This window comes from Mesorhizobium sp. B2-4-19 (assembly GCF_006441315.1).
Taxonomy (GTDB): Bacteria; Pseudomonadota; Alphaproteobacteria; order Rhizobiales; family Rhizobiaceae; genus Mesorhizobium.
In genome coordinates this window covers 56,748-150,952 of the sequence record NZ_VFUV01000016.1, presented here as the reverse complement: position 1 = coordinate 150,952, position 94,205 = coordinate 56,748, and the positions used below count along the sequence as shown (strand labels likewise).

The 94,205-nt window shown below is 63.6% G+C and carries 110 protein-coding genes and 1 tRNA gene (1 of these 111 only partly in view); 56 read left to right on the top strand and 55 right to left on the bottom strand.

Annotation, left to right across the window (positions count from 1 at the left end; all coding sequences use genetic code 11):
• Window positions 1-137 precede the first annotated feature (137 nt).
• A complete protein-coding gene (locus FJ546_RS24025; protein ID WP_140891589.1) occupies window positions 138-746 on the bottom strand; it encodes a hypothetical protein in 609 nt (202 codons plus the stop codon).
• Window positions 747-854: 108 nt separating this feature from the next.
• Window positions 855-980 (bottom strand): type B 50S ribosomal protein L36, encoded by a 126-nt coding sequence (ykgO, locus tag FJ546_RS24020; RefSeq protein WP_006327841.1) that lies wholly within the window; start codon window positions 978-980, stop codon window positions 855-857.
• A 231-nt stretch (window positions 981-1,211) separates the two neighbouring features.
• Here ykgO and FJ546_RS24015 point away from each other — a divergent pair, with 231 nt between their 5' ends.
• Window positions 1,212-1,631, top strand: a complete 420-nt coding sequence (locus FJ546_RS24015; RefSeq protein WP_140891588.1) for a lysozyme inhibitor LprI family protein — start codon at window positions 1,212-1,214, stop codon at window positions 1,629-1,631.
• Window positions 1,632-1,643: 12 nt separating this feature from the next.
• On the opposite strand, the gene FJ546_RS24010 is transcribed toward FJ546_RS24015, so the two are convergent.
• The 12 genes from FJ546_RS24010 to FJ546_RS23955 all read right to left on the bottom strand — a co-directional run bounded on the left by FJ546_RS24010 (window position 1,644) and on the right by FJ546_RS23955 (window position 10,375).
• On the bottom strand, window positions 1,644-2,723 hold the full coding sequence (locus tag FJ546_RS24010) for a 5-(carboxyamino)imidazole ribonucleotide synthase (RefSeq protein ID WP_140891587.1): 1,080 nt from the start codon (window positions 2,721-2,723) through the stop codon (window positions 1,644-1,646).
• A complete protein-coding gene (purE, locus tag FJ546_RS24005; protein WP_010911966.1) occupies window positions 2,720-3,217 on the bottom strand; it encodes a 5-(carboxyamino)imidazole ribonucleotide mutase in 498 nt (165 codons plus the stop codon). The genes FJ546_RS24010 and purE overlap by 4 nt, the downstream gene beginning before the upstream one ends.
• Window positions 3,218-3,320: 103 nt before the next feature.
• Entirely contained in the window at window positions 3,321-3,743 is a 423-nt protein-coding gene (locus FJ546_RS24000; protein WP_348641998.1) for a PfkB family carbohydrate kinase, read from the bottom strand.
• A 70-nt stretch (window positions 3,744-3,813) separates the two neighbouring features.
• Window positions 3,814-4,719, bottom strand: a complete 906-nt coding sequence (locus FJ546_RS23995) for an anti-sigma factor (RefSeq protein WP_140891586.1) — start codon at window positions 4,717-4,719, stop codon at window positions 3,814-3,816.
• Window positions 4,716-5,255, bottom strand: a complete 540-nt coding sequence (locus FJ546_RS23990) for a sigma-70 family RNA polymerase sigma factor (protein ID WP_140891585.1) — start codon at window positions 5,253-5,255, stop codon at window positions 4,716-4,718. The genes FJ546_RS23995 and FJ546_RS23990 overlap by 4 nt, the downstream gene beginning before the upstream one ends.
• Before the next feature lie 37 nt (window positions 5,256-5,292).
• On the bottom strand, window positions 5,293-5,490 hold the full coding sequence (locus FJ546_RS23985) for a hypothetical protein (RefSeq protein ID WP_140891584.1): 198 nt from the start codon (window positions 5,488-5,490) through the stop codon (window positions 5,293-5,295).
• A gap of 133 nt (window positions 5,491-5,623) precedes the next feature.
• The gene (locus FJ546_RS23980; protein ID WP_140891583.1) at window positions 5,624-6,829 is read right to left on the bottom strand and encodes an aminotransferase class V-fold PLP-dependent enzyme; all 1,206 of its coding nucleotides are present in this window, start codon (window positions 6,827-6,829) and stop codon (window positions 5,624-5,626) included.
• Window positions 6,830-6,854: 25 nt separating this feature from the next.
• Window positions 6,855-7,316, bottom strand: coding sequence for a RidA family protein (locus tag FJ546_RS23975; RefSeq protein ID WP_010911960.1), 462 nt, complete (start codon window positions 7,314-7,316; stop codon window positions 6,855-6,857).
• 38 nt (window positions 7,317-7,354) lie between these two features.
• Entirely contained in the window at window positions 7,355-8,149 is a 795-nt protein-coding gene (locus tag FJ546_RS23970) for an amino acid ABC transporter ATP-binding protein (protein WP_140891582.1), read from the bottom strand.
• Window positions 8,150-8,153: 4 nt separating this feature from the next.
• Window positions 8,154-8,804 (bottom strand): amino acid ABC transporter permease, encoded by a 651-nt coding sequence (locus tag FJ546_RS23965; protein ID WP_140891581.1) that lies wholly within the window; start codon window positions 8,802-8,804, stop codon window positions 8,154-8,156.
• Window position 8,805: 1 nt separating this feature from the next.
• A complete protein-coding gene (locus FJ546_RS23960) occupies window positions 8,806-9,471 on the bottom strand; it encodes an amino acid ABC transporter permease (RefSeq protein ID WP_140891580.1) in 666 nt (221 codons plus the stop codon).
• A 73-nt stretch (window positions 9,472-9,544) separates the two neighbouring features.
• Window positions 9,545-10,375 carry a transporter substrate-binding domain-containing protein gene (locus FJ546_RS23955; protein ID WP_010911956.1) on the bottom strand — a complete coding sequence of 277 codons (831 nt, stop codon included), beginning with the start codon at window positions 10,373-10,375 and terminating at the stop codon, window positions 9,545-9,547.
• A gap of 168 nt (window positions 10,376-10,543) precedes the next feature.
• On the opposite strand from FJ546_RS23955, the gene FJ546_RS23950 reads away from it, so the two are divergent.
• Window positions 10,544-11,332, top strand: a complete 789-nt coding sequence (locus FJ546_RS23950) for an IclR family transcriptional regulator (RefSeq protein ID WP_140891579.1) — start codon at window positions 10,544-10,546, stop codon at window positions 11,330-11,332.
• A gap of 10 nt (window positions 11,333-11,342) precedes the next feature.
• Here FJ546_RS23950 and FJ546_RS23945 read toward each other — a convergent pair whose 3' ends face one another.
• Window positions 11,343-11,546, bottom strand: a complete 204-nt coding sequence (locus FJ546_RS23945; RefSeq protein WP_140891578.1) for a YdcH family protein — start codon at window positions 11,544-11,546, stop codon at window positions 11,343-11,345.
• Window positions 11,547-11,785: 239 nt separating this feature from the next.
• On the opposite strand from FJ546_RS23945, the gene FJ546_RS23940 reads away from it, so the two are divergent.
• The 5 genes from FJ546_RS23940 to FJ546_RS23920 all read left to right on the top strand — a co-directional run bounded on the left by FJ546_RS23940 (window position 11,786) and on the right by FJ546_RS23920 (window position 15,782).
• Entirely contained in the window at window positions 11,786-11,965 is a 180-nt protein-coding gene (locus FJ546_RS23940; protein ID WP_010911953.1) for a YdcH family protein, read from the top strand.
• A 320-nt stretch (window positions 11,966-12,285) separates the two neighbouring features.
• On the top strand, window positions 12,286-13,539 hold the full coding sequence (gene ispG, locus FJ546_RS23935; protein WP_140891577.1) for a flavodoxin-dependent (E)-4-hydroxy-3-methylbut-2-enyl-diphosphate synthase: 1,254 nt from the start codon (window positions 12,286-12,288) through the stop codon (window positions 13,537-13,539).
• A 5-nt stretch (window positions 13,540-13,544) separates the two neighbouring features.
• Window positions 13,545-14,399, top strand: a complete 855-nt coding sequence (locus tag FJ546_RS23930) for a lytic transglycosylase domain-containing protein (RefSeq protein WP_140891576.1) — start codon at window positions 13,545-13,547, stop codon at window positions 14,397-14,399.
• Between the two features lie 25 nt (window positions 14,400-14,424).
• The gene (locus FJ546_RS23925; RefSeq protein ID WP_140891575.1) at window positions 14,425-14,976 is read left to right on the top strand and encodes a chloramphenicol phosphotransferase; all 552 of its coding nucleotides are present in this window, start codon (window positions 14,425-14,427) and stop codon (window positions 14,974-14,976) included.
• A 53-nt stretch (window positions 14,977-15,029) separates the two neighbouring features.
• Window positions 15,030-15,782: a Stf0 family sulfotransferase gene (locus FJ546_RS23920; protein ID WP_246686938.1), complete on the top strand. Its 753-nt coding sequence runs from the start codon at window positions 15,030-15,032 to the stop codon at window positions 15,780-15,782.
• A 14-nt stretch (window positions 15,783-15,796) separates the two neighbouring features.
• Here the strand turns inward: FJ546_RS23920 and FJ546_RS23915 are convergent, their stop codons facing one another.
• The 3 genes from FJ546_RS23915 to FJ546_RS23905 form a co-directional block, all read right to left on the bottom strand.
• Window positions 15,797-18,142 (bottom strand): response regulator, encoded by a 2,346-nt coding sequence (locus FJ546_RS23915; protein ID WP_140891573.1) that lies wholly within the window; start codon window positions 18,140-18,142, stop codon window positions 15,797-15,799.
• Between the two features lie 110 nt (window positions 18,143-18,252).
• The gene (locus FJ546_RS23910; protein WP_140891572.1) at window positions 18,253-19,008 is read right to left on the bottom strand and encodes an SDR family oxidoreductase; all 756 of its coding nucleotides are present in this window, start codon (window positions 19,006-19,008) and stop codon (window positions 18,253-18,255) included.
• 51 nt (window positions 19,009-19,059) lie between these two features.
• A complete protein-coding gene (locus FJ546_RS23905; protein WP_246686937.1) occupies window positions 19,060-19,959 on the bottom strand; it encodes a polyprenyl synthetase family protein in 900 nt (299 codons plus the stop codon).
• A gap of 96 nt (window positions 19,960-20,055) precedes the next feature.
• On the opposite strand from FJ546_RS23905, the gene FJ546_RS23900 reads away from it, so the two are divergent.
• The 3 genes from FJ546_RS23900 to FJ546_RS23890 all read left to right on the top strand — a co-directional run bounded on the left by FJ546_RS23900 (window position 20,056) and on the right by FJ546_RS23890 (window position 21,791).
• Window positions 20,056-20,817, top strand: a complete 762-nt coding sequence (locus tag FJ546_RS23900; protein WP_140712977.1) for a transglycosylase domain-containing protein — start codon at window positions 20,056-20,058, stop codon at window positions 20,815-20,817.
• A gap of 138 nt (window positions 20,818-20,955) precedes the next feature.
• The gene (rpmF, locus tag FJ546_RS23895) at window positions 20,956-21,138 is read left to right on the top strand and encodes a 50S ribosomal protein L32 (RefSeq protein WP_008834724.1); all 183 of its coding nucleotides are present in this window, start codon (window positions 20,956-20,958) and stop codon (window positions 21,136-21,138) included.
• Window positions 21,139-21,389: 251 nt separating this feature from the next.
• Window positions 21,390-21,791, top strand: coding sequence for a hypothetical protein (locus FJ546_RS23890; protein ID WP_140891570.1), 402 nt, complete (start codon window positions 21,390-21,392; stop codon window positions 21,789-21,791).
• Between the two features lie 4 nt (window positions 21,792-21,795).
• On the opposite strand, the gene FJ546_RS23885 is transcribed toward FJ546_RS23890, so the two are convergent.
• The 3 genes from FJ546_RS23885 to FJ546_RS23875 all read right to left on the bottom strand — a co-directional run bounded on the left by FJ546_RS23885 (window position 21,796) and on the right by FJ546_RS23875 (window position 23,184).
• A complete protein-coding gene (locus tag FJ546_RS23885; protein ID WP_140891569.1) occupies window positions 21,796-22,227 on the bottom strand; it encodes a heme-binding protein in 432 nt (143 codons plus the stop codon).
• Window positions 22,228-22,351: 124 nt separating this feature from the next.
• Window positions 22,352-22,585 (bottom strand): hypothetical protein, encoded by a 234-nt coding sequence (locus FJ546_RS23880; RefSeq protein ID WP_056576497.1) that lies wholly within the window; start codon window positions 22,583-22,585, stop codon window positions 22,352-22,354.
• Between the two features lie 77 nt (window positions 22,586-22,662).
• Window positions 22,663-23,184 carry a helix-turn-helix domain-containing protein gene (locus tag FJ546_RS23875; protein WP_095787995.1) on the bottom strand — a complete coding sequence of 174 codons (522 nt, stop codon included), beginning with the start codon at window positions 23,182-23,184 and terminating at the stop codon, window positions 22,663-22,665.
• A gap of 94 nt (window positions 23,185-23,278) precedes the next feature.
• On the opposite strand from FJ546_RS23875, the gene FJ546_RS23870 reads away from it, so the two are divergent.
• From FJ546_RS23870 to FJ546_RS23855, 4 genes are all read left to right on the top strand, one after another.
• The gene (locus FJ546_RS23870) at window positions 23,279-24,115 is read left to right on the top strand and encodes an alpha/beta hydrolase (protein WP_140891568.1); all 837 of its coding nucleotides are present in this window, start codon (window positions 23,279-23,281) and stop codon (window positions 24,113-24,115) included.
• A gap of 107 nt (window positions 24,116-24,222) precedes the next feature.
• A complete protein-coding gene (locus tag FJ546_RS23865; RefSeq protein WP_140891567.1) occupies window positions 24,223-24,879 on the top strand; it encodes a glutathione S-transferase family protein in 657 nt (218 codons plus the stop codon).
• 5 nt (window positions 24,880-24,884) lie between these two features.
• Window positions 24,885-25,220: a metalloregulator ArsR/SmtB family transcription factor gene (locus FJ546_RS23860; RefSeq protein WP_140891566.1), complete on the top strand. Its 336-nt coding sequence runs from the start codon at window positions 24,885-24,887 to the stop codon at window positions 25,218-25,220.
• Window positions 25,221-25,231: 11 nt separating this feature from the next.
• Window positions 25,232-25,696: an SRPBCC family protein gene (locus FJ546_RS23855; protein ID WP_140891565.1), complete on the top strand. Its 465-nt coding sequence runs from the start codon at window positions 25,232-25,234 to the stop codon at window positions 25,694-25,696.
• A gap of 30 nt (window positions 25,697-25,726) precedes the next feature.
• Here FJ546_RS23855 and FJ546_RS23850 read toward each other — a convergent pair whose 3' ends face one another.
• The 3 genes from FJ546_RS23850 to FJ546_RS23840 form a co-directional block, all read right to left on the bottom strand.
• Entirely contained in the window at window positions 25,727-25,990 is a 264-nt protein-coding gene (locus tag FJ546_RS23850; RefSeq protein ID WP_027053942.1) for a metalloregulator ArsR/SmtB family transcription factor, read from the bottom strand.
• 31 nt (window positions 25,991-26,021) lie between these two features.
• Window positions 26,022-27,269, bottom strand: a complete 1,248-nt coding sequence (locus FJ546_RS23845) for an MFS transporter (RefSeq protein WP_140891564.1) — start codon at window positions 27,267-27,269, stop codon at window positions 26,022-26,024.
• A gap of 89 nt (window positions 27,270-27,358) precedes the next feature.
• Window positions 27,359-27,553, bottom strand: a complete 195-nt coding sequence (locus FJ546_RS23840; protein WP_140891563.1) for a DUF1192 domain-containing protein — start codon at window positions 27,551-27,553, stop codon at window positions 27,359-27,361.
• Window positions 27,554-27,675: 122 nt separating this feature from the next.
• On the opposite strand from FJ546_RS23840, the gene FJ546_RS23835 reads away from it, so the two are divergent.
• The 3 genes from FJ546_RS23835 to FJ546_RS23825 all read left to right on the top strand — a co-directional run bounded on the left by FJ546_RS23835 (window position 27,676) and on the right by FJ546_RS23825 (window position 30,263).
• Window positions 27,676-28,686: an NAD(P)H-quinone oxidoreductase gene (locus FJ546_RS23835; RefSeq protein ID WP_140891562.1), complete on the top strand. Its 1,011-nt coding sequence runs from the start codon at window positions 27,676-27,678 to the stop codon at window positions 28,684-28,686.
• A gap of 393 nt (window positions 28,687-29,079) precedes the next feature.
• Window positions 29,080-29,220, top strand: a complete 141-nt coding sequence (locus FJ546_RS23830) for a DUF1127 domain-containing protein (RefSeq protein WP_064987068.1) — start codon at window positions 29,080-29,082, stop codon at window positions 29,218-29,220.
• A 350-nt stretch (window positions 29,221-29,570) separates the two neighbouring features.
• Window positions 29,571-30,263, top strand: coding sequence for a DUF1013 domain-containing protein (locus FJ546_RS23825; RefSeq protein ID WP_044548374.1), 693 nt, complete (start codon window positions 29,571-29,573; stop codon window positions 30,261-30,263).
• Window positions 30,264-30,319: 56 nt separating this feature from the next.
• Here the strand turns inward: FJ546_RS23825 and FJ546_RS23820 are convergent, their stop codons facing one another.
• The 4 genes from FJ546_RS23820 to FJ546_RS23805 form a co-directional block, all read right to left on the bottom strand.
• Window positions 30,320-31,039, bottom strand: coding sequence for a YafY family protein (locus FJ546_RS23820; RefSeq protein ID WP_140891561.1), 720 nt, complete (start codon window positions 31,037-31,039; stop codon window positions 30,320-30,322).
• Between the two features lie 65 nt (window positions 31,040-31,104).
• Complete coding sequence (locus FJ546_RS23815) at window positions 31,105-31,512, bottom strand: hypothetical protein (protein WP_140891560.1); 408 nt, start codon at window positions 31,510-31,512, stop codon at window positions 31,105-31,107.
• Window positions 31,513-31,578: 66 nt separating this feature from the next.
• Window positions 31,579-32,169 carry a type 1 glutamine amidotransferase family protein gene (locus FJ546_RS23810; RefSeq protein WP_140891559.1) on the bottom strand — a complete coding sequence of 197 codons (591 nt, stop codon included), beginning with the start codon at window positions 32,167-32,169 and terminating at the stop codon, window positions 31,579-31,581.
• Window positions 32,170-32,253: 84 nt separating this feature from the next.
• Window positions 32,254-32,421 (bottom strand): hypothetical protein, encoded by a 168-nt coding sequence (locus tag FJ546_RS23805; RefSeq protein WP_140891558.1) that lies wholly within the window; start codon window positions 32,419-32,421, stop codon window positions 32,254-32,256.
• A gap of 290 nt (window positions 32,422-32,711) precedes the next feature.
• Here FJ546_RS23805 and FJ546_RS23800 point away from each other — a divergent pair, with 290 nt between their 5' ends.
• On the top strand, window positions 32,712-33,665 hold the full coding sequence (locus tag FJ546_RS23800; RefSeq protein ID WP_140891557.1) for a ring-cleaving dioxygenase: 954 nt from the start codon (window positions 32,712-32,714) through the stop codon (window positions 33,663-33,665).
• A gap of 101 nt (window positions 33,666-33,766) precedes the next feature.
• Window positions 33,767-33,928 (top strand): hypothetical protein, encoded by a 162-nt coding sequence (locus FJ546_RS23795; RefSeq protein ID WP_080512074.1) that lies wholly within the window; start codon window positions 33,767-33,769, stop codon window positions 33,926-33,928.
• Between the two features lie 28 nt (window positions 33,929-33,956).
• On the opposite strand, the gene FJ546_RS23790 is transcribed toward FJ546_RS23795, so the two are convergent.
• The 7 genes from FJ546_RS23790 to tkt all read right to left on the bottom strand — a co-directional run bounded on the left by FJ546_RS23790 (window position 33,957) and on the right by tkt (window position 43,745).
• Window positions 33,957-34,670: an SGNH/GDSL hydrolase family protein gene (locus FJ546_RS23790; RefSeq protein WP_140891556.1), complete on the bottom strand. Its 714-nt coding sequence runs from the start codon at window positions 34,668-34,670 to the stop codon at window positions 33,957-33,959.
• A gap of 83 nt (window positions 34,671-34,753) precedes the next feature.
• A complete protein-coding gene (locus FJ546_RS23785; protein ID WP_140891555.1) occupies window positions 34,754-35,491 on the bottom strand; it encodes a thioredoxin family protein in 738 nt (245 codons plus the stop codon).
• Window positions 35,492-35,656: 165 nt separating this feature from the next.
• Window positions 35,657-36,682, bottom strand: a complete 1,026-nt coding sequence (locus FJ546_RS23780) for a class I fructose-bisphosphate aldolase (RefSeq protein WP_140891554.1) — start codon at window positions 36,680-36,682, stop codon at window positions 35,657-35,659.
• Between the two features lie 254 nt (window positions 36,683-36,936).
• A complete protein-coding gene (locus FJ546_RS23775; RefSeq protein ID WP_140891553.1) occupies window positions 36,937-38,133 on the bottom strand; it encodes a phosphoglycerate kinase in 1,197 nt (398 codons plus the stop codon).
• A 157-nt stretch (window positions 38,134-38,290) separates the two neighbouring features.
• On the bottom strand, window positions 38,291-40,174 hold the full coding sequence (locus FJ546_RS23770; RefSeq protein ID WP_140891552.1) for a potassium/proton antiporter: 1,884 nt from the start codon (window positions 40,172-40,174) through the stop codon (window positions 38,291-38,293).
• Between the two features lie 358 nt (window positions 40,175-40,532).
• Complete coding sequence (gene gap / locus FJ546_RS23760) at window positions 40,533-41,543, bottom strand: type I glyceraldehyde-3-phosphate dehydrogenase (protein WP_140891550.1); 1,011 nt, start codon at window positions 41,541-41,543, stop codon at window positions 40,533-40,535.
• A gap of 210 nt (window positions 41,544-41,753) precedes the next feature.
• Window positions 41,754-43,745 carry a transketolase gene (gene tkt / locus FJ546_RS23755; RefSeq protein WP_140891549.1) on the bottom strand — a complete coding sequence of 664 codons (1,992 nt, stop codon included), beginning with the start codon at window positions 43,743-43,745 and terminating at the stop codon, window positions 41,754-41,756.
• Window positions 43,746-44,007: 262 nt separating this feature from the next.
• Between tkt and FJ546_RS23750 the strand changes: the two genes are divergently transcribed.
• From FJ546_RS23750 to FJ546_RS23735, 4 genes are all read left to right on the top strand, one after another.
• A complete protein-coding gene (locus tag FJ546_RS23750) occupies window positions 44,008-44,280 on the top strand; it encodes a DUF4164 domain-containing protein (RefSeq protein ID WP_006200774.1) in 273 nt (90 codons plus the stop codon).
• A 10-nt stretch (window positions 44,281-44,290) separates the two neighbouring features.
• Entirely contained in the window at window positions 44,291-44,653 is a 363-nt protein-coding gene (locus FJ546_RS23745; RefSeq protein ID WP_010911917.1) for a cell division protein ZapA, read from the top strand.
• A 176-nt stretch (window positions 44,654-44,829) separates the two neighbouring features.
• On the top strand, window positions 44,830-45,489 hold the full coding sequence (locus tag FJ546_RS23740) for a peroxiredoxin (RefSeq protein ID WP_010911916.1): 660 nt from the start codon (window positions 44,830-44,832) through the stop codon (window positions 45,487-45,489).
• Between the two features lie 153 nt (window positions 45,490-45,642).
• A complete protein-coding gene (locus FJ546_RS23735; RefSeq protein ID WP_246686936.1) occupies window positions 45,643-46,503 on the top strand; it encodes an MBL fold metallo-hydrolase in 861 nt (286 codons plus the stop codon).
• 86 nt (window positions 46,504-46,589) lie between these two features.
• Here the strand turns inward: FJ546_RS23735 and rpoH are convergent, their stop codons facing one another.
• Window positions 46,590-47,501 carry an RNA polymerase sigma factor RpoH gene (gene rpoH / locus FJ546_RS23730; protein ID WP_095772137.1) on the bottom strand — a complete coding sequence of 304 codons (912 nt, stop codon included), beginning with the start codon at window positions 47,499-47,501 and terminating at the stop codon, window positions 46,590-46,592.
• 210 nt (window positions 47,502-47,711) lie between these two features.
• Window positions 47,712-48,767, bottom strand: coding sequence for an RluA family pseudouridine synthase (locus FJ546_RS23725; protein WP_140891547.1), 1,056 nt, complete (start codon window positions 48,765-48,767; stop codon window positions 47,712-47,714).
• Window positions 48,768-48,791: 24 nt separating this feature from the next.
• On the opposite strand from FJ546_RS23725, the gene FJ546_RS23720 reads away from it, so the two are divergent.
• The 3 genes from FJ546_RS23720 (at window position 48,792) to FJ546_RS23710 (ending at window position 49,778) form a co-directional block, all read left to right on the top strand.
• On the top strand, window positions 48,792-49,175 hold the full coding sequence (locus FJ546_RS23720; protein ID WP_140891546.1) for a fimbrial protein: 384 nt from the start codon (window positions 48,792-48,794) through the stop codon (window positions 49,173-49,175).
• A gap of 30 nt (window positions 49,176-49,205) precedes the next feature.
• Window positions 49,206-49,613 (top strand): VOC family protein, encoded by a 408-nt coding sequence (locus FJ546_RS23715; RefSeq protein WP_140891545.1) that lies wholly within the window; start codon window positions 49,206-49,208, stop codon window positions 49,611-49,613.
• A 90-nt stretch (window positions 49,614-49,703) separates the two neighbouring features.
• Window positions 49,704-49,778 (top strand) — tRNA-Glu (locus FJ546_RS23710).
• Window positions 49,779-49,890: 112 nt separating this feature from the next.
• On the opposite strand, the gene FJ546_RS23705 is transcribed toward FJ546_RS23710, so the two are convergent.
• Entirely contained in the window at window positions 49,891-50,340 is a 450-nt protein-coding gene (locus tag FJ546_RS23705; protein ID WP_140891544.1) for a hypothetical protein, read from the bottom strand.
• 649 nt (window positions 50,341-50,989) lie between these two features.
• On the opposite strand from FJ546_RS23705, the gene FJ546_RS23695 reads away from it, so the two are divergent.
• The 4 genes from FJ546_RS23695 to FJ546_RS23680 all read left to right on the top strand — a co-directional run bounded on the left by FJ546_RS23695 (window position 50,990) and on the right by FJ546_RS23680 (window position 53,898).
• On the top strand, window positions 50,990-51,379 hold the full coding sequence (locus tag FJ546_RS23695) for a hypothetical protein (RefSeq protein ID WP_210243120.1): 390 nt from the start codon (window positions 50,990-50,992) through the stop codon (window positions 51,377-51,379).
• A gap of 397 nt (window positions 51,380-51,776) precedes the next feature.
• Complete coding sequence (locus FJ546_RS23690; RefSeq protein WP_140891542.1) at window positions 51,777-52,358, top strand: VOC family protein; 582 nt, start codon at window positions 51,777-51,779, stop codon at window positions 52,356-52,358.
• 29 nt (window positions 52,359-52,387) lie between these two features.
• Window positions 52,388-53,263: a glutathione S-transferase family protein gene (locus FJ546_RS23685; protein WP_140891541.1), complete on the top strand. Its 876-nt coding sequence runs from the start codon at window positions 52,388-52,390 to the stop codon at window positions 53,261-53,263.
• Between the two features lie 263 nt (window positions 53,264-53,526).
• Complete coding sequence (locus tag FJ546_RS23680) at window positions 53,527-53,898, top strand: hypothetical protein (RefSeq protein WP_140891540.1); 372 nt, start codon at window positions 53,527-53,529, stop codon at window positions 53,896-53,898.
• A 31-nt stretch (window positions 53,899-53,929) separates the two neighbouring features.
• Here FJ546_RS23680 and FJ546_RS23675 read toward each other — a convergent pair whose 3' ends face one another.
• Window positions 53,930-54,145 carry a hypothetical protein gene (locus FJ546_RS23675; protein ID WP_140891539.1) on the bottom strand — a complete coding sequence of 72 codons (216 nt, stop codon included), beginning with the start codon at window positions 54,143-54,145 and terminating at the stop codon, window positions 53,930-53,932.
• Window positions 54,146-54,276: 131 nt separating this feature from the next.
• On the opposite strand from FJ546_RS23675, the gene FJ546_RS31330 reads away from it, so the two are divergent.
• On the top strand, window positions 54,277-54,423 hold the full coding sequence (locus tag FJ546_RS31330) for a hypothetical protein (protein ID WP_246686935.1): 147 nt from the start codon (window positions 54,277-54,279) through the stop codon (window positions 54,421-54,423).
• Between the two features lie 120 nt (window positions 54,424-54,543).
• Window positions 54,544-54,780 carry a hypothetical protein gene (locus tag FJ546_RS23670; RefSeq protein ID WP_095772144.1) on the top strand — a complete coding sequence of 79 codons (237 nt, stop codon included), beginning with the start codon at window positions 54,544-54,546 and terminating at the stop codon, window positions 54,778-54,780.
• 29 nt (window positions 54,781-54,809) lie between these two features.
• Here FJ546_RS23670 and FJ546_RS23665 read toward each other — a convergent pair whose 3' ends face one another.
• The gene (locus FJ546_RS23665; protein ID WP_246686939.1) at window positions 54,810-55,130 is read right to left on the bottom strand and encodes a hypothetical protein; all 321 of its coding nucleotides are present in this window, start codon (window positions 55,128-55,130) and stop codon (window positions 54,810-54,812) included.
• A 215-nt stretch (window positions 55,131-55,345) separates the two neighbouring features.
• Between FJ546_RS23665 and FJ546_RS23660 the strand changes: the two genes are divergently transcribed.
• From FJ546_RS23660 to phoB, 7 genes are all read left to right on the top strand, one after another.
• Complete coding sequence (locus FJ546_RS23660; RefSeq protein ID WP_140891537.1) at window positions 55,346-59,518, top strand: PAS domain-containing protein; 4,173 nt, start codon at window positions 55,346-55,348, stop codon at window positions 59,516-59,518.
• A gap of 514 nt (window positions 59,519-60,032) precedes the next feature.
• Window positions 60,033-61,088 (top strand): phosphate ABC transporter substrate-binding protein PstS, encoded by a 1,056-nt coding sequence (pstS, locus tag FJ546_RS23655; RefSeq protein WP_140891536.1) that lies wholly within the window; start codon window positions 60,033-60,035, stop codon window positions 61,086-61,088.
• A 66-nt stretch (window positions 61,089-61,154) separates the two neighbouring features.
• A complete protein-coding gene (gene pstC / locus FJ546_RS23650) occupies window positions 61,155-62,138 on the top strand; it encodes a phosphate ABC transporter permease subunit PstC (protein WP_140891535.1) in 984 nt (327 codons plus the stop codon).
• A gap of 3 nt (window positions 62,139-62,141) precedes the next feature.
• Entirely contained in the window at window positions 62,142-62,993 is an 852-nt protein-coding gene (gene pstA / locus FJ546_RS23645) for a phosphate ABC transporter permease PstA (protein WP_140891534.1), read from the top strand.
• Window positions 62,990-63,793 (top strand): phosphate ABC transporter ATP-binding protein PstB, encoded by an 804-nt coding sequence (pstB, locus tag FJ546_RS23640; RefSeq protein WP_010911898.1) that lies wholly within the window; start codon window positions 62,990-62,992, stop codon window positions 63,791-63,793. Before pstA ends, pstB begins: the two co-directional genes overlap by 4 nt.
• Window positions 63,794-63,818: 25 nt before the next feature.
• Window positions 63,819-64,526, top strand: a complete 708-nt coding sequence (phoU, locus tag FJ546_RS23635; protein WP_010911897.1) for a phosphate signaling complex protein PhoU — start codon at window positions 63,819-63,821, stop codon at window positions 64,524-64,526.
• 21 nt (window positions 64,527-64,547) lie between these two features.
• Window positions 64,548-65,237: a phosphate regulon transcriptional regulator PhoB gene (gene phoB, locus FJ546_RS23630; RefSeq protein ID WP_010911896.1), complete on the top strand. Its 690-nt coding sequence runs from the start codon at window positions 64,548-64,550 to the stop codon at window positions 65,235-65,237.
• A gap of 12 nt (window positions 65,238-65,249) precedes the next feature.
• On the opposite strand, the gene FJ546_RS23625 is transcribed toward phoB, so the two are convergent.
• On the bottom strand, window positions 65,250-66,500 hold the full coding sequence (locus tag FJ546_RS23625; RefSeq protein ID WP_140891533.1) for an ROK family protein: 1,251 nt from the start codon (window positions 66,498-66,500) through the stop codon (window positions 65,250-65,252).
• Window positions 66,501-66,772: 272 nt separating this feature from the next.
• Here FJ546_RS23625 and xylF point away from each other — a divergent pair, with 272 nt between their 5' ends.
• The 4 genes from xylF to FJ546_RS23605 all read left to right on the top strand — a co-directional run bounded on the left by xylF (window position 66,773) and on the right by FJ546_RS23605 (window position 71,906).
• Window positions 66,773-67,813, top strand: coding sequence for a D-xylose ABC transporter substrate-binding protein (gene xylF / locus FJ546_RS23620; protein WP_019861602.1), 1,041 nt, complete (start codon window positions 66,773-66,775; stop codon window positions 67,811-67,813).
• Between the two features lie 144 nt (window positions 67,814-67,957).
• Window positions 67,958-69,289, top strand: coding sequence for a sugar ABC transporter permease (locus tag FJ546_RS23615; RefSeq protein WP_095787972.1), 1,332 nt, complete (start codon window positions 67,958-67,960; stop codon window positions 69,287-69,289).
• Window positions 69,290-69,302: 13 nt separating this feature from the next.
• Window positions 69,303-70,115: an ATP-binding cassette domain-containing protein gene (locus FJ546_RS23610; RefSeq protein ID WP_140891532.1), complete on the top strand. Its 813-nt coding sequence runs from the start codon at window positions 69,303-69,305 to the stop codon at window positions 70,113-70,115.
• A 150-nt stretch (window positions 70,116-70,265) separates the two neighbouring features.
• Complete coding sequence (locus FJ546_RS23605) at window positions 70,266-71,906, top strand: CHASE domain-containing protein (RefSeq protein WP_140891531.1); 1,641 nt, start codon at window positions 70,266-70,268, stop codon at window positions 71,904-71,906.
• A 91-nt stretch (window positions 71,907-71,997) separates the two neighbouring features.
• On the opposite strand, the gene FJ546_RS23600 is transcribed toward FJ546_RS23605, so the two are convergent.
• The 6 genes from FJ546_RS23600 to FJ546_RS23580 all read right to left on the bottom strand — a co-directional run bounded on the left by FJ546_RS23600 (window position 71,998) and on the right by FJ546_RS23580 (window position 75,582).
• On the bottom strand, window positions 71,998-72,243 hold the full coding sequence (locus tag FJ546_RS23600; RefSeq protein ID WP_095772156.1) for a YMGG-like glycine zipper-containing protein: 246 nt from the start codon (window positions 72,241-72,243) through the stop codon (window positions 71,998-72,000).
• Between the two features lie 82 nt (window positions 72,244-72,325).
• Window positions 72,326-72,652, bottom strand: a complete 327-nt coding sequence (locus tag FJ546_RS23595) for a hypothetical protein (RefSeq protein WP_140891530.1) — start codon at window positions 72,650-72,652, stop codon at window positions 72,326-72,328.
• Between the two features lie 130 nt (window positions 72,653-72,782).
• The gene (locus tag FJ546_RS31325; RefSeq protein WP_181168062.1) at window positions 72,783-72,959 is read right to left on the bottom strand and encodes a hypothetical protein; all 177 of its coding nucleotides are present in this window, start codon (window positions 72,957-72,959) and stop codon (window positions 72,783-72,785) included.
• Between the two features lie 112 nt (window positions 72,960-73,071).
• Entirely contained in the window at window positions 73,072-74,106 is a 1,035-nt protein-coding gene (locus FJ546_RS23590; protein ID WP_140891529.1) for a sensor histidine kinase, read from the bottom strand.
• A 187-nt stretch (window positions 74,107-74,293) separates the two neighbouring features.
• The gene (locus tag FJ546_RS23585) at window positions 74,294-74,458 is read right to left on the bottom strand and encodes a DUF1328 domain-containing protein (RefSeq protein WP_006203859.1); all 165 of its coding nucleotides are present in this window, start codon (window positions 74,456-74,458) and stop codon (window positions 74,294-74,296) included.
• A gap of 329 nt (window positions 74,459-74,787) precedes the next feature.
• Complete coding sequence (locus FJ546_RS23580) at window positions 74,788-75,582, bottom strand: response regulator (RefSeq protein WP_140891528.1); 795 nt, start codon at window positions 75,580-75,582, stop codon at window positions 74,788-74,790.
• Window positions 75,583-75,802: 220 nt separating this feature from the next.
• Here FJ546_RS23580 and FJ546_RS23575 point away from each other — a divergent pair, with 220 nt between their 5' ends.
• Both FJ546_RS23575 and FJ546_RS23570 read left to right on the top strand, forming a co-directional pair.
• Window positions 75,803-76,006 carry a NepR family anti-sigma factor gene (locus FJ546_RS23575; protein WP_010911884.1) on the top strand — a complete coding sequence of 68 codons (204 nt, stop codon included), beginning with the start codon at window positions 75,803-75,805 and terminating at the stop codon, window positions 76,004-76,006.
• Window positions 76,007-76,010: 4 nt separating this feature from the next.
• Entirely contained in the window at window positions 76,011-76,562 is a 552-nt protein-coding gene (locus FJ546_RS23570) for an RNA polymerase sigma factor (RefSeq protein WP_095772158.1), read from the top strand.
• A gap of 33 nt (window positions 76,563-76,595) precedes the next feature.
• Here FJ546_RS23570 and FJ546_RS23565 read toward each other — a convergent pair whose 3' ends face one another.
• Window positions 76,596-76,976 carry a response regulator gene (locus FJ546_RS23565; RefSeq protein WP_246686934.1) on the bottom strand — a complete coding sequence of 127 codons (381 nt, stop codon included), beginning with the start codon at window positions 76,974-76,976 and terminating at the stop codon, window positions 76,596-76,598.
• A 148-nt stretch (window positions 76,977-77,124) separates the two neighbouring features.
• Here FJ546_RS23565 and FJ546_RS23560 point away from each other — a divergent pair, with 148 nt between their 5' ends.
• The 3 genes from FJ546_RS23560 to FJ546_RS23550 all read left to right on the top strand — a co-directional run bounded on the left by FJ546_RS23560 (window position 77,125) and on the right by FJ546_RS23550 (window position 78,806).
• On the top strand, window positions 77,125-77,886 hold the full coding sequence (locus FJ546_RS23560; RefSeq protein ID WP_140891527.1) for a Crp/Fnr family transcriptional regulator: 762 nt from the start codon (window positions 77,125-77,127) through the stop codon (window positions 77,884-77,886).
• Window positions 77,887-78,011: 125 nt separating this feature from the next.
• Window positions 78,012-78,338: a DUF883 family protein gene (locus tag FJ546_RS23555; protein ID WP_140891526.1), complete on the top strand. Its 327-nt coding sequence runs from the start codon at window positions 78,012-78,014 to the stop codon at window positions 78,336-78,338.
• A 9-nt stretch (window positions 78,339-78,347) separates the two neighbouring features.
• On the top strand, window positions 78,348-78,806 hold the full coding sequence (locus FJ546_RS23550) for a hypothetical protein (protein WP_140891525.1): 459 nt from the start codon (window positions 78,348-78,350) through the stop codon (window positions 78,804-78,806).
• 32 nt (window positions 78,807-78,838) lie between these two features.
• On the opposite strand, the gene FJ546_RS23545 is transcribed toward FJ546_RS23550, so the two are convergent.
• Complete coding sequence (locus FJ546_RS23545) at window positions 78,839-80,371, bottom strand: HWE histidine kinase domain-containing protein (RefSeq protein ID WP_140891524.1); 1,533 nt, start codon at window positions 80,369-80,371, stop codon at window positions 78,839-78,841.
• Between the two features lie 154 nt (window positions 80,372-80,525).
• On the opposite strand from FJ546_RS23545, the gene FJ546_RS31320 reads away from it, so the two are divergent.
• The gene (locus FJ546_RS31320) at window positions 80,526-80,699 is read left to right on the top strand and encodes a hypothetical protein (RefSeq protein WP_095772162.1); all 174 of its coding nucleotides are present in this window, start codon (window positions 80,526-80,528) and stop codon (window positions 80,697-80,699) included.
• A 29-nt stretch (window positions 80,700-80,728) separates the two neighbouring features.
• Here the strand turns inward: FJ546_RS31320 and FJ546_RS23540 are convergent, their stop codons facing one another.
• The gene (locus FJ546_RS23540) at window positions 80,729-81,649 is read right to left on the bottom strand and encodes a diacylglycerol kinase family protein (protein WP_140891523.1); all 921 of its coding nucleotides are present in this window, start codon (window positions 81,647-81,649) and stop codon (window positions 80,729-80,731) included.
• A gap of 284 nt (window positions 81,650-81,933) precedes the next feature.
• On the opposite strand from FJ546_RS23540, the gene FJ546_RS23535 reads away from it, so the two are divergent.
• A complete protein-coding gene (locus tag FJ546_RS23535) occupies window positions 81,934-83,241 on the top strand; it encodes a PRC-barrel domain-containing protein (protein WP_140891522.1) in 1,308 nt (435 codons plus the stop codon).
• 70 nt (window positions 83,242-83,311) lie between these two features.
• Here the strand turns inward: FJ546_RS23535 and FJ546_RS23530 are convergent, their stop codons facing one another.
• Window positions 83,312-84,880, bottom strand: coding sequence for an alkaline phosphatase family protein (locus FJ546_RS23530; protein WP_140891521.1), 1,569 nt, complete (start codon window positions 84,878-84,880; stop codon window positions 83,312-83,314).
• A gap of 225 nt (window positions 84,881-85,105) precedes the next feature.
• Between FJ546_RS23530 and FJ546_RS23525 the strand changes: the two genes are divergently transcribed.
• The 4 genes from FJ546_RS23525 (at window position 85,106) to FJ546_RS23510 (ending at window position 88,171) form a co-directional block, all read left to right on the top strand.
• On the top strand, window positions 85,106-86,038 hold the full coding sequence (locus FJ546_RS23525; RefSeq protein WP_140891520.1) for a VOC family protein: 933 nt from the start codon (window positions 85,106-85,108) through the stop codon (window positions 86,036-86,038).
• A gap of 4 nt (window positions 86,039-86,042) precedes the next feature.
• Window positions 86,043-86,663: an alpha/beta hydrolase gene (locus FJ546_RS23520; RefSeq protein ID WP_140891519.1), complete on the top strand. Its 621-nt coding sequence runs from the start codon at window positions 86,043-86,045 to the stop codon at window positions 86,661-86,663.
• Window positions 86,664-86,665: 2 nt separating this feature from the next.
• On the top strand, window positions 86,666-86,965 hold the full coding sequence (locus tag FJ546_RS23515; protein WP_095772167.1) for a GNAT family N-acetyltransferase: 300 nt from the start codon (window positions 86,666-86,668) through the stop codon (window positions 86,963-86,965).
• Between the two features lie 147 nt (window positions 86,966-87,112).
• Window positions 87,113-88,171 carry a dipeptidase gene (locus FJ546_RS23510; RefSeq protein ID WP_140891518.1) on the top strand — a complete coding sequence of 353 codons (1,059 nt, stop codon included), beginning with the start codon at window positions 87,113-87,115 and terminating at the stop codon, window positions 88,169-88,171.
• A 10-nt stretch (window positions 88,172-88,181) separates the two neighbouring features.
• On the opposite strand, the gene FJ546_RS23505 is transcribed toward FJ546_RS23510, so the two are convergent.
• From FJ546_RS23505 to FJ546_RS23490, 4 genes are read right to left on the bottom strand one after another with little or no spacing between them, the layout of a single operon-like run.
• Window positions 88,182-88,427 (bottom strand): hypothetical protein, encoded by a 246-nt coding sequence (locus FJ546_RS23505; RefSeq protein WP_140891517.1) that lies wholly within the window; start codon window positions 88,425-88,427, stop codon window positions 88,182-88,184.
• Window positions 88,428-88,429: 2 nt separating this feature from the next.
• Entirely contained in the window at window positions 88,430-89,662 is a 1,233-nt protein-coding gene (locus tag FJ546_RS23500; RefSeq protein WP_140891594.1) for an aminomethyltransferase family protein, read from the bottom strand.
• Window positions 89,663-89,700: 38 nt separating this feature from the next.
• Window positions 89,701-91,272, bottom strand: coding sequence for an NAD(P)/FAD-dependent oxidoreductase (locus FJ546_RS23495; protein WP_140891516.1), 1,572 nt, complete (start codon window positions 91,270-91,272; stop codon window positions 89,701-89,703).
• A complete protein-coding gene (locus FJ546_RS23490; protein ID WP_140891515.1) occupies window positions 91,259-92,878 on the bottom strand; it encodes an NAD(P)/FAD-dependent oxidoreductase in 1,620 nt (539 codons plus the stop codon). The genes FJ546_RS23495 and FJ546_RS23490 overlap by 14 nt, the downstream gene beginning before the upstream one ends.
• A 278-nt stretch (window positions 92,879-93,156) precedes the next feature.
• On the opposite strand from FJ546_RS23490, the gene FJ546_RS23485 reads away from it, so the two are divergent.
• Together FJ546_RS23485 and betI are read left to right on the top strand one after the other, a co-directional pair.
• Entirely contained in the window at window positions 93,157-93,951 is a 795-nt protein-coding gene (locus FJ546_RS23485; RefSeq protein WP_140891514.1) for a class I SAM-dependent methyltransferase, read from the top strand.
• 27 nt (window positions 93,952-93,978) lie between these two features.
• A protein-coding gene (gene betI, locus FJ546_RS23480) for a transcriptional regulator BetI (RefSeq protein ID WP_246686933.1) crosses the window boundary here: on the top strand, window positions 93,979-94,205 show its start. The gene runs 439 nt beyond the window's last position; only the first 227 of its 666 coding nucleotides appear in the window; it begins with the start codon at window positions 93,979-93,981; the stop codon falls past the right edge of the window.

Sequence of the window (94,205 nt, the reverse complement as noted above, 5' to 3'; positions counted from 1 at the left end):
GTTCTGAAGTAGGGGAATAGGCAGTAGGCAGTAGGCAGTAGGCAGTAGGCAGTAGGCAGTAGGCAGTAGGCAGTAGGTTGGTGTTTGCCGCCCAATCTTTCTCGCTACTGCCTACTGCCTATTCCCTACTGCCTGTACTAAATTCCTTCGCCGGCAAACTCTTCCGAAAGCGTGGCGACCTGGTCCTGGGCGCTGCGCATCATCGGATAGATGGCCAGCACCTTCTGCCAGGCTTCGAGCGCCGACTGCTTGTGGCCGGTCAGAGCCATGATCTGCGCCAGGCCCGACAGCGCGCCGAAATGGCGCGGCTCGAGTTGCAGCGTGTGGTCGATGTCGGACATTGACTTGCCGTAGTTTTTCATCATGAAATGCACCGTGGCGCGCCGGTTCCAGCCTTCGGCATAGGTCGGCTGCAAGGTCACAACCTGATCAAGCAAATCGAGCGCGACGTCGAATTTCTGGTTGTCCATCGCCTTTTGCGACCACAGCATCATCAGATCGATCGAGGCGCTGCCGGACTGGAACCATTCGCCCCAGATGTTGCCGGCGATGCGTTCGGCGGCCTTTTCGTTGCGTTCGCGCTTGAGGTCGGAAAACAGCTTGTCAAGCCGGGCCTGTTTCGTCATCGGCGCGGCAGGAGCCTCCGGGGCAGCCGGCGCTGCCGGCTGATCGTCGGCGGCGCCGGCCGGCAAGCTTGTGGCGCCGGAAACAAGCAGGGCTGTCAAAAATGCAAAAAGAATCCGCATCGCCCGATCCTAGTCCCGGGCGGCGGAACAGCAAAGTGATTTTAGCGTGAGAAGGTCGGCAGGCCGACAAGCATCAAGGGGCGGAGGCGAAAAGCCTCCGGCCGAAAGTCAGCCCTGGCGCGCCTTGTAGCGCGGGGCGGTCTTGTTGATGATGTAAACGCGGCCCTTGCGGCGAACCAGCTGGTTGTCGCGGTGACGCGCCTTCAGCGCCTTGAGCGAATTCTTGATCTTCATGGTCTTGCCTGTCGGTGTGGACCCGGTTCCGGGTCGAAATTTTAAGGCGCGCCAGAAGACGCGCCTTTTCAACGGTGGGTGGCTCATAAACGAGGAGCCTTGCCCATGTCAACCGCAAGCATGCTCCATACCTCCATATCATCAAATATCCGCCATGTCGGCCTTGCGGCATTGCGCGGCCGTGGGCCGGCTGGGATGATACGGAGTGTTTCAAGTGATTTGGGGACGATCATGCGCCGAATATTGCTGTCCGCCTGCCTTGTCGTCCTGGCGGAAACGTCGATCGCGCGCGCACAGGAATGCGACCGCTCCGACGACAGCCAGCAGATGATGAACATCTGCGCCGGCGAGGACTACCAGGCCGCCGACGCCAAGCTCAATGCGGCCTATCAGGACCTGATCAGCTCCGATGATGCCAACGGTAAAAGATTGCTGCAGGCGGCGCAACGCGCCTGGATCACCTTCCGCGACGCGGAGTGCGCGCACAGCACAGCCGCCAGCGTGGGCGGTTCCATCCACGCGATGGAGGTTTCGCAGTGCCTGGCCAGGCTGACCAATGACCGCATCAGGCAGCTTGCAGCCTCGGCCAATTGCGAGGAAGGCGATGCGAGCTGCGCCAGCCCCAACGAGGACAGCGACGTGGTGCAATAGCTTCGCTTCCGGCTATTGAACGCGACGGCTGACGCGGGTGAAATGGCCCATCTTGCGGCCGGGCCGCGCCTCGGCCTTGCCATAGAGATGCAGCATCAGATCGGGCTCGGCGAGCAGTTGAGGGACGCGCAGCACGTCGTCGCCGATCAGGTTCTCCATCACGCAATCGGAGTGGCGCTCCGGGCTGCCGAGCGGCAGGCCGGCCACGGCGCGGATGTGCTGCTCGAACTGCGAAACGATGCAGGCCGCCTCGGTCCAGTGGCCTGAATTGTGGACCCGCGGCGCAATCTCATTGGCCAGCAGCGAACCGTCGGAAAGCACGAAGAACTCGACGCCGATGACGCCGACATAATCGAGCGCCGACAGGATTTTCGCCGCCGCCGTCCGCGCCGCTTCAGCCGTCTCACATTTGACGCCGGCTGGCAGCGTCGAAGTGTGGAGAATGCCGTTGCGGTGGACATTCTCGGCCGGGTCGTAGGTTGCCACTGCGCCATCCAGGCCACGCGCTGCAATCACCGAGATCTCACGCTCGAAGGGCACGAAGCTTTCCAGGATCAGCGGCACATTGCCCATCGCCTCGCAGGTGCCGGCGAAGCCGCCCGCCTCCATGTTGCGGAAGACACGCTGGCCCTTGCCGTCATAGCCCATGCGCCGCGTTTTCAATATGCCGCTGCCGCCGAATGTCTTCAGCGCCGCCGTCAGGTCCTGGTCGGTGTCGACCGGACGAAACTCGGCGGTGGCAATGCCGATGCCGTTGAGGAATGTCTTTTCGCTGACCCGGTCCTGCGCAACGTCGAGCGCGCGCGCCGGCGGATAGACCGCAACCTTGGCGGCAAGCGCTTCCGCCGCGGCAACGGGAACATTCTCGAACTCGTAGGTGACGACGGCACTTGCCGTCGCCAGCTCGGCAAGGGCGGCCGGGTCGTCATAGGCTGACGTAATCTGCCGATTGGCTACTTGTGCCGCCGGGCAATCCGGTTGCGGTTCCAGCACGATGGTGCGGTAGCCGAGGCGGGCGGCGGCCATTGCCAGCATGCGGCCGAGCTGGCCGCCGCCGATGATGCCGATGGTCGATCCGGCGGGCAGGCTCACGGCGTGTCCGTCGGTTCGTCGGCGACCTTGGCGGTCTGCGAGGCGCGCCAGGCATCGAGGCGCTGGGCAAGCTTGTCGTCGTTCAGCGCCAGAACGGCGGCTGCCAACAGGGCCGCATTGGCCGCACCCGCCTTGCCGATGGCCAGTGTCCCGACAGGAATGCCGGCCGGCATCTGGACGATTGAGAGCAGCGAATCCTGCCCCGACAGCGCCTTCGATTCCACCGGCACGCCGAACACCGGCAGCGGCGTCATCGCCGCCGTCATGCCGGGCAGGTGCGCCGCGCCGCCGGCGCCGGCGATGATCACCTTGTAGCCGGCGGCCTTGGCGCCCTTGGCGAACTCATAGAGCCGGTCGGGCGTGCGATGCGCGGAGATGATCAGGCGCTTGTGCGGGACGCCGAGCGCCTCCAGCGTTTCGGCAGCCTGGCGCATCGTCGCCCAGTCGGACTGGCTGCCCATGATGATGGCGACGTCGGCGCGTTGATCGTTCAAGCTTGTTGCTCCCCGGCGACAAAGGCGCGCCTTAGCGGAATTCGGCAGCGACGGCAAGGATATGCGGGCATGCTTGTCCTCCGGCAAGGCGCAAACCGGCCCGCTAGAGGTTGTGACGCTCTGCCTCGGGCGTCGAGACGAGCAGGGCCGAAGCGGCGTTGGCGGCGGTGACGGCGGCCCGCATGTCCTCGCCATTGGCAAGTGCGGCGGCCAAAGCGCCGACGAATTCGTCGCCCGCGCCGTGCGTGCTGACAAGCTTGACCGGGATGGCGGGAAGAGAGAAGGCCTCGCCGGTCCGATCGCAGCAGGCGACGCCCTCGCCACCCGCCGTGACGATCGCCACGGGGCAGAGATTGGCCAGAAGCCGTGCCGCTTGCGCCGCGCCGTCGAGCGTCTCCACCACCGCGACGCCAGCCAAGAACTCCGCTTCGATGGCATTGACCACGAGGATATCGACCAGCGCGATCAAGTCGTCCGAGAGCTTGCGTGCCGGGGCGGCATGACGCCCAGCCGCCGAGTCGAGCATGGGTGCCGGCCGTTCTTCCCGCGGGAGAACGGCCTCAAAGCGTTGGGATCGATAGATGGGGAGGTAGCCCTCACACCACCGCCTTGCGGAAGCGGGCGACGAAGTCGTCGAGTTCGGGCCGTTCCATGTCGGAGATTGCCCAGTAGGAGAAGGCGCCGTCGCTCCAGTGCACCATCGAGAAGCCGCCGGAGGAAAGGTCGCCGGGCTGGGTGGTCTTGCCGCCCTGCTGCGGTTCGGCGACCAGCGTGATCAGATGCTCGCGGTGGCGGTAGACCAGAGCCGGCACCGGCCGGCCGGATATCACCTCGACCCGGCCGCCGATCAGCGCGTAGCCGTCCTGGGCAAGGTCGGGGGCCGGCGGCGACACGCCGATGCGGGCGTCGAGCCAGGGCTTGACCGTATGGCGGTCGGACGAGACGATGTCGATTGGGCTCGCGGCAAGCAGGCTGCGGCGATGGCCGCTGGCGACCGCGGCGGCAAAGCCGTCATCGACGCCGCTCTGCATCACCCATTGCGTCGCCCCGCTGGCCAGCACGGCGCTGATCATGATCGACGCGGCCATGGCGCGCCAGTCGAACGAGCCGAAGCGGCGCGCTCTCGGCGATGGCCGCGCCTCAGAAGGACGTGTCCCGGCTTCCCGTCTCTGGCCGCCGCCAGCGCCGGCAATCAACCCCGGCAGCGTCGACGGCGTACCGCGCTGCGGCTCCGCCTCGCCCGGCGCCTGCCGTTCGGTGCCGGCCATGCCGATCGACGCGATGCGGGCCCGGAACGCGTCGCTGACATCAGGGCGCGGCAGACGGCTGACAGCGCCTTGCAAGGCGACAATGCGGGCATGCTCGGCGGCAAGCCTGGGGTCGGCGGCGATGCGGCGCTCCACGGCAAGAGCGGCCGCCGCATCAAGCTCGCCATCGACAAGGGCATGGATCATCAGTCTGATACCTTCGGGATCGTTGGGCAGTCCGTCGTCGTGCGTCATGACGCTCTCCCCAATTCTGACGCGAGCAGGCCACGGGCGCGGGCCAGCCTGGACATCACCGTGCCGATCGGCACGGCAAGCATGGCCGATATCTCGCGATAGCTGAGGCCGTTGATATCGCGCAGCACCAGTGTCTCGCGAAATGGCTGCGGCAGGGCCGCGATCGCCGCCTCCAATGCTGCACTATCGGCCTTGGCGATCAGGCTAGCCTCCGGGCCGTCCTCGTCGGGCATGCTGGTGCCGTGCGCCGCCGCCATGTCATCGAGGTCGCCCAGATCGCCGACGGCCATCATGGCACGCGGCCGGTTGCGCGCCATCCAGGTGTAGGAGGTGTTGCGCACGATGGTCAGCAGCCAGGCGCGGGCGTTGCCGCCAGCGTAGCCTGATATGCCGGCATGCGCCTTGATGCAGGCGTCCTGCACCACATCCTCGGCATCGGCGGCATTGCCGGTCAGCCAGCGGGCCAACGCCAGCGCATCGCCGAGATGCGGCAGCACCACTTCGTTGAAGCGTTCTGCCAGGGCCCTCTCGCTCAACGCGGCACCATGATCCGATACTCCAGGCCGTGCCGCCTCAAGATGCGACGGTGACCTTGCCCTGCTCGGAGGGGCAAAGCCCCCGGAAGCAGGCAGAGCCGCCTGCCTTGCCGAAACTGAATTCATCTGCGTCACCGCTGTCAAGCGCCACGAAGGAGAGCCTGACGACCATCATGCTCGCCAGCGCATCGCCACGGCCGACGCCGTGTTCGCTGTCCTTGCAATGATGGGGCATGCCGGTCTCCTCAACGCCAGCCGTGGCGTATACGGAGGAGACTTGTCGCGGCGCCGATTTATTCCCAAAGCCTGCGATCCGGGCTGTTCACAGTCGCGTGATCACTGGTGGTTTGGGATGGTTGGCCTGACGCTCAATCCGGCCAGCGCAGTGTGCCAGAAGAATCCTTCCGCGCTGCCTTCATCGCATCGGCGGGACGGTCCTTCGCGGTCAGCACTCCACGCAACCGCTCGGCGACGATCTCGGCCTCGCCGGGATGCAGATTGCAGGGGTCGAGGAAGAAGTGGCCGCGCTCGACTTCGTGGTTGCGCACGATGATCGGCGGCGAGCCGGCCGCCAGCGCCGAGGCGAGGCCGGCGGCACTGAAGCGGCTCTCCGGCGATACGAAGATCTGCAGCCGGTCGAGCGGATTGGCCGTTGGATCTGGAATGATCTTGGCAAGGATGCCCGGCAGTCCCTGCAAGGTGTCCTTCCAGAGATTGAGCGCCGCCTCCTCGCGCCGGCGGATGCCGTCGTGATCGCGCTTTTCCCAGGCTTCCAGTGCCGCCATGGTGCCGGCAATGCTTTCCTTGCCGACCTTCATGGCCCGCGCCACGCCGCGGTTCTGCAGATAGGCTGATAGCACCAGGTCCTTGCGGCCGGTGACGATGCCGCTGGTCGGCCCACTCAGGAACTTGTGGCCGCTATAGATGACGACGTCGGCGCCGCGGGCGAGAAAACCGCGCAGATCATATTCGGACGCCGCATCGACGATCACCGGCACGCCCTTGGCGTGGCAGATCTCGCAGAATTCCTCCAGCGACAGCATGCCGTACTGCACCGTGTGATGGGCGACGACATAGAGGCCGGCCGCCGTGCGCTCGTTGATCGCTTCGCGCACATGGTAGTCCTGGGTGACGCTGACCGTGCCGGCGGGCACTACTTTGGCGCCGGCGACGCGGATCGACTGGTCGATCGGGGCGCCGTAATTGACGATGTGGCCAAGCTGGATGACGACCTCCGATTTGAGGTCGCCGGTGTCATCAGGCAGGCGCTCGATGGCGAGCAGGCTGGTTCCCGTCATCGCACCGGCGATCGCCATGGTGATGCCGCTGGCGCAGCAGGCGGTGATGAAGCCGGCCTCACCGCCGGTGAGGCGCGCCACCACCGTGCTCGCGGCGCGCTGCAGATCATCCATTTCCACCCATTGCGAGGCCATTTCCGCCATGGCGCTGATCGCCTCCGGAACGATGATCGATGCGCCGAGCGCGGTCATGGTGCCGGAGACATTGATGATCGGCCGCAAACCCAGCCGTTCGCGAATGGTGGTGTTGGAACCGGTGTCGGAATAGGTTTTCATGTGAGCGGATCCCGTGAGTGGCAGGTCAGGCGGCGATTTCGACGACCGCCTCGATTTCGACAGTGATGTTTCCCGGCAGCGAGCCGACGCCGATCGCCGAACGGGCATGGCCGCCGATCTTGTCGAACACATCGGCGAACAGGTCCGAGCAGCCATTGACCACTTTCGGGTGGTCGCTGAAAGTCGGCGTCGCGTTGACGAAGCCGAGCAGCTTGACCACGCGCACGATGCGGCCGAGATCGCCGGCGGCGGCATGCATGACGGCCAGCAGATTGAGCCCGGTCAGGCGCGCATGCTCATAGGCCTGTTCGACGGTCACGTCCTCGCCGACCTTGCCGGTGCAGAGCGTGCCGTCGGCACGCAGCGGCCCCTGGCCCGACAGGAAGATCAATCGCCCGCTCTCGGCATGGGTGACGAAGTTGGCGATGGGCGTCGGCGGCTCGGGCAGCGTCAGGCCGAGTTCGGCGAGCCGGATGTAAGGCGTCATGGAAGCAGGCTCCTTGGGACGGCACCGGCCGTCCATTGTCAGAAATGCGAGGCGCGAAAGCGCGCCAGGAAGGCGCGGAGGCGCTCGTTGCTGGTTTCCGCCGCCAGGATCTCCTTGGGCGGGCCGACGGCGCTGACGCCGCCATCGGCCATGAAGACGATGCGGCTCGAAGCGTCGCGGGCGAAGGCCATTTCATGCGTCACCATCAGCATGGTCATGCCGTCCTCGGCGAGGCTGCGCACCACGGCCAGCACCTCGCCGACCAGTTCGGGGTCGAGCGCCGAGGTGATCTCGTCGAGCAAAAGGATTTTCGGCTCCATCGCCACGGCGCGCGCGATGCCGACGCGCTGCTGCTGGCCGCCGGAGAGCTCGGCCGGCAGGCTGTCGGCCTTGTGTGCGAGGCCGACGCGGCCGAGCCAGTGCTCGGCGATCTGGCGCGCCTCGGCCTGGCTCTTTCCCCGCACCTTGGTGAGCCCGAGCATGATGTTGCCGGCCGCGGTGAGATGCGGAAACAGGTTGAAGCCCTGGAACACCATGCCGGTCTCGGCGCGCATCGCGGCCAAGTCGCGTTCGCTGCGGCGCTGGCGCGTTCCGGCCTCGCGATAGCCGACCTCCTTGCCGTCGATGCGGATCGAGCCTGAGTCGTAGCTTTCGAGGAAGTTGACGCAGCGCAGCAGCGTGGTCTTGCCGCTGCCCGAGGGGCCGATGACGGTGACCACTTCGCCACGTTTCACCTGAAGGCTGACGGAACGCAGCACCTCGACGGGGCCGAAGGCCTTGGAGACATCGCGCACGTCGAGCAGAGCGGGACTGGCGTTTGTGGCGTCGGACATCGTGCTATTCCCGAATGAAGGCAAAGCGCCGCTCGAGCCGCCGGCTGGCGAGCGAGAGCGCATAGTTGACCGCGAAATAGATGAGCGCGCCGAGGATATAGAGCGGCATCGCCTCATAGGTGCGGCCGATGACCTGGTTGATGGCCTGCATCAGATCGGTGATGCCGAGCAGCGAAACCAGCGCGCTGCCCTTGACCGCGTCGGTGACGCCGTTGATCCAGGGCGGCAGGAAGCGCCTGAAGGCCTGCGGGAAGATGACTGAGGTGAGCCGCTGGCGGAAGGTCAGCCCGATCGCCATCGCCGCCTCGGACTGGCCTTTCGGGATCGAGGCGACCGCGCCCCTGAGATATTCGATGACCTGCGCCGTCTTGAACAGGGTGAGCGCCAGCACGGCCGCCCAGAACGACGGCAGATGCAGCCCGACCGCCGGCAGGCCATAATAGACGAAGAACATCAGCACCAGGATCGGAATGCCGCGAATGGTGTCGGAGAAGATGCGCACCGCCCAGCGCAATGGGGCGGGGCCATAGACCAGGCCGACGCCAAGCAGGACGCCGGCGACGAGCGACAGGGTGACGACCAGGATCGACACCCAAAGGGTCAAGGCGAAGCCTTTGGCGAGGAAGGGCAGGGCGTAGAGGATCTGGCTCGCCATGTCAGCGCGCCGCCCTGAACCGGCGCTCGACGAGCCTGAGTCCGAAAAGCAGGATGTAGCCGGTTACCAGATACATCGCCGTCGTCACCAGATAGACCTCGACGATGCGGAAGGTGTTGAAGTTGATCCACTGGGCGCCGAAGGTGAGTTCCGGCACCGAGATGACCGAGGCGATCGAGGTGTCCTTGAACAGCGAGATGAAGGTGTTGGACAGCGCCGGCAGCGTGATGCGCAGCATGGTCGGCAGGCGCACATGGATGAGCCTTTGCCAGGGCGTCAGTCCGATCGCCTTGCCGGCATCGAGCTGGCCGCGCGGGACGGCCTCGAGGCCCGAGCGAAACACCTCGACCAGATAGGCGCCGCTATAGACCGACAGCGTCAGGACGAAAGAGGTCGGCGCGCTGTAGGCCAGGTCGACCACGGTCGGCACCCCGTAGAAGACGAGATAGACGAGCAGGATCAGCGGCACGTTGCGGATGAATTCGACATAGGCGGCGATGATGGCCCGCACCACGCGTCCGGCCGAGACGTACCAGACCGCGAGCAGCAGGCCGATGACGGTGCCGATGGCGATCGAGATCACCGCAAGCTCGAGGCTGAGCAGCAGACCGCCCCACAGCTTGTCGAAATGCCGCCAGATCAGGTTGAAATTGAGGGCATAGCCCATGCGTTCGCCTCGGTGTGAAGGCCGTCGAATGGATTGCGGAAGGGCTGGAATGCCGCCCTTCCGCGATCCGGGATCAGATGACTGGGAAGCCGGGATGGCGTGCCGGCGGTTCCTGACCGAAATAATCCTTGAAGGCGGCATCGTAGAGTGCCGATTCATGGCCGAACATGGCGATGGTGAAGGTCTGGTTGACGAAGGTCAGCCAGTCGAGGTCGCCCTGCCGCAAGGCAGCGCCGTAGAGCATCGAATACCAGCTCTTGCCGGCGTCGAAATATTTGTCCGGATTGCGCGAGGCGAGCCAGCGCACGGTGGACAGATCGACGGCTGCCGCGTCGGCGCGCTTGGATTCCAGCGCCTGCAGCACATTGGCCTGGGTGTCGATCTGCAGCACCTGTGCCTGTGGCAAGGCATAGTGGACGGAGCTTTCGGCATCGACATTCTGCAGGATGGAGATGCGCGTCGCCGAACCGCCGGCAAGCAGCTTGTCGAAGGTCTTGTTCTCGGCGGTGGGCAGCGTCAGCAAGGCGACGCCTTCGACATAGTAAGGCCGGGAGAAGTTGATCAGCTGCGAGCGCTGCGCCGTCATCGTCATGAACTGGATGGTGATGTCGACCTTGTTGGTGGTGACGTTGGGAATGCGCTGCGCCGGATCCTGCATGACGAATTCGACCTTGGTCGGATCGTCGAACAGACCCTTGGCCAGGATGCGTCCCATGGTGATGTCCATGCCGACCAGTTCGCCGGCATCGTTCTCGAAATGCCAGGGCGCGTTGGTGCTGCCGGTGCCGACGATAAGCTTGCCGCGGTCGAGCACGGTGCGCAGCAGGCTGTCGGATGCCGCCTGGGCGGCCGCCTTCTGCGCATCGACGGTTGCCAGCACGCCGGCCGTGGCCAATCCCGCCATTCCCAATTTCAGAAAATCACGTCTTCCGGATGTGTCGTTCACGGCGACCTCCTTTCGTGTTGTGTTCCCCATGTAGGCAAGACACACGTCGATGATTTCAAAGCGATTGTCTCTTACAAGAGACGCATGTATCCTGTACAAGACAGATACTAACACCAGGAATCGACAATGCAAGATGGCAACGCCTTGGCCGTTTCGGCTGACGAAAAGACGACGGCCTCCCGCGAGAAGGGCCTCAACCGGGTGCTCGAGATCCTGGACTTCCTGCACACGACGCAGCGCGCGATCGGCATTGGCGACCTTGCCAAGGGGGTGAATGCTCCCCGCTCGACGACCTACACGCTGGTGCGGTCGCTGGTCGACGCCGGCCTGCTGGAGATGGCTGGCGACGGCAACCGCGTCTATTTCGGCAAGAAGCTCTATCTCTATGGAATGGATTATGTGCGCGGCAACGACCTGCTGCGGCGCGGGCGCCAGGAGGTCGACCATCTGTCGCGCGAGACCGGCGAGACCTCGGAACTGTGCATGCTGCAGAGCGGCCGCTACACCATCGTCCATTCCAGCCCAGGCACCAGGCCGTTTCGCATCAGCTCCGCCACCGGCCTGCAGATACCGCTGCCTTGGACCGCGTCTGGCCGGCTGCTTCTGGCGGGGCTGGAGCGGGCCGAGGTCGAAGCCATGGTGTCGGAAGACGATCTCGTGCTGCCCGACGGCCGCAAGCTGCGGCTCGACGATTTCGTCGACGACATCGCCAAGGCTGGGGTGACCGGCTACTGCGTCACCTCGGGCCTGGTCGATGCCTATACGAAGTGCCTTGCCGTGCCGGTCTTTTCAGCACCGGGCAAGGTCGAGGCGACGATGTGCCTGGTGGTTCCCATCGATACGTCCGACGAGCGCACCGGCAGTCTCATCGGCCTGCTGCGCGATCGCGCGGCCAGGCTTTCGATCGGCGGATAGGGGAAAGCGTTCAGGCGATGATGTCTGGAATGATCTTGTCTTCCAGCTTCATCAGCCGGTCCTTGAGCGCCAGCTTCTTCTTTTTCATGCGCTGGATTTGCAGCGGATCGCAATTGGTGGCGATCATCGCGTTGATCGCGGCATCGAAATCGGCATGTTCCTGCTTCAGCCGGGAAAATTCGAGGCGAATATCGGCCTTTTCCTGATCGGACATTCTCTACCGTCTGCACGTCTGCGGCGCCCAAAAACTGGGCCTGATTGGGCGGGGGTGGCAGTTTCCGCCACCGGCGCGCAGGCCATATCACATTTCACCTTGTCGTGGAATGCTACCACGCAGCATTCGACATCGCAGTCGGAAGGTGGCAAAGTGTCATTGTGCCGTCACAGAAGCGACCTGCGGTGGACGCGCCGTGGCGGCTGCAATCGAGGAAACCATGAAAGGGAGAACCAATCATGTCTCTTGCATCCCATCTTGATGAGTTGCAGCGGAAACACGGCGACATCGAACGCGAAATCGATGACGCGATGAACCACCCGTCGGTGGACGACCTCGAAATCGTGAATCTCAAGCGACGCAAGCTGGCACTCAAGGATGCGATTGAGAAACTGAAAGCGCAACCGACCACGCATTGATGCCCGACTGACATAGCCGCCACTATGCGGTCTTGCTTGCCGGCGGCAGCCGCCGCCGGTGCTGTCGTTTTGATTTTCAGCGCTAAGTCATAAGCCACAGCTAATATCCCCTCCGATCCCTATTTTACGCCTCGGCCGTCGCCGGGCGGTGTCCTGTTTCAGCTCGCATGCTGGGATCAATTGCTGCCAGTGGCGACCTGTCGCCATTGACAAGCCATCTTTGCTCCTCCACCTCATGCCCGAACCTCAGCGCATCGGCCCCGGGGAGTGCTTGTGCGTCAGAGCGGACGCGTGGGCTCCAGAGACAAAAGGCTGCCGGCATGACCGGATATTTTTCCTTTCCCTTCCCCCGCCGCACCTCGGTCGGCGTCGATGTCGGCGGCGTGGTCGTCGGCGGCGGCGCGCCTGTCGTGGTGCAGTCGATGACCAACACCGACACGGCCGACATCGATCAGACCGTCGCGCAGGTCGCGGCACTGCACCGCGCCGGCTCCGAGATCGTGCGCATCACCGTCGACCGGGACGAGAGCGCGGCCGCCGTTCCGCGCATTCACGAACGGCTCCAGCGCCTCGGCATCAATGTGCCGCTGGTCGGCGACTTCCACTATATCGGCCACAAGCTTCTGGCTGATCATCCGGCCTGCGCCGAGGCACTGGCCAAATACCGCATCAATCCGGGCAATGTCGGCTTCAAGGACAAGAAGGACCGGCAGTTCACCGATATCGTCGAAATGGCGATCAGGCATGACAAGCCGGTGCGCATCGGCGTCAATTGGGGCTCGCTCGACCAGGAGCTTCTGACCCGGCTGATGGACGACAACCAGGACAAGGGTTTTCCGCTGACCGCGCAGGAAGTGATGCGCGAGGCGATCGTGCAGTCGGCGATCCTGTCGGCCGAGATGGCCGAAGAGATCGGCCTTGGCCGCGACAAGATCATCCTGTCGGCCAAGGTCAGCGGCGTGCAGGACCTGATTGCCGTCTACACCGAACTTGCCACCCGCTCCGACCATGCGCTGCATCTCGGCCTCACCGAGGCCGGCATGGGCTCGAAAGGCATTGTCGCCTCGTCCGCCGCCATGGGCATCCTCTTGCAGCAAGGCATTGGCGACACCATCCGCATCTCGCTGACGCCGGAGCCGAATGGCGACCGCACGCGCGAAGTGCAAGTGGCGCAGGAACTGCTGCAGACCATGGGGTTCCGCCAGTTCGTGCCGATCGTCGCGGCTTGCCCCGGCTGCGGCCGCACGACCTCCACCGTGTTCCAGGAGCTTGCCCAGAACATTCAGGCCGATCTGCGCAAGAACATGCCGGTGTGGCGCGAAAAATATCCAGGCGTCGAGAACCTCAAGGTCGCGGTGATGGGCTGCATCGTCAACGGCCCGGGCGAATCGAAGCATGCCGATATCGGCATTTCGCTGCCGGGCACCGGCGAGACGCCGACGGCGCCCGTCTTCGTCGACGGCAAGAAGGCGGCGACGCTGCGCGGACCGTCGATCGCGGCGGATTTCGAGAAAATGGTCGCCGACTATATCGAGCAAAGGTTTGGGCGCGGCGGCAAAGCCGCGGCGGAGTAGACGAAATGCAGCGTTTCCTCAGGGTGACGCTGGTCCTGCTTTGCGCCCTGGGGTGCTCGACATCCGTTCAGGCCGATCCGCCGCAATCGGCCAAGCAGCGGCTCATCGACAAGGTCTGCAACCTGATCCAGGCCCATGCCGACCAGAACGGCCTACCGCGGGATTTCTTCGCGCGGCTGATCTGGAAGGAAAGCCGTTTCGACCCCAATGCCGTCAGTCCCGTCGGCGCCGAAGGCATCGCCCAGTTCATGCCGGGCACCGCCAAGATGCGCGGGCTCGAAAACTCCTTCGACATCAACCAGGCGATCCCGGCTTCGGCGAAATATCTCGCCGAAATGAAAAGCAGCTACGGCAATCTTGGCCTGGCGGCGGCCGCCTACAATGCCGGCGAAAGCCGGGTGTCGCGCTGGTTGGGCTCCGGCGGCTTCCTACCGATGGAGACCGAGAGCTATGTCTTCGACGTCATGGGCGAGCCGGTCGACAAGTTCACCGACCCCGCCTATGCCGGAAAAGTCGAGCCGCTCGATGCCAAGACGGATTTTGCCGTCGCTTGCCGCAAACTGCCTGTCATCATGTCGCGGACCGTGGCGATGGCCTCGATCAACGTCAAACCATGGGGCGTCCAGGTGGCCGGCAATTTCCGCCGCAGTGCCGCTATCAGCCAGTGGCTGAGGGTGCGGAGCCGGTTTCCGGCCTTGCTCGGTGGGCATGATCCGGTGGTCAGCCGGGTGCGCACGCCGATTGGTCGGCGCGGTATCTACGCCGTCAGGATCGGCGTCGACGACCGCGCCGCCGCCAATGTCATCTGCCAGAAACTGCAGGGTGTCGGCGGGGCGTGCGTGGTGGTGCGCAACCGGTAGGCCGGTCCGAGAGAGGCGTTTGACGATGACAGCCAGGATCGTCCTGCTCAATGGCGTCGGCAGTGCCGGCAAAAGCTCGATTGCCAGGGCGTTGCAGACAATAACCGCCGCGCCGTTCCTGCATGTCCAGATGGACAGCTTCCTCGAGATGCTGCCAGAGGCCTTGCAGAACCATGCCGATGGCTTTTCCTACGAAACCGTTCAACAGGACGGCAAACCCGCGGTCGTGATCAGGGCCGGAGCGGTGGGCGAAAGAACGCTGCACGGCATGCGCCACGCCATCGCCGCCAGGGCCGGGCAAGGCAACGACGTGATCGTCGACGATGTGCTGTGCAACGGCGAAATGCCTGACTATGTCAAACTGCTGTCGGCCTTCGACCTCCACCTGGTCGGTGTGATGGCGCCGCTGGAGGTTCTGGAAGCCCGCGAGGCCCGGCGACCCGACAGACTGCCGGGGCTGGCGCGCTGGCAATATGGGCGCGTGCACGCGGGCATAAGTTACGACCTCGAAGTCGACACCAGCCTGCATACGCCGTTGGAGTGCGCCCGTCGCATTCAGCAGCGATTTCTATTATAGGCGGTGGATCGGCCGGGGTTGCCCTGCCTGCGATGAACGACGAGGGCAGCGGGATGTTCGACGCCTACATCATCTGCGGCACGCCGAGAACCGGCAGCACGCTGCTGTGCAAGCTCCTGGCCTCCACCGGGACATCAGGCGATCCGCACTCCTTCTATCGGCGGCAGGACCTGTCGGAATGGGCCGACGAGTGGAAATTGCCGGCCCGCGACACGATGGGCGAGCTTGAATTCGACGTTGCCTATTTCGATGCGGCAATCACCGCCGGCAAGGGCGGGACAGGCATCTTCGGCCTGCGCCTGATGCGCGAAAACCTGGATGAACTTTCGGCGATCCTCGACCGCATTTTTCCAGGGCTGGCGTCAGACAAAGCGCGCTTCGAACAGGCATTCGGCCGCATTCTCTACATCCACCTGTCGCGTGAGAACAAGCTTGCGCAGGCGATCTCGCTGATCAAGGCACAGCAGACCGGCCTTTGGCATATTGCGCCGGACGGCACCGAGATCGAAAGGGTCGCACCGGCGCAAGAACCCCGATATGATTTCGAGCGGATCAAAGGGGAACTCGCCAAGCTCGAAGCCTATGACGCGGCGTGGAACATCTGGTTCGCGGCGCAACGCATAACGCCGCTGCGCGTCGGCTACGATCGTCTCTCAGCCGATCCGGCAGCGGCCTTGCTGGCCATCTGCGAGGCCCTTGGCGTTCGGCCGCCGAATGCCGGGGACATCCGGCCGGGCGTCGCAAAGCTCGCCGACGAGACAAGCCTCGACTGGATGCGCCGCTATCGTCTGGACGCGTCCGGCTGACGCCGTGAGGTGGATCACGCCGTCTTGGCCACCACCGTCTCGCTGAGCCAGGTGCCGATTTTCGTCCCCAGGCGGTCGGGCGAAACCGGCTTCGGCAGATAGTCGTCCATGCCGGCATCGATACATTTGTCGCGGTCGCCCTTCAGTGCGTGCGCGGTGACGCCGATGATCGGGATGTGACCGCCCGACGAGGTCTCGATCGCCCGGATGGCGCGGGTTGCCTCGTAGCCGTTCATCTCGGGCATCGAGACATCCATCAGGATCAGTTTCGGATGCAGCGACCGGTACATCTCGACCGCGTTGCGGCCGTTGCCGGCGATGCGGTAGCTCAGACCGAGCCCGTTGAGGATCTGGCCGAACACCAGCTGGTTCACCTCATTGTCCTCGGCGATGAGGATGTCGATCGGGCCGTTCGGCGTGGCGGTCGATTCCGGTACCGCCATGACCGGCATGGCCGGGCCACGGATGACGGTGAAGGCAGGCGGAGCCGCCTGCGGCACCGGCTTCGGCTGGACCGGTTCGCGGATGAACTGCGCCTTGCCGACCTGCGAGCGAGCCTTCTGGATTACCGAGATGACCGTGCCGAGCAGAACCGCCGAGCGCGCCGGCTTGGTCAGATGCGCCGATATGCCGAAATCGATGATCATCTTGCCGAAATCGACCTGATCGACCGACGTCAGGATGACGATCGGGATGGCCGACAGCCGGCTGTCGGCGGCGATGGCCCGGGCGACATCGGCGCCATTCATGCCGGGCATCTGGTAGTCGAGGATGATGCAGTCGACGCTGGCGCCGAGCTGGCAGGCGCGATCGAGGAAGGCCAGCCCCACCGCGCCGCTTTCGGCGGCGGCGCAGTCGAAGCTCCAGCTTCTGAGCTGTTCGAGCAGGATTTCGCGGTTGACCGGATTGTCGTCGATGACCAGCACGCGCGCGCCGGTGACGTCGACCGGCACGATCGCTTCGCGCGCCTCGGCATGATGCACGGGCAGCGGCACCGCGAACCAGAAGACGGAGCCACGCCCGATCTCGCTCTCGACGCCGATCTTGCCTGCCATCAGGTCGACGAGGCGGGCGGCGATGGCAAGGCCAAGGCCGGTGCCTTCGTGACGCCGGGTCGAGGAGCCGTCGACCTGCGCGAATTTCTCGAACACGTTCTGCAGTTTCTCGGCCGGGATGCCGATGCCGGTGTCCTCGACGCGCAGCCTGAGCTGGACGACATCGTTGACAGTTTCGCCGCCGACATCGATCAGCACATGGCCCTTCTCGGTGAACTTCACCGCATTGCCGACCAGATTAGTGACGATCTGCCGGAAGCGGCCGGCATCGCCGACGACATGGGCCGGCAGGCGCGGATCGACGCGCACGATCAGTTCGAGGTTCTTTTCGGCGACGCGTGCCGAGACCAGTGTCGCCACGTCTTCGACCGCTTCGGTGAGACGGAAAGGGGCAGGGTCCAGGGTGAGCTGTCCGGCATTGATCTTGGAGAAATCGAGGATGTCGTTGATGATGGTGAGCAGCGCATTGCCGGATTTGACGATGACGTCGGTGAAGGTCTTCTGGCGCGGGGTCAGTTCGGTCTTGGCCAAGAGTTCGGCCATGCCGAGCACGCCGTTCATCGGCGTGCGGATCTCGTGGCTCATATTGGCCAGGAATTCCGACTTGGCGCGATCGGCGGCCTCTGCCTTGAACAGGGATTCGGCCGACTGGGCAAAGGCGCGGCGGATCGCCTGCTCCATCGGCCGGAAGATCCAGAAGGCGACGATGGCCAGGACGCCAAACAACAGGCCGCTCGCCCACAGCAGCAACCGGTCGCTGGACGCGTCGGCCAGATGGCGCTCTTCATCCATCGCGGTGCGGACGCGGACCAGCATCGGCTGAACGAACAGGTCGTTCTGGTTGCGGATTTCCCGATAGCTCCATTCATCGGCCTTCTGCGCCACCGACATCAGGTTGAAGTTGCGCACCATGTCATGCGCCGACCAGAACAGGTCGCCGTTGACCGAGGCGGTTTCGATCTCGTTGAGGGTCTTGGCCGACAGGCGCGAGCGCAGCGCGGCGAACTGGGCGGTCAGCGTGTCGATTTCGTTGGTCAGCCGTTCGGAATGGCCGCGGGCCGAGGCGGTCAGCGCGTCGCGTGTTTCGTTGCGCCAGGCGGAACCGGTGGTCTCGGCGAAGCTGGTCGCGTTGCGCAGGTCGCGGGTGAAGATGACGAGGTTGCTGCTCAGCGAGTCAACCTCATGACGGAAGGAATTGACACGGTTGAGCGCAACCATGATGGCCGTGGAAGCCAGCGCGAAAATCAGCAATCCTGAAAGATAGCGGATCCGGACAAACCGGATGAAGGAAGAATATTCCGGCATGCGCAACCCCAACACATACGCATTATTTTAACGACCGGGATTACGCTTCATTTACATTAAGATTTCGTTCGCGCGACCAGCGCGATTGCTCGTCCGCGCGGCGGGGAAGATCAGATCGATGCGGTGATGCCGCCGTCGACATAGAGGATATGGCCGTTGACGAAGGACGAGGCGTCGGAGGCCAGGAACACGCAGGCTCCGACCAGTTCCTCGACCTTGCCCCAGCGGCCGGCCGGGGTGCGCTTTTCGAGCCAGCCGGTGAAAGCCGGATCGGCGACGAGGGCAGCGTTCAGCGGCGTGTCGAAATAGCCGGGCGCTATGGCGTTGCATTGCAAGCCGTGTTTGGCCCAGTCGGTTGCCATGCCCTTGGTGAGGTTGCCGACCGCGCCCTTCGTCGCCGTGTAGGGGGCGATGCCGGGGCGGGCAAGGGCGGTCTGCACGGAAGCGATGTTGATGATCTTGCCGCGGCCGCGGCTGATCATGTGGCGCGCAACCGCCTGGCCGACATGGAAGACGCTGGCGACGTTGGTCTGCAGCAGGCGCTCGAACGCATCGGCGGGAAAATCCTCGAGCGGCGTGCGGAACTGCATGCCGGCATTGTTGACCAATATATCGATGGGTCCGCCGGACAGTTCGAAATTGTCGATCGCGGCGCGAACCGCGTCATGGTCGGTTGCGTCGAAGACAAGCGTTTGCGCCCCGGGGATCTGTGCCGCCGCGGCGGCGAGCTTGGCCGCGTCACGGCCGTTGAGGATCACGCTTGCGCCGGCTTGCGCCAGGCCCTTGGCCAGAGCGAGCCCAATGCCTTGCGACGAGCCGGTTACGAGCGCCCGGCGCCCGCTGAGATCGAACAGATTGGCCGACATCGAAGCTGATCTCCCGTTTGTCTCTGAACCCGCACCGACATCGGGGGGCACTCAGCTGTTGCGCGTCGCGATGAAGGTCGCAGCCTCCTTCAGCAGCGCCGCCTTGTCACCAAAGGAATCAAGCAGCGCGTGGGCCTGCCCGACAAGGCCGTGCAGCTGGCTGCGCGCCCAATTCGCACCGTGCAGCGCCACCAGCGTTCCCTTGCCGGCGGCGGCGTCCTTGCCGGTCGCCTTGCCCATCTGGCTGGCGTCGGCGGTCAGGTCGAGCAGGTCGTCGGCAAGCTGGAAGGCAAGGCCGATGGCCGAGCCGAACTCAGCCAGCCTTTCGCGGTCCTCGGCCGCAGCGCCGGCGATGATGGCGCCGGCCTCGCAGGCGAAGCGGATCAGCGCGCCGGTCTTCATTGCCTGCAGCGTTATGATGCCCGCCTCGTCGGGAGGCGTCTGCTCGGCTTCGAGGTCGAGCTTCTGGCCACCGACCATGCCGCCGGCTCCGGCCGCACGGGCAAGCGCCAGCACCAGTGCCGCTCGCCGCTCCGCCGGCAGCACGGTCGCCTCGCCGGCGATGATGTCGAAGGCCAGCGTCAGCAAGGCGTCGCCGGCCAGGATCGCGGTTGCCTCGTCGAAGGCCCTGTGCACTGTCGGCTGGCCACGGCGCAGATCATCGTCATCCATCGCCGGTAAATCGTCATGGATCAGCGAATAGCAATGCACGCATTCGAGTGCCGCCGCGACGCGCAGTGCTGCTTCGCCGTCGGCGGAGAAGAGGGCGGCACTTTCCATGACCAGGAAAGGGCGCAGGCGCTTGCCGCCGTTCAGCACGCCATGGCGCATCGCCGCCATCAGCCGATCGGGCCGCGCGATCTCACCCGAAAGCGGGCGATCGTCGAGCAAGCGCCGCAACAGCACCTCGACGGCCGCTGCCCGCCTGATGAGCGCCATTTCGAACGCCATTTCGTCCTCATTCGTCATGGCCGGGACCGGTAGCCGACACTCAGACGTTGCGCAAGAAGGCAAGCGCCATTATGCCGGAGCAAGGAGAAGTACGGGTTGGGCGGCTTGGCGGAACCGATCGTCGATCATGAGACCGAAAAGCTGGACATGGCGACGAGATCGCGAGGCGTGAACCGTCGCAGTCTCAGGCGCTGGGTCCGGCGTGGCATCGTCGTGGCCGCCGTGCTGGCGCTTATCCCGGTGGTGCTGACCTTTCTCTACCTGCCGTTCTTCGTGCACCCGGTATCGACGCTGATGCTGAAGGACCTGGCGACCTTCTCCGGCTACGACCGGCGCTGGGTTTCCATTGATGACGTGGCACCCGTGCTCGCCCATTCGGTCATCATGTCGGAGGATGGGCAGTTCTGTTTCCACCGCGGCGTCGATCTTGGCGAGCTCAGGGGCGTCGTCGACGATGCGCTGGCCGGCGAGGCGACGCGCGGCGCCTCGACCATCACCATGCAGACGGTGAAGAACCTCTTCCTCTGGTCAAGGCCGCTGGGCTCGGTGCGCAAGGTCGTCGAACTGCCGCTGGCCGTCTACTTCGACGCGGTGATGTCGAAACGGCGCATCATGGAGATCTATCTCAACATCGCCGAATGGGGGCCGGGCATCTACGGCATCGAGGCGGCGGCGCAGCACCATTTCGGCATTTCCGCAAAGCAGTTGTCGCGCCGGCAGGCGGCCCTTCTCGCCGTCACTCTGCCAAACCCGATCGCCCGCAATCCGGCAAAACCCGGACCGGGCCTCAGACGGCTTGCCAACCTGATTGAGCGGCGCGCCGGGCGCTCAGGCGCTTATGTCGGCTGTCTGGACTAGCCGTACAAAAAAGATTCACCGCAGTGCTGGCCAAAACGGTGTCAGGCGTGTATAGGCACCCGACTTTCTCAGATTTAGGCCCGACATGGCCCTTTCACGAGGGCGGGCGGGCTTTTGACCATGTAGTGGAGCATATCCATGGCCGTTCCGAAACGCAAAACCTCTCCGTCCAAGCGCGGCATGCGCCGCTCGGCCGACGCCCTCAAGGCCCCGACCTATGTCGAGGACAAGAATTCCGGCGAAATGCGCCGCCCGCACCACATCGACCTGAAGACCGGCATGTACCGTGGTCGCCAGGTGCTGACGCCCAAGGAAAGCTGAGCCCAGCTTTTTTCGAAGGTTAGAGTTGCAAAAGACCGGCCTCTGGCTGGTCTTTTTGCGTTTGGTGCGGCGTGCGCGCCGGCTACTTCAAGCGCCGAGTTTTCGTCTCTCGTTTTTTCATGTCGGCCGGGCAAACGGCTGACATGGTTGTTGCATCCGGTCTTCGACCGTGTTTGCGGCCGTGCACGAAAAATCTTGACGCCGTGCCTGTGGAGCATTCTACAGAAGGTGCCCCCATATGGAGACGCCAGATGTTCGGTGCCGTCCCGCTTTTGATCGTGCCTTTCGTGCTCTACAATCTCGGCCTGCTCGGTATATTCGGCGGCGGCGACGATCCGTGGGCGAGCGAGATATTCTCGTTCCGCATGATGTCGGGCGGGGTGTTCTCGATGACGCTCGGCGACCTGATCGTGCTGATCGGGCTGATCTTCCTGTTCCTCGAAATGGTGAAGTCGGCGCGCACGACCAGCGCCTCGATCATGGACCATCTCCTGTCGACGCTGGTCTTCGTCGCCTTCCTGGTCGAGTTCCTGCTGGTCAAGGGAGCGGCGCATTCCATCTTCTTCACGCTGATGATCATCGCGCTGTTCGATGTGATGGCCGGGTTCGCGGTGTCGATGCGGTCGGCGAGCCGGGACATCAACCTCAACTAAACACTCAGCCCGGATCCGCGCTGAAACCGGCGGCCTCGATACCGGCGATGGCCGCGGCCTCGTCATTGTCCGACGTGTCGCCTGAAATGCCGACGGCGCCGATGATAGTGCCGGCCTTGTCGCGGATCAGCACGCCGCCGACGACCGGCAGCACACGTCCACCCGACACGTCGGAGATGCCGGCGACCAGATGCGGGCGCTCCTTGGCGAAGGCCTCGACCTTGCGCGAGCCCATGCCAATGGCCAACGCGCCATAGGCCTTGCCCGCCGACATTTGCGGGCGCAGGAACGAGGCGCCATCCTGGCGCTCGAAGGCGACCAGATGGCCGCCGGCGTCAAGAACCGAGACGCCGAGCGGCTTGAGCTTGAGTTCGGCGCCCTTGGCGAAGGCGGCATCGATGATTTGCCGGGCCTTTTCGAGCGGCAGTGCGGTCATGGCAATCTCCTGTTGGGAAAGGGACAATCATCGACGGCCAGCCGGCCGAAGCTATCCCGGTTTCGGTTGAAATTGCTTCTTGTGAAGCGGCGGGACGGGGGGCAGCTGCCGAAGGGCCGTGCGGCTATTTCTTCTTGGCGCGGGCAGGCTTCTTGGCGGGCACCGCCGGCGCGTTGGCGAGGTCTTCGGCTTCTTTGGCCAGCCGCAGAGCCCGTAGCTTGTCGGTCTTGGCCTTGCGGGCGTCGCTCTCGGCGGCATATTCCGCCATCGCCTTCTGGCGGACGGTGGCCGCCTCTTCCTGCTTCTTGAAACGCAGATCGGCGCGCGCGCGGGCGGCATCCCGAGAGTTCTCAACCAAGACCTTATCCAATCCCGTGAATTGTGGTTTCCGCTTCTTCTAGCAGAGCCGGCCTCCAAACGGGGGAAAATAGTTGGTTAGGCGGCCGGGCTGGCGCCGAGAGCCTTGCCGGCGACCACGGCTTGATAGGCGGCCTGCAGGGTCGCGCGGACAGAAGGACCGGATGCCGTGTCGAGCGGCATACCCAGATGCTCATGGCGCAACTCGTCCATGAATTTCTCCCACATTGGCGGTCCGCCCTTTTCCAGCAACTCGGCGCGGATCGAGAGTTCCTCGCTTGTCGGCAGCCAGACGCGGCCCCAGGCGCCGAGATGGGCCAGGATCGGCACCAGCGTGATGGCCATCTCGGTCAGGCTGTATATCGCCTTCTGCTTGTGACTGGGATCGTCGGCCTTGGTCAGCATGCCCAACTCCATCAGCCGCTTCAGCCGGTCGGCAAGGATGTTGGAGGCAATGCCTTCAATCGATCCGTTGAGCAGTTCGCGGAAATGCCGCCTTCCGCCAAAAATCATGTCGCGAAGAATGATCAGGCTCCAGCGGTCGCCGAACACTTCCAGTGACAGGTTGATCGGGCAGCCGGACCGGCGATCGAGGCTCATTCGATTCTCTCCACACAAAACCAGTTGCATTATCGTATCAGTTTTATTATGGTGCAACCGATTGCAAAATGCAATCAGATTAGGAGACTGAGTGATGACGACGATCAAGCGCCCCGAGATCAAATCCGAAGCCTTCGGCGATCCTGAAAATCCCGTGCTGCTTTTGATCATGGGCGCGATGGCCTCGATGCTGTGGTGGCCGGAGGCGTTTTGCCGGGAGCTGGCGGATGCCGGCCTCTATGTGATCCGCTACGACAATCGCGATACCGGCCGTTCGACCAAATATCCGCCGGGCAAGCCGCCCTACACATTCGACGACATGGCGGACGATGCCATTGGCGTGCTCGACAGCCATGGCATCGGCAAAGCCCATGTCGCCGGCATGTCGATGGGCGGCATGATCGCGCAACTCGTGGCGCTCAAGCATACCTTCCGCGTTGCGTCGCTGACGGTGATCAGCAGTTCGCCGGTGGGGATGGACACTTCGCATCTGCCGCAGACAACCGACGCCTATATCGAGCATTCGGCCGCTGGCGCCGATGTCGACTGGTCGGACCGCGGCCAGGTGATCGATTTCGTGGTCAAGGATGCGCGGGCGATTGCCAGCACCACACATGCGTTCGACGAGGTCCAGATGAGAGCCTTCATCGAAAAGGATTACGACCGATCCGGCGGGTTCTTGAGCGCGACCAATCATTTTTCGCTCAAGGGTGGCGATGCATGGAAGGGGCGGCTGCCGGAGATGGCGGCGCCGCTGCTGGTCATCCATGGCACATCAGATCCGATCTTTCCGGTCGAACATGGCGAGGCGCTGGCCAAAACGGTCGCCGGCGCGAAACTCCTTCGCGTCGCGGGCGGCGGCCATGAGCTGCATCCGCAAGACTGGCCGGCGATATCGGCCGCGATCCTTGCGCATATCCGATCCAATTGAGCCTTCGCGGGTGGTCTTGACGGGCAAGGCATGCCGTAATAGTTAAGTAAATGCTTCAGTGTTGATCTCCCGCTGATCGACGAACCCCGAAAACGGAAGAGCAAAGAATGTCCCTGACGCTGCATTTCCACCCGTTGGCCTCGTTCTGCTGGAAGCCGCTGATCGCGCTGTACGAGAACGCCACCGCCTTCAACCCGGTCATCGTCGATCTCGGCGACGAGCACTCGCGCGCGGCCTTCCTGAAGATATCGCCGAGCGGCAAGATGCCGGCGCTGCGCGACGATGCGCGCGGCCGCACGGTGCTGGAATCGACCATCGTCGTGGAATATCTGGCCGCGCACTATCCAGGGCCTGTCGAACTCGTTCCCGCCGAAATCGACCTGGCGCTGGCGGTCCGCCAGGCCGACCGCTTCTATGATTTCTATGTGCAGGAGCCGATGCAGAAGATCGTCGGCGACCGGTTGCGGCCGCAGGACAAAACCGATCCGCTCGGCGTCGAGCAGGCGCGCGCCCAGCTGCGCAATTCCTATGCCATCGTCGAACAGGAAATGCAGTCGAGGACCTGGGCGGTGGGCGGCGCCTTCAGCCTGGCCGATTGCGCGGCGTCTCCAGCACTTTTCTATGCCAACAAGGTCGAGCCATTCGGCGACAACTATCCCGCCGTGAAGCGCTATCACGACCGCCTGCTGCGGCGCCCTGCCTTTGCCAGGGTGATCGAGGAGGCGCAGCCCTATTTCAAGTTCTTCCCCTACAATAAGGGCTGACCGCGATGCTGCACGACCCCGCCCAGCTCGACCTGATGTTCCAGGCGCTTGCCGATCCGGCGCGGCGGCAGATGGTCGATCGGCTGTCGCGCGGTCCCGCCTCGGTCAGCCAGCTGGCCGAGCCGCTGGCAATGTCGCTGTCGGCTGTCGTCCAGCATCTCAATGTGCTGGAGGCAAGCGGTCTGGTGCGCTCGGAAAAACTGGGGCGCGTGCGTACCTGCCAGATCGAGCCGAAGGCCTTGAGAGCAGCCGAACGCTGGATCAACGAGCGGCGCCTCTCCTGGGAACGCCGGCTGGATCGGCTCGGCGATTTTCTGGCGCAAACCGACGACGAAAACTGAAGGAGACCAACATGACCGAACGATCCGTCGTCCATTCCACCTTCATCATCGAGCGTCTCTATCCGGCGGCGCCGTCGAAAGTCTTCTTCGCGCTCAGCAACGCGGACGCCAAGCGGCGCTGGTTCACCGATCCCGACAATCCGATGCCCGGCCGTTTTGAAATGGACTTTCGCGTCGGCGGCAAGGAGGTCAATGCCGGTGGGCCGAAAGATGGCCCGATCTACGTCTACACAGCCACCTATCAGGACATCGTGCCGGACCAGCGCATCGTCTACAGCTATGACATGCTGTTTGGCCGAACCCGCATCTCCGTGTCGCTGGCCACGATCGAACTGTTTGTCGAGGGCAAGGGCACGCGGCTGGTGCTGACTGAGCAGGGCGCTTTCCTCGATGGCCATGACACATCGTCGTCGCGCGAGCACGGGACCGGGGTGTTGCTCGATTTGCTCGGTGCATTTCTGAACGAGAAGACCTGAAAGGGCTGATCGGTCGCCCGCCAGAAACGGTCAGGCTTCCCAGAACTGATCGAGCCAGATGTTGAGTCGCAGGAAGCCGGAATTGCTTACCGTGTACACACGCCGCGTGCCTTCAGCCTTGGCGTTGACCAATCCGGCGTCGAGCAACACTTTCAGATGCTGCGATACGGCCGGGCGTGAGACTGGAAGCCCGGCCGCCAGCTCGTTGACGGTCTTCGGACCGCGTCGAAGTTCTTCCAGAAGGTGGCGCCGATTGGGGTCGGCGATCGCCATGAAGGCGTCGGAAAACATCATGCCTCATTTGTGAGGCAAAGTTTTTCGAATCTCAACTGTCTGCTTCTGCTTTTCTTCTTGGATCAAGCCGCAATGCTTCCGGCGTCACCGAACGGTCGGCCGGCTGCGTCTTGAAGGCGTCGCGATCGCCGATCGGCACCGGAGCGCGGCGGCTGATGCGCAGCAGCGTGTAGCCTGCCAATGACAGATGCGCGAAGGCGGTGGCCAGGAACAGGCCCTCCGGGCGCATCCAGCCCATCAGCGCCGCCGCCAGCAAGGGTCCGATCATGGTGCCGAAGCCGTAAAGCAGCAGCAGTCCGCCCGACACCTTGACGAAGTCCTCGGCACGGGCGTGGTCGTTGGCGTGCGCCACGGCGATCGAATAGAGCGTGTAGGCGAAAGCGCCGTAAGCGGCGGTGAAGACGATGACGAAGATGCCGGAGCGTGGTTGGAACAGGAAGATCAGGAGTGCGAACAGGGCCGCGCCGAAAGCGGCGCCGGCCAGCACGAAACGCCGGTCGGTCTTGTCGGAGAGACGCCCGGCCGGCAGCTGCATGGCAGCACCCGCGACGACGACAAGGCTCATCATCAAGGCGATCTCTGCGGTGGAAATGCCGATGCGCGCGCCATAGACCGCACCCAGCGTGCCCCAGGCGCCATTGGCGATGCCGATCAAAACGCAGGCGATCGCCGACACCGGCGAGTTGGCATAGAGTCCCTTGACGTCCAGTTTGACGTCCTGCAGCGGCTTGGGGTGCGACGCCGTCGAAACCGCGGTCGGGATCAGCGACAGGCAGAACAGGATGCCGGTGATCATGAACAGCGACGCCGATTTCACGTCGCCGCCGGCGACGATCATCTGGCCGCCCATGATCGAGGCATAGGTGACCATCATGTAGAGGCCGAAGACGGTGCCGCGGTTCTCGTTGGTGGCCTTCTCGTTCAGCCAGCTTTCGATGACCATGAAGGCGCCGGCCATGGTGAAGCCGGTAAAGGCGCGCAGCAGGATCCAGACATATTCATCGATGACCAGGCCGGTGAGCAGGGCCACGATGGCGCCGGACGCGGCGAAGGCGCCGAAGGCGCGCACATGCCCGGCGCGGCGCACGATGCGTGGGGCAAAGAAGCAGCCTGTGACGAAGCCACCGGCCCAGGCCGTGCCCATCAGGCCAAGCGATGCGGTGGAGAACCCTTCCACCTGGCCGCGCAGGGGAAGCAGCAGCCCATGCAGACCCGATGCCGCCAGCAGGAAGGCAGTGCCGCGAAGCAGGGAGAGGATCGGTCTGTAGGATGCGAGCATTTTTTAATCCGGCTGGACTCTGGAGGGACTCAAGGTCTGAAGACAGTCGCATTTGGGCTTTTCGGCGGCGGGCTGTTGCGCCCGCCTGCCTATCCGCGGCGGAACAGTGCCTCGGCGGCCGATTTGGTGTTGTCCTTGGCCCTGAGCTCCGCCTCCAGCCTGGCGATTTCGTCGCGAAGGATGCCGATGCGCTCCGACAGTTCGCCGACGGAAAGCAGCGACAGATCCTGTCCGATCTCGTGCTGACGTGCCTTCTTCTTGGGTTCGTCGTCGAAGATCGCCATCGTTGCTCCTCCTCCGCCACACCAGATTGGCCATTTGCCTGATTTGGCAATCAGCATACATAGGGCAAGGGCGTCGATGCAAACAGCCGGTAAGAATGCGGCGAGGAAAGACGGGAAACTCCATGGCGAGCGGACAGAAAATTCCAGCGAGGATGACGGCAATCGCGATCTCGGAACCGGGTGGCCCACGGGTGCTGAAACCGGAAACGCGCGATGTTCCCTTGCCTGGCCCAGGCGAGATCCTGATCAAGGTGCATGCCGCCGGCGTCAACCGGCCCGACGTGCAGCAGCGCAAGGGTGCTTATCCGCCGCCGCCGGGAGCGTCGGACCTGCCGGGCCTCGAGGCGTCGGGCGAAGTGGCTGCCCTTGGCGACGAGATATCGCGCTGGCGCATCGGCGACCGGGTGTGCGCGCTGACCCCCGGCGGCGGCTATGCCGAATATGTCAAGGTTCATGCCGGCAGCGTGCTGCCGCTGCCCGCCGGCTTCACCCACACGGAAGCAGCGGCCGTGCCGGAAAACTATTTCACCGTCTGGCACAATGTGTTCGAACGCGGCGGCCTGAAGAAAGGCGAGACGCTGCTGGTGCATGGTGGCTCGTCCGGCATCGGCACGACGGCGATCCAGCTGGCTTCGGCCTTCGGCGCCTATGTCATCGCCACCGCCGGATCCAGGGGGAAATGCGACGCCTGCCTGAAGCTCGGCGCCGACCGGGCGATCAATTACCGCGAGGAGGATTTCGTCACGGCGGTCAAGGAGGCGACGGATGGCAAGGGGGCCAATGTCATCCTCGACATGGTAGGCGGCGACTATGTCCAGCGAAACTACGAAGCGGCGGCCGTCGAGGGCCGCATCGTCCAGATCGCCGTGCAGGCTGGTGCCGTCGCCACCGCCGATTTTTCCAAGATCATGGTCAAGCGGCTGACCCATACGGGGTCGACGCTCAGGCCGCGCACCGTCGAGTTCAAGGCGGCGATCGCTGCGGCTCTGGAGGCACAGGTGTGGCCACTGCTCGGCACGCGCAAGGTCGCACCCGTCATGGACATGATCTACCCGCTGACCGATGCCTGGCGCGCGCATGAGCGGATGGAAGAGGGCGAGCATATCGGCAAGATCGTGCTCGACGTCGGCTAGGACGCATCGATATTCCGGTGATGCCGGCCTGCAAACGGCTGATACCTGCGCTTCCGGCCTTCGCCGGCCGAAGCACTCATGTGAGCGGTCGTGGCAGCCAAGGCTATGGCCGGCGTAGGCCGGTGCTCGCATACGAAAAGTACGCGCCGCTCCGGTTCTCGGTATCAACCCAGTTTGGTCGCTTCGCGCCCGTCTTCGACTCCGACCCGGCCTGACCGGAATCTCGACACGTCCTGGGACGGCCCCTTTCGTCCCTGCCTACAAGATGAACAGAGGCTTAATGGTGCAATGCAGCATTTGCATCATTGCTATGCAAAATCGGCCGTTCAAGTCCTCATCGATGATCACTATCTGTGCAGCATCGAAACGAACACCCCATTCAGGAGGACTACCATGAACCCGATCCGCGCTTTCCGTAACTGGCGCATGTACAACGAGACCGTGCGCGAACTGAACCGTCTCAACGCACGTCAGCTCAGCGATCTCGGCATCAACCGCGCCGACATCGAGCGGATCGCCCGCCAGGCGATCTGATTGCAAGCATGATCCGGCCGCAGGGCCAGGCTCATGTTGAGAAGTAGAGCCGTCGCAGACGTTCCCCGTTTCCGGTTCCGAACCCGCTGGACCTTGTCCAGCGGGTTTTGTCTTTTTAGGGCCAGTGCAATTGCCCTGGCAATTCCAGGAGCGCGCGTGGCACTTGTGCGGCCTGCTTAAGTACCTGTCCCCTACGCGCTTGCCGGCTCCCGAACCCATCGGGGCGGCCGCGCTTCCAAAAACATTGCGAAACGGCAAGGGAACGGTTATACAGGCCGCGAATTTCCCATTTTGGTGGCTCTAAACCACCGCCCGCGCGGGAACGCGGGCGAACGAGAAGGATTTTTCTAATGGCCAATACGCTGCTGATGCCCAAGGCGACCGCCGTCTGGCTGGTCGACAACACCGCGCTCTCCTTCGAGCAGATCGCGCAGTTCTGCGGGCTGCATCCGCTCGAGGTCAAGGCAATCGCCGACGGCGAATCGGCGCAAGGCATCAAGGGCATGGACCCGATCATGACCGGCCAGTTGACCCGCGACGAGATCGCGCGCGCCGAGAAGGACCCGAACCAGCGCCTGAAGCTTTCCGACCCCAAGGTGCGGGTGCCGGAATCCAAGCGCAAGGGCCCGCGCTACACGCCGCTGTCGAAGCGCCAGGACCGGCCGAATGCCATCCTGTGGCTGGTGCGCAATCATCCCGAACTCAAGGACGCGCAGATTTCGCGTCTCGTCGGCACCACCAAGTCGACGATCGAGCAGATCCGCGAGCGCAAGCACTGGAATTCGGCCAATCTGCAGCCGATGGACCCGGTGACGCTGGGTCTGGCCTCGCAGATCGACCTCGACATGGAAGTCAACCGTGCCTCGCGCGGCCGCGAACAGGCGCAGCCGGTCGGCGACACGCTGCTGCCGGCGGCCCTGACCGAGCGGCTGGTGCCGGCCCCCGAAAAGCCGAAGGACGAGGATGCCGAACTCGACGCCAACGCCGTGTTCGCCAAGCTCTCGGCGCTGAAGTCGAAGAACGAAGACGCTGACGACGAGTAAGGTCAGTTCATGAAAAAAGCCCGCTTCGAGCGGGCTTTTTTATTCCGTATGCAATCTCAGCTTCGCGCCACGCGGTCCGGCGCCATGCCGTAATCCTCGCTGCGCTCCACGGCCCGGTAGAAGTCGGCAAGCTGCTTGCCGCGCTCCGGCTTGAAGATGCGGCCGGCGATCACCACCGAGGCGATGCGGTCGATGCGGAAGGCGCGGAAGTCGTCGCGCATCTCGCACCAGGCGACCAACGTCCACACCTTGCCCCAGAACCACAGGCCGAGCGGCCTGATGTCGCGCGCGGTGCCGCGCCCGGCCTCGTCGCAATAGTCGATGGTCAACACCTGGCGCTTTTCGACCGCACGCTCGATCAGGTCGATCGCCTCGCGGGCGGCGTCGCTGACCACCCACATGGGCGTGTGGATCTCGGTGCGGGCGATGCGGTCTCTCTCGGCATCGGGAAGCACCGCGCCGATCTTGACCAACGCCTCGTCGGCGGCGCGTGCCATGGCGGCGCCGCCAAAGGCGCGCACCATGCGCGCGCCGGCAACCAGCGCCACGATCTCGTCACGCGTGAACATCAGCGGCGGAAGGTCGAAGCCCTCCCTCATCATGTAGCCGACGCCGGCCTCGCCGTCGATCGGCACCCCGGTCGACTGCAGGTCGGCAATGTCGCGATAGATCGTTCGCTCGGAAACCTCGAGCCAAGTGCCGAGCTTCTGGGCGGTGACCAGACGGCCACCCCGCAGATGCTGCACGATCTGAAAGAGCCTGTCGGCGCGGCGCATGGTTTGCTTCCCCAGTGTTGTTGCTAGGGCGGCTCCTGGACCGGAGCCGCTCCTGACGACATTCATTACGGTTTCAGTCCTTCGCGCTTGCGCTGCGCGGCGACGAACTCAGCGCCAAAGGACAGTTTCTTCGTTGTCGGCGTCTTCGCATCGAGCACGCGCCAGAAGGGCGCGATGTCGCTCGTAGTCATGCCGCGCTCGAGGTCTTCCCTGGCGGCTTCGGCAACTGTGCGCAGATGATAGCCGATGGTCACCGGACATGTCACTTCGGCGCCGTATTCGATGGCAAGGGCCGTGCGCAGCGCACGGACATCCATCTCGACACCTTCGGGAATCGAGCGGATGAAAGCGTCGACCTGGCGCGCCGTCGGCACCAGCATCGGCTGGCCCCCGACCACATCACCCACCGTGCGCGGCGTTGGTTTCACGCCGTTGATGCCAGGCGTGTTCAGCCTGTCGTTCCAGCTTTTCATCGGTCGTTCTCTCGGCCGGCCATGCGCATTATCCCATCATTGCACATCCCTCCTGACAGCATACTGTCAGGAAGCTTCAGCATATTCCCTGGCAAACAGCGTCCGCATCCGCGCGAGATCGGCGCCTCGCTCGGGATAGAGCGTCTTCAGAAAGGCAAGGGCAAAGGTGCCGGGCGCCGAACCCGGCGCGGAGACGATTTTGCCATCGGCGACCGCGTGCGGCACGTCCTGATAGTTGCTGTCACCGGCATAACCGGCTTCGTGTCCGTTGATCCAGTCGCGGCCATTGCTGGTATGTTTGGCTTGTTCGAACATGCCGGCGCGGGCCAGCGCCAGCGTGCCAGCGCAGATGCCGCCGACGACGCCGCCGCGCGTTGCAACGGCATTGAGCAATTGGGCGACATCCGGAGATGTTTTGCCCGCCCACTGGTCGGAACCGATGACGGCGACTGCGTCAAGATCGGCATTCTCGTCGATGCCGGCCGAACGGTCGGGCGTCAGCCGAAAGCCGCTGATCCCGGTCACCGGCTTGCCTCCAGGGGTCAATGACACGGCACGAGCACCGAACCATTCAACCGCCGAGGCGGCCAGCAAGCCATATTCCCAGTCGGCAAAACCTTCGATGAAGACGAAGCCGATTGTCTTCTGATCAGGCATAAGGTCGCTCCGTCCCCCAGCGCGCCGCAGCTATATCTGGGCATTGGTGCGCCCATGTCCAATATCGATGTCGAAAAATTCGCCTCAATTGCCGTAAGAGCGACGTTCGGCATACATATCGGGCCAGCCGATATCCTTGCGGATATCCGCGGGCAGCGCGTCCATGAAACGCTGTGTGCGAATTTCGTTGCGCATGGTGCGAACCTTACCGACATAGTGCTGCATGCCGCGCAGGATGGTGAAACCGTTCATGGCTATTCTCCTCTCTCTAACTGGAGGCAGTATCGCACACCCCTCCTGACAGCAGTCTGTCAGGAGGATGGCAGGGCGCGCGGCGATCGTTTCGGCTGGTGGAAAATTGTCCTCGGCCGTGATCTTCGACCCAGCTTTGCGGATGAAGGATTGTTCACCGCAGGGCGGCCTGTGGAGGCGACACTGTTCAATTCACGGCGACGGACTGTCCGGATAGGCGGCCTTCAGCGACGTGACCGCAGTTCTGATATGAACGGAGAAAATTCTTCCCCAGAACCAGGGAGACGACCATGAGCCTGCAACTGACAGGAATCCACCATCTGACGGCCATCACCGCCGACGCACCGGGCAATCTTCATTTCTATACGAAGATGCTGGGCTTGCGGCTGGTCAAGAAGACGGTGAACCAGGACGACACGTCAGCCTATCACCTTTTCTATGCCGACGGCGAAGCGACGCCGGGCACCGACCTCACCTTCTTCGACTGGCCGGTTGGCCGCGAGCGGCGCGGCACCCGCAGCATCGCGCGGACCAGCCTGAGGGTCGGCAGCCCGGAGAGCCTGGCCTGGTGGAAACAGCACCTGGCCGGCGAAGACATCGCGACAGGAGAGATTGCCGACATCGGCGGCTACCCCTCGTTCGATTTCGAGGATCCCGAAGGCCAGCGTCTGCGGCTCGTCAGCGATGGCGGCAAGGGCGGCAGCCATCCCTGGGCGCAAAGCCCGGTGCCGGCCGAGCATCAGATCCGCGGGCTCGGGCCGATCGTCATCAGCGTCCCCGACATCACCAACACCGAGGCGGTGCTGACCAGGGTGATGAACATGCGCAAGGGCCGCGACTATGCTTCGCCGGATGGCGAGGGCCAGGTCCATGTCTTCGAAATGGGCGCCGGCGGGCCTGCGGCGGAGCTTCATGTCGCCGTGCAGCCCGGGCTGGCTCCCGCAAGGCAAGGCGCCGGTGCGGTTCACCATGTTGCCTTCAGAGCGCCGGACCAGGAGACGCTGCATCAATGGACCGCCCGCCTGGCCGAATTCCGCCTGCCGTCGAGCGGCGAGGTCGAGCGCTATTACTTCCGCTCACTCTATTTCCGTGAGCCCAACGGCATTCTGTTCGAGATCGCCACGGACGGGCCGGGCTTCACCGCCGACGAGCCGCTGGAGACGCTGGGCGAAAGCCTGGCCCTGCCGCCGTTCCTCGAACCGAAGCGCGCCTCGATCGAAGCCGGCCTCAAGCCGCTGAAGTAGCTCGTCCTCCCAAAACGGCGGGCGCCGCGGTCCGGTTCGGGAACGCGACGTCTGTTCCTTCTCGGCTTTGACAGCGGGCCGCGTTGCTGGTCAAAGGCGGCATGACGAAACTCCTCGCCCTTGTCATCGTCGGCTTCATGGTCATCCAGCTGATCAAACCGATCGGCTGGCCAGGGCTCAAGCGCCGCGGCGATTTCTGGAAGCTGGCGCTGCTGGCCATGGCCGCGATCTCGCTGGCGGCCGTGCTCGGTCATTTGACATAGGTCTGCAGGCCGCATCGGCCGTCGGTGTTCAGCTGGCGAGCACCGGACCGACGAGATGCTCGGCCCAGGCGCGGTAGCCCGCCTCCGATGCGTGGAAGCCGTCCGAGGCGAAACCCTGTTCGGGATTGGTGATCGGCAAGCGCGGGGCCGGCACCGCGCCGCGCTCCAGGCAGAGCCGTTCACCCATCCGGTTCATTGCGGTGGCGCGGATCTCGAGGATCTTGCCGAGCAGCGGCGGCATGGCCGGCGCCCGCGTGAACTCCAGCACCGGCGACCACACCACGCGCGCCTCCGGCCATTTGGCGCGCAGGCCGTAGAGCAAGCCGCCGAACTCCTTCTTGAAGCGCGGCACCGAGTGAAAATTCTTGGTGTCGTTGGTGCCGATGGCAAGCACGACATGCGTCCATGGGTCGGCCGACAGGTTGGGCAGGACATGGTCGCGGATCTGGCCCGATGTCGCCGAATTGAAGCCGGCGGCGCGCCAGCGCACGGCGCGGCCGGTGCGCTGCGAGATCAGCACGGCGAGCTGCGCGGCAAGCCCGTCCTCGGAATTGCCGATGCCGACCGAGGCGGCCGAGGAGTCGCCCAGCACCAGAAGCGAGATATCAGGCGCCTTGCCGGCGAGTTCGTGCATGACCGGGCCCTGTGCCGGCAGCATGCGCGTGGTGCGGCGGCGCACGCCGAGCCCCTGCCAGACATAGACGGGGAAGGCGAGCCAGGTGAGAGAGGCCGGGAAGCGCATGGCGGAACCGTGGAATGATCTGCGGCAGGCTTAGCGCATGTTTGGGCCGAGGTGAACGGATCCTTGCATCGCCGGCCGGTACCCTAAGGGCATTCATCGCCCCGTAGCGACCTGTTCCCATATTCATCGTGCAGCCGCACCCAGTCCATGAAGGTCCCGTAAGGACCGGTCTCGTCGCGACCTTTCGGTGCAATGTCGAGATACTGATAGGCGCCGATGAACTGCTCGCTGCCGCGGGCGCGCGACATGAAGGTCAGGAAGATGTCACCGGTTTCGCCCTTGTAGAAGACAGTGGTGCCGGGCAGGTCCTTCGACGTCAGCACCGGTGTTTCGAAATTGTAGACCGCTTCGCCGGATGCGATCTGCTTGTCGGTGAAGGACACCTGCATATCGAAGTTGAAGTCCGACGCATAGGAAGAGACCCAGTCGAACGTCCAGCCCATGCGCTGCTTGTAGGGCAGCAGCTCGGCCAGCGGCGCCCGCGATATGGAGACAAGCGACACGTCATGATGCCTGAGATGCCGGTTGGCGCCGTCCATATGGTCGGCGACGAAGGCACAGCTTTCGCAGTGATGGGTGGAGCCTGGCGCGAACACGAAATGATAGACGATCAACTGGCTGCGGTTGGCGAAGAGATCGGCCAGTTTCATCGGCCCTTGCTCCGTCTCAAAGACGTAGTCCTTCCTTACTTTCAGCCAGGGCAGTTCCCGCCGCTCGGCCGCGACACGCTCGCGCAACCGCGTCAGTTCCTTCTCACGCGCCAGATGCGCCTTGTGCGCCTGGGACCAGTCTTCGCGCGAAACGACCTTGTTGCGATGCATGAACCTCTCCCTGTCTCTCATCCCAAGGACGTTCGGGACGAGCGCAAACCGACACCGCCGGCAACGCCCAGAGGAAATAGGGATGAGGAGGTCTTCCCCCAAATCGCGGATAGCAAAAACCCGGGCGCGTTGGCCCGGGTTTGAGCGGAGATGGAAAAGCCGGGTTCAGGCGGCCTGTTCGAGGCTCGGCTTCCATTTTCCGAGCGCGGCCAGATAGTTCATGTGGGCGCGATGGGTGAAGGCGGCCTGGCCGGCGGCGACGTTCGACGCCTTGCCGCTCCATGCCTTCTGCGGGGCAGCCTGCAGCGCGCGGCCATAGGAGAAGGTCAGCTTCCACGGATGCGGACCGATGGCATTGATGGCGTTGAGGTTGGCGGTTGCCTCCTCGTCCTCCTGGCCGCCGGAGAGGAAGGCGATGCCCGGGACCGCCGCCGGCACCGTCTCGCGGAACAGTTTTATGGTCATCTCGGCGACCTTTTCAGGACTGTCCACCGTGCCCGACTTCTTGCCCGACAGGACCATGTTGGGCTTGAGGATCGTGCCTTCGAGTACGACGCGCGCCGCATGGAGTTCATCATAGAGCTTGATCAGCGTCGCCTTCGAGACTTCGTAGCAGGTGCCGATGTCGTGGGCGCCGTCCATCAGTACTTCCGGCTCGACGATCGGCACGATGCCGGCTTCCTGGCAAAGGGCGGCATAGCGGGCGAGCGCATGGGTGTTCGCGCTGATCGAAGTGGCCGAAGGCACGCCCTTGCCGGTATCGATGTCGATCACCGCGCGCCATTTGGCGAAGCGGGCGCCGAGCTTGTAGTAGTCGGCAAGGCGCTCACGCAGGCCGTCGAGGCCCTCGGTAACGGTGTCGCCGGGAAAGCCGGCGAGCGGCTTGGCGCCGGCATCGACCTTGATGCCGGGGATGGCGCCTGACGCCTTGATGATGTCGACCAGAGGCGTGCCATCGGCAGCCTTCTGGCGGATGGTCTCGTCATAGAGGATGACGCCGGAGATGTATTTGGTCATCGCGTCCTTGGCGCGAAACATCATCTCGCGATAGTCGCGGCGGCTGTCGGCGGTCGATTCGACGCCGATGACATCGAAACGCTTCTTGATGGTGCCGGAACTTTCGTCGGCGGCCAGCAGGCCCTTGCCGTTGGCCACGATCGCGGCGGCTATGTCTTCGAGACGTTCGCTCATCATGCTTCTCCTGAAAGGGGTTCGTTCCGCGCTTAACGGAAGTCTACCGCCAAAGGAATGGCATCGGAAAGCTCGAATCGATTGAAAGTCCCGGGCGCCTCTTTGTGTCGATCGCCTTGCTTGTTCCAGCCGCATTCCTGTGCAGCCGGGCGTTTGCGCCTGGCTGCAAATGCGCTTGGGTCTCGACGCAATTCCCAAGGGAAGCGCCACGCGCTTTTCCCTTGAAAACCGTTTCAGACTTTTCCTGGAATTGCTTACCGCTTCAGCACGTCGACGCCTGGCAGCGGCTTGCCTTCCATCCACTCCAGGAAGGCGCCGCCGGCGGTCGAGACATAGGTGAAGTCGTCGGCGACGCCGGCGTGGTTGAGGGCCGCCACCGTATCGCCGCCACCGGCGACCGATACCAGCTTGCCGGCCTTGGTGCGCACGGCGGCGTGTTTTGCCGCCGCCACCGTGGCGTGATCGAACGGCGCGATCTCGAAAGCGCCGAGCGGGCCGTTCCAGACTAGCGTCGCGGCGCGGTCGATCCATTCGCCGATCGTCTTCACGGTCTTTTCGCCGACATCCAGAATCATGCCGTCGGCCGGCACATCGGCGATGGCAACGGTCTCGCAGGCGCCGCCCGCCTTGAATTCCTTGGCGACGACGCCGTCGACCGGCAGGATGATGGCGCAGCCGGCCTCGGCCGCCTCGATCATGATCTGCTTGGCGGTGGTGGCAAGGTCATGCTCGCACAGCGACTTGCCGACATCGGTGCCGCGCGCGGCAAGGAAGGTGTTGGCCATGCCGCCGCCGATCACCAGCGCGTCGACCTTCTTCACCAGGTTCATCAACAGGTCGATCTTGGTCGAGACCTTGGCGCCGCCGACGATGGCGACGACCGGGCGGACCGGATTGCCCAGCCCCCTCTCCAGCGCTTCGAGCTCGGCCTGCATGGTGCGGCCGGCAAAGGAAGGCAGCAGATGCGCCAGCCCTTCTGTGGAAGAGTGGGCGCGGTGCGCGGCGGAAAAGGCGTCGTTGACGAAAATGTCGCCATTGGCGGCGAGCCGCTCGCTGAAGGCCGGGTCGTTCTTCTCCTCGGCCTTGTAGAAACGGGTGTTTTCGAAGAGCAGAACGTCACCCTTGTTCATGGCCGCGACGGCACTTCCCGCTATGTCGCCGACGCAATCCGAGGCAAAGCCGACGGGGCGGCCGAGCACCTCGGCCGTCGCCCTGGCGATCGGCTCCAGCGAGAATTCCGGCGATGGCCCATCCTTGGGCCGGCCGAAATGGGCGAGCAGGATGACCTTGGCGCCCTTGCCCGACAGTTCGGCGATGGTCGGCGCGATGCGTTCGATGCGGGTGGCGTCGGTGACCTTGCCGTCGGCGACGGGAACGTTGAGGTCGACGCGCACCAGCACGCGCTTACCGCTGATGTTGCCGATATCGTCCAGTGTCTTGAAGGCGGCCATGCGGGTTCCTTTCCTCGGAAAAATCGCCGGGACCATACCCCGCATCGGTGACGATGCAAGGCTTTGGCCACGGCGCGGTGCGAAATTTTGAGGCGGGTGAGAACATAGTCCGTGAAGATCGCCCATGATGACGGGGCAAGGCAAACGATCGCTCTTTTCAGCTCCCTGTCGTGGCCTTTTCGACCGGCGGCTCGGGCGGCTCATCTTTTTGTGCTGCCGCCTCCTGCGTCTCGGGAGGCTTGCGCCAGTTGCGGATGAAGGCGCTGAGACGGTCGCCCATCTCGCCGGCGCTGAGGAAGACCGGCACCCTTGCCACCGGCGCGGTCGGCTCGAAGGAAAGACCGAGACCCGTGATCCTACCCTTGTCGTCGACATCCCTGACGATCAGCTCGATCGAGCCGATCAGCACCCGATCGGCATACTCGGCATGGCCGCCAAGGCGCGCCGTGACCAGCGCGCCGACAGTGAGCTTCTGCTCCGCCTCGGTCAGGCCCGGAGCGTAGGCTGCCTCCAGCTCGGCGGCGGAGCGCGCGGGGTCGACGGCGAAGGCGCCGAAGAAATCGGCGTCTTCCGGGTCGACCACCGCGCGGCTCGCGAACAGCTTGTCGAGCAGGCGCGGATAGCGGTCCGGCACGAAGATGTAGACCTGGTCGCCGGCGGCGAGCCGGCCCATGTCCTGGAAACGCATCGAGCGGCCGTCGCGCAGCACCAGCGAGGGACGCGCCCAGCGCGGAATGCGCTCGCCGCGCGCCACCGGGCTGCCATGCGCCACGCGATAGGCGAGGAGCTCGTGGTGGGCGGAGCCGGGGAGTTCGAGTTCGACCTTGTCGAGTGGGCCAAGGCGGGCCGGCACGATGAGGCCGAGGCGCCGCGCCAGCGGGCCGACCGTCCAGCCCTGGATGACAAGCGACACCAGCACGATGATGAAGGCGGCGTTGAAGATGGTGCGGCCGTTCTCCAGCTCGCCAAGCAATGGGGTGATGGCGAGCAGGATCGAGACGGCGCCGCGCAGGCCGACCCAAGAGACGAAGGCGACTTCGGGGCGCGGCAGGCGAAACGGGATCAGGCAGAGCCAGACAGCGATCGGGCGGGCGACGAACATCAGGAAAAGGCCAAGCGCTACCGCCGGCACCATGATCGCCGGAAATTGCGAAGGGGTGGCGAACAGGCCAAGGATCAGGAACATGATGATCTGCGCCAGCCATGACATGCCGTCCTGGAAACGCTTGAGGATGGTGACGGCGCGAATGTCGGAATTGCCGGCAATGAGGCCGGCGATATAGACCGCCAAGAAACCGGAGCCGCCGACGGCGCCGGCGGCGGCGAAGACCATCAGCGACAGCGTCAGCACGAAGATCGGCAGCAGGCCGTGGTCGAGATTGAGCCGGTCGACGAGACGCACGATGGCAAGGCCGCCGAGTGCGCCGATGATGGCGCCAAGGCCCATATTGACGAGGAAGCCGAGGATCAGGCTGGTGACCAGGACATTGGCTTCGGGGTTGGCATGGGCGGCGATGACCTCGACCAGGGTGATGGTCAGGAAGATGGCGATCGGGTCGTTGGTGCCGGATTCCACTTCGAGCGTCGAGCGGACGCGCTCACGCAGATTGATCTCGCCGGCGCGCAGCAGGAAAAACACCGCCGCGGCGTCGGTCGAAGCGACGGCGGCGCCGAGCAGGAAGGATTCCAGCCAGCTGAGGTCAAGCAGATAGTAGGCCGCCGCGCCGAACAGGCCGGTGGTGAGAAGCACGCCGAATGTCGCCAGCGAGAGCGCCGGGCCTGCCGCCTGCCGCAAGGCGTTGAGCGGTGTGCCGAAGCCGGAATCGAACAGGATGACCGCCAGCGCCAGTGAGCCGGCAAAATAAGCGATGCGGGCATTGTCGAATTCGATGCCGAGGCCGTCGGTTCCGGTGGCGAGCCCGATGCAGAGAAAGAGCAGCAGGAGGGGGGCGCCGAAGCGGAAGGCGATCAGGCTCGAAAACGCGGCGGCGACAACGAGCGCCGTGCCGACCAGCGTGACGAGATAGATCGCATGCTCCATCCGTGACTTGCCCCTCGAATTCCTCTGTCTTCCCGATTACGCGAGAGTGGGGCGAAGGCATGACCAGTGCAAGGCGTGGGGGTGGTTTTTTACCCTATGCCGCTGATTTTCGATGGTTTTGCGATTGCTGCTTCGGCAAACGAAAAACGCCCGGCCAAAGCCGGGCGTTCAGGCTGCTGACAAACCTCCGCACGTCTCGAAATCACCCAAGATTCACGGAACGTCTCAGATTCAGATCGCGAACAAACCGGAATCAAAACCCCTCGATTTTGACTGCTGTCAAAAACCGAGGGGTTTGTAATCAATCTGAACGCCCGGCCAAAGCCGGGCGTTTCGATGTCGCGAGACGGAGCCGCGATCAGGCGATGGTCTTGCCGAAGGCGACGGCGGTGTCGCCCATGCGGTTGGAGAAGCCCCACTCATTGTCGTACCAGGACAGCACCGAAACGAAGTTGCCGTCCATCACCTTGGTCTGGTCGAGCGCCATGATCGAGGAGTGCGGATCATGGTTGAAGTCGATCGAGACATTCGGGTGATGGGTGACGCCGAGAATGCCCTTCAGCTTGCCGTTGGAGGCGGCGATGACCGCTTCGTTGATTTCCTGCACCGTGGTGGCGCGCTTGGCGATGAACTTGAAGTCGACGACCGAGACGTTCGGGGTCGGCACGCGGATCGAGATGCCGTCGAGCTTGCCCTTGAGGTCGGGGAGCACGAGGCCGATCGCCTTGGCCGCACCGGTCGAGGTCGGGATCTGCGACAGGGCCGCTGCGCGGGCGCGGTAGAGATCCTTGTGCATGGTGTCCAGCGTCGGCTGGTCGCCGGTGTAGGAATGGATGGTCGTCATCATGCCTTTTTCGATGCCGACCGTCTCATGCAGCACGGCGGCCAGCGGCGCCAGGCAGTTGGTGGTGCACGACGCGTTCGAGATGACGATATGGTCCTTGGTCAGCTTGTCGTGGTTGATGCCGTAGACCACGGTCAGGTCAGCGCCATCGGCAGGTGCGGAGACCAGCACGCGCTTGGCGCCGGCGGTCAGGTGCGCGGCGGCCTTGTCGCGGGCGGTGAAGATGCCGGTGCATTCGAGCGCGATGTCGACGCCGAGCTCCTTCCATGGCAGCTGCGTCGGGTCCTTGATGGCGGTGACCTTGAACTTTTCCTTGCCGACGGTGATCTGGTCGCCGGACACCGACACTTCATGCGGGAAGCGGCCATGCACGCTGTCGTAGCGCAACAGGTGCGCATTGGTCTCGACCGGGCCGAGATCGTTGACGGCGACGACGTCGATGTCCTTGCGGCCGGATTCATGGATGGCGCGCAGGATGTTGCGGCCGATGCGGCCGAATCCGTTGATGGCAACTCTGACGGTCATTTTTCTCTCCCTGGGAGCTGGAAGGCTGACGATGGGTCCGCAGCTTCATAGCGGCGGACGGGCAAAGAATCCAGCCAAAGCGACGCGGATTTAAATCGATTAGGTTGGGCCAGTCCGGCGAAATCGCTTTGCGCGGTTTCGCCGGGGCATTTTGTTTGGTGCCTGCCGTCATCCCAAACCGCGACACAGTTTTGGGCGGCATGCACAGCCTTACTTGGCGTGCAGGCGGGCTTCCGCCACCTTGGCCGCTGCCTCGGCGGTGATGCCGAAATGCGGGTAGAGCTGCTCGATCGTGCCCGAGGCGCCGAAGCCGGTCATGCCGACGAAGATGCCGTCCGAGCCGATGAGATGATCCCAGCCCTGGCGGATGCCGGCCTCGATCGCCATCTTGATCGGCGCGTTGCCGATCGTCTTCTTGCGGTAGTCGTCGCTCTGCTTGTCGAACAGCTCGAAGCAAGGCACCGACACGACGCGGGTCGGGTGGCCGTGCTTCTCGAGCAGGTCGCGGGCGCCGAGCGCGATCTCGACCTCGGAGCCGGTGGCGAAGATCGTCACCGCCGCCTCGCCGCTGGCCGCGGCCAGTTCGTAAGCGCCCTGGCTGCTCAGGTTCTTGGCCGAATGCTCGGTGCGCACGGTCGGCAGGTTCTGGCGGGTCAGCGCCAGCGTCGACGGAGTCTTTTCGGATTCGAGCGCGATCTGCCAGCATTCCGCGGTTTCCACCGCGTCGGCCGGACGGAAGACATTGTGGTTGGGAATGGCGCGCAGGGCCGCCAGATGCTCGACCGGCTGGTGGGTCGGGCCGTCTTCGCCCAGACCTATGGAATCATGGGTCATGACGAAGATCGAGCGGATGCCCATCAGCGAGGAAAGCCGCATCGACGGGCGGGCATAGTCGGAGAAGCACAGGAAAGTGCCGCCATAGGCGATGAGGCCGCCATGCAGCGTCAGGCCGTTGATGGCCGCCGCCATGCCATGCTCGCGGATGCCGTAGTGGACATAGCGCTGGCCATAATCGTCCGGCGTGATGTTCTTGGTCTGGCTGGTCTTGGTGTTGTTGGAGCCGGTCAGGTCGGCGGAGCCGCCGATGGTCTCCGGCACGGCGCCGTTGATGACCTCAAGCGCCATTTCCGACGATTTGCGGGTGGCGACCTTCGGCTTGTCGACCGAGAGCTTCTTCTTGTAGTCGGCGATGACGGCATCGAAATTGGACGGCAGCTTGCCGTCGATGCGGCGCTCGAACTCGGCCTTCAGCTTCGGCTCTGCCTTGGCGAGACGGCCTTCCCAGTCAGCCCGCGGCTTGGCGCCGGCCTTGCCGGCGGCGCGCCACGCATCGAGGATGTCGGCCGGAATCTCGAAGGGCGGCGAGCCCCAGTTGAAGAATTTGCGCGCACCGGCGATCTCGTCGGCGCCGAGCGGCGAACCGTGCGCCTTGTTGGTACCGGCCTTGGTCGGGGCGCCGAAGCCGATGGTCGTCTTGCAGGCGATCATCGTCGGCTTGTCGGAATGGCGGGCGGCCTCGATGGCATAGGCGATGGCTTCCGGATCGGTGCCGTCGATGTGGCTGGCGTTCCAGCCGGAGGCCTGGAAGCGGGCGACCTGGTCGGTGTTGTCGGCGAGCGAAACCGGGCCGTCGATCGAGATGTTGTTGTTGTCCCAGAAGACGATCAGCTTGTTGAGCTTGAGATGCCCGGCCAGCGCGATGGCTTCCTGGGAAACGCCTTCCATCAGGCAGCCGTCGCCGGCCAGCACATAGGTGTAGTGGCTGACGAGGTCGTTGCCGAAGGCGGCGTTCATGATGCGCTCGCCGAGCGCGAAGCCGACCGAATTGGCGAGGCCCTGGCCGAGCGGGCCGGTCGTCGTCTCGATGCCGGCAGCGTGGCCGTATTCGGGATGGCCGGCGGTCTTGGAGCCGAGCTGGCGGAAATTCTTGATCTGGTCGAGGGTCATGTCCTCGTAGCCGGTCAGATAAAGCAGCGAGTAGAGCAGCATCGAACCATGGCCGGCCGACAGGATGAAGCGGTCGCGGTCGGCCCAGTGCGGCGCCTTGGCGTCAAATTTCAGGAAGCGGGTGAACAGCACCGTGGCAATGTCGGCGCAGCCCATGGGCAGGCCGGGATGGCCGGAGTTGGCCTTCTCGACGGCATCCATGGAGAGAAAGCGGATCGCATTGGCCATCCGGTCATGTTGTTCACGCGACGTCATGGTTCCTCCAAAGGTGGGGGGTTGGGGGCTTGGGAGCGCCCTTGAAAAGGTGCGCGACACATAGCAGGCGCGGGCTTTTAGTCAACAAATCGGGCGCAGATTTGCCGGTCTTGTGATGCTGGCGGGGGCCCTACATTAGCGTTAGCGGGGGACAGTCGCGAGAGCTTTGTTGACGTTGCCTTCACCCGGTGCCTAATGTTTCAGGGATAACGCGTTCTGAACGCGAACGATTCGGTGATGGGCAGGGCACAGGACGAAGGCCATGACCGGGGAAACCACACTCAAGGAAGTCATCGCCAGGCTGGGCAAGGCCATCGAGGGGCTGGAAAACGCCGTCGCGGCCAAGCTGGAGCATGAACGCGATTACTCGGAAGCCGAGGCCGAGGTGCAGCGGATGAATGCCGACCGCTCGCGGCTGGCGCAGGAACTCGACAATTCCGAAGCGCGCGCCGAACGGCTGGAGGACGCCAACAAGGAAGTATCGCGACGGCTGGTGACCGCCATGGAAACCATCCGCGCCGTGTTGGACAGATAGGAGCTGGCCCATGGCACAGGTCACGGTTTCAATCGACGGCAAACAGTATCGGATGGCCTGCGACGAAGGCCAGGAAGAGCATCTGATCGACCTCGCCGAACGCTTCGACCGTTATGTCTCGCATCTGAAGGATTCTTTCGGCGAGATCGGCGACCAGCGGCTGACCGTCATGGCCGGCATCATGGTGATGGACGAACTCTCGGAACTGCAGAAGCGCGTCAAGGGCATGGAAAGCGAAGTGCTGACCTTGCGCAAGACGCGCGACGAGGCGCTGACCAAGGCCGACAAGAGCGACAGCGTGCTGACCAACGCCCTTGGCGCGTTGGCGCAGCGGATGGAAGATCTCGCCACGTCGCTGGCCGTGAAATCCTAGATTTTAGCCACGCCGACAGCGAAATGTCTACATTCCCCGGGATAAAGACGAAAATTTTTCGCGGCCTGCATCACTCGCGGCGACCTCACCGTTTTGAACGTCGCCAATGGAGTGATAAAAGGAGTGGCAGCCCGCCAACGAGCGGCATTCACGCGGCATTCACAGGGGTAGGAACCATGAGCCTTCGTATCAACGACATCGCGCCGGATTTCACGGCCGAGACCACGCAAGGGACGATCAGCTTTCACGACTGGATCGGTGACGGCTGGGCGATCCTCTTCAGCCACCCGAAGAATTTCACACCGGTCTGCACCACCGAACTCGGCACGATGGCCGGGCTGGAAGGCGAGTTCAAGAAACGCAACGTCAAGATCATCGGCATCTCCGTCGATCCGGTTGCCAGCCACGACAAATGGCAGGCCGACATCAAGACGGCGACCGGCCAAACGGTGCACTATCCGCTGATCGGCGACAAGGACCTCAAGGTCGCCAAGCTCTACGACATGCTGCCCGCCGGCGCCGGCGAGACCTCGGAAGGCCGCACGCCCGCCGACAACGCCACCGTGCGCTCGGTCTATGTCATCGGGCCGGACAAGAAGATCAAGCTGGTGCTGACCTATCCGATGACCACGGGCCGCAACTTCGACGAGATCCTGCGCGCGGTCGATTCCATGCAGCTCACCGCCAAGCATCAAGTGGCGACGCCGGCAAACTGGAAGCAGGGCGAGGACGTCATCATCACCGCCGCCGTTTCCAACGAGGATGCGATCAAGCGCTTTGGCGCCTTTGACACCATCCTGCCTTATCTCAGGAAAACCAAACAGCCGTCCGCCTGAAACAGGCGCCGGAACGGTTTTTGCCTTTTCCACCCAGGCGGGCCAAGTCATGCTTGACTGACCCACCTGGGTGGACAACCATGCTCCTGCTGGAGCTGGGCGGAGAAAATCGTTCCTGCTGGCTGGGTTGGGGAGTTCGGGTTGGACTTGGCTTTGGCAAAACCTGAGGTCAGGGGCTTTTACGACAAGCCGACCGGGGCCATTCAGTATGTCGTCACCGATCCGGCGACAAGGCGATGCGCCATCATCGATCCGATCCTCGACTTCGATGAGAAATCCGGCGCTACGGCAACGAAGAGCGCAGATGCCCTGCTCGATTTCGTCGGGGAGAACGGGCTGGAGATCGAGTGGATCCTCGATACCCACCCGCATGCCGATCATTTCTCGGCAGCGCACTATCTGAAACGGAAGACCGGGGCGCCGACGGCGATCGGTAACAGGATCGTCGACGTCCAGGACCTGTGGAAGGCGATCTACAACTGGCCGGATTTTCCCGTTGACGGTTCGCAGTGGGACAGGCTGTTCAGGGAAGGCGAGACCTTCCTGGTTGGGACCGTCCCGGTCAAGGTGCTGTTCTCACCCGGACATACGCTGGCCTCGATCACCTATGTGATCGGCGACGCCGCCTTCGTGCACGACACGCTGTTCATGCCCGACAGCGGCACGGCGCGAGCGGATTTCCCCGGCGGCAGTGCCGCGCGGCTGTGGCGCTCGATCCAGGACATACTGGCGCTGCCCGATGAGACGCGCGTCTTCGTCGGCCATGACTATCAGGCCGGTGGCCGCAAGCCCATGTGGGAAAGCACGGTTGGCCAGCAGAGGGCCAGCAATATCCATCTCGTTGCCGCGCACAGCGAAGCCGAATTCGTGGCGCTGCGCGAGGCTCGCGACAAGACATTGCCGATGCCGCGGCTGATCCTGCACGCTCTGCAGGTCAACATGAATGGCGGCCGGCTGCCGGAACCGGAAGCCAATGGCCGGCGGTATCTGAAGTTTCCGCTGGATGCGCTTTGAGGCGATCGCGACACCCGGCCGAGGTTCACGAAAAAGGCGGCGTCAGTTTCCTGACGCCGCCTTGATGTTTTGTCGCGGAAGCTGGCTTAAGCCGCCGGCTGTGCCTCGATGGTGCGCAGCGCCTGGGTCTGGCGCTTGGCGGCGGCCTTGACCGCATCCTGCACCTTCTCGAAGGCGCGCACCTCGATCTGACGCACGCGCTCGCGGCTGATGTCGAACTCGGCCGACAGCTCTTCCAGCGTCAGTGGCTCCTCGGCGAGGCGACGGGCCTCGAAGATGCGCCGCTCGCGCTCGTTGAGCACGGCAAGCGCGCCTGACAGCATGCCGCGCCGGTTTTCCAGCTCGTCCTGCTCGATCAGCATCTCTTCCTGGCTTTCGTGGTCATCGACCAGCCAGTCCTGCCATTCGCCGGATTCGCCTTCCGTCGCCCGGATCGGCGCGTTGAGCGAAGCGTCGCCCGACAGGCGGCGGTTCATCGACACCACCTCTGCCTCGGTAACGTTCAGCCGCGTCGCGATCTCGGTGATCTGGTCGGGCTTGAGGTCGCCGTCATCCAGCGCCTGGATCTTGCCCTTCACCTTACGCAGGTTGAAGAACAGACGCTTCTGGTTGGCGGTCGTGCCCATCTTGACCAGGCTCCACGAGCGCAGGATGTACTCCTGGATCGAGGCCTTGATCCACCACATGGCGTAGGTGGCGAGGCGGAAACCGCGCTCGGGTTCGAATTTCTTGACGGCCTGCATCAGGCCGACATTGCCTTCCGAGATCACCTCGCCGATCGGCAGGCCGTAACCGCGATAGCCCATGGCGATCTTGGCGACGAGCCGCAAATGGCTGGTGACGAGCTTGTGCGCGGCGGACGTGTCTTCATGCTCGGCATAACGCTTGGCGAGCATGTACTCTTCCTGCGGCTGAAGCATGGGAAAGCGGCGGATTTCTTCCAGGTAGCGGCTGAGGCCGCCTTCGCCGGAAACAATACTGGGTAGTGACTGGGCCATGATAGCGCCCCCTCTCTATTGGAGTGATGCCCCCGAAACGCGGCGGGCATGTGACGCGAACACCAAAAGGCTCGCTCGCGACATAAGGTCTTATACAGGAACAAAACCAGAAAAGACAGCATTTGTTCAACACGAAACAGTGTGTCACGCTGAAGTGAACAATGCCAGTCAGGTTTTTTGATGGTCGATTTCGAGCTTGTTGATGGCGGGTCAAAGATTGCGAAAGCCGCCGACGAGTTCCTCCATGTCCCTCGGTATCGGCGCCTCGAACCTCATCGACAGATGGGTATCGGGATGGCGAAATGCAAGGAGCCAGGCATGCAAAGCCTGCCGGGAAAATGCCTTGACCTGACTTTTCAGGGGTTCCGGCAGCCGGTTGGCCTTGGTGCGGAAGGCCTGGCCGTAGTCGGGGTCGCCGATGACCGGATGGCCGATATGGGCCATATGGACACGGATCTGGTGGGTGCGGCCGGTTTCCAGCCGGCATTCGACCAGGCTGGCGGTGGCGAATTCCTGCTGTTCTTCGCCAAAACGCTCCTGAACGGCAAAGTGGGTGACGGCATGGCGGGCATCGTCGCGGCCTTCCGGCACCACGGCGCGGCGCACCCGGTCGGCGGCGCGGCCAAGTGGTGCATCGACCGTTCCGGTCGGCCTCTGCGGTATGCCCCAGACCAACGCCAGATAGGCGCGTTCGAGATCGCCGGTCCGGCCGTGATCGGCGAAGGCTTCCGACAGCGCCTTATGGGCGCGGTCGGTCTTGGCCACCACCATGACGCCGCTGGTCTCCTTGTCGAGGCGGTGGACGATGCCCGGCCGGCGCACTCCGCCGATGCCCGACAGGCTGTCGCCGCAATGATGGATCAACGCGTTGACCAGCGTGCCGGTCCAGTTGCCGGCGCCGGGATGCACGACCAGTCCCGCCGGCTTGTTGATGACGATCAGCGCGTCGTCCTCGTAGAGGACGTCGAGCGCGATGGCTTCGCCCTGCGGCGCGGCCGGCTCCGGTTCCGGCATGGCGACCGACACGCGTTCGCCCGCGATCATCCTGCGCTTGGTCTCGTCGGCCGGCTTGCCGTCGACGCTGACGGCGCCTTGCCTGATCAGCATCTGCACGCGGCTGCGCGACATGTCAGGGCCGAGGCTGGCCGCGAGCCATTGGTCGAGGCGCTGGCCGGCCGCATCCGCGCCCACCACCAAGACAGTGGGCACTGCCTCGATGAATTGCTCCTCTATCAATTCAGGGGCCTCTTCGTTATGAGCGCTCATTGAAAAATTCCGGAATGTTTTGCCATGGCCAGCCCAATTGTCGACGAAGATCAGGAGAAGCCACTCGACGCCGAAGCTGAAAAGGTGCGCAAGAAGCTCGTCCGCTTCATGGGTATCAATCTCGGCCTGCTGTTTGTCGCCCTTATGGTGGTGATCGGGGCCCTTGTCTACAAAGCCCGCAACGCCCCGCCGGCAAGCCCGCCACTGGCCGGTGACATCCAGATGCCGGCCGGCGAGCCGCTCAGCGGCGATATCGTGCTGCCGGTCGGCGCGAAAGTGATCAGCCAGTCGCTGTCGGGCAATCGCGTCTCGATCGACGCCGAGCTTGCCGACGGCGGCCGTGCGATCTTCGTCTATGATATGACCGAGCGCCGCCTGATCGGGCAGTTCGCAATTCGCAACAAATGACCGGCAGCAACCAATGAATGGACCTCTGGCATGACAGGCTCCGCCGGACATCGTCGTGTCGCGACCGTGGCGCTGGTCGTCGCCAATTATGACGAGGCGATCGCCTGGTATGTCGGGCGGCTGGGTTTCCTGCTCCTCGAGGATGTCGATCTCGGCGGCGGCAAGCGCTGGGTCACGGTCGCGCCGTCCAATGGGCAGGGCGCCAGGCTGCTGCTGGCCGAGGCGTCCGACGAGGCACAAAGGAACAGTATCGGCAACCAGACGGGCGGCCGGGTCTTCCTGTTCCTCGAAACCGACGACTTTGCGCGCGACCATGCGGCGATGCTGGAAAAGGATGTCGAATTCCGCGAGGCGCCGCGTTTCGAACCCTATGGCACGGTCGCGGTTTTCGCCGATCTGCATGGCAATCTCTGGGATCTGATCGAGCCGAAACGCTAGGCTTGCGGCCAGCTTTTCTTCGATGTGGTAAAGCGGGCCAAACCCAGTTGCTTTTTCCCAGCCGTCAGCCTATATCGCCGGTTCTTGAGCGCGCCCATCGTCTAGCGGTCAGGACACCGCCCTCTCACGGCGGGAACAGGGGTTCGATTCCCCTTGGGCGTACCAAGAGACTCAATGATTTAGCTGAATGTGGATCAAGACCGTCAAGTAACGGTCAAATATGCTGTCTGGTGGATACCGCTCAGGGGGTTGCCCAGGTGGGAAATGCGGGTGGCGGCTAGGCAGCCGGCGTCCCCTTCGCCGTAACGGCGCGATGGATTTCCTCGGTCAGGCTATTGTTGACCTCGATGAGCCGGTGCACCTCATCCTGGATTTTCAAGAGCGCTTCGGCATCCTTGTAGGTCTGCAGCGCTTGCTTGTCTGAGGCGGCGGCCGAAACCTTTTGGCCAACCATGATTACCGACAGCAGCACCAGCTGCAAGAATGTCTGTGCGATCCAGGCGATCAGCGTCGCTACTCCGCCCTGTATGGCAGCCGGCAAGCTGATGAGGGCGATCCCCGCAAAGACATAGGCGCACCACATCGTGCCAACAGAGTTCGTGATAACGAGAGCGATTGTCCCGTTTAGGCCCAGTTGCTCATGCCGGGTGAGGTGAGGTCCGATCTTCTCGCGTTCCTTAATGCGCGGATTGGGAATGTGTTCGACATTCACGATTGGCTTTTTCATGAACGAGATCATGGCCGGCTGATACCGGAAACACAAGCCGGCCACGCGCCGAACCTGGCGCTTAAGCCGGCCGACGGTGAAGCGGACAGATGCCCAATGGACTACCTCTAATAGTGCCTGTGATGGTGGTGGTAATAGTGCCTATGGTGGTAATAGTGCCCATGGTGGTAGTAGTGTCTATGGTGGTAGTAGTACCGTTGCGGGTAGTAGTAGCGGTGGTAGTACCTGTGGTATCGGTAGTATGGACGATATGGCTCGTAGTACGGATCATCGTAGTACGGGCCGCTATAGCGATAGGGGAAAGGGAACCCTCCGAAACCACCATAATAGCCGCCGAAGGGCGAGAAGAGGAACTGCGCCTGGGTCGGAGAAGCGACGGCAGCTGTGGTAGCAAACGCGAGCACGGATACGAGTATCAGCTTCCTCACGGTTACCTCCATCGGTTCGATCGTAAATAACGCGAGCGCCGGTCGAATCGTTCCTTTCCTTATGCTCAGTCGTGGTCTCAGGTGAATCGCCTCCGTCAGGTCGCTCACCTTGCGCGAGAAGGCACAGGGAATGATGATAGCCCGCAGGGCTTCCCCTGCCGTATCGATCGAACAAGACCTGCGCCGACTTCCAGGGGCCTGTCAAAATAGATATTGCCTCCATGATCGACGCACCCAAGCGTCAGGATCCCGATGAGACCAACGAGCTGGGTTTCCAGGCGATCGAGGCGCGTAAAGCTCCCTTGCCGGTCGGCTACCGACAGGGTGTGATCTCCGCGATCACCGTATTGCTCGGGTTTTCGCTTCTTTTCCAACGGTATTGGAATTTCGAAGCTGATGGCGGATGGACGGCGGCCTCGATCCTGGCGACGCTCCCGCTCGCGCTGGCCATCGTCCTGCAACTCGTCGCATTGTGGCGTTCGCTGCTCCCGCGCGACGACGACCAGCCGGTCTATCAGGTCACACTGCGCTGGTTCCTCGCCTCGATCATCGCTCTCCTGGCGGGCGTGCTGCTTGCCGGGCTGACCGCTTCGCACGTCTTCAATCTTTGATCGGGGCAATTCCGGGCTGTTCGACCATCGGCTTTTACGCCGCAAGGTCGTCTTGGCGAATGCACGGAAAAGCCCCGCCGACCGGGAGTCAAGCGGGGCCCTTGGAGTAGCCGCAAAAGGGGACTGGCTTCGGACTACTCATTGATCCGTAGGATCATTTTCAATGTAGTCCTCAAGATGAGATGCCGCATCGGCCGAATAGATGAAGGAAACAGCCTTATCCAAATTTCAAGGCCATATCGCCGTCCTGCAACGATGGGACTTGCAGCTTCTGGCGCGGCGGGGCCGATTGCATTAGCATCACGTCATGGATTTCGAGGGCACGGCTCAGGCGGCGCGCAGAACGCCGGGTGCCAGGCAGATCTGACGACCAATCGATGCCGCGGGGAGAAGGCCGATGCAGAAACTGCAAGCACAAGGCGTCCATCACATCACACTGGTCGGCGCCGGGCGCCAGACCTCGATCGATTTTTGGGAAGGCGTGCTCGGCATGCCTTTCATCTTCGAGCAGCCCAACCTCGACAAGGCCAGCGAGAGCCATCTCTATTTCGATCCGGGCGACGGCCGGCTGATCACCATCTTCACCGATGAAAGCCGCGTGCCGCTGAAGCGGCGCACACCGACCGATTCGGGCTGCGTCCACCACATCGCGTTCGCGGTGTCGCGGGTCACCTTCCTGCAGGCGGTCGCCCGGCTCGACGATCGCGGCATCAAGCACAGCGGCGTCAAGGATCGCGGCTTCATGGATTCGATCTATTTCGAGGATCCGCTTGGCCTTTTGATCGAACTCGCTTCCTATCGCTTCGAACCGCCGGCGGGTTTCACCCATGCCGATGTGCTGATGCAGGCGCACAGGCTGCGTGTCGGGCGCGGCGACTACAATATTGCCGAGGTGCATCTTGCGGACGCGATCCAGGCGCTTGTCGAGAGCTCCCGCGCGACCTTGTCGGATGACCGGGCGCCGAAGAATCCATACTGACGGCCAACAAAACAAAGGGAGGACGAAGAATGGCAAAGGCAGTGACCAAGAGTGCCGGGAAATCGGCTGCCAAGGCAAAGGCAAAAGCGAAGCCGGCGGTGAAGGCAGCCGCAAAGGCCGCGCCGAAGGTGGCCGCGAAAGCCGCGGCAAAGCCGGCGGCGCAAAAGTCGGCGCCCAAGACCGCCAAGGCCAGGTCTGCGAAAAAGCCGGCGTTGAAGCTCAGCATGCTGAAGCCGAGCGTCAACAACATGACGGTGCGGGTGTTTGCTCGCGCGGCCGGCTTCGACGCCACCGAGACCGACGCCTGGGGCCACACGCGTTCGCCCGAATATCTGGCGCGCAATCCGGCGCATCTGACGCCGATGATCGAGGACAAGGGGTTGCCCAGAGGCGTGCTCTGGGAAAGCTGCGCCATCATGCAGTATCTCGCCAACAAGCACGGGTTGGAGAAATTCTATCCCAAGGCGCCGGCCAAACGGGCGATGATCGACAGCGCCATGTTCTATCTGATCGGCACGCTCTACCCCTATGTGGCGCGCGCCACCTATCCGGCGCTGGGTTTCCCGCAATATGCCGGCGAGGTCGGCCACAGCGATGCCCATCCCGACAGGAAGTCGGAAGCGCAGAAGGCCGCGATGGCGGCGATCGCCGAGCCGCTGGAGGTCTTCCACAGCTTCTTCAGGGACGGCAAGCCGTTCATCGGCGGCACGAACCCGTCGATCGCCGACATAAGGCTGGCGGCGACTCTCGAATTCCTGGCGGTCATCGACTACCCGCTGCCCAAATGGGCGCAGGAGTACATGGCAGCCATCGAGAAGAAGCTCGGCAAGGCCTATGCCGAGCCGGCCGGCGACGTGCGCGGCTATATCGCCTATGTGCGGTCGCAGGCGAAGGCTTCAGCTTAAGGGTTCGTTAACCAAAGCCCTGTCTACTGGCGGGAATTCACCACGCGACCACGGATGTACTGGCGCATTGTCGGTGGAAGGAAAGGTCGGCTCCGTGCCGGCCTTTTTGCTTTTCGGACCTATGCCGGGACCTTGCGCGGCGGTGATAGGGCCGCGCCGGAGCATCAACTTTTCGCGTCGGGATATTGTCATCGCCGACATCGCCTCTAACATTCCGTTGAGCGGATCCGGCTTGGAATGCCGGCCTGAGAAGAGGGCTTGCGATGAAATGCGTGGTGGCAATGCTGACAATCGCCGGTGGAATGCTGGCTGGGACGCTCCTCCCTGCACAAGCAGCAGTGCTCAACACAATGGATGATGTCGGGGACGCGATCCAGGCATGCTGGACACCGCCGGCGGACGCGGGCAATTCCACAGTAACCCTGAGTTTCAGCTTCAAGCGCGACGGCTCGCTGATCGGTCCGCCGCGGCCGACCGCCGCCAAGGTGGCCGGCGATGATAAGGCGCGAAAGGCGTTCATCGACGCGGCCATCGCCGCCGTCAAGAATTGCACGCCTCTGAGTCTTTCACCGGCTTTGGCGCAAGGCATTGGTGGCAACGTCTTCACGTTGCAACTGGTTTCCCCAAAGAAATAGCGGCTGGCGCGGCCGCTTCGGAGCCGTTTGCTCAGTGGCTCCGGCGGCGTACCTTGGCGTGCCGCGCCAGATCCGGGGTCTCGAAGACATAGTCGCTCCAGGCCGACTCCGGGATGTGCCCGGCCAGATAGCACTCAAGCAACAGGGTTTCCTCGGGATTGAGCGGTCGTGGCGCGCGCTCGTGATCCAGCCCGAGAGAATGAAAAAGGTTTCTTGTCAGTTCCGATACCGTGAAATGGATCGACATCTGGTTTCTCCTATGCCTTCAACGCGACAGTCAGGCAAAGGTTTCAGCGTCAAGCTTCGGCAACGTCGGATTGATCGTTCGCCCCGGAGCCACGGCCCGGCAATTCCGATAGTCGCCGGCCGGCTGCTTTGTTGCCGCGGCCAAAGCCGGATTTCGGCAGTGTCGCGGCAATCCCGCAATCCGGCAGCGAGGTCTCGGGGGCCGCTCAATTGCAGTCGATCGAAGCCGGTACGCGGCCGGTGCGTATCGTCGGCCCGGCCTTCTTCCCGGCTGAATGACCTCTCCTCTCCGGGATAACCGGCTGCAGCGCGCCGTCATGATGAAGCCGCCCTACAGGACCCTACTGGAACGGAGGGGTGCCAACGGCGTTGTGATCGACATCAGCCGGGAGAAAAGCCATGGCCACGTTCAGGGAAATGCGGGTTCTGGAGATCGTCGAAGACGGCTCCCTGACCCATGACGAGAAGGTCGCCGAACTGCGTAAGATCGAATCCGAGGCGCGCGGCCTGCAACGGGCCGCATCGGAGAGTTCCATGGGTGATGATGACGGCTGGCAGGACGATTTGCGCCAGGTTCGCCTTGCTCTCGACAAGCTTGGCGCGAAGCAACCGAAGAAGGGCGCGGCATCGCTGTAAGGCTGCGGGGAACGCTCCCCGAATTGCGCCTATTCGCAGACCATGCGAACGCGCTCGCCTGGTGCGCTCACGTTCCTGCATGCCAGTTGTTTTTCCGGGCCCGACGGCGGGGGCGGCGGCGCTGAATGTCGCGTCTGATGCCGTCTGTGCCCGGCAGGTTTCAAAGCCCTGCGTTCGGAAAATTGTCCGGGCGGCTGCGGCGATACCGGAAAGGCGCCGTTGTCGGCCGGCGGCGTGTAGTCGACATTGGGTGGGGGCCGGTCCCAGAAGCGCCTGGCGTCGAGCGGCCGCGGGATGATGACCGTGCCGTCATAACTGCGCGCACAGCCGCTGCCGAAAAGCAGCGCCACGCCCAGCAAGAAAGGCCCTATCCGTCGATACATTAGCAACACCCCTGGGCGGCTTATAACGCGGCCTTGGCCCGCCCGACAACCGGACGGAATAACGCAGGAAGAGCGTGCCGGTTGCGCCGTTAAGGTTAGCGGATCGTTAATGCTTCTCGGGCACATTCCGCCGACGAACCGCGGAGGGAGGGTTCGGCCTTGATTTTCGGGGTGGGGACAGGATGGCGGAAGCGGACGAAGCAATCGGCGCGCGCGGCAAGCGTGAACCCGAAAAGCCGGTGCATCGCGGCGACGCGCCGCCATGCGCGGACATGGATTCGCCCGACGCGCTTCGCCAACTGCTCGAGGCAGGCTCGGACTGGGTCTGGGAGACCGATGCCGAACTGCGGTTCTCCTGGCTCTCACCCACCTACCAGGCGGCCACCGGCATCGATCCGGCTGATGTGCTGGGCCGGTTCCGCTTCGATTTCCTCAACCAGGTCCTGAAGGGGAATCACAGCGCAGCGGCGCATCTGGAGGATTTGCAGGCGCGCCGGCCGTTCCGCGACTTCGTCTATGAACTGAAGGGAGGCGGCGCCGACTGCCGCTGGGTGCTTACGTCAGGCTTCCCACGGTTCGACAAGGAAGGAAAATTTGCCGGCTACCGCGGCATAGGCCGCAACGTTACCGCATTGGCCGGCGCCTTCGAAACCATGGAGCAAAGCCCGTTGTCGGGCAGCGATCCCGACCGGCATCTTGCCGACCTCGAACGGACGATGGACGCCATGCACATGGGCGTCGTGCTGCTCGATGGCAAGCTCGACACGCTGATCGTCAACAAGGCCTATCGCGACCTGTCCAGCATTCCGGACGGCGCTGTGACCATTGGCGCTCCGTTCAGCCAGTTGATGGAACTCAACCGCCGCAACGGCATCTATGGCGATATCGACGAACAGCAGTGGCAGCGCTACCTCGCCAGCCGTATCGAGGAGATTCGCGCCGGCTCCGTCTCGCCTCGCGAATTTGTCCATGCCAGCGGCAGGACGATGATGTTCTCGGTGACGGCGTTGTCCGGCGGCAAGCGGCTCTTGACCTACTATGAGGTTACCGAACTCAAGCGTCGCGACGCCGAGATCGAAGGCGCCAACGCCAAAATCGCCGAGACCTTCGTCAATCTCCGCACCATGGTCGATGAGATGCCGATCGGTGTTCTCGTGCTGGATGCCGATATGCGCGCCGAAGTCATCAATCGCGCCTTTTATGACTTCTGGAGGATCGATCCAGGCCGCGCCGGAATCGGCTCGGCCTTTCGCGAACTCATGGAAGCCAGCCGCGCCATCGACCCTTACGGCGCCGATGACGCTGCCTGGCAACGTCATACCGCCGAGCGCGAAGCCGAAATCAGGGCCGGCGTCGCCGGCTCCAGACAATTGCCGCACAATGACGGGCGCACGCTTGTCGCATCGCTGGCGCCACTGCCTGGCGGCAAGCGGCTCATCTCCTATGTCGACGTCACCGACATGAAGGGGCGCGAGACCGAGGCACAGGATGCGCGCAAGCACCTCGCCAGCGTGCTGGAATCGCTGCCGGCCGGCGTCATCATCTACGACCGCGACGACAAGTTCGTCTTCGCCAACCGCAAACTGCAGGACACGCTGCCGGCGCTGAAGCCCTTCTGGCAGCCTGGCTGCAGCTTCCGCGAGGCGTTGGAATTCGGCCAGTCGGTCGGCTATTTCCGCTCGAGCGGCGATGCCGGGATCGACAGGCTGTACGGGGTCGAACCCGAACGCTGGCTCGACAGCATACTGGCCCGCTACCACCTGCCGAATTCTTCCTACGAGCGCCTCAATGCCGATGGGCGCTGGTACCAGGTCTACGACATGCGCACCGATGACGGGACGTTCATCGGCGTGCGCGTCGACATCACCGACATCAAGAGCCGCGAGGCGGCGCTGCGCGACTCGATGCGCCAGATCGATCTCTTCCGCCACGTCATGGACGAGTTGCCGGTGGCCGCCTTCATCAAGGCGCAGGACCTGAGCATCGAATTCGTCAACAAGGCCTGGTGCGCGCTGACCGGCATCGCCAAGGAAGACATCATCGGCCGGACCGACCGTGAGCTTTTCGGCACGCAAGACGCGGAAAGCTACAGCCATGACGACACCCAGGTCGTCGTAACCGGCAAGGGCCTCGAGGTCGAAGAACCTGTCACCCATCGCGACGGCACGGTGCGGCAGTTGATGACGCGCAAGAGCCGCCTGGTGGCGACCGACGGATCGGTGCATCTGGTCGGCTCCAGCACCGACATCACCGACGTCAAGGCGCGCGAGAAGGCTCTGGAAGAGAGCATGCGCGAGAACGAGGTGTTCCGCAGCCTGATCGACAATGTACCTGTGTCGATCTACGCCAAGCGCTCCGATCTCAGGCAGTTCTATGTCAACAAGGGCTGGTGCGAACTGACCGGTCTCAGCAGGGAAGATGCGATCGGCAAGACCGACATCGAGATTTTCGGGGAGGACGGCGAGGCGTTCGTGGCCGGCGATCTCGCCGTGCTGCGCACCGGCGACACCCAGGAGATCGAGGAGACGGTGCGGCTTGCCGACGGCAGCGTCAGGCATCAGTTCGCGCGCAAGGGCGCGATGATCGCGTCGGACGGTTCGCTCTACCTGATCGGATCGACCACCGACATCACGGAACTGAAGATGCGCGAGGCGGAGCTCAGCGAAGCGCGCCAGCGTGCCGTGCTCGCCGACCGCGCCAAGTCGGAATTCCTCGCCAATATGAGCCATGAGATCCGTACGCCGATGAACGGTGTGCTGGGCATGGCTGAACTCCTGGCCAAATCCAATCTCGATCCCAAGCAGAAAACGTTCACCGACATCATCGTCAAGTCGGGCAACGCGCTGTTGACGATCATCAACGACATCCTGGATTTCTCCAAGATCGATGCCGGCCAGATGGTGCTCGATCCAGCGCCCTTCAACCTTGCCGAGGCGATCGAGGATGTAGCGACGCTGGTGTCGACACGCGCCAAGGAAAAGGATCTCGAACTCATCGTGCGTGTCGAGCCGAGGCTCGAAAGCCTGTTCATCGGCGACGTCGGCCGCATCCGGCAGATCGTCACCAATCTGGTCGGCAATGCGGTGAAATTCACCGACGAAGGCCATGTGCTGGTCGACGTGACCGGTGAGAGGGTTCCGACCGGAACCAGGCTGACGATCTCGGTCACCGACACCGGGATCGGCATCCCCGAGGAAAAACTGAAGCTGGTGTTCGAAAAATTCAGCCAGGTCGATACCTCCTCGACACGGCGGCACGAGGGCACCGGGCTTGGCCTTGCCATCACCTCACGGCTGATCGAACTGATGGGCGGCACCATCGGCGTCGAGAGCGCCGAGGGCAAGGGCTCGACCTTCTGGTTCACCGTGACGCTGCCCAGGGCCGGACAGAGCGGGCAGCGGATCATGCCGGTGGATGTGACGGGCGCACGCGTGCTGATCGTCGACGACAATGCCGTCAACCGGGCCATCCTGACCGAACAGATGACCTCGTGGACGTTCGATTCCTGCGCGGCCGAAAGCGGCGCGGAGGGCCTCAAGGTGCTGATCGCGGCCGCCGCCTATGGCGTGGGTGTGGACTGCGTCGTGCTCGACTACCAGATGCCCGAAATGAGCGGCGCCGAAATGGCGCGCATCGTGCGCAGCACCGAAGGCCTCGCCGACACGCCCATCATCATGCTGACCTCGGTCGACCAGTCGCTCGCCAACACCAGCTACCGCGATCTCGGCATCGACGCCCAGCTGATCAAGCCGGCGCGTTCCTCGGTGCTTCTGGAGACGCTGGTGGCGACCATTCAGCGCCATCGCCACGCCACGGACAGCCAGGCCGTCCAGCCGCCTGCAGCCGAAAGGCCCGATACTCCCCAGCCGCCGCCGCTGGCGCTGTCCGAACAACGCGCGCAATTGCAGCCGCCGCCGGTTCGGCCTCGGCTGCCCGTCACTGGCGGTGATGGACACAGGCTGGACATACTGGTGGCCGAGGACAATGAGGTGAACCAGATGGTCTTCACCCAGATCCTTGGCGAGACCGGCCATGGTTTCGAGATCGTCGGCAATGGCCGCAGGGCGCTCGAGGCTTTCGGCAAGCTCAATCCATGCATGATCCTGATGGATGTCTCGATGCCGGAGATGAGCGGGCTCGAGGCGACCGCCGCGATCCGCCGGCTGGAGCAGGAAACCGGCACGCATGTGCCGATCATCGGCGTGACCGCGCATGCGCTCAAGGGCGATCGCGAACGCTGCCTGGAGGCGGGCATGGACGACTATCTGCCCAAGCCGATCAGCCCCCGGGCCCTGCTGGAGAAAGTCGAGCGCTGGCTCGGCGCCGGCCGCCAGGTCCAGCGCAACGCAGGATAGCACGGCGTCGCCCGGTTCCAAGGATCCGAATCAATCGCGGATTGTGCTGCTACCCCTGCGTGCAATGCCTATGGTGCGATCGCACCATACCAAAGCCGGCGCCGAGCCGGGACAATGGCAAAATCGAATTCCGCCCTTGCAGTTACGGGCGGGAGCAGCGACCGCCGGCAACAAACAGCGTCAACCTACCCCAACGGACCTGTTTTTGGCGATGGCCCGGCCATGACACGCTCTGGCCTTGAGCAACGCGCTCCCGTCCGGATTTTCTTCATCCGAGAAAGCCCGTCGATTCCGGCGGCGGCTCCGGCCGGTGGATGGCTCAAGTCCCTGATTCCGGGCGCAAACTCGGATCAGGCCGCCGCCATCCGACGCGACCGCCTTTTGCACGGCCGGCGACGCGTTACCGGGCTGACACGAAACTGTCATGCGACTGTAATAATCCAAGGCTATTGGCCTCAGCGGGCGCTGTTAGGAATGGCGCCGAGAGACCATCTTCCGAACAGGAGCAGGCCAAATGAGACATTTCATCCGCTCGACGGCCGTTGCGATCGCAATGGCTACAGCGTCTACCTTCACCCTTTCCGCAGCCATCGCAGCTGACCTTTCCGGCGCTGGCTCGACCTTCATCTATCCGGTGTTCGCCAAGTGGGCCGACACCTACAAGAAAGACACCGGCATCGGCCTCAACTATCAGTCGATCGGTTCGGGCGGCGGCATCAAGCAGGTCATCGCCAAGACCGTGACCTTCGGCGCCACCGACAAGCCGATGTCCGACGCCGATCTGGAAAAGAACGGCCTCGTGCAGTTCCCGATGGTGATGGGCGGCATCGTGCCGATCGTCAACCTGACCGGCGTCAAGCCGGGCGAACTCGTCCTCGACGGCAAGACGCTCGCCCAGATCTATCTCGGCGCCATCACCACCTGGGACGATGCCGCGATCAAGGCGCTGAACCCCGGCCTCACCCTGCCGTCGACCGCGATCGCCGTCGTGCATCGTTCGGACGGCTCGGGCACCACCTTCAACTTCACCAACTATCTGGTGAAGCTCTCGCCCGACTGGAAGGACAAGGTCGGTTCGGACTCCGCCGTCGAATGGCCGACGGGCGTCGGCGCCAAGGGCAGCGAAGGCGTTGCCAACACCGTCAAGCAGACGGACGGCGGCATCGGCTACGTCGAATACGCCTATGCCAAGCAGAACAACCTGTCCTACTCCAAGATGCTGAACGCAGCCGGCAAGGTCGTCCAGCCGTCGCTCGAATCCTTCGGCGCTGCCGCTTCGAATGCCGACTTCAAGGGCGCCAAGAACTTCAACGTCATCATCACCAACGAGCCCGGCGACGCCACCTGGCCGATCGCTGCCTCGACCTGGGTCCTGATCCACAAGGCTCCGGATGATGCCGCTGCCACCGGCGAAGCCCTGAAGTTCTTTGCCTGGGCCTACAAGGACGGCAAGGAAACCGCCAAGGCGCTCGACTACGTCTCGATCCCCGACAGCGTCGTCGGCCTGATCAAGGCTTCGTGGAAGGCCGACATCCAGGCCGGCGGCAAGCCCGTCTACGTTGGCGAGTAACATCCTCCAAAGGAGCGCCGCACCTGCGGCGCTCCTTTTCCTTCAACTGAAAGAGCCGAGCTTGACATGAGCGCTGTCCAGGAAGCCTTGCCAGCCGTTAGAAGTTCGCGCGACGCCACCGTTCGACGGTTCGCGCTGACCGACGCAATCTTCCAGGCGACAACCCGCGCCGCCGCGATATTGGTGCTGGTCCTGCTCGGCGGCGTTGCGATCTCGCTGTTTGCCGGTTCCTGGCAAGCCCTGTCGACCTTCGGCTTTTCCTTCCTGACCAGCGAAAGCTGGAACCCGGTGACGGAGAAGTTCGGCGCCCTGGCACCGATCTACGGCACCATCATCACCTCGGCCATCGCCATCCTGATCGCCGTGCCGCTTGGCATCGGCATCGCCATCTTCCTCACCGAGCTTTGCCCACGCCCGCTGCGGCGTCCGATCGGCATGGCGGTTGAACTGCTGGCCGGCATCCCTTCGATCATCTATGGCATCTGGGGCCTGTTCGTGCTGGCGCCGTTTCTGCAGACGACGGTGCAGCCCTTCATCATCAGCGTGTTCCACGGCATTCCGGGCCTCAACAGCCTGTTCGCAGGCCCTCCTTACGGCATCGGCCTGCTGACCTCGGCGATGATCCTGGCCATCATGATCCTGCCTTTCATCACCTCCATCACCAAGGACGTCTTCGACACGGTGCCGTCGGTGCTGAAGGAATCGGCCTATGGCATCGGCTGCACGACCTGGGAGGTCACGCGCCGGGTCGTCATTCCCTACACCCGCATCGGCATCATGGGCGGCATCATGCTCGCCCTCGGCCGCGCGCTCGGTGAAACGATGGCGGTGACCTTCGTCATCGGCAACGCGCACCGCATCTCGACGTCGCTGTTTGCGCCGGCAACGACCATCTCGGCGACCATCGCCAACGAATTCACCGAAGCGGTCGGCGATCTCTACACCTCCTCGCTGGTCGCGCTCGGCCTGATCCTGTTCGTTATCACCTTCCTGATCCTTGCCATCGCCCGCTACATGCTGATGCGCATCGACGCCCGCACGGGAGCCTGACCGATGTCGACAGCCGCATCGCTTCACCAGAGCCGCAAGCGCAAGAACGGCGTGATGATGGCGCTGTGCGTCGTCTCTGCCGGCATCGGCCTTGCCTGGCTGGCGTTGATCCTTGGCGCCTTGCTCTACAAGGGCCTGGCCGGCGTCTCCCTCTCGGTCTTCACGGAAATGACACCGCCGCCCGGCGACGCCGGCGGCCTGCTCAACGCCATCTACGGCAGCATCATGATGACCATCATCGGCATCATCGTCGGCACGCCGATCGGCGTGCTGGCCGGTACCTATATGGCCGAATATGGCCGCTTCTCGAAGCTCACCACGGTGGTGCGCTTCATCAACGACATCCTTCTGTCGGCGCCGTCGATCATCATCGGCCTGTTCGTCTATGAGCTGATGGTGCGGCCGATGGGGCATTTCTCGGCGATCGCCGGTGCCGTAGCACTCGCCATCCTGGTCATCCCCGTCGTCGTGCGCACCACCGAGGACATGCTCAACCTGGTGCCCAACGCCTTGCGCGAAGCCGGCACCGCGATCGGCGCGCCGCGCTGGGTGGTCATCCGCTCGGTTGCCTATCGTGCCGCGCTTTCGGGCATCGTCACCGGCATATTGCTGGCCATCGCCCGCATCTCCGGCGAGACCGCACCGCTTCTTTTCACGGCGCTGAACAACCAGTTCTGGTCGAGCAATCTCAACGCGCCGATGGCCAGCCTGCCGGTCACCATCTTCCAGTTCGCTCTCAGCCCCTATGAGGAATGGCAGCAGCTGGCCTGGACCGGTGCACTCATAATCACATTGACGGTTCTCGCGCTCAGCATCCTTGCGCGCAGCCTGACCGGACGCAGAGAGGACAAATGAGCCAGATGTTGTCTCCAGACATGACGATCGCCGCCGAGGCGGTGACCAAGGCCAAGATCGAGGTCAAGAACCTCAACTTCTACTACGGCCAGTCGAAGGCGCTGAAGGATATCACGCTGTCGCTGCCCGAGCGCAGCGTCACCGCCTTCATCGGCCCGTCGGGTTGCGGAAAGTCGACGCTGCTGCGCGTCTTCAACCGCATCTACGAGCTTTATCCCAAGCAGACCGCCGAGGGCCAGGTGCTGCTCGACGGCCAGAACGTTCTCGACCGCTCGCAGGACCTCAACCTGCTGCGCACCAAGATCGGCATGGTGTTCCAGAAGCCGACGCCGTTCCCGATGTCGATCTACGAGAACATCGCTTTCGGCGTCAGGCTCTACGAGAAGATCAGCAAGGCCGAGATGGACGGCCGTGTCGAGCAGGCGCTCAAGCGCGCGGCACTGTGGACCGAGGTCAAGGACAAGCTCAATGCCAGCGGCCTTAGCCTGTCGGGCGGCCAACAGCAGCGGCTGTGCATCGCCCGCACCGTGGCGGTGAAGCCTGAAGTCATCCTGCTCGACGAGCCGGCCTCGGCGCTCGACCCGCTGTCGACCGCCAAGATCGAGGAACTGATCGACGAGTTGCAGGCCGACTACACGATCGTCATCGTCACCCACAACATGCAGCAGGCGGCGCGCGTCTCGAAGCAGACCGCCTTCATGTATCTGGGCGAACTGGTCGAATTCGACCGTACCGAGAAGATCTTCACGTCGCCTCGCGAGAAGCGCACGCAAGACTACATCACTGGCCGCTTCGGCTGATCGCACGCATACGAGGACCAGGATCATGGCCGAACACACAGTCGCAGCCTTCGACGAGGATCTCGGACAGATCAGCAGGCTGATCAGCGACATGGGCGACCTTGCCGGCTCGATGGTCGGCGGCGCCACCAAGGCGCTGCTGAACTCCGACAATGCGCTCGCCCAGCGCGTCGTCTCCGACGACGCCATCATGGATGCGCGCCAGCGCGAGCTCGACGACCGCGCCATCACGCTGATCGCCAAGCGCCAGCCGATGGCCGACGATCTGCGCCATGTCGTCGGCTCGATCCGCATGGCCGGCGACCTCGAACGCATTGGCGACCTTGCCAAGAACATCGCCAAGCGCGTCGGTACTGTAGGCCTCAGCGCCACGCCGCGCGACCTGTCGCATTCCATCGACGCCATGGCGCAGCTGGTGCTGATCCAGGTGCAGGGCGTCATCGAGGAGTATGCGGCGCGCGATGCCGCGGCACTGGCGAAGCTGCGCGCCGACGACGAGCGCATCGACGTCAAATACACTTCCGTCTTCCGCGAACTGCTGACCTATATGATGGAAGATCCGCGCAACATCACGGCTTGCACGCATCTGTTGTTCTGCGCCAAGAATCTCGAACGCATCGGCGACCACGTGACCAACATCGCCGAGAATGCGTACTATGTCCTGACCGGCACGCAGCTGCCCGCCAACCGTCCAAAACAGGACGAGACGGCGATGTCGGCGCCGGCGGCCTGAGAGCGCAGGGGTAACCAATCGATGATCGCACCACGCATCATGGTGGTGGAGGACGAGGAGCCGCTCGGCGTGCTCCTCCGCTACAATCTGGAATCGGAGGGTTACCAGGTCGAGGTGGTGACACGCGGCGACGAAGCCGAAATCCGCCTGCAGGAGAACGTGCCCGACCTCCTCGTGCTCGACTGGATGGTGCCGGCGGTATCCGGCATCGAACTCTGCCGGCGGTTGCGAATGCGGCCCGAGACCGAGCGGCTGCCGATCATCATGCTGACCGCGCGGGGCGAGGAAAGCGACCGTGTACGTGGGCTTTCCACCGGCGCCGACGACTATCTGGTCAAGCCGTTCTCGACGCCGGAATTCATGGCCCGCGTCAAGGCGCTGCTGCGCCGCGCCAAGCCGGAAGTGCTGTCGAGCGTGCTCAAGGTCGGCGATATCGTGCTCGACCGTGAATCGCACCGGGTCTACCGCAAGAAGAGCGAGATCCGGCTCGGGCCGACCGAATTCCGCCTGCTCGAATTCATGATGCGCCATCCCGGCCGCGTGTTCTCGCGCAGCCAGCTGCTCGACAATGTCTGGGGCGAGACGATCTACATCGACGAGCGCACCGTGGACGTGCATGTCGGCCGGTTGCGCAAGGCGGTCAACAATGGCCGCATGCCGGATGTCATCCGCACCATCCGTGGGGCGGGCTACGCGATCCGCGAGGATTGAGCACGACCTGACTCAGGCAACGTTTTTCTTCGCGGCGGGGCCTGCTTTCGTTTGCACGCCGGGCGCGAAAATCTCCTGGTCGACGAAGGTCAGCGCGCGCATGGCGCAACCTTCGCGGATCAGCGGCAGTTCGTTCGGTTCGGTGTCGAAGGAGATCGATTCCGAGTGCTGGCCACCGGCGGTCTGGGCGATCGCCTCGCGCAATGCCGGCTCGATCAGGTCGAAGGCGGCGGCGCTGACGCCGACCATGGCGACGGGCGCGGGATCGATCAGCGCGAACAGGCTGCCGAGGCCGTAACCCAGCGCCTCGCCGGCCTTGCGATAGGCTTCGCGCTCGGGCCCGTCCCGTTCCCGTGCCGTCGTGGCCAGCGCCCGCATCTGCGCGTCGCTGACATCGGCCACAGGCTCGGTGTCCTCGCTGAGCTGCCTGGCATTGCGCCAGATGGCGTAATTGCCGGCATAGGCCTCGACACAGCCGCGCCGTCCGCAGCGGCAGAGCGCGCCGCCGGGCCGATGGATCATGTGGCCGAACTCGCCGCCCGAGGAATGGGTGCCGGTGAACAGCTCGCCCTTCAGCACCAGCCCCATGCCGATGCCGTGCGAAAGCAGGATGGCGATGAAGTCGTCGCGGTAGCGCTCGGGATCGCGCCTGCGCAGCGCCACCGCCATCATGTTGCAGTCGTTTTCCATGGTGGCGGGGATGCCGAACTCGGCTTCGAGTATGTCGGCGAAGGCGATGTCGGTCTGCGGCGTGATCGGCGACCACAGCATCGCCCGGGCCTCGGTATCGGTGATGCCCTGGATCGCCAGCGCGATGCGGGCGACGCTGCGCACGTCAATGTCGGGATCCTCGAGGCGCCGCCTTACGATGGCCACGCATTCGCCGATCAGCGCCTCGCGCGACATGGTCAGCGTGTCCAGCCGGCGCTGTTCTTCCGATATCACCTGGCCGGCATAGTCGATGACTGCGACCGACAGGAAATTCAGCGACAGCACCACGGTCATCACAGCCGCGGCCTCCGGATTGAGGCCGAGCCCGACCTGCGGCCTGCCGCGTTTCAGCGCGCCGGCCTCGCTCGGCTTGCCCTCGGCCAGGATGCCTTCGCCGATCAGGTCGGAGGAAATCGCCGATATGGTCGAATGGCTGAGGCCGGTGGTCGCGGCGATCTCGGTGCGTGAGGGCCGGCCAGCCTGGCGCACGGCCGCGATCACCATCGCCCGGTTGCGCCGGCGCAGATCGTCGTGGCGGATTCCGACCGACATGTTTTTTCACATCCTCCCGGTCGCCGCGGTTCTTCCGGCCTCCTCGAACGCTGCCGGCGACACGGTCAAATACTGGCAGAAGCGGCCGGTGCTGTCATTTATTTATTGCGAAGCTCGAAAAAAATTCAGAGGGACATCAAAATCCATCAGAATCGTTGTTGACAGCGTTCCGGTGTTGGCTCAGTGTTTTTTCGAGGCTCGAAAAAATAGGGCCTCTGTGCCGGCCTTAGGGCCAGTTTGGTCGCGCCATACGCGGCGCAGGGAGGAATATCATGAAGAGATTCACGGCCGCCATCCTGGCGGGTGTCGCCATGTCGCTGACGCTTGCGTCGGTCGCGCAGGCGAAGGACAAGGTCATCGGCGTTTCGTGGTCCAACTTCCAGGAAGAGCGCTGGAAGACCGACGAGGCCGCCATGAAGAAGGCGATCGAGGCCGCCGGCGACAAGTACATTTCCGCCGACGCGCAGTCCAATCCCGGCAAGCAGCTTACCGATGTCGAGAGCCTGATCTCGCAGGGCGCCAATTCGCTGATCATCCTGGCCCAGGATGCCTCGGCCATCGGCCCGGCCGTGCAGAAGGCGCTGGACGAAGGCATTCCGGTCGTCGGCTATGACCGCCTGATCGAGAACAAGGACGTCTTCTACCTGACCTTCGACAACAAGGAAGTCGGTCGTTTGCAGGCCAGCGCGGTGTTCAAGGCCAAGCCGGAAGGCAACTATGTCTTCATCAAGGGCTCGGGCGCCGATCCGAATGCCGACTTCCTGTTCGCAGGCTCGATGGAAGTGCTCAAGGCTGCCATCGACAGCGGCAAGATCAAGAATGTCGGCGAGGCCTATACCGACGGCTGGCTGCCTGCCAACGCCCAGAAGAACATGGAGCAGTTCCTGACCGCCAACGACAACAAGGTCGACGCGGTCGTCGCGGCCAATGACGGCACCGCCGGCGGCGTCGTCGCGGCGCTGACGGCGCAGGGGCTTGCCGGCACCGTGCCGGTCTCGGGGCAGGACGGCGACCATGCCGCGCTGAACCGTATCGCGCTCGGCACCCAGACCGTGTCGGTGTGGAAGGACGCGCGCGAACTCGGCAAGAACGCCGCCGAGATCGCCTCGCAGCTGGCCGACGGCAAGAAGATGACCGATATCGCCGGTGTGAAGGACTTCACGACGCCTGGCGGCAATACCGTCAAGTCGCTGTTCCTGACCCCGGTCGCCATCACCAAGGACAATCTCAACGTCGTCATCGACGCCGGCTGGATCAAGAAGGACGAAGTCTGCGCGGGCGTCGCCGCCGGCAGCGTCGCCGCCTGCAACTAAACGGCGCAATACCGTTCGATATCGACGCCGCGGCCCAAAGGCCGCGGCGTTTCTCAAGGGGCTTCCCGCTTCAAATGACCGCGGAAAGCAAATAGCATCCATGTTCGGAACCCGCGCCAGACGGTAAACCGGTGGGAGGATAGCATGACCGACACGACCTCTAATCAACCGGTCGGCAGCACGGCAGCGGACAGGGCGCGTGCATCCGAACTCAGCGCCGTCGGACGGTTCCTCAAGGCTACCGAACTCGATACGCGCATGCTCGGCATGATCGGCGCGCTGCTGGTCATCTGGGTCGGCATCCATATATTGTCGGGCGGGCTTTTCCTGACGCCGCGCAATCTGTGGAACCTGTCGGTGCAGACCTCGTCGGTCGCGATCATGGCGACCGGCATGGTGCTGGTTATCGTCATGCGCAACATCGACCTCTCGGTCGGATCCGTCGAAGGCGTGATCGGCATGATCATGGGCGTGGCGCAGGCCGAATTCCTGATCCGCGTCGTCGGTTTCCAGCTTGGAAATCCATGGCTCTGGATCATCGCGCTGGCGGCCGGCGTGGCGCTTGGTCTGCTGATCGGCGCGTTCCAGGGCTTCATCATCGCCTATATGGAGGTGCCGGCCTTCATCGTGACGCTGGGCGGCCTGCTGGTCTGGCGCGGCATGGCATGGCTGATCACCAGCGGGCGCACGGTCGCGCCGCTCGACACGACCTTCCAGCTGATGGGCGGCGGACCACGTGGCTCGATCGGTGCCACCGCCAGCTGGATCGTCGGTGTCGTCGCCTGCGTGGCGGTCGCCTTCATGCTGCTCAACGGCAGGTCGCAGCGCAAGCGGTTCCACTTTCCGCTGCGCCCCGTTTGGGCTGAGACCTTGCTTGGCGTGGTTGCCTGCGCCGCTATCCTTGGCGCCGTCTGGATCGCCAATTCCTATCCATGGCCGATCGGCATCGTGCGCCAGTACGCCCAGCAGAACGGCATTACCGTTCCCGAAGGCGGGCTGTACATCGCGCATGGCATTGCCATACCGGTGCTGATGGCGGTGGCCGTGGGCATCATCATGACCTTCATCACCAAGCGCACGCGTTTCGGCCGTTATGTTTTCGCCATTGGCGGCAATCCGGAGGCGGCCGAACTTGCCGGCATCAACACCCGTTGGGTGACCATGAAGGTGTTCATGATCATGGGCGTGCTGGCGGCGGTCAGCGCGGCGATCTCGTCGGCCCGGCTCAACGCGTCGACCAATGCGCTGGGCACGCTGGACGAGCTTCTGGTCATCGCCGCGGCCGTCATCGGCGGCACGTCGCTCGCCGGCGGCTCCGGCACGGTGATGGGCGCCATGCTGGGCGCGCTTCTGATGCAGTCATTGCAGTCGGGCATGGTGCTGCTCGGCATCGACTCGCCACTGCAGAGCATCGTCGTCGGCGCCGTGCTGGTCATCGCGGTGTGGCTCGACACCGTCTATCGCAAGCGGGTTTAGGGGAGAAACGATCATGGCCGACAAAATCGCTCCCGCGACTGCCCCCAATGGCACGCCGCTGATCGACATGCGCAACATCTCGATCGCCTTTGGCGGCATCCGCGCCGTCGACGATGCCTCGATCGATCTTTTCCCCGGCGAGGTCGTGGCGCTGCTCGGCCATAACGGCGCCGGCAAATCGACGCTGATCAAGATCCTGTCGGGCGCCTACAAGCGCGATGCCGGCCAGATCTTCGTCAATGGCGAGGAGGCTTCGATCTCCAACCCGCGAGACGCCAAGAAATACGGCATCGAAACCATCTACCAGACGCTCGCCTTGGCCGACAATGTCGACGCCGCCGCCAATCTGTTCCTCGGCCGCGAGCTGATGACCGGCTGGGGCACGCTCGACGACGTTGCCATGGAGGCCGAGGCGCGCAAGGTGATGGGCCGGCTCAATCCGCGCTTCCAGCGCTTCAAGGAGCCGGTGATCAAGCTGTCGGGTGGCCAGCGCCAGTCGGTGGCGATCGCGCGCGCGATCCTGTTCAACGCCCGCATCCTGATCATGGACGAGCCGACGGCAGCCCTTGGTCCGCAGGAGACGGCGCAGGTCGGCGAACTGGTCAGGCAGCTCAAATCCGATGGTATCGGCATCTTCCTGATCAGCCATGACATCCACGATGTCTTCGAGCTGGCCGACCGGGTCTGCGTGATGAAGAACGGCCAGGTCGTCGGCACCGCGCGCACCACCGATGTCACCCAGGACGAGGTGCTCGGCATGATCATCCTGGGCAAATGTCCTCCGGGCGCCATCCCCGGGCCGGGCGCGCTGAAGATCGCCGCCTGAGACCTGCCGACGGCCCGAAATGGGCTGATCGGCATGGCCGGTTGCCGCACACGCGATATGCCAGTGATCGCGATGGCTTGGCCTTGCCATTGTGTTGGCCTGATGACTTGCCCATAAAGGTCCGGTATTGCCCATGGACCGCATCATCCGTTGAAGAAACTTTTTCCAATCGTTGCGTTCATCGCCGTAGCGCTGATCAGCATGACCATGGCGGGGTTCGCCTATTTCGCGACGCAGGAAGCCTCCCGCATCAAGTTCGAAGCGGCGGCCGACGACGCCCTCAACCGGATCGAGAGCCGTGTCGACCTGCATTTGTCGCTGCTGCGGTCGACACAGGCCCTGTTCGACGCCCGCAATGGGGATATTTCGCAGAGCGAGTTCAAGGCGTTTTTCAACGCGCTGGACATCGACAGCAATTTCGCCGGCCTGCGTGGCATCGGATTCCTCAGGTTCGTCAAGACGGGTGACGAGGCGGCGGTCGAACGCGACATCCTGCACGATTTTGGCGCCAGCCATCCGGTCTATCCGGATACGACGCAGCCCTGGCGCGCGCCCATCATGCTCTTCGAGCCGCTGGATCCGTCCAACCAGAGCGGCATCGGCTACGACATGTTCAGCGAACCGGTGCGGCGCGCGGCGATCGAAAAGGCGATGGCCGACGACCAGCAGCACGCCAGCGGGCTGGTGCAACTGGGCCAGGGCACAGGCGCGACCCAGACCTTCCCCGGCTTCCTGGTTTTCGTGCGGCTCAACGTCGAAACCGCGCCGGAAGTCATCAACGCATCACGATCCTCGACCGCGGGCTTTCTCTATGCGGCCTTCCGGGCCAGCGACCTGTTCCAGATCGCGCTCAGCCGGGCGCCGCTGCTGCCGGTCAACACCGAGATCTATGACGGCGCGGTGAACGGCGACAATCTGTTGTTCCGGTCGGAGACGCCGCCGGCCTCCACCTTTGGCGACCGGCTGCTGGTCACGCGCAAGATCACGGTAGCCGGCCGGCCGTGGACTGTGCTGTTCCGGCCGACCAGCGCCTTCTCGCAGCCGTCGTCGCGCGCCATCCCGGTGATGCTGGGGCTGTTCGGTCTGCTCGCGGCGGGCGCCATCGCGCTGGTGGCGCGCTATCAGGAGCGCGCCTATGAGGCGGCCTCGCGCCTGCACGAGACGACCGAAAAGAGCCTGCTCGAAAAGGACCTGATGCTGCAGGAGATGAAGCATCGCATCAAGAATTCGATCACCCGGGTGCTGGCGATCGCGCGGCAGACGGCGTCGCGGGCGACCGACGTCAACGAGTTTTCGGCGTCTTTTTCGGCCAGGCTGCAGGCGATGGCAGCCTCCCAGGACATGCTGACGCGCTCGCGCTGGCAGAAAGCCGATCTCGCCGAACTCCTGCGCATCGAGCTTGGCCAGGTGTTCGGCAAGGACCTGCCCGACGGGTTGTTGTCGGGACCGGAGGTGCTGCTCGACGAGACCACGACGCAGGCGCTTGGCCTGACCTTCCATGAGCTGGCCACCAATGCGCTGAAATATGGCGAAGCCGGCAATTCCGCCAATTCGCTCGGGAGCGACTGGGCGCTCAAGGTCGAGTGGTCGGTGGAAGGGCGCGGGCGGGAGCGAACACTCGCGCTGAACTGGCGGGAGGCCGGGAAGAAAAAAGTCGAGGCGCCGGCCGAGACCGGATTCGGCACCAAGCTGATCGACCTCAACGTCACGCGCGAACTGCGCGGCACCATCAGGCGCGATTTTCAGGCCGACGGTCTGAAGGTGGAAATCAAGATTCCGCTGACAGGCTGAGACGAATATTCAGGGCGACGGCAAACCGCACGCCCATACGTGCAAAATCCGGAGGCCGGCTGACCGGCCTCCGGATTCGACTGTCGCCGAATCAGTTGCAGCGCGCCGTGTAAATCCGGCCGCGATGATCGCGATACTGGCAATAGCCGTTGCGCAGGTTGCGCACCAGCAGGCCGGAACCGGCACCGACAGCCGCACCGATCAGCGCGCCCTTGCCGCCACCGACCAGACCGCCGACGCCGGCGCCAATCAAGCCGCCGCCAACCACGTCCTGTTCGGTCGTGGTGCAGCCGCTGAGAGCGGCCACCGCAACCATGGCAATAATCATCTTCCGCATTGAGTCACTCCTCACTTGTGTCCACACTTTGGTAAGCTCCAGCAGTCATTTAGCATGAAATGACGGCCTTTGCCGCGCGAATTTATTCTTGGCTAAGATAGTCTTTTTCTGGGCGCACCGCATTCGATGCCATGACAAGGCTGGAAATGGCAAGAGAGGCGTCGAGGCTCCCGTCGGGACGAACCTTCCAGACGACCTGGTCGTAGTCATCCTCAAGTGCTGGATCGACAGCGAGACATCTAGCGACGATGTGCTGCGCCTGCCCCTGGACGTCGCCCATGGCAAACGGCCGTTCGGCAGTGCATTCGTCGGCGGTTTCGAAAATGCTCACTGGCACCTGCAGCTCACGACAATCGGCCATCGAGTTGCTGCAGCCGATGACAAGCAACAATGCAGCGATGTGTTCCATGGCGACATGTCCTCTCGCCACAACAACGGCCCATATCGGCCAAAAGTTCCTGAGCAGGCGGGGTGACATGCGAATAATGCCGGCGCTGCAAACGGTTAACAGCGCGCAGTGTTGGCAGCAGTGGATTCGGTCAGGTCAGCTGGAACATTGCGATGAGGAGAATTGTCGAGGCCGCCGCCAGGACGACGCCCCACAGCAATGTGTGATGCGGCGAGGTAAGCGGCTCCGCGGATGCTTGGGGGGCCTCGAATTCACCCATCGAAACACGGGCAGCCTGTTCCAGTCTGTTCAATTCGGTGACGGTCAAGCACTCCTCCCATACCGTGCTAAAACCCAGCGGATTGCAGCGGCGTCTGGGTAAAACAGCATCTGCCCTTATGGTGAACAGCCGGTTAAGGATCGTTGATTGCCTCGGCCGTTCACTGCGTCTCGAAATTGCTGTGTGGGACGACAAGACGGTATTCAAGGCGGCCGTCCGCGATGCCGAGGCTTGCGGTTCCGCTCAGGGATGCCGGCACCACCCGCTCCAGCGCGATGCTGCCGAAACGCTTTTGACTCCCCCGGCCGTCATTGGTTCCTATGGCTTCGGCCCAGGTCAGCGAGAGTGTAACCTCGCCAGGGGTGATGACATCGAGATTGGCGGTCACTTCGACGAATCCATCCGGTCGGGACAGTGCGCCGTAGCTGACCGAGTTTACGGCAAGTTCATGCATCGCCAGGCCGATATGCAGCGCGGCATTGGGATTGAGATAGGGGTTGGCGCCCCGGAGGCGAAGGCTGTGCGATGTGTTCGTCCCATAGCGGCCGACCTGGCTCGTCACCAGTTCATGAAGGGCCGCACCTCGCCAGTTGGACGATGTCACCAGATCCTGGGAGGAGGAGAGCGACTGCAGCCGGCCGCGAAAGCGCGTGAGGAAGTCGCCGATGCCGTCGGAATAGCGACCGGTCTGCGTCGCGATGCTCTGGATGATCGCCAGCAGGTTCTTCGAGCGGTGGCTGACCTCGCGCAACAGCGTCGTCAGCGTCTGTTCGCGCCGCTTCTGCTCGGTCGTCTCGACCATGGTGGTGACGACACCTTGCACGTCGCCGGCGTCGCCCCGGTCGGCATCGACCCAAACCTGAAACCAGCGGACACCGTTTTCGACCGGGACACTGATCTCGAGGCGCTCCGGGTTGCCGGTGGCGACGACGTCGCGCTTGGCGGTGCTGACGCGGTCGGCCTGCGCCATCGGCAGGATGCCATTGCCGTCGGAGCTGTCCGAAATCCAGGGCGCGCGCATATTGCGGGCCCAGACGGTTTTCATGTCGCGGTCCTGATAGAGGACGGAAATGCCGGCATTGTGCAGCGCGTGGAGCAGAGCCCGGCCAAGCTGCATGCCACTTTCGGCCGGGTGCATGGCGATAACTTCGTCGCTCCGTGCGCCTTCCGTTTTATCGTCACTCCTGGAACGCATTGGCCGATCTATCCACCCAACTCACGCTGAACGGCTCACTATGAAATGGGTTCCAAATGAAGTTTCCGAGGAACCATCCCCCTGAAACGGTCCGCCGGACGGCCTCCTTTGAAGGATACCGCCCGGCGGTGGCTGGAAACCGTTTGAGGGGTGCGGCTTCCAGTGTTCGCTCGGAGAAGCCTTCGCCTCACGCCCGTCTGAACAGGCCGGCAAGGAGCGAAATGATCAGGAAGGCAAGAAAGATGAAGAACAATATCTGCGCTATCCCGGCGGATGTACCGGCGATGCCGCCGAAACCAAGCGCGCCGGCGATAATCGCCACAACGAGGAATACGAGCGCCCAGTAAAGCATGGTTCATCTCCTTCTGAATGCTGCAGGGAAAACGTGGGTGGATGCGGTTTGTTCCACCCTTTGCCGAAAAAGGCGATGCTTGCAAACCGTTAGAGCAATTCCAGGGAAAATGTGAGCCGTTTTCCCGGAAAAGCGCGTAGCGCTTTCCCTTGGGAATTGCGCCAAAACAACAACTTAGAGCGGCTCGCCGTATCCGTGAAACGGGTGAACTGCTCGAGGCACAGTGCCTCGAAATTCGCGACGGATGGGTCCGGTTTGCCAAAAAGGCCGCCCGCGCATCGCGTCGGGCGGCCTTTGGTTTTGGCTTTCCCGGCTGGAAAGGCAGCGACCTATGCGGCGGCCTTCGCCTGACGGTCGAAGAACAGCGCCTGGCTGATCAGGGCCTTGACCATGTCGGGATTGAACGGCTTGGTCACCAGGAAGGCCGGTTCGGGGCGCTCGCCGGTCAGGAGGCGTTCGGGAAAGGCAGTGATGAAGATCACCGGCACAGAGGTTGACGACAGAATCTCGTTGACCGCCTCGATGCCCGAACTGCCGTCGGCGAGCTGGATATCGGCCAGCACCATTTTCGGCCGAGTCTTGCCGAACATCGTCACCGCTTCGGCGTGCGTGCGCGCGGTTCCAACGACACGATGACCGAGGCTCTCGACCATCTCCTCTATGTCCATGGCGATCAGCGGTTCGTCCTCGATGATGAGCACATCGGTCGCCACCTGACGGGAAATCTCGTTGCTTGCCTGGGCAAGCAACTCGGAGAATTGCTGGTCGCCGACGTCAAGGATCTCGGCTGCCTCGTCCTCGCTGAAACCCTCAACGGCAACCAGCAGGAAGGCCTGGCGCGGAAGCGGCGCGATGGCGTTGAGATTGGCGGCGGCGCGCTGTTCCCATGCGGATTGGACCTGCTCCTGCGGCACGCGGATGGCGACGGACGTGAAAAGTTTTGCGAAGACCTTGTAAAGAGCGATACGATCGCTCGAGGCTTGGGGGAAGATGTCGACATCGGCGATGATGGCTTCAAGCATCGCAGCGACCAGCGCGTCGCCGCTCTCTTGCGATCCCGAGACGGCGCGCGAGAAGCGGCGCAGGAACGGCAGGTGCGGTGCGATGGTGGCGGATAAACTCATGATAAGACGTCTCCCTCAGTATGACGCGATTGCCCGAAATGCAGGTCAAGCCGATCGCGCCCCACCGATACAACGCGGGTCTTCTCAAAAAGTTCCGGCCGATATGGAACGAAAAGCCGGGAACGGCGTTTGGGGAGGGGATGGGCAACCAGACGAGGGTGCCGCTTGCCTTGTGTTGAGTTGAGTACGGGCGGCCTAGTGCTGGGAATATAAGGGCGAAATGAAGGATATGACGAAAGATATTTTGGCTGGCGCCGAGGGCAGGCGCCGGAACGGTGTCGGCGACCCGCTCGGGCCCAACTCCGAAATCGGACGCAAACTCAAACAATATTATGACGAGCTGGTCTCCGACGATGTGCCAGATCGCTTTGCCCAGCTGCTCAGCCAGCTGGAACAAGCCGAACCCGCGCAGAAGAAGGACTGAGGCCATGGCAGCGGTCTCCCAAGGCTTCAAGACCGATCTGCTTGGGGCAATCCCGAGCTTGCGGGCCTTTGCCGTGTCGCTGACGCAGAATGCGGACAAGGCCGACGACCTCGTTCAGGAAACGCTGGTCAAGGCCTGGGACAAGCATGAGAGCTTCCAGCCCGGGACCAACCTCAAGGCATGGCTTTTCACCATCCTGCGCAATGAATTCTATTCGCAGATGCGCAAACGCGGCCGCGAAGTGCAGGACAGCGACGGCATCATGACGGCCAGGCTCGCGGTGCATCCGGCGCAGCACGGCCAACTCGATCTCAAGGATTTTCGCAGCGCTCTGGAGCAGTTGCCGGAGGACCAGCGCGAGGCCATCATTCTGATTGGCGCATCGGGCTTTTCCTATGAGGAGGCCGCTGAAATCTGCGGTTGCGCGGTCGGAACGATCAAGAGCCGCGTCAGCAGGGCGCGCACGCGCCTGCAGGAGATTCTCAAGATTTCCGGCGAGGACGAATACGGTCCCGACGCGATCTCGGCCCAGGTCACGGGGACCGCCGCGCATTGACGTGGGATCCCGGGTAGCGGACCCGGGTCGATCTCAGCCTGGAGAGCCGCGTCCATAGGCCAGCGCCACCGCTTCGACGAGATCTTCGCCTGAATAGGGCTTGCTGACCAGCGTCACCCCTGGAAAGGATGCTTTGATCTCGTCCGCATCGGAATAGCCGGAGGCAAACACGAAAGGCACGCCTGTTTCACGCAGGCCGGCGGCGAATTCGAGCGTCGAGGTGCCGCCCAGCATCAGATCGACGATGGCCGCGTCGAATTGCGTCGCGACCTTTCGGCCATCGACCTCGGCCAGGTCGCGGGCAACCACCACCTCGCCGGCGCCGTGGTCGCGGCAGAGTTGCTCGACATCCATGGCGATGAGGAATTCGTCCTCCAGGACAAGAATTCGCAATCCGTCAAGCAAGTGTGGCACGGGTAATTCGCTCCTTGAAACGTTGGGAGTCATGATCGCAATTCGGCGCGCTGTCATTTAAAAAAGACATGCCCCTTCCGCGGAACTCCGATCCAGGCAAAACGTTTAGGCACACCTGCTGACCGGCAGGCTTTCGAAGAGGGTCGAAATGCCAGGCCAGAATGGGCGTACCTTATCCAGTCGGCAGTATCCTTGCGAGAATTGTCCTTTGCGGCCATTGCCGGTTTTCCGCGAGTTCGAAAAGCAGGAACTGGCCTTCATCGGCAGCTTCAAGAAGGGCGAACTGGCGGTCGACAAGGGCGCCACGGTCCTCGTGGAAGGAAGCCACAGCGCCCATCTCTATACGGTGCTGTCCGGCTGGGCGTTCCGCTACAAGCTGTTGCCGGACGGCCGCCGACAGATCCTCAACTATCTCATGCCCGGCGATCTCATCGGCCTGCAAGGCAGCGTCATGGGGGAAATGCAGCATTCCGTCGAGGCCCTGTCGCCGATGCTGCTTTGCGTCTTCGAGCGCGACAGCCTGCATGAACTCTACCGCAACCATCCGGGTCTCGCCTACGACATCACCTGGATCGCGTCGCGCGAAGAACGCATGCTGGACGAGAACCTGCTCAGTGTCGGCCGCCGCAGCGCGATCGAGCGCGCTGCCTATCTGATTGCCTTCATCGGCAGCCGTGCCAAGGTCGTGGGGCTGAACGGCAAGCAATCCATCCAGATTCCGATCACCCAACAACATATCGCCGACACGCTTGGCCTTTCGCTGGTTCATACCAACAAGACGATCCGAAAACTGATGGATCGCAAGCTGATCCTCTGGCGCGATGGCGGTTGCGAGGTGGTCGATGCGGAAAGGCTCAAGCAACTCGCCGGCTGGGAAGGGCTGGGCGAGGGGCGTCGCCCCCTGATCTGAGACGCTTCTGGCCATGGATTGACGATTGGTGCGTATGCGCATGTTTTCGGCTAGTTTGCCAACGATGCCGGGAACCTTGAGACGCAAGGCGCGTTTGAAATCGAGCAATCACAAGGAGTTAAGCAATGGCAACCGCCGCAGGAAAGACCGCTAGCGAGGCGCGGGCGAATTCGGACCTCGAAGCCGACATCCGGCAGTTGAAGGCCGATATCGACAAGCTCACCAAGCAGTTGGCCAAGACCGGCGAACACGGCTATGGCACTGCCCGCCGCGCGGCCACCGAGGGCGTCGAGCAATTGCGCGTGCAGGGCGAAGCGGCCTTCGACAGCCTGCGCGGCAGTGCCAAGGACATCGAGGCGCAGTTGCTGGCAAATGTCCGCGAAAAGCCGGTGACGTCGCTGGCGATCGCCGCCGGCGTCGGCTTCCTCTTCGCGCTGCTCGCGCGGCGCTAGTTCCGCCAAATGGGACTTCTGGCATCCCTGCTCTCGGGTTTCGCCTCGGGTGAAACCGCGGCCGCCATACGTCGCGCACGTACGGCGGCCATCGTCTATGCGCTCGCCGCTTTGGCGGCTTTGTGCGGTCTCGGCTTTCTGGTCGGGGCAGCCTATATCTGGGCCGCCGCCCGCTATGGATCGTTCGCCGCGGCGCTTGGCTTCGGTGTCGGCTTTCTGGTGATCGCCGGGCTCGTTCTCCTGGTCCATCGTTTGACGTCGGGCGCCCGTGCCCGCCGCGAGGCAAGGCGGCGCAGCGCCGACATGAAGGCGATCGGCATCACCGCCGCACTCGCCGTGCTGCCGACCTTGCTCAAGGGGAAAGGCGGCCTCGGGGTCATTCTAGGCCCGGCCGTGGCGCTCGCCGCCTATGCCATCTACCGCGAGAATGTGACGCCCGACGATCCGGATGCCGGCGAGGAGAAATAGCGCCGGCACCCCGGCCTGAGATCAAAGATCCCTCACTTGGACAGATCTTCCAGCGGCATCGATATTTCGGCGAACACGCCTTCCGGCCGGAATTCATGGGTCACTTCGCTTGAGATGACCTTGGCCAGGCTGCGGCGGATGAGGATCGAGCCGAAGCCGTGGCGCTCCGGCGGGGCGACTTCAGGGCCGCCGCTTTCGCGCCAGGTGAGCACCAGGCGGCGGTTGCCCTTCCTGCCTTGCGTCTTCCAGTCGAGGTCGACCTTGCCAGATGCAATCGACAGCGATCCATGTTGCAGCGCGTTGCTGGCCAGTTCATGCAGGATAAGCCCGAGCCCGACGGCCTGGTCCGGCGACAGCAGGAGATCGGCGCCGGAGATCGTGAGGCGCTGCTGGTCGGCGGTGTCAAACGGCCTGATCTCGATCTGGACGAGTTCGCGGATGCCGATGCCGCGCCACTCGCGGTCGGACAAAAGGTTGTGGGCGATGCCCAGCGCCTGAAGCCGGGCACCGAAGGCTTCGAGGAATTCGCTTGGCTGGCGGGCATGACGCACGGTCTGCGTCGCCAGCGCCTGGACGGTCGCCAGCGTGTTCTTGACGCGGTGGTTGAGCTCGCGCAGCAGAAGCCGCTGCCGCTCGTCGCCGAGCTTGCGTTCGGAGATGTCGTAGTTGACGCCGAAGATCAGCGTCGGCTTGCCGTCGCCGTCGCGCTCGATGACGCGGCCGCGCGTGGCTACCCAGCGCGGCGGATGAAAGCCTTTCACCCGGTATTCGCCGAAATAGTCGTCGCTGCCGGACAGGGCATCGCGAAAGCGAGTTTCGGTCTGGTAGACATCGCGCGGATCGATGGCGGTCAGGATGTCGCGCGCCCGCAGCCGGGTGGAGCGCGGCAGGTTGAACAGTTCCGACAGCCGGACATCGCATTCGATCATGTCGGTGCGGATGTCCCATGCCCAGCTGGCGAGCGAAGCGGCATCGAGCGCGATGGCGCGCCGCTTTTCCTCGCGCGCCAGGGCTGCCTCGGCTATGGCGCCGCTGCGGGTGGCGTCCTTCAAGGTGAACAGGCTGGCGGCGAGGCCGGCCAGCGTCTTCAACTGGTCGAGCTTGGCCCCGGAGGGATAGGCATGCGGTTTACGGTCGAGCACGCACAGCGTGCCGATCCTGGCGCCTGCCACCACCATCGGCGCGCCGGCATAGAAGCGCACATGATGTTTGCCGGTGACCAGAGGGTTGGTTCTGAAACGCGGGTCCATCGTTGCGTCCGTCACCACCATGGGCTCGTCGCCGGCGGCGATGGCATGGGCGCAGAAAGAGATGCCGGTCGCGGTTTCGGTGTCGTCGAGACCAAAGCACGACTTGAACCATTGCCGCTCGATATCGACGAGCGTGACAAGGGCGGTGGGCGCCTGCATCACGGCCGCGGCAAGGCTGGTGATGCGGTCGAAATCCGGGTCAGCCGCCGTATCGAGCATCTCCAGCCCGTGCAGCACGGCCAGCCGGTCTTCGGAATTGACCGCGAGCGCCACCTTAGCCGGCAGGCTCGCTCGTATTTCTACCTTGTTATCCACTCCAAACCCCAAATGCCCATGCCGGTCTTCGCCGTCCTGCCGACGCACCGGCCCGTGACAAGCTTGCCTCCCGGAACCATCCTAGCGAGGAACCGTTACCCGACCGTGATTTGCCGAGTGCGCCAACGGGCGCAAAACGAAACAAGGACCGGCCATGCCCAAGATCATTCCCGAGGACAAAGCGCGGCAGGGGCGATGGGGCTGGCACGGCCTGCGCATCCTGATCGCTGCGCTGCTTCTGGCTTTTGCGGCCTGGGGCATCGCCGAAATCTATGGCGAGGTGGCCAAGACACCGGCAACGCAGCAAGGAAGTGCGCCGAGCGGCTAGATTTTCGGCCGTCACGGTTGGAGATTGCATCAGGCGGCCTTTGCCGTGGCAATGCTGGCCGGCACCAGGACATTCAGCGCGCCGGGCTGGATTTCGATCGTCGTCTCAGGCTCGAGCCTGACCAGTTCGCCATCCATAACGGCGCGGAACTTTCTGCTGCCGGAATGGATTTTCAGGACGGTGCGGTCAGCCTGGTGGATCTCGACATGTTCATTGTCGCGCCATTTTCCGCGTGCCACGTTGAATAGGAATTTCATCAGTTCGGCGCGCTGTTGCGCCACCGTGACGTAGATGCCAAGCACGCCGCCCGAAGGATTGTCCGCATAGGGCAGATGGCCTTCACCGAACAGATTGTTGGTGACGCCGATGCCTGAGATGCGCGCCGTCATCTCGGCCTTGCCGATAGCGAGCGTGACGTTCATCGCCGGCGGGTTCTTGATTGTCGCCCATGCCGCCTTGGCCGAAGCGCGGATCTTGCCCAGGCGCGAGCCGAATTCCATTCCCTGACGCAGTTGCACCATCTTCGCATGCATGCCGATCGAGAATTGATGAACGAAGGGACGGCCATTGGCGGTGGCCATGTCGACGGCGATGATCTCACCGTCGGCGAAGGATTGCAGCGCGGCATCGAGCGACTGCGGAATGCCGAGGCCACGCGCGAACAGGTTCATGGTGCCGGCCGGCAAGATGGCAAGCGCTTTTTTCTTGCCCATCAGCCTCGCGGCCGCCGCTGAAATGGTTCCGTCACCGCCACCCGCCAGCACGACATCGACGGCGCGGCGCGAGGCGGCGCTGTCGAGGCTCTCCACGACGTCCTTGCCGGCAACCACATCGATGCTCAGCGAATGGCCTGCCGTTTCCAGGGTCTGGCGCATCCTGTCGGAGAAGGCGGCGAGGTCGGTGGTGCGCAAGGTGCCGCCATCTCGGTTCAGCACCGCTGCAAATTTCATGCCCCGCTCCGTTATGTCAGTCCAAAACGGCCAGGACCAACCCAGCCGCAGGCTGAAACGTGGGGATGCAGGAAAGGTTCCGCTGGAAACGGCGCACTCAGCGCGTGTTCATCAGCACCCACGCAACTGCTGCGTGTTTTTCCGGTGCGAAATCCACGCCAGTTTTGTCGGAACAACGGCATGGTCACGACGTTGTGAACCCGTGGAGATGCCGCGCCCGATCTTTCCCAGCGACGGTTCGAGCGGCGCGGCGTGCATGAAATCAGGCACCAGGAGAGATTATCATGATACGCACCCTTTTAGCCACGACCGCACTCGCAACGTTGATCGCGACCGGCGCGTTCGCGCAGGGCACGACGACCCCCACACCTGCCGCACCGTCCGCTCAGGAGCCGGCCGCTCCGGTGCTGCGCGCCGAAGGCAGCATCGTCACCAACATCATCGGTGAATCCGTCTATAACGGTACCGGCGACAACGCCGAGAACATTGGCAAGGTCACCGATGTCGTTTTCGACAAAGACGGCATGGCCAAATCTGTTGTCATCGGCGTCGGCGGTTTTCTGGGCGTCGGGGCGAAGAATGTCGCCTTCGACTATGACAAGCTGCAATGGGCCGAAAAGAACGGCGACCGCTGGCTGGTGGCCCAGACGAGCAAGGACGAACTGAAGGCGCATCCGGAGTTCGACAGCAAGCCCTACGGGCCTGCGCCGGCTGCTGCCACTTCCACCGACGCGGCAGCACCGAAAGCGACGACGGATACCGCACAGGCTCCTGCAGCCGCTCCGGCCGAGCCGGTGAAGCGGGCGGACGGCAACCTAGCCACCAACATCATTGGTAAGACTGTCTACAACGGCACCGGCGACGACGCTCAGAACATCGGCAGCGTCAACGACATCGTGCTGTCCAAGGAAGGCAAGGCCGAATCGCTGGTGATCGGCGTGGGCGGCTTCCTTGGCCTCGGCGCCAAGAATGTCACCTATGATTTCAACAAGGCCCAGTGGGCGGAGAAGAACGGCGACCGCTGGCTGGTGGCGCAGACCACCAAGGAAGAGCTGCAGGCGCAGCCGGATTTCAACCGCAAGGCCTATGATCCGGCACCGGCAACGACGGCATCGAATGAGCCGGCGTCAACAGCTCCGGCGGCGACCACGGCTCCTGCCGCCGCCCCGGCGGACAAGACGGCCGAAGCACCGGCGGCTACGACCCCTGCTGCCACCGCTCCTGACAAGACGCAGACCGCCGCCATCGACAAGTCGAAGCTGACCGCGATGCCGGTCGGCGAAATCAAGGCCGAGGATCTGAAGGGCACCACTGTCTACGGCGCCAATGACGCCAAGGTCGGCGAGATCGGCGATGTTGTGCTGACGCCCGACAAGAAGACGGATGCGGTGATCGTCAATGTCGGCGGCTTCCTCGGCATCGGCGAGAAGGAGGTGGCGGTCGGCCTGGATAATCTGAAGTTCATGACCGACAAGAACGGCAAGAAATATCTCTACACGACCTTCACCAAGGAACAGCTCGAGGCGCAGCCTGCCTATGACAAGGGCAGCTATGCCCAGAAGCGCGACCAGCAGCGGTTGATTGTGAAGTAGGCAGTAGGCAGTAGGCAGTAGGCAGTAGGCAGTAGGCAGTAGGCAGTAGGCAGTAGGCAGTAGGCAAGCCCTATTCCCTACTGCCTATTCCCTTACTCACATGTCCCACCACGCCATTTTCCGTCAGCTCGGCCAGCGCCAGCGACTGGTCGAGATGTTCGGCTCGCCAGGCGAGAAGCCGCTCGGCGAATTGCAGACGGGTGGACAGATGCGCAGGGCTGGTGGCGAGGTTGGTCAGTTCGCCAGGGTCTGTCTCGACGTTGAAAAGCAAAGGCGGCAAACCGCCGCCAAAATGCACGTATTTGAATTTCTTGGTGCGGATGACCGCCAGGTTGCACTGGCGCGAGGCAATGCCGAAATGCGCTTCGGCGTCGCCGTCCGCGATCGAGCGGAAATCGAACTCCCAATGCGCGGCGTCGCGCCAGGTTGCGGGGCTTCCGCCGCTCAGGAATGGTTTCAGCGAGCATCCGTCGAGATGCGGTTCGGGGGGCTCGCCAAGCAGGTCTATAAGCGTGGGCAAGATGTCCACCGCTTCGGTGAAGCGATCGACCGTGTTGCCGGCCGCCTTGCGATGCCGCGGGTCGCGAATGATCAGCGGGATGTGGTAGCTGCCGTCGAAGTAGCCGCCCTTGCCCAGCATGAAATGGTCACCCATCATCTCGGCGTGGTCCGAGGTGAGAACGATGACGGTGTCGTCCCACGCGCCTGAAAGCTTGAGCGCCTGCCATATCAGGCCGAGCTGGGTGTCGACCTCCGAGATCATGCCGTAATAGATCGCCCGGATGCGGCGGAAATCATCCTCGCTCCAGTCGTGCACCTTGCCGGCGGCGCCGGGGCGGAAATTCGCGCGATACCGCCGGCTGAGATCATAGGCGAGATAGGGATGGCCCTGCGCTTCGGCCCGCCAGCTTTCCGCCCGGTGAAAGGCCTGGCCGTCGGCCGGATCGTATAGCGTGTTGTAGGGCTCCGGCACGATGAAGGGCGGGTGCGGGCTGATGAAGGACAGATGCGCGAACCAGGGCGTGGCCTGTTCCTGCTCGCCGAGCCAGCGGATGAACTCTCCGGCAAGGAAAGCCGCCGGCGTGTGGTCCTTCGAATAGATTGGCGGCGCCTCGGTGACGGTGTGATAGTCTTCCTCGCCGGCAGGACGGTGGATGTCGGGAGATCCGGCGCTGGCATCGATGCCCTGCTGCTTCAGCCAGGAGAGCCACTGCTTCTGATGCTCCGGCAGCAGCTGGCGCACCGTGAATCCGGGCAGCACGCCTTCATAGGTTTTCAGCCTCGGATCACCTGAAGTCAGCAGGCGCGGGTCGAGCGACACGTCGGTGTAGCCGAACAGCGTCGGATCGTAGCCGATGCCGCGCGCGTGCTGCGCGATGTTGCCATGACGGGCGTCGAGCGGTGAGCCGTTGCGGCAGACGCGGTTGTTCATCTGGTAGAGGCCGGTGTAGAGGCAGGCACGCGCCGGCGAGCAAGGGGCCGCGCCGCCATAGTGCTGCTTGAACAGCACGCCCTCGGCGGCCAGCGCATCGGCATTCGGCGTCTTCACCACGGGATGGCCGGCGGCCGAGACGCAATCACCGCGCCATTGGTCGCAAGTGATCAGGAGAACGTTCGGGCGCCTGGCTTTTCCTGACACTCGCGATCCTTTCGCTGCATGGTCGAATGCCATTCATGGAGCCGATTTCCGGCAAGGGCGCAAGACCGCCCGTGTTAGTCGATTAGTGAACAAAATTCTTTCCATCGTTCACTTTTGCTGCACAGTCCATTCTGTGTTTGGCGCCTTTGCCGCAAGCGGTCGTGTCCTCATATTGGCGTGGACAGCGGCGAGGGCCGCACAAACAACAAGGGAAGGAGCAAGACAATGCTCGACCAGATCAAGGGTCTCCATCACGTCACCTCGATGGCGAGGGATGCCCGGCAGAACAATGATTTCTTCACCCACAAGCTCGGCCTGCGCCGCGTCAAGAAGACGGTCAATTTCGACGCGCCCGACGTCTACCATCTTTATTATGGCGACGAGGTTGGCACGCCCGGTTCGGTGATGACCTATTTTCCGTTTCCCAACATCGGCAAGGGCCGTCCCGGCGTTGGTGAAGTCGGCACCACTGTCTACTCCGTGCCGGAAGGCACGCTCGCCTATTGGGAAAAGCGCTTCGCCGACGAAGGCGTGAGCGGCGTTTCCCGCGAGGAGAGTTTTGGTGAGAAGCGGCTCAGATTCGCCGGCCCCGATGGCGACGGTTTCGCGCTTGTCGAGGACAAGGGCGACAGCAGAGCGCCGTGGGCCAAAGGCGGCATTGCGACCGATGAGGCGATCCGCGGCTTTCACTCGGTTTCGCTCAGGCTGAAGGATGGCGGCGCCACCGAGGAGCTGTTGAAATTCATGGGCTACGAGGAAGTCGACAAATCGGGCAATGTCAGACGGCTTGCCGTGAAGAACGGCAACGGTGCCGATGTCGTCGATATCGAATCGCTGCCGACCGCGGCCTTCGCCGACCTTGGCGCAGGCTCGGTGCATCACGTCGCCTTCGCCGTCGAGAACCGCGCCAAGCAGCTCGAAGTGCGCAAGGCATTGATGAATACGGGCTACGGGGTGACGCCGGTGATCGACCGCGATTACTTCTGGGCGATCTATTTCCGCACGCCGGGCGGCGTGCTGTTCGAAGTCGCCACCAGCGAGCCGGGTTTCGACAGGGATGAAGACACCGCGCATCTGGGCGAAGCGCTGAAGCTGCCGACGCAGCATCAGCATTTGCGGCCCTATCTCGAACAGCATCTGCAGAAGCTGGAAGGCTGAGGCCATGAGCAAGGACACTTACATCCACAAGGTGCTGCCCGGTTCGCCGGGCGGCCCCATGCTTTTCGTCTTCCACGGCACCGGCGGTGACGAGAGCCAGCTTCTGTCGCCGGGGCGCGATCTCGTGCCCCAGGCCACCATCATCTCGCCGCGCGGCGATGTCTCCGAATACGGTGCGGCGCGGTTCTTTCGTCGCACCGGCGAGGGCGTCTACGACATGGGCGACCTGGCGCGAGCAACGGACAAGATGGCGGCCTTCGTCAAGGCGCATGTCGAGGCCGCGAAGCCCTCGGCTGTGCTCGGCCTCGGCTATTCCAACGGCGCCAACATACTGGCGTCCGTGGTGTTCGCCGAACCCGAGCTGTTCGACGCCACCGTGCTGATGCATCCGCTGATCCCGTTCGAACCGCGGGTCAAGGGCAGCCTCGCTGGCCGCCACATGCTGCTGACCGCCGGCAAGCGCGATCCGATCTGCCCGCCGAACCTGACGACGCGGCTCGAGGCCTATTTGCGTGCCGATGGTGCCGATGTCACAGTGGAATGGCACGAAGGCGGGCACGAGGTGCGGCCAAATGAAATCGAAGCGGCCCGGCGGCTCTTTGCCGGTGTCGCTCAAGGAGTTTAGACATGCCCGACCAACTGCCTGAAATCGAACTGGAAGACCGCGGCTCCAAAGGGCGCTACGTGCTGCGTGGCCCCGGCGGCGCCGAGGCCGAGATGACCTTCACCAAGATCGGTGAACACCAGATCATCATCGACCACACCGAAGTGCCGGACGCGTTTCGCGGCCAGGGCGCCGGGCTTCGGCTCGTCACCCGCGCCGTCGAGGATGCACGCGCGGCGGGCAAGAAGATCATCCCGCTGTGCCCCTTCGCCAACGCCCAGTTCCGCCGCCACGCGGAATGGGCTGACGTGCTGAAACAGTAGGGGGGCGCAGCACGTCATCCATAGGCTGCAGCGGGGGATAAGGGGGCAGTCCCCGCTGCCGGTTGGCTTTGTCATTTGCCGCGACCAGATATCTTGCCTAGATATGATGTCTCGCCGTGCCGACAAACGAACTGAATGAACCCCCCGATGACCGAAACCGACCTCGTCCCCGTCTTCGACGGCCACAACGATACGCTGCTCAGGCTGTATCAATCGAAGGACAGGGACATCGAAAAGCTGTTCGTCGAAGGCAAGTCGGGCGGCCATATCGACCTGCCGCGCGCCAAGGCGGGCGGCTTCGCCGGCGGCATGTTCGCGATCTTTCCGCCGCCGGTCGAAAAAGCCAGGCGCAGCGCCGTACCCTTGGCGCCGAGCGACAGCGAGCCGCTGCCGCCGGAGGTGCCGCGGGCCGATGCGCTCAACTCAACGATCGCGATGGCCTCGATCCTGTTTCGGTTGGAGCGGGCTGGGGCTCTGGCCGTCTGCCGCACAGCCGGCGACATCCACAACGCCATGGCAAAGGGCACGATCGCCGCGGTGTTCCATATCGAGGGCGTCGAGGCGATCGATCCCGAACTGACCATGCTCGACGTGTTGCATGCCGCCGGCCTGCGCTCGCTCGGCATCGTCTGGAGCCGGCCGAATGCTTTCGGTCACGGCGTGCCGTTCCGCTTTCCATCCTCGCCGGATACCGGCCCGGGGCTGACCGATGCCGGCAAGGCGCTGGTCAAGGCCTGCAACGAACTGAAGATCATGATCGATCTTTCGCATCTCAACGAGAAAGGTTTTCGCGATGTCGCTGGTCTCAGCGACGCGCCGCTGGTCGCCACCCACTCCAACGTGCATGCGCTCTGCACCCATTCACGCAATCTCACCGACTGGCAGCTCGGCGCCATACGCGAGTCCGGCGGCATGGTCGGGCTGAACTTCGCCACCGGCTTCCTGCGCGAGGACGGCCGCATGAATGCCGACACCAGCCTTGACATCATGGTGCGTCATGTCGATTCCCTGCTGCAGGCGCTGGGTGAAGACGGCGTCGGCCTGGGCTCCGATTTCGACGGCGCCATGATCCCGGCGGTCATCAGCGACGTCGCCGGCCTGCCGAAGCTGATCGACGCCCTGGCCGCGCGTGGCTTCGGCCGTGCCCTGATCGAGAAGATCGCTTACCGCAACTGGCTGAGCATGCTCGAAAGAACCATTGGGTAGCGCGCTGGCGCTACTCGAAACCGATCCTTTTGAGCCAATCCTTGCCGACGCCGCGGTCGCGGATGATCGACAGCGGATTCTCCTTATCGAGCCGCGCGCAGATGCGGTAGACCTCGAGCGTCTCGGCGCTCATCTCGCCGCGCTTGTAGAAGAACATGGCGGCGGCATAGCGCGTGCGGCCCGACCATTTCTCGCCGAGCGGCGTGTTGACCAGCTCCCACTGCTCGGCCGCCTCCAGCTCCGCTTCGTCGGTCATGATCAGAAATCCGCCGGCGGATTGGCGGTGCGGCGGTCGAGCTTGATGAAGGGCCGCGCCACCACCTTGGCCCGTTTCATCAGCTTCTGATACTGCAGCTCGCGCATGGCGTAGATCTCGACCCAAAGGTCTTCCACGACAGTATCACCATAGGGCCGCGCCAGCGAGGCGATGGCGATGTTGCGCTTGGCCATCGGCGACCACATGGCGGCGCTGACCAGTCCGACCTCCTGATGTTTCTTGTGATAGACGATGGCGTGTTCGGCCGGGATGTTGCCCTCGATCTCCAGCCCGACCAGCACATGGCGCAGCCTGCGTTTGGCGCGCGCTTCGAGAATGGCGCGGCGGCCGTTGAAATGGGCCTTCTGCGGATCGATCATGAAGCCGAGCCCGATCTCGTCGGGCCTGCGCAAGCGATCGGCGCGTATGGCGTGCACGGCGGTGGTGAAGTCGGCATTGGCTACGATCAGCCCGGCTTCGAGCCGCGCGCGATTGAGGGCGGTGTAGCCGATGGCACGGATGCCGCGCAGCTCGCCCGCTATCATCAACCGGTCCCACAGGCTCAGCGCCTTGTCGGCCGGCACGAACAGTTCGTAGCCGAGATCGCCAGTGAAGCCGGTGCGCGAGATGGTGACGGATGTGTCGTCGTGCGGGATATCCGCAAGGTCGAAAACCCTGAGCTTCTCGACACCAGCGAAGCCGGCATCGCGCAGCACGGCGAAGGAGGTTGGCCCCTGCAATGCCAGCCCGGCGACGGCCCCGGTTTCTTCCTCGACGATGACCTCGAAACCAATGGCGCTGTCGAGCAGCCAGGGCAGATGCCGCTCCTGCGAACACAGGCGGAAGCGCGTCGGCGACAGGCGAAACAGCGTGCCGTCGTCGAGGACAAACCCCTCGTCGTCACACCATGCCGTGTAGTGGACACGGCCGGGCCTGAGTTTTGTCACATCGCGCAGCGTGACGCGGTCAAGGAAGGCTTCGGCATCCGGCCCTTCGATCCGGTACTTGGTCATCGGCGAGATGTCGAATAGCGCCGCCTGGCTGCGGATGGCGAAATATTCGAGTTCCTCGTCCCACAGCGAATGCGGCGCGCGGTAGCCGGCCCAATTGTACCAGTCCTGGGTCTTGGCCAGCGCGTCGAGGCGCGGCTGGAACGGCGTGCCGAGGCGCAGCGTGCGGAAGTGGGATTGCGCCGCGATGCGGGCTGTCAACGGAACGGAGGCTTGATGGGTCATGATGGTGCCATGGAGTGCAGCGTCGGCCAGTTGAGACATCAGGTCACCCCCTTCATCGCAATGATGCGCCGCGCGGCATTCAATCCTGGCGCACCCGAAACACCGCCACCGGGATGCGAACCCGCGCCGGCCAGGAACAGCCCGCCGAGCGGCGTGTTGTAGCCCGACCAGCCGGAGATGGGACGCGAGATCAGCATCTGATCGGCGTGCAACTCGCCATGGTGCCAGTGACCGCCGGGCATGCGGTAGCGCATCTCGATATCGGCCGGTGTCAAAAGCTCGGCGTGAACGACGCTCTTGCCGATGCCGGGCGCGTAAGCCTCCAGCTGCGCCATGATCGCCTCGAGGAATTTCGGCTTGCCGGCAACCCAGCCTTCCTTCAGCGCATAGGGCGCGTATTGCACCACGGCCGACAGCACGCAGGCGCCGCCGGGCGCGAGTGACGGATCGGCGAGGCTGGGCAGCGTGATTTCCATCACCGGCTCGGGCGAGAACTCGCCATATTTGGATGGATTGAAAGCGCGCTCGACGTGGTCGGGAGAGGGCGCGATGACCAGTCGGCCCTTATGGCCGGCGGCGTCGACACCGGCAAACCGCGGCGGCCGGTCGAGCGCCAGATGGAGCTTGGCGGCATCGCCCCTCATGCGGATATTTTTCACCTTGCGCACGAAGCCGGTGTCGATCTCGCGCGGTCCGACGAGGTCGAGGAAGGTGGTCGTCGGATTGATGGCCGAGACGATTGTTCGGGCGCGAAGCTCCTCGCCAGTGTCGAGCGCGACGCCGACGGCATGGCCCTTCTCGACGGTGATTTTTGCCACGGCAACCGAAGTGCGGATGGTGACGCCGGCCTTCTCCGCTGCGGCGCGAATGGCGGCGACCACCGCGCCCATGCCGCCCTGTGGCAGCAATTGCGCTCCGGCCGCACCGCCGCTCTCTCCGGCCAGGCGATAGTAGAGGCCGAGCAACGAGGTTGGCGAGCGCGGGCCAAGATGGCTGCCGAGGGTGGCGTCGAAGGCGAGCAGGCCCTTCAGCCTGGCATCTTCAAGTTGCTCGTCGAGCAGGTCGGCGACGTTCATCAAGAGCACGCGCAAGAAGTCGCGCATGTCTTCCTTGCCGAGTTTTTTCAGCGCCAACGCGGTCTGGCCAAGCCCTGCGGTCTCCATCAACGACATGCCGGCGAGATCGGGCGGCCGGCGGGAGAGGAAGGTCTTCAGGATGCCGGCATAGCGCAGCAGTTGCGCGCGCAAGTCCTTCCAGGCGGACTGTTCGGAGGAACTGGCGCCCGTCAGCACCTCGCCATAGGCGCCATGCAGCATCAGCGCCGGACCGTCCTTCGACAGCGCCACCGACGGCAGGAAGCCGGCGCGGGCGACTTGCAGCCCATGCGTCTCCAGTTCCAGCGTCTTCACCACATCGGGGCGCAGGCGGTTCAGCAGGTGAGCGATCGACGAGACGCGAAAGCCCGGGGCGAATTCCTCGGTGCGCGCGGCGCCGCCGACTTCGCTGCCTGCCTCCAGCACCACCACCTTTCGACCGGCCTTGGCCAGCGTGGCGGCGGCGACGAGGCCGTTGTGGCCGCCGCCGATGACGATTGCATCAAATGACGTCATGGGCCGGGCTCATATGCGAGGTGGATTTGGCGAGATCGCGCAGGATTTCGGCTGCCGCATTGCGGCCGGGCGCGCCCATGACACCGCCGCCCGGGTGGGTCGAGGAGCCGCACATATAGAGCCCGCCGACCGGCGAGCGGTATTGCGCGTAGCCCGGCACCGGACGGTTGAACAGAAGCTGGTCGAAGGTCAGTTCACCCTGGAAGATATTGCCTTCTGTCAAGCCGACCTCGGCCTCGATTTCGCGCGGCGTGCGCACCTCCATATGGACGATGCGGTCGCGGAAGCCGGGCGAGTACTCAGCGATCTGCGCAATCACGCTTTCGGCGAAACCGTCACGGTCGGCATCGGTCCAGTCGCGGCCGTTCACCTTGGGCGGCGCGTATTGCACGAAGCAGCTCATGAAGTGCTTGCCGGGCGGCGCCATGGTCGGGTCGAGCGTCGTCGGGATGACCATGTCGAGGAAGGGATCGGCCGACCAGCGCCCGGCCTTCCAGTCGTCATAGGCGCGCTCCATGCGCTCCATCGAATCGGTGAAATGCATGTCGCCGCGATAGACCGGTGAATCCTTCGGCAGCGCCGGGAATTCCGGCAGCGAATCCAGCGCGATGTTGACCTTGCCGGAGGAGCCGCGGATCTTGAAGTTCTTCACCCGGCGCAGAAAGATATCGGGCAGTTCCTTTTCTTCGACCAGCTTCAGGAAGGTGCGCTTCACGTCGGCATTGGAGACGACGAGCTTGCCGTAGATCTCCTCGCCGCCGGCCAGCACCACGCCCTTGGCCTTGCCTCGGCTCACCAGCACATGGTCGACCTCGGCGCCGGTGCGGATGGTGCCGCCCGAGGCCTTGAACGATGCGGCCAATGCCTTGGTGACCGCGCCCATGCCGCCGCGCGCATAGCCCCAGGCGCCGACCGAGCCGTCGACCTCGCCCATATAGTGATGCAAGAGCACGTAGGCCGTGCCGGGCGACATCGGTCCGAGCGCGGTACCGATGATCCCCGACAAAGCGAAGTTCGCCTTGATGACATCGGTCTCGAAATACTCGTCGAGGAAGTCCGCGATCGACATCGTCCAGAAGCGCAGCGTCAGCGCCATCTCTTCCGCCGACAGGCCGGCGAATTTCTTGCCGAGATAGAGCAGTTCGCCAAGGTCGCGCGGCTTGAGACTGGTCGGGTCGGGCGCGGTGCGCATCAGCAGCGGCTGGATGAAGCGGCATTGCCGGGTCACGTCGCGGGCGTAGCGGTCATAGGCCTCGGCGTCGCGCCGGGAGAAGCGGGCGAATTCGCGGCGGTGCGCATCATGGTCGCGGTAGTTGGCGAGATAGTCACCATCCCTCGTGAACACCGCGCCGCCCTCATAGGAAATGATCTGCAGGCCGAAGCGCGGCAGTTCGAGGTCGCGCATGATCTCGGGGCGAAACAGCGAGCAGACATAGGAGCAATTGGAATAGAGGAAGCCCGGCGTCAGCTCGCGGCTGGTGGCCGCACCCCCGACCCAGTCGTTCTTCTCCACCACCAGCACGTCGAGCCCGGCGCGCTGCAGGTAGCAGGCATTGACCAGGCCATTGTGTCCGCCGCCGATGACGATCGCGTCCCAAGCTTTCATTGTGGCCCGGCCTCTTTGTTTCCAGGCAGTTCCCAAAGGAAAGCGCTACGCGCCTTTCCCGGGAAAACCGCTCGCACTTTTCCTGGAATTGCCCTGTGCGACCCGCTGTTCATTTTTGCGTGATCTGTTCCCGAATACGCGGAATTTGGCACGGTATCGGGCATTCTGTCCAGTAATTCTGAATGAATGTTCAACAAATTATATTGCGTTTTCCCCGGCATGCGCTAGGCTTTGCCGGCGTTCGAAACGAGCATTCATCGATTGGGGATCGAGGGCTGATGATCGAAACGGCAGATGCCGAGTATGACGATGCCGCCATCCGCTTCCTCGAGGCGCTGTGGGGCGATGGCTACCTGTCGCCGGGCGGACCTGAAGAGGTCGACAGGGTTGTCGAAGGGCTCTCGCTCGAGGGCAAGACGATCCTCGATATTGGCTGCGGCTCCGGCGGCATCACGCTGCATCTGGTCGAGCGCCATGGCGTCGCCCACGCCACCGGCTTCGATGTCGAGCAGCCGGTGATCGAGGCGGCCAGGCGGCGAGCCGCCGGGCACGGGCTCGCGGACCGCGTCAGCTTCGTCCAGGCGCCGCCCGGACCGCTGCCTTTCGCCGATCGCTCCTTCAATGCCGTTTTTTCCAAGGACGCGCTGCTGCATGTGCCTGACAAGGACGGCCTGTTCGCCGAGATCTTCCGCGTGCTGAAACCGGGCGGCGTCTTTGCCGCCTCCAACTGGATGATTGGGCATGACGGCGAACCGTCACCGCAGATGAAGGCCTATATCGCGGCGGAAGGGCTGTCCTTCGCCATGGCCTCGCCGGCGCGCTATGCGCAAGCGATGCGGCGCGCCGGCTTTGCCGACGTCACCGTCAGGGACCGCAACCCGTGGTACCGCGAGGTGGCGCGTGGCGAGCTGGAAAGGCTGAAAGGACCGCTCTATGCGCCGGTCGGCGCCGTGGTCGGCGCTGCCTATGTCGACAAGAACATCAGAACCTGGGAGGCCATGCAGAAGGTCCTTGACAGTGGCGAGCACCGTCCCACTCATCTTCGCGGGTGGAAGCCGGATGCGATTGGATAGCCGGCGATGCTGGAGACGATCACACCCATGAAAACGGCAGACGCCAAGGATGCCCTCGTTGAACCGGCGGGGAAAGCCGAGACCGAGAAGCGGGGACGCAAGGCTTCGAAGGAGGTCCGTCAGCTGCAGCTGATCGAGGCGACGATCGATTCGCTGGCCAAGCGCGGCTATGCCGAGACGACGATGGCCGATGTCGCCGATGGCGCGGGCCTGTCGCGCGGAATCGTAAACTTCCATTTCGAGAGCAAGGAAAA

Excerpts from the sequence above, each read along its gene's own strand:
- FJ546_RS23670 (WP_095772144.1), top strand. The coding sequence starts at position 54,544 with ATGGCCACGTTCAGGGAAATGCGGGTTCTGGAGATCGTCGAAGACGGC.
- FJ546_RS23885 (WP_140891569.1), bottom strand. The coding sequence starts at position 22,227 with ATGACCGCACTGCCGCTCGAAAAGGCCCGGCAAATCATCGATGCCGCC.
- FJ546_RS23785 (WP_140891555.1), bottom strand. The coding sequence starts at position 35,491 with ATGCATCGCAACAAGGTCGTTTCGCGCGAAGACTGGTCCCAGGCGCAC.
- FJ546_RS23985 (WP_140891584.1), bottom strand. The coding sequence starts at position 5,490 with ATGCCCCATCATTGCAAGGACAGCGAACACGGCGTCGGCCGTGGCGAT.
- FJ546_RS23750 (WP_006200774.1), top strand. The coding sequence starts at position 44,008 with ATGACCGGGGAAACCACACTCAAGGAAGTCATCGCCAGGCTGGGCAAG.
- FJ546_RS23680 (WP_140891540.1), top strand. The coding sequence starts at position 53,527 with ATGAAATGCGTGGTGGCAATGCTGACAATCGCCGGTGGAATGCTGGCT.
- FJ546_RS23930 (WP_140891576.1), top strand. The coding sequence starts at position 13,545 with ATGCAGCGTTTCCTCAGGGTGACGCTGGTCCTGCTTTGCGCCCTGGGG.
- FJ546_RS23855 (WP_140891565.1), top strand. The coding sequence starts at position 25,232 with ATGACCGAACGATCCGTCGTCCATTCCACCTTCATCATCGAGCGTCTC.
- FJ546_RS23905 (WP_246686937.1), bottom strand. The coding sequence starts at position 19,959 with ATGGCGTTCGAAATGGCGCTCATCAGGCGGGCAGCGGCCGTCGAGGTG.
- FJ546_RS23715 (WP_140891545.1), top strand. The coding sequence starts at position 49,206 with ATGACAGGCTCCGCCGGACATCGTCGTGTCGCGACCGTGGCGCTGGTC.
- FJ546_RS23600 (WP_095772156.1), bottom strand. The coding sequence starts at position 72,243 with ATGCGGAAGATGATTATTGCCATGGTTGCGGTGGCCGCTCTCAGCGGC.
- FJ546_RS23995 (WP_140891586.1), bottom strand. The coding sequence starts at position 4,719 with ATGACGCACGACGACGGACTGCCCAACGATCCCGAAGGTATCAGACTG.
- FJ546_RS23740 (WP_010911916.1), top strand. The coding sequence starts at position 44,830 with ATGAGCCTTCGTATCAACGACATCGCGCCGGATTTCACGGCCGAGACC.
- rpoH (WP_095772137.1), bottom strand. The coding sequence starts at position 47,501 with ATGGCCCAGTCACTACCCAGTATTGTTTCCGGCGAAGGCGGCCTCAGC.
- ykgO (WP_006327841.1), bottom strand. The coding sequence starts at position 980 with ATGAAGATCAAGAATTCGCTCAAGGCGCTGAAGGCGCGTCACCGCGAC.
- FJ546_RS23560 (WP_140891527.1), top strand. The coding sequence starts at position 77,125 with ATGCCAGGCCAGAATGGGCGTACCTTATCCAGTCGGCAGTATCCTTGC.
- FJ546_RS23505 (WP_140891517.1), bottom strand. The coding sequence starts at position 88,427 with ATGACCGACGAAGCGGAGCTGGAGGCGGCCGAGCAGTGGGAGCTGGTC.
- FJ546_RS23810 (WP_140891559.1), bottom strand. The coding sequence starts at position 32,169 with ATGCCTGATCAGAAGACAATCGGCTTCGTCTTCATCGAAGGTTTTGCC.
- FJ546_RS23535 (WP_140891522.1), top strand. The coding sequence starts at position 81,934 with ATGATACGCACCCTTTTAGCCACGACCGCACTCGCAACGTTGATCGCG.
- FJ546_RS31320 (WP_095772162.1), top strand. The coding sequence starts at position 80,526 with ATGCCCAAGATCATTCCCGAGGACAAAGCGCGGCAGGGGCGATGGGGC.
- FJ546_RS23955 (WP_010911956.1), bottom strand. The coding sequence starts at position 10,375 with ATGGCGGGATTGGCCACGGCCGGCGTGCTGGCAACCGTCGATGCGCAG.
- FJ546_RS23550 (WP_140891525.1), top strand. The coding sequence starts at position 78,348 with ATGGGACTTCTGGCATCCCTGCTCTCGGGTTTCGCCTCGGGTGAAACC.
- FJ546_RS23860 (WP_140891566.1), top strand. The coding sequence starts at position 24,885 with ATGCTGCACGACCCCGCCCAGCTCGACCTGATGTTCCAGGCGCTTGCC.
- FJ546_RS23925 (WP_140891575.1), top strand. The coding sequence starts at position 14,425 with ATGACAGCCAGGATCGTCCTGCTCAATGGCGTCGGCAGTGCCGGCAAA.
- FJ546_RS23950 (WP_140891579.1), top strand. The coding sequence starts at position 10,544 with ATGCAAGATGGCAACGCCTTGGCCGTTTCGGCTGACGAAAAGACGACG.
- FJ546_RS23555 (WP_140891526.1), top strand. The coding sequence starts at position 78,012 with ATGGCAACCGCCGCAGGAAAGACCGCTAGCGAGGCGCGGGCGAATTCG.
- FJ546_RS23845 (WP_140891564.1), bottom strand. The coding sequence starts at position 27,269 with ATGCTCGCATCCTACAGACCGATCCTCTCCCTGCTTCGCGGCACTGCC.
- FJ546_RS23965 (WP_140891581.1), bottom strand. The coding sequence starts at position 8,804 with ATGGCGAGCCAGATCCTCTACGCCCTGCCCTTCCTCGCCAAAGGCTTC.
- FJ546_RS23960 (WP_140891580.1), bottom strand. The coding sequence starts at position 9,471 with ATGGGCTATGCCCTCAATTTCAACCTGATCTGGCGGCATTTCGACAAG.
- FJ546_RS23910 (WP_140891572.1), bottom strand. The coding sequence starts at position 19,008 with ATGTCGGCCAATCTGTTCGATCTCAGCGGGCGCCGGGCGCTCGTAACC.
- FJ546_RS23825 (WP_044548374.1), top strand. The coding sequence starts at position 29,571 with ATGGCCAATACGCTGCTGATGCCCAAGGCGACCGCCGTCTGGCTGGTC.
- pstC (WP_140891535.1), top strand. The coding sequence starts at position 61,155 with ATGAGCGCTGTCCAGGAAGCCTTGCCAGCCGTTAGAAGTTCGCGCGAC.
- FJ546_RS23590 (WP_140891529.1), bottom strand. The coding sequence starts at position 74,106 with ATGCGTTCCAGGAGTGACGATAAAACGGAAGGCGCACGGAGCGACGAA.
- FJ546_RS23780 (WP_140891554.1), bottom strand. The coding sequence starts at position 36,682 with ATGAGCGAACGTCTCGAAGACATAGCCGCCGCGATCGTGGCCAACGGC.
- FJ546_RS24025 (WP_140891589.1), bottom strand. The coding sequence starts at position 746 with ATGCGGATTCTTTTTGCATTTTTGACAGCCCTGCTTGTTTCCGGCGCC.
- FJ546_RS23705 (WP_140891544.1), bottom strand. The coding sequence starts at position 50,340 with ATGAAAAAGCCAATCGTGAATGTCGAACACATTCCCAATCCGCGCATT.
- phoB (WP_010911896.1), top strand. The coding sequence starts at position 64,548 with ATGATCGCACCACGCATCATGGTGGTGGAGGACGAGGAGCCGCTCGGC.
- FJ546_RS23720 (WP_140891546.1), top strand. The coding sequence starts at position 48,792 with ATGGCCAGCCCAATTGTCGACGAAGATCAGGAGAAGCCACTCGACGCC.
- FJ546_RS23830 (WP_064987068.1), top strand. The coding sequence starts at position 29,080 with ATGAACCCGATCCGCGCTTTCCGTAACTGGCGCATGTACAACGAGACC.
- FJ546_RS24015 (WP_140891588.1), top strand. The coding sequence starts at position 1,212 with ATGCGCCGAATATTGCTGTCCGCCTGCCTTGTCGTCCTGGCGGAAACG.
- phoU (WP_010911897.1), top strand. The coding sequence starts at position 63,819 with ATGGCCGAACACACAGTCGCAGCCTTCGACGAGGATCTCGGACAGATC.
- FJ546_RS23485 (WP_140891514.1), top strand. The coding sequence starts at position 93,157 with ATGATCGAAACGGCAGATGCCGAGTATGACGATGCCGCCATCCGCTTC.
- FJ546_RS23835 (WP_140891562.1), top strand. The coding sequence starts at position 27,676 with ATGGCGAGCGGACAGAAAATTCCAGCGAGGATGACGGCAATCGCGATC.
- FJ546_RS23690 (WP_140891542.1), top strand. The coding sequence starts at position 51,777 with ATGCAGAAACTGCAAGCACAAGGCGTCCATCACATCACACTGGTCGGC.
- FJ546_RS23610 (WP_140891532.1), top strand. The coding sequence starts at position 69,303 with ATGGCCGACAAAATCGCTCCCGCGACTGCCCCCAATGGCACGCCGCTG.
- gap (WP_140891550.1), bottom strand. The coding sequence starts at position 41,543 with ATGACCGTCAGAGTTGCCATCAACGGATTCGGCCGCATCGGCCGCAAC.
- FJ546_RS23840 (WP_140891563.1), bottom strand. The coding sequence starts at position 27,553 with ATGGCGATCTTCGACGACGAACCCAAGAAGAAGGCACGTCAGCACGAG.
- pstA (WP_140891534.1), top strand. The coding sequence starts at position 62,142 with ATGTCGACAGCCGCATCGCTTCACCAGAGCCGCAAGCGCAAGAACGGC.
- FJ546_RS23695 (WP_210243120.1), top strand. The coding sequence starts at position 50,990 with ATGATCGACGCACCCAAGCGTCAGGATCCCGATGAGACCAACGAGCTG.
- FJ546_RS23800 (WP_140891557.1), top strand. The coding sequence starts at position 32,712 with ATGAGCCTGCAACTGACAGGAATCCACCATCTGACGGCCATCACCGCC.
- FJ546_RS23915 (WP_140891573.1), bottom strand. The coding sequence starts at position 18,142 with ATGCCGGAATATTCTTCCTTCATCCGGTTTGTCCGGATCCGCTATCTT.
- FJ546_RS23540 (WP_140891523.1), bottom strand. The coding sequence starts at position 81,649 with ATGAAATTTGCAGCGGTGCTGAACCGAGATGGCGGCACCTTGCGCACC.
- FJ546_RS23725 (WP_140891547.1), bottom strand. The coding sequence starts at position 48,767 with ATGAGCGCTCATAACGAAGAGGCCCCTGAATTGATAGAGGAGCAATTC.
- FJ546_RS23850 (WP_027053942.1), bottom strand. The coding sequence starts at position 25,990 with ATGATGTTTTCCGACGCCTTCATGGCGATCGCCGACCCCAATCGGCGC.
- FJ546_RS23970 (WP_140891582.1), bottom strand. The coding sequence starts at position 8,149 with ATGTCCGACGCCACAAACGCCAGTCCCGCTCTGCTCGACGTGCGCGAT.
- FJ546_RS23820 (WP_140891561.1), bottom strand. The coding sequence starts at position 31,039 with ATGCGCCGCGCCGACAGGCTCTTTCAGATCGTGCAGCATCTGCGGGGT.
- ispG (WP_140891577.1), top strand. The coding sequence starts at position 12,286 with ATGACCGGATATTTTTCCTTTCCCTTCCCCCGCCGCACCTCGGTCGGC.
- FJ546_RS23500 (WP_140891594.1), bottom strand. The coding sequence starts at position 89,662 with ATGACCCATCAAGCCTCCGTTCCGTTGACAGCCCGCATCGCGGCGCAA.
- FJ546_RS23685 (WP_140891541.1), top strand. The coding sequence starts at position 52,388 with ATGGCAAAGGCAGTGACCAAGAGTGCCGGGAAATCGGCTGCCAAGGCA.
- FJ546_RS23790 (WP_140891556.1), bottom strand. The coding sequence starts at position 34,670 with ATGCGCTTCCCGGCCTCTCTCACCTGGCTCGCCTTCCCCGTCTATGTC.
- xylF (WP_019861602.1), top strand. The coding sequence starts at position 66,773 with ATGAAGAGATTCACGGCCGCCATCCTGGCGGGTGTCGCCATGTCGCTG.
- FJ546_RS23775 (WP_140891553.1), bottom strand. The coding sequence starts at position 38,133 with ATGGCCGCCTTCAAGACACTGGACGATATCGGCAACATCAGCGGTAAG.
- FJ546_RS23890 (WP_140891570.1), top strand. The coding sequence starts at position 21,390 with ATGTTCGGTGCCGTCCCGCTTTTGATCGTGCCTTTCGTGCTCTACAAT.
- FJ546_RS23805 (WP_140891558.1), bottom strand. The coding sequence starts at position 32,421 with ATGAACGGTTTCACCATCCTGCGCGGCATGCAGCACTATGTCGGTAAG.
- FJ546_RS23770 (WP_140891552.1), bottom strand. The coding sequence starts at position 40,174 with ATGGAGCATGCGATCTATCTCGTCACGCTGGTCGGCACGGCGCTCGTT.
- FJ546_RS23495 (WP_140891516.1), bottom strand. The coding sequence starts at position 91,272 with ATGACGTCATTTGATGCAATCGTCATCGGCGGCGGCCACAACGGCCTC.
- FJ546_RS23945 (WP_140891578.1), bottom strand. The coding sequence starts at position 11,546 with ATGTCCGATCAGGAAAAGGCCGATATTCGCCTCGAATTTTCCCGGCTG.
- FJ546_RS23920 (WP_246686938.1), top strand. The coding sequence starts at position 15,030 with ATGTTCGACGCCTACATCATCTGCGGCACGCCGAGAACCGGCAGCACG.
- FJ546_RS23875 (WP_095787995.1), bottom strand. The coding sequence starts at position 23,184 with ATGAGCCTCGATCGCCGGTCCGGCTGCCCGATCAACCTGTCACTGGAA.
- pstB (WP_010911898.1), top strand. The coding sequence starts at position 62,990 with ATGAGCCAGATGTTGTCTCCAGACATGACGATCGCCGCCGAGGCGGTG.
- FJ546_RS23585 (WP_006203859.1), bottom strand. The coding sequence starts at position 74,458 with ATGCTTTACTGGGCGCTCGTATTCCTCGTTGTGGCGATTATCGCCGGC.
- FJ546_RS23865 (WP_140891567.1), top strand. The coding sequence starts at position 24,223 with ATGTCCCTGACGCTGCATTTCCACCCGTTGGCCTCGTTCTGCTGGAAG.
- FJ546_RS23595 (WP_140891530.1), bottom strand. The coding sequence starts at position 72,652 with ATGGAACACATCGCTGCATTGTTGCTTGTCATCGGCTGCAGCAACTCG.
- FJ546_RS23870 (WP_140891568.1), top strand. The coding sequence starts at position 23,279 with ATGACGACGATCAAGCGCCCCGAGATCAAATCCGAAGCCTTCGGCGAT.
- rpmF (WP_008834724.1), top strand. The coding sequence starts at position 20,956 with ATGGCCGTTCCGAAACGCAAAACCTCTCCGTCCAAGCGCGGCATGCGC.
- FJ546_RS23980 (WP_140891583.1), bottom strand. The coding sequence starts at position 6,829 with ATGAAAACCTATTCCGACACCGGTTCCAACACCACCATTCGCGAACGG.
- tkt (WP_140891549.1), bottom strand. The coding sequence starts at position 43,745 with ATGACGTCGCGTGAACAACATGACCGGATGGCCAATGCGATCCGCTTT.
- FJ546_RS23570 (WP_095772158.1), top strand. The coding sequence starts at position 76,011 with ATGGCAGCGGTCTCCCAAGGCTTCAAGACCGATCTGCTTGGGGCAATC.
- pstS (WP_140891536.1), top strand. The coding sequence starts at position 60,033 with ATGAGACATTTCATCCGCTCGACGGCCGTTGCGATCGCAATGGCTACA.
- FJ546_RS23660 (WP_140891537.1), top strand. The coding sequence starts at position 55,346 with ATGGCGGAAGCGGACGAAGCAATCGGCGCGCGCGGCAAGCGTGAACCC.
- FJ546_RS23520 (WP_140891519.1), top strand. The coding sequence starts at position 86,043 with ATGAGCAAGGACACTTACATCCACAAGGTGCTGCCCGGTTCGCCGGGC.
- FJ546_RS23815 (WP_140891560.1), bottom strand. The coding sequence starts at position 31,512 with ATGAAAAGCTGGAACGACAGGCTGAACACGCCTGGCATCAACGGCGTG.
- FJ546_RS23675 (WP_140891539.1), bottom strand. The coding sequence starts at position 54,145 with ATGTCGATCCATTTCACGGTATCGGAACTGACAAGAAACCTTTTTCAT.
- FJ546_RS23510 (WP_140891518.1), top strand. The coding sequence starts at position 87,113 with ATGACCGAAACCGACCTCGTCCCCGTCTTCGACGGCCACAACGATACG.
- FJ546_RS24000 (WP_348641998.1), bottom strand. The coding sequence starts at position 3,743 with ATGCTCGACTCGGCGGCTGGGCGTCATGCCGCCCCGGCACGCAAGCTC.
- FJ546_RS23580 (WP_140891528.1), bottom strand. The coding sequence starts at position 75,582 with ATGAGTTTATCCGCCACCATCGCACCGCACCTGCCGTTCCTGCGCCGC.
- FJ546_RS23795 (WP_080512074.1), top strand. The coding sequence starts at position 33,767 with ATGACGAAACTCCTCGCCCTTGTCATCGTCGGCTTCATGGTCATCCAG.
- FJ546_RS23745 (WP_010911917.1), top strand. The coding sequence starts at position 44,291 with ATGGCACAGGTCACGGTTTCAATCGACGGCAAACAGTATCGGATGGCC.
- FJ546_RS23525 (WP_140891520.1), top strand. The coding sequence starts at position 85,106 with ATGCTCGACCAGATCAAGGGTCTCCATCACGTCACCTCGATGGCGAGG.
- FJ546_RS23625 (WP_140891533.1), bottom strand. The coding sequence starts at position 66,500 with ATGTCGGTCGGAATCCGCCACGACGATCTGCGCCGGCGCAACCGGGCG.
- FJ546_RS23615 (WP_095787972.1), top strand. The coding sequence starts at position 67,958 with ATGACCGACACGACCTCTAATCAACCGGTCGGCAGCACGGCAGCGGAC.
- FJ546_RS23975 (WP_010911960.1), bottom strand. The coding sequence starts at position 7,316 with ATGACGCCTTACATCCGGCTCGCCGAACTCGGCCTGACGCTGCCCGAG.
- FJ546_RS23575 (WP_010911884.1), top strand. The coding sequence starts at position 75,803 with ATGAAGGATATGACGAAAGATATTTTGGCTGGCGCCGAGGGCAGGCGC.
- FJ546_RS23515 (WP_095772167.1), top strand. The coding sequence starts at position 86,666 with ATGCCCGACCAACTGCCTGAAATCGAACTGGAAGACCGCGGCTCCAAA.
- FJ546_RS23490 (WP_140891515.1), bottom strand. The coding sequence starts at position 92,878 with ATGAAAGCTTGGGACGCGATCGTCATCGGCGGCGGACACAATGGCCTG.
- FJ546_RS23940 (WP_010911953.1), top strand. The coding sequence starts at position 11,786 with ATGTCTCTTGCATCCCATCTTGATGAGTTGCAGCGGAAACACGGCGAC.